The sequence below is a fragment of the Streptomyces rubrogriseus genome, from assembly GCF_027947575.1.
Classification (GTDB): Bacteria; Actinomycetota; Actinomycetes; order Streptomycetales; family Streptomycetaceae; genus Streptomyces; species Streptomyces rubrogriseus.
On sequence record NZ_CP116256.1, the window covers coordinates 1,486,467 to 1,601,809 of the forward strand.

The 115,343-nt window shown below is 73.3% G+C and carries 75 protein-coding genes and 5 pseudogenes (1 of these 80 only partly in view); 34 read left to right on the plus strand and 46 right to left on the minus strand.

Features of this window, described 5'->3' with window-relative positions; genetic code table 11:
• The 5 genes in view from Sru02f_RS06465 to Sru02f_RS06485 are tightly spaced (each overlapping or abutting the next) and all read right to left on the minus strand, a layout consistent with a single transcriptional unit that may run on beyond the window.
• Window positions 1–46, minus strand: the beginning of a protein-coding gene (locus tag Sru02f_RS06465) for a class I SAM-dependent methyltransferase (protein WP_109033047.1). The gene continues 812 nt to the left of window position 1, outside the view; 46 of the gene's 858 nt are visible here — the first part of the coding sequence; its start codon is at window positions 44–46; its stop codon lies beyond the left edge, outside the window.
• On the minus strand, window positions 46–699 hold the full coding sequence (locus Sru02f_RS06470) for a response regulator (protein ID WP_109033048.1): 654 nt from the start codon (window positions 697–699) through the stop codon (window positions 46–48). The genes Sru02f_RS06465 and Sru02f_RS06470 overlap by 1 nt, the downstream gene beginning before the upstream one ends.
• Window positions 696–1,313 carry a sensor histidine kinase gene (locus Sru02f_RS06475; protein WP_109033049.1) on the minus strand — a complete coding sequence of 206 codons (618 nt, stop codon included), beginning with the start codon at window positions 1,311–1,313 and terminating at the stop codon, window positions 696–698. Before Sru02f_RS06475 ends, Sru02f_RS06470 begins: the two co-directional genes overlap by 4 nt.
• Window positions 1,310–2,035 carry a class I SAM-dependent methyltransferase gene (locus Sru02f_RS06480; protein ID WP_244941892.1) on the minus strand — a complete coding sequence of 242 codons (726 nt, stop codon included), beginning with the start codon at window positions 2,033–2,035 and terminating at the stop codon, window positions 1,310–1,312. The genes Sru02f_RS06475 and Sru02f_RS06480 overlap by 4 nt, the downstream gene beginning before the upstream one ends.
• Window positions 2,028–2,861 (minus strand): SAM-dependent methyltransferase, encoded by an 834-nt coding sequence (locus Sru02f_RS06485; protein WP_109033051.1) that lies wholly within the window; start codon window positions 2,859–2,861, stop codon window positions 2,028–2,030. Before Sru02f_RS06485 ends, Sru02f_RS06480 begins: the two co-directional genes overlap by 8 nt.
• Window positions 2,862–3,109: 248 nt before the next feature.
• On the opposite strand from Sru02f_RS06485, the gene Sru02f_RS06490 reads away from it, so the two are divergent.
• From Sru02f_RS06490 to Sru02f_RS06550, 13 genes and pseudogenes are all read left to right on the plus strand, one after another.
• Window positions 3,110–3,331: a phosphopantetheine-binding protein gene (locus Sru02f_RS06490; protein WP_109033052.1), complete on the plus strand. Its 222-nt coding sequence runs from the start codon at window positions 3,110–3,112 to the stop codon at window positions 3,329–3,331.
• Window positions 3,328–4,593, plus strand: a complete 1,266-nt coding sequence (locus tag Sru02f_RS06495; RefSeq protein WP_109033053.1) for a beta-ketoacyl-[acyl-carrier-protein] synthase family protein — start codon at window positions 3,328–3,330, stop codon at window positions 4,591–4,593. Before Sru02f_RS06490 ends, Sru02f_RS06495 begins: the two co-directional genes overlap by 4 nt.
• The gene (locus Sru02f_RS06500; protein WP_109033054.1) at window positions 4,593–5,858 is read left to right on the plus strand and encodes a beta-ketoacyl synthase N-terminal-like domain-containing protein; all 1,266 of its coding nucleotides are present in this window, start codon (window positions 4,593–4,595) and stop codon (window positions 5,856–5,858) included. The genes Sru02f_RS06495 and Sru02f_RS06500 overlap by 1 nt, the downstream gene beginning before the upstream one ends.
• 511 nt (window positions 5,859–6,369) lie before the next feature.
• Complete coding sequence (locus Sru02f_RS06505; RefSeq protein WP_159107553.1) at window positions 6,370–6,996, plus strand: LuxR C-terminal-related transcriptional regulator; 627 nt, start codon at window positions 6,370–6,372, stop codon at window positions 6,994–6,996.
• Between the two features lie 116 nt (window positions 6,997–7,112).
• Window positions 7,113–7,838: a cupin domain-containing protein gene (locus Sru02f_RS06510; protein ID WP_109033056.1), complete on the plus strand. Its 726-nt coding sequence runs from the start codon at window positions 7,113–7,115 to the stop codon at window positions 7,836–7,838.
• Window positions 7,835–8,209, plus strand: a complete 375-nt coding sequence (locus tag Sru02f_RS06515) for an antibiotic biosynthesis monooxygenase family protein (protein ID WP_109033057.1) — start codon at window positions 7,835–7,837, stop codon at window positions 8,207–8,209. The genes Sru02f_RS06510 and Sru02f_RS06515 overlap by 4 nt, the downstream gene beginning before the upstream one ends.
• Window positions 8,206–8,595, plus strand: a complete 390-nt coding sequence (locus Sru02f_RS06520) for a nuclear transport factor 2 family protein (RefSeq protein ID WP_109033058.1) — start codon at window positions 8,206–8,208, stop codon at window positions 8,593–8,595. The genes Sru02f_RS06515 and Sru02f_RS06520 overlap by 4 nt, the downstream gene beginning before the upstream one ends.
• On the plus strand, window positions 8,592–9,500 hold the full coding sequence (locus Sru02f_RS06525) for an MBL fold metallo-hydrolase (RefSeq protein WP_109033059.1): 909 nt from the start codon (window positions 8,592–8,594) through the stop codon (window positions 9,498–9,500). The genes Sru02f_RS06520 and Sru02f_RS06525 overlap by 4 nt, the downstream gene beginning before the upstream one ends.
• Window positions 9,463–9,909: an ester cyclase gene (locus Sru02f_RS06530; protein ID WP_109033060.1), complete on the plus strand. Its 447-nt coding sequence runs from the start codon at window positions 9,463–9,465 to the stop codon at window positions 9,907–9,909. Before Sru02f_RS06525 ends, Sru02f_RS06530 begins: the two co-directional genes overlap by 38 nt.
• 44 nt (window positions 9,910–9,953) lie before the next feature.
• Window positions 9,954–21,932: a type I polyketide synthase gene (locus Sru02f_RS06535; protein WP_109033061.1), complete on the plus strand. Its 11,979-nt coding sequence runs from the start codon at window positions 9,954–9,956 to the stop codon at window positions 21,930–21,932.
• Window positions 21,929–22,096, plus strand: a complete 168-nt coding sequence (locus tag Sru02f_RS06540) for a hypothetical protein (protein ID WP_159107554.1) — start codon at window positions 21,929–21,931, stop codon at window positions 22,094–22,096. The genes Sru02f_RS06535 and Sru02f_RS06540 overlap by 4 nt, the downstream gene beginning before the upstream one ends.
• A pseudogene (locus tag Sru02f_RS06545) lies at window positions 22,093–24,081 on the plus strand (beta-ketoacyl synthase N-terminal-like domain-containing protein); the annotation flags it as partial. The gene Sru02f_RS06540 and the pseudogene Sru02f_RS06545, both read left to right, overlap by 4 nt.
• 89 nt (window positions 24,082–24,170) lie before the next feature.
• A complete protein-coding gene (locus tag Sru02f_RS06550; RefSeq protein ID WP_109033063.1) occupies window positions 24,171–25,097 on the plus strand; it encodes an AfsA-related hotdog domain-containing protein in 927 nt (308 codons plus the stop codon).
• Between the two features lie 31 nt (window positions 25,098–25,128).
• Here the strand turns inward: Sru02f_RS06550 and Sru02f_RS06555 are convergent, their stop codons facing one another.
• The 20 genes and pseudogenes from Sru02f_RS06555 to Sru02f_RS06650 all read right to left on the minus strand — a co-directional run bounded on the left by Sru02f_RS06555 (window position 25,129) and on the right by Sru02f_RS06650 (window position 59,332).
• Window positions 25,129–25,773: a TetR/AcrR family transcriptional regulator gene (locus Sru02f_RS06555; RefSeq protein WP_109033064.1), complete on the minus strand. Its 645-nt coding sequence runs from the start codon at window positions 25,771–25,773 to the stop codon at window positions 25,129–25,131.
• Complete coding sequence (locus Sru02f_RS06560) at window positions 25,770–27,338, minus strand: acyl-CoA carboxylase subunit beta (RefSeq protein ID WP_109033114.1); 1,569 nt, start codon at window positions 27,336–27,338, stop codon at window positions 25,770–25,772. The genes Sru02f_RS06555 and Sru02f_RS06560 overlap by 4 nt, the downstream gene beginning before the upstream one ends.
• Before the next feature lie 43 nt (window positions 27,339–27,381).
• Entirely contained in the window at window positions 27,382–28,896 is a 1,515-nt protein-coding gene (locus Sru02f_RS06565; RefSeq protein WP_109033065.1) for an FAD-dependent oxidoreductase, read from the minus strand.
• Window positions 28,893–31,694, minus strand: coding sequence for a KR domain-containing protein (locus Sru02f_RS06570; RefSeq protein ID WP_409351426.1), 2,802 nt, complete (start codon window positions 31,692–31,694; stop codon window positions 28,893–28,895). Before Sru02f_RS06570 ends, Sru02f_RS06565 begins: the two co-directional genes overlap by 4 nt.
• Before the next feature lie 142 nt (window positions 31,695–31,836).
• Window positions 31,837–32,689 (minus strand): annotated as a pseudogene (locus Sru02f_RS06575) (acyltransferase domain-containing protein); the annotation flags it as partial.
• Between the two features lie 217 nt (window positions 32,690–32,906).
• Window positions 32,907–34,517: pseudogene (locus Sru02f_RS06580) on the minus strand (type I polyketide synthase); the annotation flags it as partial.
• A 42-nt stretch (window positions 34,518–34,559) separates the two neighbouring features.
• A complete protein-coding gene (locus Sru02f_RS06585) occupies window positions 34,560–39,428 on the minus strand; it encodes a type I polyketide synthase (RefSeq protein WP_373103401.1) in 4,869 nt (1,622 codons plus the stop codon).
• A gap of 20 nt (window positions 39,429–39,448) precedes the next feature.
• Window positions 39,449–42,139, minus strand: a complete 2,691-nt coding sequence (locus Sru02f_RS06590; protein ID WP_373103403.1) for a type I polyketide synthase — start codon at window positions 42,137–42,139, stop codon at window positions 39,449–39,451.
• Window positions 42,105–42,710: an acyltransferase domain-containing protein gene (locus tag Sru02f_RS06595; RefSeq protein WP_373103707.1), complete on the minus strand. Its 606-nt coding sequence runs from the start codon at window positions 42,708–42,710 to the stop codon at window positions 42,105–42,107. The genes Sru02f_RS06590 and Sru02f_RS06595 overlap by 35 nt, the downstream gene beginning before the upstream one ends.
• A gap of 217 nt (window positions 42,711–42,927) precedes the next feature.
• Window positions 42,928–43,200 (minus strand): acyltransferase domain-containing protein, encoded by a 273-nt coding sequence (locus Sru02f_RS06600; RefSeq protein WP_373103405.1) that lies wholly within the window; start codon window positions 43,198–43,200, stop codon window positions 42,928–42,930.
• Entirely contained in the window at window positions 43,197–48,542 is a 5,346-nt protein-coding gene (locus tag Sru02f_RS06605; RefSeq protein ID WP_373103408.1) for a type I polyketide synthase, read from the minus strand. Before Sru02f_RS06605 ends, Sru02f_RS06600 begins: the two co-directional genes overlap by 4 nt.
• Window positions 48,543–48,625: 83 nt before the next feature.
• Complete coding sequence (locus Sru02f_RS06610; RefSeq protein WP_109031518.1) at window positions 48,626–49,531, minus strand: 3-hydroxybutyryl-CoA dehydrogenase; 906 nt, start codon at window positions 49,529–49,531, stop codon at window positions 48,626–48,628.
• Window positions 49,528–50,526, minus strand: coding sequence for a 3-oxoacyl-ACP synthase III family protein (locus Sru02f_RS06615; RefSeq protein ID WP_109031519.1), 999 nt, complete (start codon window positions 50,524–50,526; stop codon window positions 49,528–49,530). Before Sru02f_RS06615 ends, Sru02f_RS06610 begins: the two co-directional genes overlap by 4 nt.
• A gap of 31 nt (window positions 50,527–50,557) precedes the next feature.
• Window positions 50,558–51,934 carry a crotonyl-CoA carboxylase/reductase gene (ccrA, locus tag Sru02f_RS06620; protein WP_109031520.1) on the minus strand — a complete coding sequence of 459 codons (1,377 nt, stop codon included), beginning with the start codon at window positions 51,932–51,934 and terminating at the stop codon, window positions 50,558–50,560.
• Window positions 51,931–52,920 (minus strand): 3-oxoacyl-ACP synthase III family protein, encoded by a 990-nt coding sequence (locus Sru02f_RS06625; RefSeq protein WP_109031521.1) that lies wholly within the window; start codon window positions 52,918–52,920, stop codon window positions 51,931–51,933. The genes ccrA (Sru02f_RS06620) and Sru02f_RS06625 overlap by 4 nt, the downstream gene beginning before the upstream one ends.
• Window positions 52,921–52,952: 32 nt before the next feature.
• Window positions 52,953–54,299 (minus strand): crotonyl-CoA carboxylase/reductase, encoded by a 1,347-nt coding sequence (gene ccrA, locus Sru02f_RS06630; protein ID WP_109031522.1) that lies wholly within the window; start codon window positions 54,297–54,299, stop codon window positions 52,953–52,955.
• Between the two features lie 96 nt (window positions 54,300–54,395).
• Window positions 54,396–55,649 carry a cytochrome P450 gene (locus Sru02f_RS06635; RefSeq protein WP_109031523.1) on the minus strand — a complete coding sequence of 418 codons (1,254 nt, stop codon included), beginning with the start codon at window positions 55,647–55,649 and terminating at the stop codon, window positions 54,396–54,398.
• A gap of 34 nt (window positions 55,650–55,683) precedes the next feature.
• Complete coding sequence (locus Sru02f_RS06640) at window positions 55,684–56,976, minus strand: cytochrome P450 (protein WP_109031524.1); 1,293 nt, start codon at window positions 56,974–56,976, stop codon at window positions 55,684–55,686.
• 42 nt (window positions 56,977–57,018) lie between these two features.
• The gene (locus Sru02f_RS06645; RefSeq protein WP_159107535.1) at window positions 57,019–58,641 is read right to left on the minus strand and encodes an acyl-CoA dehydrogenase family protein; all 1,623 of its coding nucleotides are present in this window, start codon (window positions 58,639–58,641) and stop codon (window positions 57,019–57,021) included.
• Between the two features lie 286 nt (window positions 58,642–58,927).
• Window positions 58,928–59,332, minus strand: a complete 405-nt coding sequence (locus Sru02f_RS06650; protein ID WP_109031526.1) for a winged helix-turn-helix transcriptional regulator — start codon at window positions 59,330–59,332, stop codon at window positions 58,928–58,930.
• Window positions 59,333–59,498: 166 nt separating this feature from the next.
• On the opposite strand from Sru02f_RS06650, the gene Sru02f_RS06655 reads away from it, so the two are divergent.
• The 6 genes from Sru02f_RS06655 (at window position 59,499) to Sru02f_RS06680 (ending at window position 65,914) form a co-directional block, all read left to right on the plus strand.
• A complete protein-coding gene (locus tag Sru02f_RS06655; RefSeq protein WP_109031527.1) occupies window positions 59,499–60,965 on the plus strand; it encodes an MFS transporter in 1,467 nt (488 codons plus the stop codon).
• A 100-nt stretch (window positions 60,966–61,065) separates the two neighbouring features.
• Window positions 61,066–61,611 (plus strand): TIGR03086 family metal-binding protein, encoded by a 546-nt coding sequence (locus Sru02f_RS06660; protein WP_159107536.1) that lies wholly within the window; start codon window positions 61,066–61,068, stop codon window positions 61,609–61,611.
• Window positions 61,612–61,798: 187 nt separating this feature from the next.
• Entirely contained in the window at window positions 61,799–62,842 is a 1,044-nt protein-coding gene (locus tag Sru02f_RS06665; RefSeq protein WP_109031529.1) for a ketoacyl-ACP synthase III family protein, read from the plus strand.
• Between the two features lie 49 nt (window positions 62,843–62,891).
• Complete coding sequence (locus tag Sru02f_RS06670) at window positions 62,892–63,653, plus strand: SDR family NAD(P)-dependent oxidoreductase (RefSeq protein ID WP_109031530.1); 762 nt, start codon at window positions 62,892–62,894, stop codon at window positions 63,651–63,653.
• Between the two features lie 42 nt (window positions 63,654–63,695).
• Entirely contained in the window at window positions 63,696–64,745 is a 1,050-nt protein-coding gene (locus Sru02f_RS06675; RefSeq protein WP_109031531.1) for an LLM class F420-dependent oxidoreductase, read from the plus strand.
• A 20-nt stretch (window positions 64,746–64,765) separates the two neighbouring features.
• The gene (locus Sru02f_RS06680; protein WP_109031532.1) at window positions 64,766–65,914 is read left to right on the plus strand and encodes an acyl-CoA dehydrogenase family protein; all 1,149 of its coding nucleotides are present in this window, start codon (window positions 64,766–64,768) and stop codon (window positions 65,912–65,914) included.
• A 31-nt stretch (window positions 65,915–65,945) separates the two neighbouring features.
• On the opposite strand, the gene Sru02f_RS06685 is transcribed toward Sru02f_RS06680, so the two are convergent.
• Both Sru02f_RS06685 and Sru02f_RS06690 read right to left on the minus strand, forming a co-directional pair.
• Window positions 65,946–68,774 carry a helix-turn-helix transcriptional regulator gene (locus tag Sru02f_RS06685; protein WP_109031533.1) on the minus strand — a complete coding sequence of 943 codons (2,829 nt, stop codon included), beginning with the start codon at window positions 68,772–68,774 and terminating at the stop codon, window positions 65,946–65,948.
• A gap of 359 nt (window positions 68,775–69,133) precedes the next feature.
• Window positions 69,134–69,436 carry an antibiotic biosynthesis monooxygenase family protein gene (locus tag Sru02f_RS06690; protein WP_159107537.1) on the minus strand — a complete coding sequence of 101 codons (303 nt, stop codon included), beginning with the start codon at window positions 69,434–69,436 and terminating at the stop codon, window positions 69,134–69,136.
• A gap of 532 nt (window positions 69,437–69,968) precedes the next feature.
• On the opposite strand from Sru02f_RS06690, the gene Sru02f_RS06695 reads away from it, so the two are divergent.
• The 4 genes from Sru02f_RS06695 to Sru02f_RS06710 are packed head-to-tail and all read left to right on the plus strand — an operon-like array spanning window position 69,969 to window position 73,016.
• On the plus strand, window positions 69,969–70,487 hold the full coding sequence (locus Sru02f_RS06695) for a DUF2617 family protein (RefSeq protein WP_109031535.1): 519 nt from the start codon (window positions 69,969–69,971) through the stop codon (window positions 70,485–70,487).
• Window positions 70,484–70,879 (plus strand): DUF4247 domain-containing protein, encoded by a 396-nt coding sequence (locus tag Sru02f_RS06700; protein ID WP_109031536.1) that lies wholly within the window; start codon window positions 70,484–70,486, stop codon window positions 70,877–70,879. Before Sru02f_RS06695 ends, Sru02f_RS06700 begins: the two co-directional genes overlap by 4 nt.
• A 51-nt stretch (window positions 70,880–70,930) precedes the next feature.
• On the plus strand, window positions 70,931–71,371 hold the full coding sequence (locus tag Sru02f_RS06705; RefSeq protein WP_007388107.1) for a DUF350 domain-containing protein: 441 nt from the start codon (window positions 70,931–70,933) through the stop codon (window positions 71,369–71,371).
• A 49-nt stretch (window positions 71,372–71,420) separates the two neighbouring features.
• Entirely contained in the window at window positions 71,421–73,016 is a 1,596-nt protein-coding gene (locus Sru02f_RS06710) for a polyamine aminopropyltransferase (RefSeq protein WP_109031537.1), read from the plus strand.
• 111 nt (window positions 73,017–73,127) lie between these two features.
• Here Sru02f_RS06710 and Sru02f_RS06715 read toward each other — a convergent pair whose 3' ends face one another.
• The 8 genes from Sru02f_RS06715 to Sru02f_RS06750 form a co-directional block, all read right to left on the minus strand.
• Window positions 73,128–75,359, minus strand: a complete 2,232-nt coding sequence (locus Sru02f_RS06715) for an MMPL family transporter (protein WP_109031538.1) — start codon at window positions 75,357–75,359, stop codon at window positions 73,128–73,130.
• Between the two features lie 208 nt (window positions 75,360–75,567).
• Complete coding sequence (locus tag Sru02f_RS06720; RefSeq protein ID WP_174855057.1) at window positions 75,568–75,723, minus strand: hypothetical protein; 156 nt, start codon at window positions 75,721–75,723, stop codon at window positions 75,568–75,570.
• A gap of 77 nt (window positions 75,724–75,800) precedes the next feature.
• Complete coding sequence (locus Sru02f_RS06725) at window positions 75,801–77,228, minus strand: sensor histidine kinase (protein WP_109031540.1); 1,428 nt, start codon at window positions 77,226–77,228, stop codon at window positions 75,801–75,803.
• Window positions 77,229–77,279: 51 nt separating this feature from the next.
• Window positions 77,280–78,362 (minus strand): rod shape-determining protein, encoded by a 1,083-nt coding sequence (locus tag Sru02f_RS06730; protein WP_109031541.1) that lies wholly within the window; start codon window positions 78,360–78,362, stop codon window positions 77,280–77,282.
• Between the two features lie 168 nt (window positions 78,363–78,530).
• Complete coding sequence (locus tag Sru02f_RS06735; RefSeq protein WP_109031542.1) at window positions 78,531–82,637, minus strand: SAV_2336 N-terminal domain-related protein; 4,107 nt, start codon at window positions 82,635–82,637, stop codon at window positions 78,531–78,533.
• Entirely contained in the window at window positions 82,637–83,662 is a 1,026-nt protein-coding gene (locus Sru02f_RS06740; RefSeq protein WP_109031543.1) for an AAA family ATPase, read from the minus strand. Before Sru02f_RS06740 ends, Sru02f_RS06735 begins: the two co-directional genes overlap by 1 nt.
• A 138-nt stretch (window positions 83,663–83,800) precedes the next feature.
• Complete coding sequence (locus Sru02f_RS06745) at window positions 83,801–85,465, minus strand: VMAP-C domain-containing protein (RefSeq protein ID WP_109031544.1); 1,665 nt, start codon at window positions 85,463–85,465, stop codon at window positions 83,801–83,803.
• Window positions 85,462–85,923 carry a CU044_2847 family protein gene (locus Sru02f_RS06750; RefSeq protein WP_109031545.1) on the minus strand — a complete coding sequence of 154 codons (462 nt, stop codon included), beginning with the start codon at window positions 85,921–85,923 and terminating at the stop codon, window positions 85,462–85,464. The genes Sru02f_RS06745 and Sru02f_RS06750 overlap by 4 nt, the downstream gene beginning before the upstream one ends.
• A gap of 178 nt (window positions 85,924–86,101) precedes the next feature.
• On the opposite strand from Sru02f_RS06750, the gene Sru02f_RS06755 reads away from it, so the two are divergent.
• On the plus strand, window positions 86,102–89,767 hold the full coding sequence (locus tag Sru02f_RS06755; RefSeq protein WP_109031546.1) for a S8 family serine peptidase: 3,666 nt from the start codon (window positions 86,102–86,104) through the stop codon (window positions 89,765–89,767).
• A gap of 263 nt (window positions 89,768–90,030) precedes the next feature.
• Here Sru02f_RS06755 and Sru02f_RS06760 read toward each other — a convergent pair.
• The 3 genes and pseudogenes from Sru02f_RS06760 to Sru02f_RS06770 form a co-directional block, all read right to left on the minus strand.
• A pseudogene (locus Sru02f_RS06760) lies at window positions 90,031–91,407 on the minus strand (carboxyl transferase domain-containing protein).
• Window positions 91,400–92,857, minus strand: coding sequence for an acyl-CoA synthetase (locus tag Sru02f_RS06765; RefSeq protein ID WP_109031549.1), 1,458 nt, complete (start codon window positions 92,855–92,857; stop codon window positions 91,400–91,402). The pseudogene Sru02f_RS06760 and the gene Sru02f_RS06765 overlap by 8 nt, the downstream one beginning before the upstream one ends.
• Window positions 92,858–92,945: 88 nt before the next feature.
• A complete protein-coding gene (locus Sru02f_RS06770) occupies window positions 92,946–94,337 on the minus strand; it encodes an SLC13 family permease (protein ID WP_109031550.1) in 1,392 nt (463 codons plus the stop codon).
• A gap of 209 nt (window positions 94,338–94,546) precedes the next feature.
• Between Sru02f_RS06770 and Sru02f_RS06775 the strand changes: the two genes are divergently transcribed.
• Window positions 94,547–95,254: a FadR/GntR family transcriptional regulator gene (locus Sru02f_RS06775; RefSeq protein ID WP_003976364.1), complete on the plus strand. Its 708-nt coding sequence runs from the start codon at window positions 94,547–94,549 to the stop codon at window positions 95,252–95,254.
• Window positions 95,255–95,265: 11 nt separating this feature from the next.
• On the opposite strand, the gene Sru02f_RS06780 is transcribed toward Sru02f_RS06775, so the two are convergent.
• Complete coding sequence (locus Sru02f_RS06780) at window positions 95,266–95,868, minus strand: hypothetical protein (RefSeq protein WP_109031551.1); 603 nt, start codon at window positions 95,866–95,868, stop codon at window positions 95,266–95,268.
• A gap of 99 nt (window positions 95,869–95,967) precedes the next feature.
• On the opposite strand from Sru02f_RS06780, the gene Sru02f_RS06785 reads away from it, so the two are divergent.
• Window positions 95,968–96,741: an IclR family transcriptional regulator gene (locus tag Sru02f_RS06785; protein ID WP_007449320.1), complete on the plus strand. Its 774-nt coding sequence runs from the start codon at window positions 95,968–95,970 to the stop codon at window positions 96,739–96,741.
• Window positions 96,738–97,598, plus strand: coding sequence for an SMP-30/gluconolactonase/LRE family protein (locus Sru02f_RS06790; protein ID WP_109031552.1), 861 nt, complete (start codon window positions 96,738–96,740; stop codon window positions 97,596–97,598). The genes Sru02f_RS06785 and Sru02f_RS06790 overlap by 4 nt, the downstream gene beginning before the upstream one ends.
• Window positions 97,599–97,655: 57 nt before the next feature.
• Here the strand turns inward: Sru02f_RS06790 and Sru02f_RS06795 are convergent, their stop codons facing one another.
• The 4 genes and pseudogenes from Sru02f_RS06795 to Sru02f_RS06810 form a co-directional block, all read right to left on the minus strand.
• Window positions 97,656–99,062 (minus strand): NAD(P)/FAD-dependent oxidoreductase, encoded by a 1,407-nt coding sequence (locus Sru02f_RS06795; RefSeq protein WP_109031553.1) that lies wholly within the window; start codon window positions 99,060–99,062, stop codon window positions 97,656–97,658.
• Window positions 99,052–100,263, minus strand: a complete 1,212-nt coding sequence (locus tag Sru02f_RS06800) for an MAB_1171c family putative transporter (protein WP_109031554.1) — start codon at window positions 100,261–100,263, stop codon at window positions 99,052–99,054. The genes Sru02f_RS06795 and Sru02f_RS06800 overlap by 11 nt, the downstream gene beginning before the upstream one ends.
• A 273-nt stretch (window positions 100,264–100,536) precedes the next feature.
• Window positions 100,537–101,541, minus strand: a pseudogene (locus tag Sru02f_RS06805) (MAB_1171c family putative transporter); the annotation flags it as partial.
• Complete coding sequence (locus tag Sru02f_RS06810; protein ID WP_109031556.1) at window positions 101,538–102,065, minus strand: toxin; 528 nt, start codon at window positions 102,063–102,065, stop codon at window positions 101,538–101,540. The gene Sru02f_RS06810 and the pseudogene Sru02f_RS06805, both read right to left, overlap by 4 nt.
• Before the next feature lie 268 nt (window positions 102,066–102,333).
• Here Sru02f_RS06810 and Sru02f_RS06815 point away from each other — a divergent pair, with 268 nt between their 5' ends.
• From Sru02f_RS06815 to arfA, 4 genes are read left to right on the plus strand one after another with little or no spacing between them, the layout of a single operon-like run.
• A complete protein-coding gene (locus Sru02f_RS06815) occupies window positions 102,334–103,692 on the plus strand; it encodes an extracellular solute-binding protein (RefSeq protein WP_109032073.1) in 1,359 nt (452 codons plus the stop codon).
• Window positions 103,689–104,630, plus strand: a complete 942-nt coding sequence (locus Sru02f_RS06820; RefSeq protein WP_109031557.1) for a carbohydrate ABC transporter permease — start codon at window positions 103,689–103,691, stop codon at window positions 104,628–104,630. The genes Sru02f_RS06815 and Sru02f_RS06820 overlap by 4 nt, the downstream gene beginning before the upstream one ends.
• Window positions 104,627–105,490, plus strand: coding sequence for a carbohydrate ABC transporter permease (locus Sru02f_RS06825; protein WP_109031558.1), 864 nt, complete (start codon window positions 104,627–104,629; stop codon window positions 105,488–105,490). The genes Sru02f_RS06820 and Sru02f_RS06825 overlap by 4 nt, the downstream gene beginning before the upstream one ends.
• A gap of 28 nt (window positions 105,491–105,518) precedes the next feature.
• Complete coding sequence (gene arfA / locus Sru02f_RS06830; RefSeq protein WP_109031559.1) at window positions 105,519–107,024, plus strand: arabinosylfuranosidase ArfA; 1,506 nt, start codon at window positions 105,519–105,521, stop codon at window positions 107,022–107,024.
• Window positions 107,025–107,036: 12 nt separating this feature from the next.
• Here arfA and Sru02f_RS06835 read toward each other — a convergent pair whose 3' ends face one another.
• Window positions 107,037–109,838 carry a beta-galactosidase gene (locus Sru02f_RS06835; RefSeq protein WP_109031560.1) on the minus strand — a complete coding sequence of 934 codons (2,802 nt, stop codon included), beginning with the start codon at window positions 109,836–109,838 and terminating at the stop codon, window positions 107,037–107,039.
• A 97-nt stretch (window positions 109,839–109,935) separates the two neighbouring features.
• On the opposite strand from Sru02f_RS06835, the gene Sru02f_RS06840 reads away from it, so the two are divergent.
• Complete coding sequence (locus tag Sru02f_RS06840; protein WP_109032074.1) at window positions 109,936–110,394, plus strand: RrF2 family transcriptional regulator; 459 nt, start codon at window positions 109,936–109,938, stop codon at window positions 110,392–110,394.
• Window positions 110,395–110,573: 179 nt separating this feature from the next.
• A complete protein-coding gene (locus Sru02f_RS06845; RefSeq protein ID WP_109031561.1) occupies window positions 110,574–111,230 on the plus strand; it encodes a DUF4360 domain-containing protein in 657 nt (218 codons plus the stop codon).
• Between the two features lie 28 nt (window positions 111,231–111,258).
• Here the strand turns inward: Sru02f_RS06845 and Sru02f_RS06850 are convergent, their stop codons facing one another.
• Complete coding sequence (locus tag Sru02f_RS06850) at window positions 111,259–112,827, minus strand: substrate-binding domain-containing protein (protein ID WP_109031562.1); 1,569 nt, start codon at window positions 112,825–112,827, stop codon at window positions 111,259–111,261.
• A gap of 253 nt (window positions 112,828–113,080) precedes the next feature.
• Between Sru02f_RS06850 and Sru02f_RS06855 the strand changes: the two genes are divergently transcribed.
• The gene (locus tag Sru02f_RS06855) at window positions 113,081–114,049 is read left to right on the plus strand and encodes an arabinan endo-1,5-alpha-L-arabinosidase (protein WP_109031563.1); all 969 of its coding nucleotides are present in this window, start codon (window positions 113,081–113,083) and stop codon (window positions 114,047–114,049) included.
• Between the two features lie 35 nt (window positions 114,050–114,084).
• Here Sru02f_RS06855 and Sru02f_RS06860 read toward each other — a convergent pair whose 3' ends face one another.
• Window positions 114,085–115,296 (minus strand): helix-turn-helix domain-containing protein, encoded by a 1,212-nt coding sequence (locus tag Sru02f_RS06860; protein WP_109031564.1) that lies wholly within the window; start codon window positions 115,294–115,296, stop codon window positions 114,085–114,087.
• Window positions 115,297–115,343: the final 47 nt, after the last annotated feature.

Below are 115,343 nucleotides of genomic sequence, written 5' to 3' on the forward strand. Positions count from 1 at the left end.
CGCGCGCCGAACTGAGCGCGGTACGGCTGGGCCGGCCCGTCAGCATCACCGATCGCCTCCTGTCGTCACCAGCCGCAGCCGCCGGGCATGCGTGATCAGCTCCGCGCGTCTGCTGACCCCGAGCTTGACCTTGATCGACGCCCGCTGCGCCTCGATGGTGCGCACGGACAGGCCGAGCTCGTCGGCTATCTGCCGATGAGTCAGGCCGTCCGCGATCAGTCCGAGCACCTCGCGCTCCCGGCCGCTCAGCGGGCTGTCGGGGTCGGTGCGGTGGTCGAACAGGGCGGCGCCGAGGGCCGGATGCAGGTACCGGCCGCCCCCGACGAGGGTGTCGACCGCGGCGACGAGTTCCTCGGCGGCGGCGTCCTTGGGCAGGAACCCGTGCGCACCCGCGGCGAGTGACCGCCGGGCCGAAGCCGGGTCGTTGTGCATGGTCAGGATCAGTACCCGGGTGTTCGGCGACACCGCCCGCACGGTGGGCAGGATCCCGAGACTGAGGGTGCCGAGGAAGCTCAGGTCGAGCAGCAGCACGGTGGGCCGGTGCCGCTTCACCTGGTCGACGGTGCCGGCCAGGTCGGCCGCCTCGCCCACGATCAGGTGGCGGTCGTCGTCGAGCAGGGTGCGGATGCCGCACCGCACGACGGGGTGGTCGTCGCAGATCAAGACGGTCGGCGGACGGCTGGCGTCCCGTGCGGTCATGGGTGGACCTTCCCCTTGGATACCGGTTGTCTGGGCAGCACCAAGGTGACGAACGTGCCCGTGCGACGGGACCGGACGTCCAGGGAACCGCCCGCCTCCCTCGCCTGGGCGGACATGGCGGTCAGCCCGAAGCGGGAGCGGGCGGCGTCCGGCGCGAAGCCCCCGCCGTCGTCGTGCACCGCGCAGACCAGCCGGTCCCCGCGTGCGGTGACGGTCACCCAGGCGTGTGTGGCGCCACTGTGCTTGGCGGTGTTGTGCAACGCCTCGCGGACGATCCGATAGGCGGTCAGGTCGTTCCCCGACCACCGGCCGGGCGGTGCGGTGCGGCTGTCGACGCGGATGCGGATGCCCGTGACCGACCGCAGGTGCTCGGCGGTGGCGGTCAGCGCGCTGGGCAGGTCGGGTTGCGGTGGTGCGGACGCGGCCGAGCCGCTGATCAGGCCGCGCAGGCCGGCGATCTCGTGGTCCAGCAGGAGCCTGAGTTCCGCGCCCAGCTCGCGGGGCAGCGGACCGTCCTGGGCGAGCGCCCGGTCCAGTCGGATGCGCGCGATCGCCAGGGACTGAAGTACGCCGTCGTGCAGTTGTTGGGCCAGCGGGGGCGGCACCGCGCTCATCGCGTCTCCGGGGAACGGGCCGTGAAGAGGCAGACCGCACCTACGCGTGCGGTCTCGACGTCGGTGAACCGGGCGCGCAACTGCTCGTCCAGGGCCGCCGTCCCGTCGCCGAGGTTGTTGAAGACCCCGCTGCGGTTGAGCTTGGCCAGCAGCTTGCCGGAGCGCCGCGTGTGGTGGGGGCCCTCGCCCAGCACCGTGCTGCCGAACACCCGGGCACCGGGCCGCAGGAACGGCGCCACGTGGTCGAAGACGACCGACTTCTCCGCCATGGTCCCGGGCAGACAGTGCAGCAGGAAGTTCAGGCCGACCGAGTCGAACCGCGCCGGGCCCGCGGCCAGGGGCCGGAACGCGTCACCGACCAAGGTCTCGGGGCGATACCGCCTGATCCGGTGCGCGGCGGTGGCCAGCGCCACCTCGTTGAGGTCGAGCAGCGTGATCGAGGGAGTCCGAACCGGGAACCGGCAGCGGTCCAGGAACCAGCCGGTGCCCGGACCGATGTCCAGGTGCGACGCGCCGACCTGCCGGTCGTAGTGGGCCAGCATGCGGCCCGGCGGGCAACGCCACATGAGGCGGCTCATCAGGCCGAGCACGAACAGGTCGTAGGCGGCGAGCATCGGGCGGCGGTAGAAGGCGGCGGCGGTCTGAACACGGGCTTCGGTCGACTCGGGAAGCCCGGTTCGCGCGTGGTTCGGCTCCATGTCCCTCGTTTCGGTCTCAGTCATGGGTCGCGGTGACGAACTGGCCACCGGTCAGCCGGCCGTCGGGCCGTCCGTAGCGGGGTCCCAGCTCGGCGCGTTCGGTGATCCGGAGGGTCCAGCCGTGGCCGGCCACCCAGTCCCGGCCGCCGGGGCCGAGGCCGCCGCGGACCAGGGCGCTGATCCGGGCCGCGCCGGGGGTGGCGGCGGCCTTCGGGTCCGGCCCCGGCTTGTCGGAGTGCTCGAAGACCAGCCTGCTGCCGGGCGCGGACAGCCGGCCGATCTCGCCGATCACCCGCCGGGCCTGCTCGGCGCTCAGATAGGGCAGCACTCCCTCGGCCACCCACGCGGTCGGCCGGTGCGCGGCGAAGGCGGTCTCCCCGAGCCGCGTGGCGAAGTCCTCGCGCAGGTCGGTGGGGACGGCGGTGCGCGAACGGGCGGTCACCGGGGCACCGGCGTCGGTGAGCACCCGGTCCTTGAAGGCGAACACCGACGGCGTGTCCACCTCGTACACGTCGGCGTCCGGCAGCGGCAGCCGGAAGGCGCGCGCGTCGAGGCCCGCGCCGAGCAGCACCACCTGGGTACAGCCGCCTGCCGCGGCGTCCCGCACGAAGTCGTCGATGAACCGGGTGCGCACCACCCCTCTGCTGTAGAACAGGTCGACCCAGGAGACCAGCGACGACCACTCGTCGGCGTCGAGCGTCGCCCTGGCCGCGTCCACGAACGACTGGGCGTACGGGTCGTGGAACATACGGTCCGAGCGGTCGGACTCCATGGCCCGGGCCATGGCCACCGCGACCGCGGTGACCCCGGCGCCGGCCGGCGTCCTCGCCGGTGCTGCTGATGCGTCCATTCGCATCTCCTCACACCCGTGGAAAACAATTGAAGTAAGTGAAGCATCGCGCCCGAAAAGGCGTCAATCTATTCCCCAGGCAGGTGTTAAGTCATTCCCGAGGATAGGTCGGCCTCATTCTCGAGAACGAACCGATTTGGTTCTCCTGGCTGAAGATTGTCCGCGAGATTTCCACGTAGTCTGAGAAGCGGGTTCGCTACCTAAATGTGAGGGGAATGGGCGTGTCGGTATTCACAATTGACCAACTGATGGAAATCCTGGTCGTCAAGGCAGGGCTCCCCCGGTCCGCGGTCACCGCCGATCCCGGAGCCACGATGAGTGACGTGGACCTGGACTCGCTGGCGTATCTGCAGCTCAGGGTGGAGATCGAGGACCGCCACGGGATCGAGATCGGCGAGGAGTACGCGAAGGCGACCTTCGGCGAGCTGGTGAGGCTGGTCAACGAGGGACTGAGCGAGCACGCGCGATGAGCGACGAGCGACGCGTAGCGGTCACCGGGATCGGTGTGGTCGCGCCCGGTGGCCCCACGCGCAAGGCGTTCTGGCAGCTGATCACCGACGGGCGCACCGCGACCCGGCGCATCTCCCTGTTCGACCCGGCGCGGTTCCGCTCCCAGCTCGCCGCCGAGGTCGACTTCGACCCGGTCGCCATGGGCCTGACCCCGCAGGAGGTGTTCCGCACCGACCGGTCCGTCCAGTTCGCGCTGGTCGCCGCCGACGAGGCGATGGCCGACGCCGGCCTGACGCCGGGCGGCGGGTTCGACCCGGAACGCACGGCGGTGTGCCTGGGCAGCGCGGTCGGCGCGAGCACCCGCCTGGAGGACGAGTACGTGGTGGCCAGCGACGGCGGTGCCAAGTGGTTGGTCGACCCGGAGTACACCACCGGCTTCCTCTACGAGGCGTGGGTGCCGAGCAGCCTGGCGGCCGAGGTCGCCTGCCGCTACGGCGCGCACGGGCCGGCCTCGGTGGTCTCCACCGGCTGCACGTCCGGCATCGACGCGCTCGGGCAGGCGTACCAGCTCATCCAGGACGACCTGGCCGACCTCGTGATCGCCGGGGCGAGCGACGCTCCCATCACACCGATCTCGATGGCCTGCTTCGACGCCATCGGCGCCACCAGCGCGCGCAACGACGATCCCGAGCACGCTTCCCGGCCCTTCGACGCGACGCGCGACGGGTTCGTGATGGGCGAGGGGTCGGCGGTGCTGATCCTGGAGGAGTACGAGCACGCACGGCGGCGCGGGGCACACGTCTACGCCGAGATCCGCGGCTACGCCAACCGGTGCAACGCCTTCCACATGACCGGACTGCGCCCGGACGGCGCCGAGATGGCCGCCGCGATCGGCAGCGCGCTCGACCAGGCACGGCTGGACCCCACCGACCTGGACTACGTGAACGCGCACGGCTCGGGCACCAAGCAGAACGACCGGCACGAGACCGCCGCCTTCAAGGAGAGTCTCGGCGCCCACGCCTACCAGGTGCCGGTCAGCTCGATCAAGTCCATGGTCGGGCACTCGCTCGGCGCGATCGGCTCGATCGAGGTGGCCGCGACCGCGTTGGCCATCGAGCACCACGTGGTGCCGCCCACGGCCAACTACTCCAGTCCCGACCCGCTGTGCGACCTGGACTACGTGCCCCACACCGCACGCAACCAGCGGGTCGACACCGCGCTCTCGGTCGGCAGCGGCTTCGGCGGGTTCCAGTCGGCGATCGTGCTGGCTCGGGTGAGCTGATGGCCGCCGTGATCACCGGAATCGGAGTCGTCGCCCCGACCGGCGTCGGAGCGGCCGAGCACTGGCGCGCCACCCTGGCCGGCGAGCTGGCGGTGCGACCGATCGAGGCGTTCGACGCCGGCCGCTACGCCACCGGGCTGGCGGGCCAGGTCACCGGTTTCGACGTGACCGAACACGTGCCGGACCGGCTGGCCGTCCAGACCGACCGGTGGACCTGGCTGGCGTTCGCCGCCACCGCCATGGCCCTCGCCGACGCCGACTACGACCCCGCCGCCCACGACCCGTACGCCACGTCGGTGATTCTCGGCAGCGGCTCGGGCGGCAACGAGTTCGGTCAGCGTGAGATCCAGGCGCTGTGGAGCCGGGGGCGCAAAGCGGTCGGCGCGTACCAGTCCATCGCCTGGTTCTACGCCGCCAGTACCGGGCAACTGTCCATCCACCACGGCACCAAGGGGCCCAGCGGGGTGCTGGTCTCGGACGCGGCCGCGGGCATCGACAGCCTCGGCTGGGCCGACCGGGCGATCAGACGCGGCAGCGCGGCCGTCCTGGCCGGGGGCACGGAGGCCCCGATCTCGCCGTACGCGCTGACCATCCAGACGAGGAGCGGCCGGCTGTCCACGGCGACCGACCCGAGAGCCGGCTACAAGCCGTTCGACCGGGCGGCCAACGGCCACCTGCCCGGCGAGGGCGGTGCGGTGCTGGTACTGGAGGACGAGGCCGCGGCGCGGGCCCGGTCCGCCCCGCCCGGCTACGGCATGCTCGCCGGGTACGCGGCCACCCAGGACGCCCACGGCTTCCGGGCCGCCGCGCCGGACGGACGGCAGTACTCCCGGGCGATCGAGCTGGCCCTGGGACGAGCCCGGGTGCGGCCGGACCAGGTCGACATGGTGCTGGCCGACGGGGCGGGCCTGCCGGAGGACGACGCGGCCGAGGCGCGGGCCCTGCGCTCGGTCTTCGGGCCGCACGCGGTGCCGGTCACCGCGCCACAGGGGCTGGTCGGGCGCCTGCTGTCCGGCGGCTCGGCGCTCAACGTGGCCACGGCGCTGCTCGCCATGAGGGACGGTGTCATCCCGGCGGTGGGCAACCTGGACGACCCCGACCCGGCCCACGGCCTCGACCTGGTGCGGCGGCCACGGGAACGCAGACTGGATACGGTGCTGGTCACGGCCCGCGGCCGGGGCGGTTTCAACAGCGCGCTGGTACTGCGTGCCTGTGACACGCGCCGGGCACCGCGCTCGACGGGAGCACTGGCTCGCGGGCAGTGAGCCCCGCCCCCCGAACACGCTTCGCCCTGTAATCCCCCAGCAGGGCGAAGCGTCTTTTTATGCGTCGCCCGGAAAAGATAGGGGGGTGTGGCGCGTGAATCTCTGGGGTTGGTTGTAGGGGTGGGGACGCCGATAGTTTCCAAAGCGGTCGAACGCCGTGGGAGTTTCTCGGGAAAGGACGGGGAAAAGCGGTGGAACGACATGCGTGTGTGCGGTGACACCCCCGTACGGGGTGCTCGATCCGTGAGTCCGTGGTGGCCGGCCGACGGCGGCGGCGGGCTGACACGCAGGAGCCCCGCAGCGGGATGGAGACAGGCTCGTGCCGGTACGTGGCGCACGTCGCCGCCAACCACAAGGGAGCGCGTAGATGCCAGTGATGTCGCCGTATCGCAAACGAGTCGATTGCGTGCAATGTTCTCTTTCCGGCCGGTCTCCGGGCGACATTGGTACCGAGGCCGAGAACGTGCTGCCGGTCGGAGTCTGCAGCAATTCCAGTGTATACCGCGCAGGAATGACGACAGTGCTGCGGGAAGCGCCGGGAATAGACGTGGTGGCGGAATTCGAGACTGCGGGTTACAGTCCCCGGCTGCTGCGGGGGCAGCGGCTGCGTGTGCTGCTGATGGACCTGGACGGCTTCGACATCGAGGACCTGCTGGCCGGCCAGGTGGTGAACCGGACGGCGGAGCAGGCGGTGAAGGTGCTCGCGCTCTCCGCCAGCCTGGACCCGGACACCGCGATCAAGGTGCTCCGGGGAGGCGCCGAGGGCTTCCTGCACAAGGACACGCCGGTGCAGGGGCTGGTGGACGCCATCCGCGCGGTCGACCGGGGCGGGGCGGCACTGGACCCCCAGGTGGCGGGCGAACTGATCACCGCGCTGCGCTACAGCGGCCCCACGGAGGCCGAGGCCGTACCGGGCCGCGGCGTGAAGCTCACCCCACGGCAGCGGCAGATTCTCGGACTGATCGGTTACGGGCTGACCAACGTGGAGATCGCCGACCAACTCCAGCTCGGCAGGCCCACGGTGAAGTCGCACATCTCCTCGCTGCTGCGCGCGCTCGACCTGCGCGACAGGACGCAGCTCGCCGTGTACGCCTGCACGCACGGATTCCGCGCCCATGCCGCACTGCCCGTGAGTTGACGGGCCGGCCCGCCGCTCGCCGTTGCCGACGTGCCGCGGTCGACTGCGGATTTCCCGCTGTTTTTTGCGGCGTATTCCCGATGTGGACCTCGAAGATCATCGGAGATGATCCTCTCATGAGCAAACCACAGGTGAACCGAATTCACGCCGATGACATAGAACCCTATCGGGCGCGTGGCGGTCGGCTCCGTATGGTGCTCCATCCCGGTTCGGTGGGAAGCCGGTCCGGTTACATGGGCACCGTTCAGCTCCAGCCCGGTGAATACGTGGTGGAGCATTTTCACCCGTATTCCGAGGAATTTCTTTTCGTCGTCAACGGTGACCTGGTGCTCGAGGTCGAGGGTGAGAACTGGGCACTGGGAGCCGGCGACGGGATCTACGTGCCCATCGGCAAGCGGCACCGGCTGCGCAACGTGGGCGCGACCGAGTCGCTGATCGTGTACCACGTCGGGCCGCTGGCACCGGACCCGTCGCTGGCGCACGTGGACACCGAGGTCCTCGGCGAACCGGCCGAACGCACCGATCCCGCGGCGGGCACCGCCCGGATCCTCTTCATGGTGAAGGTGGCCGAGGAGAAACGGGAGGACTTCCTGGCCGCCTACGAGAAGGTCCGGTTCAACGTCGCGGCGGCCTTGGGGCACATCCGCGACCAGATCTGCCAATCGCCCGACGACCCGGAGAAGTGGCTGATCGTCAGCGAATGGAAGTCGACCGAGGACTTCTTCGCCTGGGAGAAGTCCGACGAGCACAAAGAAGTGGTGCGACCGATGCGGGAGTGCTACTCCGACCCGGAGTTCCGCAACTTCACCGTGGTGGCCGAGACGACGGCGGCACGGTCATGAGCACCATCTCCGCGCAGCGGCCCCTGATGACCTACATCAACGTCTTCCACTGCAAGCCGGAGAAGCAGCAGGCGCTGTCCGCCGCGATCCGCAAGGAGACGGACGAGGTCGTCCGGCACATGCCCGGTTTCGTCTCGGCCAACGTGCACTGCAGCACCGACGGCAGCCGGGTGACCAACTACGCCCAGTGGAGCGAGCTCTCGGCGTTCCAGAAGCACATACGCAGCGAAGAGGGGCGCGCGCTGATCCTCGAACTGCACAAGTACGCCGACGACGTGGACGTGCACGTGTACCAGGTCGACTGGATCGTCTCCGGTGAAGACGAAGGCGACCTTGAAGGCGGAGACGACGGCGAAGGAGAGCGACGATGAAGTCCGCCAGGGAACTCTGGGAAGCCGTGTACGAGAGGGTCGACGCGGGCGACCCGGGCGCGGTGGCCGACCTGTGCGACGCCGAGCTGGAGATCCGCACCGCCAGCCAGGGCAAGACCGGCGCACAGCGGCTCGGCGACATGTTCGTGCAGCAGCACGGCCTCTACCAGGAACTGGAACGCAGGATCGACGGATTCATCGAGTCCGCCGACGGCTCCGCCCTCTCGGTCGAGTTGACCCTGTCCGGCATACCCAAGGGCACCGGCCGGCGCCTGACCTGGAACGTCGTGGAGACCGTCCGGGCCGACGCCGGTCGCATCGTGTCCTGGCACGCCATGCTGGACCGCACCGGCCTGGTCCAGCAGATCCGCGCGCTGCACGGATGAACGCCGTGCCGGCCGGGACGGCCACGCGCCGGGAGGCCGAAGTCGCCGACGACGTCGTCGTGGTGGTCAACGGCGACGGCGGCGCCGGCCTGTCGAACAGCGTGCTGCTGCTCGGGAACCCCACCACGGTGATCGACACGATGCTGCTGCCGGACATGGCGGCCGACATCGTGACCGCCCTGACCCGCCGGGGACGCGCCGCCGAACTGGTCGTCAACACGCACATCCACACCGACCACATCGGCGGAAACCGCCTTTTCGACGGCGTACCCGTCGTCGCCCACCCCCGCACCGCGAGCGGGATGCGCAGGATGATCGGCGAACCCGGCCTGCCCGCGCTGCTCGCCAAGGTGATGCCGGACTTCGCCGAGCGGCTGGCGGACTGGGACAGCGTGCCCGCCGATCCACTGCCGCCCGTCGACATCGAACGGGCCCTGCCCGCCGGGACCCGCGTGCTCGAGTTCACCGACGCCCACTCGGCGGCGGACCTCGCCCTCTGGCTGCCCGCCTCGCGGGTGCTGGTCGCCGGGGACCTGTGCTTCGCCGGGGTCACACCGCTGGCCGTGCACGGTCGGGTCAGCCGGTGGCGTGCGGCACTGGACCGGCTGATCGCGCTCGGCCCCGACGTCGTCGTGCCCGGACACGGCAGTCCGGCCGGGATCGGGGCACTGCGGGAACTCGCCGACTACTTCGACCGGGTGCTCGCCGCCGCCCACCTGGCGCACACCGAACAGCTCACCGCACAAGCGGTGTGGGCCCGCTTCGACGCGGGACCGGCGGCGGGCTGGCTCGAGCCCGGCCGAACGCTCGTGAACATCCAGGTAGCTCTTGCCGAGATAGCCGGCAAGCCATTCGAAGGAGAACACCGTGTCCAACAAGATCAAGATCCGTCGCATTCTCGATGAGGGCTTCTCCCAGGGCAACGTCGACGTCCTCGACGAGCTGATGACCGAGGACTTCGTCAACCACAACGCGGCGCCCGGGATGGCGCCCGGCCGCGACGGCGTCAAGGCGGTGATCAAGGCCGAGCGGCAGGGCTTCCCGGACCTGAAGGTCGAGGTCATCCGCGACTTCGAGGACGGCGAGTACGTCATCCAGCACGTCCGGCTGACCGGCACGCACCAGGGCACGGTGTTCGGCGCGGAGCCCACCGGCCGCACCATCAGCTGGAACGAGATCCACATCGCGCGGGTCCGCGACGGCCGGGTGAGCGACCACTGGGCCTGCAACGACCTGCACGTCCTGCTGATGCAGCTGGGCAAGATGACGCCGCCCGACACGTCCGCGTTCCGCCAGGCGGTCGTCGGTTCCTGACCGGCCCAGCGTCGTCATACGGGATTTCGTCGAGGAGAGGCATCATGACAGACGGGTTCGCGATCATCGGCATGGCCGCCCGGCTGCCTGGGGCGCACGGACCTGCCGAGTTCTGGCGGCTGCTGCGCTCGGGCACCGACGCGGTGACCGAACCGCCTCCGGACCGGTCGGCGATCGCGCGCCGCGGTGCGTTCCTCGACGACATCACCGGATTCGACGCGGGCTTCTTCGGCGTCTTCCCGCAAGAGGCCGCCGCCATGGACCCGCATCAGCGGCTCATGCTGGAGCTGGGCTGGGAAGCGCTGGAAAACGCCCGGCTCGGTCCGGACCGGCTGTCCGGCACCCAGACCGGCGTCTTCGTGGCCACGCCGGGGGAGACGGCACCGGTGTCCACGCCCGACCGGTACACCTTCGCCGGACGGCAGCGCGCCATGGTGGCCAACCGGCTGTCCCACGCGCTGGGGCTGCGGGGCCCCAGCCTCACCGTGGACACCGGGCAGTCCTCGTCGCTGGTCGCCGTCCACCTGGCCGTACAGGCGCTGCGCACCGGCGAGTGCGATCTGGCCGTGGCGGGCGGGGCCAGCCTGATGGTGGCCCCGGACGACGGAAGCGGCCTGGCCGAGATGGGGGTGCTGTCCCCCGACGGCAGGTGCCACGTGTTCGACAGCCGTGCCAACGGCTTCGTGCGCGGGGAGGGCGGCGGCCTCGTCGTCGTCAAACGCCTCGCGGACGCGCTCGCCGACGGCGACCGGATCGCCGCGGTCGTCGTCGGCAGCGCGGTCAACAACGACGGGCACACGGACGGGCTGACGACCCCCAGTGCCCCGGCGCAACAGGCCCTCCTGGAGCGGGCGTACGACCGTGCCGGGGTCGATCCCGGCACGGTGCAGTACGTCGAACTGCACGGCACCGGCACGGCCGTGGGAGACCCGCTGGAGGCGGCCGGACTCGGTGCCGTACTGGGCACCGCCGCCAACCGCACCGCCCCGCTGCTGGTCGGGTCCGTCAAGACGAACATCGGCCACCTGGAGGCCGCGGCCGGGATCGCCGGCCTGCTCAAGACGGTGCTGAGCGTGCAGCACCGAGAGGTGCCCGCCAGCCTGCACTTCGCGACGCCCAACCCGGACATCCCGCTCGAGGAGTGGAACCTCCGGGTGAACACCCGGTCCCGGCCGTGGCCGGACGGCCCCGCCCTGGCCGGCGTCAGTTCCTTCGGCCTGGGCGGCACCAACTGCCACCTGGTGCTCGCCGAGGCACCACCGCGACCCGAGCCCGCGCCGCCCGTGCGGCCCGCCCCGCCCGTGGTGCCCTGGGTGCTGTCGGCGAAGAGCCGGGACGCCCTGCGCGGCCAGGCCCGGCGGCTGCTCGGCCCGGACGTCGCCGCCGACCCGGTGGACGTCGGGTTCTCGCTGGCGACGACCCGCACGCTGTTTCCGGTGCGCGCGGTCGTGTTCGGCCGGGACCGGAGCGAACTGGAGTCCGGACTCGAAGAGCTGATCCGCGGTGACGGACCGGCCGTGGTCGGCTCCGCCGCGCAGCCGTTGACGGCGATGGCGCACGCGTTCGTGTCCGGCGGCGAGGCGGACTGGTCCGCCGTGTTCACCGGCCTCGGCGCGCGACCGGTGGACCTGCCGACCTACGCGTTCGAACGGTCGGCCGCCGAGGCTGTCCGACCGGCCGAGGCGGCCGAGGCCGCGTCGCACGACGGCCTCGGCGCGCTCGTCCGGGCCGAGATCGCCGCACAGATGGGGCTCGCCGACGCCGACGCCGTGCCGCGCGAACGCACCTTCCAGGACCTCGGCTTCAGCTCTCTGGCCGCGGTCGAACTCGCCGAGCGGCTGTCGGCGGCGACCGGCACGCGCCTCGACGCGACCGTGGTCTTCGACCATCCGACCCCGGCCGCGCTGGCCACCCACCTCGCCCGCGGCACCGGTGACCACGCTCCCGACGACGACCCGGGCCACGGCCCCGACGACGCCCCCGGCCGCGATGCGCACGACCGGGCCGTACCCCACCCCGACGACGATCCGGTCGTGATCGTGGGCATGGGCTGTCGTTATCCCGGCGGTGTCGCTTCGCCCGCCGAGTTGTGGGAGGTCGCGGAAGCCGGGCGTGATGTGATCTCTCCTTTCCCCACCGACCGGGGGTGGGACCTGGAGGCGCTGTACGACCCCGATCCGGACCGTCCGGGGACGACGTACGTGCGTGAGGGCGGGTTCCTCACCGGTGCGGGGGACTTCGATGCCGGGTTCTTCGGGATAGGCCCCAGTGAGGCGCTCGCGATGGATCCCCAGCAGCGGCTGGTGCTCGAGGTGGCCTGGGAGGCCCTGGAGGACGCGGGTGTGGACCCGCACTCCCTGGCCGGCAGCAGCACCGGGGTCTTCGTCGGCATGTACGGCTGGGACTCGAGCGAGTCCGTCGAGGGCTACCGCATCACCGGTGGCCTGTCGAGTGTCGCCTCGGGTCGGGTGGCGTATGCGCTGGGGTTGGAGGGGCCGGCGGTGAGTGTGGACACGGCGTGTTCGTCGTCGTTGGTGGCGGTGCATCTGGCGTGTCGTTCTTTGCGGTCGGGGGAGACGGATCTGGTGCTGGCGGGGGGTGCGACGGTGATGGCGACGCCGCGTGTCTTCGTCGAGCTCGCGCGGCAGCGGGGGTTGTCGCCGGACGGGCGGTGCAAGTCGTTTGCGGCGGGGGCGGATGGTACGGCGTGGGGTGAGGGTGTGGGGGTGGTGGTGTTGGAGCGGTTGTCGGATGCGCGGCGGCGTGGGCATGAGGTGTTGGCGGTGGTGCGGGGGAGTGCGGTGAATCAGGACGGTGCGTCGAATGGGTTGACGGCGCCCAGTGGTGTGGCGCAGCAGCGGGTGATTCGGGCTGCGTTGGCGGACGGGGGGTTGTCGGTGGGGGATGTGGATGTGGTGGAGGCGCATGGTACGGGGACGGTGTTGGGGGATCCGATCGAGGCGCAGGCGGTGTTGGCGACGTATGGGCGGGGGCGGGGTGCGCGGCGGCCGGTGTGGTTGGGGTCGTTGAAGTCGAATATCGGGCATACGCAGGCGGCGGCGGGTGTGGCGGGGTTGATCAAGATGGTGGGGGCGATGCGGCGTGGGGTGGTGCCGGCGACGTTGCATGTGGATGCGCCCAGTGAGCATGTGGCGTGGGAGTCGGGTGGGGTGCGGTTGGTGACGCGGGCGTGTCGGTGGCCGGAGACGGGGCGGGTGCGTCGGGCGGGGGTGTCGTCGTTCGGGATATCGGGGACCAACGCACACGTCGTCCTCGAACAGGCACCCGCACCGACGCCCGCACCCGAGGGCGAACATCCCTGGCCCGTGGTGCCGTGGGTGCTCTCGGCGAAGACCGGGGAGGCCCTGCGCCGGCAGGCACAGCGGCTGCTCGCGCACGCCGAGGAGCCGGACGCGGCCCGCCTGGGTCTGTCCCTGGCCACCACCCGCTCGCGGTTCGAGCATCGCGCGGTCGTGCTCGGTTCGGACACGGCGGGTCTGCGGGCCGGGCTGTCGGCGGTGGCCGCCGGCCTGCCCGCCGCGAACGTGACGTACGGCCGGGCCGAGGAGACGCCAGGGAAGACCGCGTTCCTCTTCCCCGGGCAGGGCGTGCAGTGGCGCGGCATGGCCGCCGGGCTGCTGGACACCGCCCCCGTGTTCGCCGCGCGGATGGCCGATTGCGCACGGCTCATCGACCCCCAGGTCGACTGGTCCCTGCTCGACGTGGTCCGGGGAACCGACGACGACGCGTGGACGGAGCGCGTCGACGTCGTACAGCCCGCGCTGTTCGCCGTGCTGGTGTCGCTCGCCGCACTGTGGCGCTCGCTCGGGGTGCGGCCGGACGCCGTAGTGGGCACGTCGCAGGGCGAGATCGCGGCCGCCTGCGTAGCCGGTGCGCTCTCGCTGGAGGACGCGTGCCGGCTCGTCGTGGTCCGGTCGCGGCTGATGGCCGAGCGGCTCCCCGGCGCGATCCTCTCCGTCGACGCCCCCGAACCCGTGGTGGCCCGGCGGCTGCGCCCGGGACAGACGGTGGCCGGCGTCAGCGGCCCGAACGGCACGACGGTGGCCGGTCCGGCGGACACCGTGGCCGACCTGTGCGCCGAACTTCGCGCGAGCGGGATCCGGGCCCGTGTCGTGGCGCCGTGCGCCTCGCACTCACCGCTCGTCGAGCCACTGGCGGACCGGTTCGCCGAACTGGCCTCCTTCGTCCGTCCGTCACCGGCCGCCACCCCCCTCTACTCGACGGTCACCGGTGCCGTCGTCGCCGGAGAGGACCTGACACCCGAGTACTGGTACCAGAACTGCCGGCAGCCGGTGTCCTTCCAGCGGTCCGTGGAGGCCCTGCTGGCCGACGGTTTCACCCACTTCGTGGAGTGCGCTCCGCACCCGGCGCTGGGCATCCACGTCGAGCAGACCGCCGAGTCGGCCGGCCGGACGGTCACCGTGACCGGCTCGCTGCGCCGCGGCGAGGGCGGACCGGCCCGCCTGTTGGCCAGTGCCGCGCAGCGGTACGTGCGCGGCGGCGAGGTGGTGTGGGACCCGGTGTTCGGCGGAGCCCGGCGACTGCCCCTGCCCACCTACGCGTTCGACCACAAGCGGTACTGGCTGATGCCGGAGCCGCGCACGGACGTGACCGGCCTGGGCCTGACCCCGGCGGAGCATCCGCTGGTCGGCGCCGTGACCGAACTGCCGGACACCTCCACGTCGGTGCTGACCGGGCGGCTCTCGCTCGACACGCACGGCTGGCTGGCCGATCACACCGCCGCCGGCGCGGTGCTGCTGCCGGCCACGGCCTTCGTCGAACTGGCGCTGCGCGCGGGCGCGGGGGCCGGACGCGGGGTACTGAGCGACCTGGTGATCCAGACGCCGCTCGTCCTGCCGGAACGGGGCGGCGCGGACCTGCGCGTGGTCGTGGACGGCGACGCGGTGGCGATCCACTCCCGCACCGACGAGGCATGGGTGACGCACGCGCGCGGCGAACTGGCCGCGGCCGCCGAACCGGCCGAACCGGGCCTGGAGGAGTGGCCACCGCCGGGGGCGAGCGCCGTCGACCTGGACGACGCCTACCGGCGGCTGGCCGAGCGCGGCTACGGATACGGACCGGCCTTCCGCGGTCTGCGCGCGGTGTGGCGTCGCGACGACGAGGTGTTCGCCGAGGTCGCGCTGCCCGCCGAGGCCGACCCGGGCGGGTTCGGCCTGCATCCCGCGCTCCTCGACGCCGCGTTGCACGCCGCTCTGCTCACCGTCACCGACCACGGCCTGGCGCTGCCGTTCTCCTGGACCGACGTCCGGCTGTCCGCGACCGGCGCCACCGCGCTGCGGGTCGTGATCAAGCGGCGCGGACCGGAGGACATCTCCCTCGCGGCGTACGACGAGTCCGGCCGGAACGTGTGCACCGTCGGGTCGGTGGTGCTGCGGCACCTGACGCGGGAACAGCGGACCGCGGTCCTGGGAGGGGGACGGTCCGCCGCCCACCGCCTGCTGGAACCGGTGTGGCGGCCGCTGGACCCGCCGGCCGCGGTGCCGGTGTCCGTCGTGGACCTGGACGACCTGGACCGCCTGGACCGGACGGCGCCCGTCCCGGACGTCGCGGTGCTTCACGCCACCCGCGGCCCGGACGCCGCGCCGGACCGGGTCGCCGGGACACATGCCGCCGCCCACCGGGTGCTCGACGCGCTCCAGCACTGGCTGGCGGACGAACGGACGGCGGACAGCACCCTGTTGGTGGCCACCCGCGGCGCGGCGGGGCCCGCCCTCGACGGCGGTACCGACCCGGCCGCGGCCGCGGTGTGGGGCCTGGTGCGCGCGGCGCAGGCCGAGGCACCCGGCCGATTCGTCCTGGTCGACTCCGACGGGGACCTCGACGCGGCCACCGCCCTGGCGACCGGCGAACCCCAGGTGGCGATCAGGGCCGGTGTGCCGCACGCGGCCCGGCTGGTACCGGTGCCGGCCGGCCCTTCCTCCGCCCAGGGGCTCGATCCCGGCGGGCCGGTACTGATCACCGGCGGCACCGGTGGACTCGGCTCGGCACTGGCCCGCCACCTCGTCACCCGGCACGGCGTGCGGCGGCTGGTCCTCGCCTCACGGCGCGGGCCGGACGCCCCCGGGGCCGAGGACCTGGTCGCCGAGCTGACCGAACTCGGCGCCTCGGCACGGGTGGTGCGCTGCGACGTCACCGACCGCGCCGCACTCACCTCCCTGGTGACGCCCGACCTCTCCATGGTCGTCCACACCGCGGGCGTGCTCGACGACGGCGTACTCGACTCGCTGACCGCGGACCGAATGGACACGGTGCTGGCCCCGAAGGCCGACGCCGCCTGGTACCTGCACGAGGCCACCGCGCACACCGGTGCCGCGCTCGTGCTGTTCTCCTCGGTGCTCGGCGTCTGCGGCGGCATGGGACAGGCCAACTACGCGGCCGCCAACGCCTTCCTCGACGCGCTGGCCGCCCACCGGCACGAGCGCGGGCTGCCCACCCTGTCCATCGGCTGGGGGCTGTGGGACCGCGCCACGGGCATGGCCGGCCAGTTGCGCGACGCGGACGTCGTCCGGCTCAGGCGGCGCGGCCTGGTGGAACTGCCGGTCGACTCGGGACTGGAGCTGTTCGACGCGGCCCTCGCCCAGCACCGGCCGCACGTCGTCGCCATGCCGGTCGACCGCGTGGCACTCCAGGTCTCCGCCGACCTCGGTGAGCTGCCCGCGGTGCTGCGCGACCTGGCACCGCACCGGCCCGCGGCGCCGTCCACCGTGCGTTCCGCGCCCACCGACCTGCTGGAGCTGACGCGGACCGAGACCGCGGTCGTGCTCGGCACGAGCGGCGAGCAGGTCGACCCCGACCGCAAGTTCCGGGACCTCGGCTTCGACTCCCTGCTCGCCGTCGAACTGCGCAACCGGCTCAAGACGGCCACCGGCATGGCGCTGCCCGCCGCCGTGGTCTTCGACTACCCGACCCCCGCCGCCCTCGCCGGGCACCTGCGCGACCGGGCCGCTGGCGGCACCGTACGGGCGGCGGACGAGCGGCCGGTGGCCGTGGTGGACGACACCGATCCGGTCGTCGTGGTGGGCATGGGCTGCCGGTACCCCGGCGGCATCGACTCGCCCGCCGGCCTGTGGGAGGCCGTGGCCGGCGCCCGGGAGGTGATCGGCGACTTCCCGGCCGACCGCGGCTGGCAGGTGGAGGGACTGTCCGTGCGGCGGGGCGGGTTCCTCGCCGGCGCGGGCGACTTCGACGCCGCCTTCTTCGGTATCAACCCGCACGAGGCGGCCGCCATGGATCCGCAGCAGCGTCTGCTGCTCGAAGTGTCCTGGGAGGCGCTGGAGCACGCCGGTATCGTCCCGGACACACTGGCCGGCAGCCGGACCGGGGTGTTCGCCGGAGTCATGTCCCAGGAGTACGGCGCGGGGGCCGACGAGGCGGCCGCCGGGGTGGAGGGCTACCGGCTGACCGGAAGCCAGGGCAGCGTCGCCTCCGGCCGGGTCGCCTACGCGCTCGGTCTGGAAGGGCCCGCCCTCACCGTGGACACGGCCTGTTCCTCGTCGCTGGTCGCGCTGCACCTGGCCGCGCGGTCGCTGCGGTCCGGCGAGTGCGACCTGGCGCTGGCCGCGGCCGCCACGGTGATCGCCACGCCGCGGGTGTTCGCGGAGTTCGCCAAGCAGGGCGGGCTGGCCTCCGACGGGCGCTGCAAGCCGTTCGGCGCCACGGCCGACGGGACGGGCTGGAGCGAGGGCGCGGGCGTGCTGGTCCTGGAGCGACTGTCCCGGGCCCGGGAACACGGGCACCGGGTCCTCGCGGTGGTGCGCGGCAGCGCGGTCAACCAGGACGGCGCCTCGAACGGGCTCACGGCGCCGAACGGCCCCGCCCAGCAGCGAGTGATCCGCGCCGCCCTCGCCGAGGCCGGCCTGTCCACCGGCGACGTCGACGTGCTGGAGGCCCACGGCACCGGCACGGTGCTGGGCGACCCCATCGAGGCGGAGGCCGTCCTGGCGACCTACGGCCAGGGACGGCCCGCCGAGCGGCCCCTGCTGCTCGGGTCGGTCAAGTCGAACATCGGGCACACCCAGGCCGCCGCCGGCATGGCCGGCGTGATCAAGATGATCGGCGCCCTCGACCGGGGCACGGTCCCCCCGTCCCTGCACGCAGACCCGCCGACGTCCGCGGTGGACTGGACGGGCGGGGCCGTGGCGCTGGCGACCGAGTCGGTCGACTGGCCGCCGACCGGCCGGCTCCGCCGGGCCGCGGTGTCGGCCTTCGGCATCTCCGGAACCAACGCCCACGTGATCCTCGAACAGGCACCCGTGCGGCCGGAGCCGGAGCCGGAGTTGGAGCCGGAACCGGAGTCGGTCGCCGGGGCAGAGGACCGGGCGGAGCTGGCGTGGGTGCTGTCCGCGCGCACCCGGCCCGCCTTGCGCGGCCAGGCCGCCCGGCTGCTCACCCACCTGCGGTCGAACGAGGACCTCGCCCCGGCGGCCGTCGCCACGGCTCTGGTGGCGACCCGGTCCCGGTTCCCGTACCGGGCGGTGGTCACCGGAACGGACCGCGCCGAACTGCTCGACCGACTGGCCGAGACGGCCCGGGCCGAACCGGCCGAGCCCGCGCCCGGGCCCCTCGTGTTCCTCTTCCCGGGCCACGGCAGTCAGTACGCGAGCATGGGCGCGGGCCTGTACAACCGGTTCCGCACGTACGCCGACGCGCTGGACGAGGTGCTCGCCGCGCTCGACGCCAACCTGGAACGGCCGCTGGCCGACCTGCTGTTCGCCGAGAAGGGCTCACCGGGGGCGGCCCTCCTCCAGGACCGGACCGAGTTCACCCAGCCCGCGCTGTTCGCCGTCGAGGTCGCGCTCTTCCGACTCGTCGAGTCCCTCGGACTGCGGCCGGACCACCTGCTCGGCCACTCTTTCGGCGAACTGGCCGCGGCACACGTGGCCGGGGTCCTGTCGCTGCCCGACGCCGCCCGCCTGATCACCGCTCGGGGCCGTGTCATGAGCGCCCTGCCGCCGGGCAGCATGGCGCAGATCACGGCGGGTGCCGACGAGATCGAACCCACGCTGGAGCCCGGTGTCTCGATCGCCGCCCTGAACGCGCCGGGCGTCACGGTCGTCTCCGGCACGCCGGACGCGGTGGAACGGGTCGTCGCGCACTGGCGCGACCGCGGCAGGCGGTCGGCCCGGCTGCCCAACCGGCACGCCTTCCACTCGGCAGGTCTCGACGGACTGCTCGGCGAGTTCGCCGCGGTGGCCGAGGAGGTCACCTGCCACCCGCCGACCATCCCCATCGTGTCCGGACTCACCGGGGAACCGGCCGCCGGCGAGGACCTGCGTTCGGCCGACTACTGGCTGCGGCACGCCCGGCAGCCCGTGCGTTTCCTGCCCGGCCTGCGCACGCTGGAGCAGCTCGGCGCGAAGACCTTCGTCGAGATCGGGCCGGGACGCGCGTTGACCACCCTGGTGAAACGGAGCCTGCCCGACGCCGCCGCGTCGGCGCCGCTGCGCGGGCCGCGGCCACAGGAAACGGCGGGGCTGCTGCGCACGCTCGGCGAACTGTTCGTGCGGGGGCTGCCGGTGGACTGGCAGGCGGTGTCCGGTGCGTCACCCGGACCCTTTGCGCAGCTTCCCACGTACGCCTTCGACCGGCGGCGCTACTGGCTGTCCCCGAAACCGCCGGCCCGCACGGAGGGACTCGGCTTCGTCGAGGCGGATCACCCCCTGCTGAGCGCCCGGATGGAGCTGCCCGACAACGGCACGGTGATCCTGACCGGCTCGGTGTCCCGCGACGCGCCCCGCTGGCTGGCCGACCACACGGTGGCCGGGTCGGTCCTGGCACCCGGCACACTCTTCGCCGAACTGGCGCTGCGCGCCGCCGCCGAGACGGGCGCGGACACCGTACGGGAACTGGTGATCCAGACCCCGCTCGTGCTGCCCGACCGGGGCTCACTGACCATGCAGGCCCTCGCCCGGCCGACCGGTGAGGTCGTGGTGTCGGCCCGCGCCGACGAACCGAAGGCACCGTGGGTGGTGCACGCCAGGGGGACGGTGGCCACGACCGGCCGGGAGGCTCCGCCGGAGACCGGCACCTGGCCGCCCGCCGACGCGGTGCCGATCGACCCGGGCGACGCCTACGACCGGCTGGCCGGCCGCAGGCTCGACTACGGCCCGGCCTTCCGCGGACTGCGCGCGGTGTGGCGCCACGGCGACGAGGTGCTCGCCGAGGTCGCGCTGCCCGCCGACGCCGGAACGGCCCCGACCGGCTACGGCCTGCACCCCGCCCTGCTGGACAGCGCGCTGCAGGCGTGGCTGATCGGCACCGGACGCGAGGCCGCGGACGTCCCGTTCGCCTGGGAGGATGTCGTCCTGCACCGGGCCGGCGCGGACCGCCTGCGGGTCCGGCTGACCCCAGTGGGCCCCGACGGCCTGTCCGTCGCGGTGTACGACGTGACCGGCCGGCCGGTGCTGACCGCCGAGTCGGTCCGGCTGCGACCGATGTCCACGCCGGCCGGGCGGCTGCGGGAACTGGCCTGGATTCCGCTGGACCCCGGGCCGGCCGCCCCCGCCGAGGCCCCCGACGACGTGGTGGTGCTGGACGGGTTCCCGCCCGGTGCCGACGTCGTGTCCCGTGTGCACGCGGCGACGCGGACGGTGCTGGACGCCCTGACCGAACCGTCCCGGCGACGGTTGGTGATCGTCACGCACGGCGCGGTGGGGCTGCCGGGCGAGGACGTGCCGGACCTGGCCGGTGCCGCGGTGTGGGGCCTGGTGCGGTCCGCGCAGGCGGAACAGCCCGGCAGGTTCGTCCTGGTGGACACCGACGGCGAACCGGACCTGCCCGCGATCCTGGCGACACGGCAGCCGCACCTGGTCATCCGGTCGGGCGTGCCGCACGCGCCTCGGCTGACGCCGCTGTCGGAACCCCCCACGGGCGAGGCCCCGTTCGGACCGGCGAGCACCGTACTTGTCACCGGTGGCACCGGCGGCCTCGGTGCACTGTTCGCCCGGCACCTGATCACGGCCCACGGCGTCCGGCGGCTGGTGCTGGCCGGCCGGCGCGGACCGGACGCTCCGGGGGCCACCGGGCTGCGGGCGGAGCTGACCGCGCTGGGCGCCGACGTCGAGATCGTGGCCTGCGACCTCGCCGACCCCGCGGCGGTGGCCGCGCTGGTGACGCGGGCACCGACCGCGGTGGTGCACGCGGCAGGCGTCCTGGACGACGGAGTGCTGGCGTCGCTGACGCCCTCCCGGCTGTCCGCCGTACTCCGGGCCAAGGCGGACGCGGCGTGGAACCTGCACGAGGCGACGCGTCACCTGGACCTGAGCGCGTTCGTGCTGTTCTCCTCGGTGGCGGGCACGCTCGGTTCGGCCGGACAGGCCAACTACGCCGCGGCCAACGCGTTCCTGGACGGGCTGGCCGCCCATCGCCGGGCCAACGGGCTGCCCGGTGTGTCCATCGCCTGGGGGCTGTGGGCCGGACGGCGCGGCATGACCGAACACCTGCGGGAGGCGGATCTGGCGCGGCTCGGCGACCGCGGGCTGGCCACGATCACCGAGTCCGACGGTCTGGCCATGTTCGACGCCGCCCTGACCGCGCCGCGCGCACAGGTGACCGCGGCAACGCTGCGGGCGCCCGACCGCCCGGACGGACGCGACGACGCGCTGCGGCTGCGGCACGAACTGGCCGGCCTGGGCCACGACGAGCAGCGGCGGCGGGTGCTGGACCTGCTGAGCCGCCGGCTGGCGGCAGTGCTCGGCCACGGCGACGGGCGGCCGCTCGACACCGACCTCACCTTCCGCGACCTGGGCGTCGACTCGCTCATGGCGATCGAACTGCGCGACGCCCTGGCCCCGCTGACCGAGGTGCCGTTGCCGGCCACGGCGATCTTCGACCACCCGACTCCCGCAGCGCTCACCGACCACATCCACCGCAACCTCGTCGCGCCGGAACCTGACCCGCGGCCGAACCGGAAGGAGCCGATCGACACCATGGACACGGAAGAACTGATCGCGGCCGCGCTGGGCGAGGAAGGCCCGCGATGACCGACCGGACCGCGACGACACGGCCCGCCCCGGACCCTTGGTACCGGGCCCCGGCCACCGTGCTCTGGGAATCCCTCGTGTGGCTGGGCTGCTCATGGCTGCCGGTCCCCGTCGTGATCGACGAGCACGGTCCCCACGGCTTCGCGGAGGAGGACCCGCGATGACCGAGGACACCGAGGCCAGGCTGGTCAGGGCACTGCGCGAATCCCTGAAGGAGAACGAGCGGCTGCGCCGCGAGGGTCGCGGCGACGATCCGGTCGTGATCGTGGGCATGGGCTGTCGTTATCCCGGCGGTGTCGCTTCGCCCGCCGAGTTGTGGGAGGTCGCGGAGGCCGGGCGTGATGTGATCTCTCCCTTCCCCACCGACCGGGGGTGGGACCTGGAGGCGCTGTACGACCCCGATCCGGACCGTCCGGGGACGACGTACGTGCGTGAGGGCGGGTTCCTCACCGGTGTGGGGGACTTCGATGCCGGGTTCTTCGGGATAGGCCCCAGTGAGGCGCTCGCGATGGATCCCCAGCAGCGGCTGGTGCTCGAGGTGGCCTGGGAGGCCCTGGAGGACGCGGGTGTGGACCCGCACTCCCTGGCCGGCAGCAGCACCGGGGTCTTCGTGGGGCACATGGCGCAGGAGTACGGGCACGACCTGGAGGAGGCCGGAGCGGAGGGCTATCGGCTGACCGGCACCGCGGGCAGCCTGGTCTCCGGTCGGGTGGCGTATGCGCTGGGGTTGGAGGGGCCGGCGGTGAGTGTGGACACGGCGTGTTCGTCGTCGTTGGTGGCGGTGCATCTGGCGTGTCGTTCTTTGCGGTCGGGGGAGACGGATCTGGTGCTGGCGGGGGGTGCGACGGTGATGGCGACGCCGCGTGTCTTCGCCGACTTCGCGCGGCAGCGGGGGTTGTCGCCGGACGGGCGGTGCAAGTCGTTTGCGGCGGGGGCGGATGGTACGGCGTGGGGTGAGGGTGTGGGGGTGGTGGTGTTGGAGCGGTTGTCGGATGCGCGGCGGCGTGGGCATGAGGTGTTGGCGGTGGTGCGGGGGAGTGCGGTGAATCAGGACGGTGCGTCGAATGGGTTGACGGCGCCCAGTGGTGTGGCGCAGCAGCGGGTGATTCGGGCTGCGTTGGCGGACGGGGGGTTGTCGGTGGGGGATGTGGATGTGGTGGAGGCGCATGGTACGGGGACGGTGTTGGGGGATCCGATCGAGGCGCAGGCGGTGTTGGCGACGTATGGGCGGGGGCGGGGTGCGCGGCGGCCGGTGTGGTTGGGGTCGTTGAAGTCGAACATCGGGCATACGCAGGCGGCGGCGGGTGTGGCGGGGTTGATCAAGATGGTGGGGGCGATGCGGCGTGGGGTGGTGCCGGCGACGTTGCATGTGGATGCGCCCAGTGAGCATGTGGCGTGGGAGTCGGGTGGGGTGCGGTTGGTGACGCGGGCGTGTCGGTGGCCGGAGACGGGGCGGGTGCGTCGGGCGGGGGTGTCGTCGTTCGGGATCTCCGGGACCAACGCACACGTCGTCCTCGAACAGGCACCGTCGGTCCCCGACCCGGCGCGACGCGCACTGCCCGCCGTGCCGTGGATCCTGTCGGCGAAGACCCCGGAGGCCCTGTCCGCGCAGGTGTCCCGGCTGCTCGCGTTCCTGGAGAAGGCGGACGCCGACCCCGCGGACGTCGGGTACACCCTGCTGTCCCGTGCGCGGTTCGCCCACCGGATCGTCGTGCTCGGCGCGGACCGGGACGAACTGCTGGGCGGGCTGCGCGCCCTCGCCGACGCACCCGAGCCGGGCACCGTGGTCGGACGGACCGAACTGCGCGAGCGGGCCGACCGGTTCGTGGCCGGCGGCGAGGTGGACTGGGCCGACGTGTTCGCCGGAACCGGAGCGCGGCGCGTGCTCCTGCCCACGTACCCCTTCGCCCGTCGGCACTTCTGGGCCGCACCCGCACCCGCACCCGCCCCCTCCGGTCCCGTGGGCCCCACGGCGGGTGCCACCAGGAAGGCGGAGCTGCCCGACCTCGTCGCCGCGGTCCGTACCGCGGTGGGTGACGTGCTCGGTGAGCATGATGCCACCGGTCTCGACGACGACATCGTCGCCCTGGGGCTGGACTCGCTGGCCGCCGTGGAACTGCGCGGTCGGCTGCAGGCGCTGACCGACCTGCCGATCGGCCTGACCGACATCCTCGACAACCCGACGATCCGCTCGCTGGCCGAGGCCCTGGCCCGGCGCGGTCCCTCCCGGAGGCCCCGATGACCACCGAACCCCTTCCCGCCCTCAGCTTCGACCGGCCGGTGCCGCCCGCTCAGGTGAACCGGCGGTCGGCCCGCGAGGTGTTCGTCACCGACCACACGCGCCTCGGCCCGGACGAGTTCGCCCTCGCCGTGCTCGTGCCGCACGACCATCCCCTGTGGTCCGACCAGGCGGCGGGCCGGCACGACCCGGCATTCGTCATCGAGGCGTTCAGGCAGGCGTTCGTCGTGGTCCGGCACGAGTACCTCGGCGTCGCGAAGGGCACCCCGTCGGCCGTGCAGCGACTGACGCTGGCCGTCACGGAGCCGGACGCGTTCCGCGCCGAGGGAACCGAACCCCTGCGGGGCGTCGTCAAGGTGCGCGTCTCGCGCGGGAGCGGCACCTTCGACATGGACGGCGACTTCCTCGTCGGCGCGACCCGGGCCGCGACGCTGTCGTTCGCCGGGGTCCTCTTCCCCACCGAGTCCTACCGCGAACTGCGGGACTACCAGCGGTCCCGGCGGGCCGCGGGAGGGGCGGAGGCTCCGGCGGCCGGGCCGATCGACCCCGCCCTGGTCGGCCGCCGCGACCGGCGCAACGTGGTCATCGCGCCGGCTGTGGCACCCCACCGGTACCCCGTGGTGGTCGACCGGTCCCATCCCTCGTTCTTCGACCGCGCCTACGACCACCTGCCCGCGTCTCTGCTCATCGAGGCCATGCGGCAGTCCGCCCTGCGGGGCGCGGCCGAGGCGGGCCTGCCCACCGACGCGACGGCCCTGGTCCGGGTCGACCTGGAATTCGGCATCTTCGCGGAGACCGACGTGCCCGCCACCTGTGCGGTGTCGGTGACAGGGCGCCCGGGGACCGTGGCCGTGTCGGTCGGCGTCGATCAGGCCGACGTCCGCGTCGCCGGAGGAACCCTGGAGCTGACCGCGTCAGACGCGTGACCCGGCGGCTCGGTCGGGCGGCCCGCACCGGTCATGGCCGGTGCGGGCGCAGCACCGCGTCGAGTTCGCCCGCGGTGAGCGGGGACGCGGGCAGCGGCGTCGCCGCGGGACGGGCGCGCAGGCCGTCGAGCAGCAGTCGCAGCGGACGCCGCCAGGCGCCGGGAGCGGTGCCGGCGAGCCCGGGAAGGGCACGGCCCAGCACGGCCAGCGCGAACAGCAGGTCTTCGGCGGAGACGTCGGGGCGGATCGTGCCCTGCCCGCGGCCACGGTGGAGCAGGGCGCGGACGGTCCGGCGGTGCCGGTCGCGCACCGCCGCCAGGGACGGCGCGTCTTCGGGACAGGCACCGCCGCGACACCCGGATCCGCACTCGGACGGCAGCACCGGGAACGTAGTGTCCAGGTAGGCCGTCAGAGCGGTCCACGCGTCCTGGACGGCCATGGCACGCTCGCCCGCCGCGACGAACTCGGCGAGCGTGCCGGAGAAGACCTCCTCCACGAGCGCCCGCCGGCTGGGGAAGTGGCGGTAGAGCGTGCCGCTGCTCACCCCCGCGCGCCGGGCGACCCCGTCCAGCGGGGCGTGCAGACCCTCCGCGGTGAACGCCTCCCGGGCCGCCCGCACCAGCAGACCGCGGTTGCGCGTCGCGTCGCTTCGCCGCGGGGGCGGTCCGTGGTTCACAGCGGCGGGTTGCCGTGCTTGCGCACCGGCAGGTCGGCGTGCTTGGCACGCAGCATGGCCAGTGACGCGATCAGGACCGCGCGGGTCTCCGCGGGTTCTATGACGTCGTCCACCAGGCCGCGTTCGGCACCGTAGTAGGGGTGCATCAGCTCCTGTTTGTACTCCTTGACGAGCCGGGCACGGGTCTCGTCGGGGCTGTCGGACTGGGTGATCTCCCGGCGGAAGATGACGTTGGCGGCGCCCTCGGCGCCCATGACCGCGATCTCGTTGCCGGGCCAGGCGTAGGCGAGGTCGGCGCCCACCGAGCGGGAGTCCATGACGATGTACGCGCCGCCGTACGCCTTGCGCAGCACCACCGAGACCCGGGGCACGGTCGCGTTGCAGTACGCGTACAGGAGCTTGGCCCCGTGCCGGATGATGCCGTGGTGCTCCTGGTCCACGCCGGGCAGGAAGCCGGGCACGTCGACGAGCGTCACGATCGGAATACTGAACGCATCGCACATCTGCACGAAGCGTGCGGCCTTCTCGGCGGCATGGATGTCGAGGGCCCCGGCCATGGACAGCGGTTGGTTGGCGACGATCCCCGTGACGTGCCCGTCCAGCCGGACCAGCGCGCACACGACGTTGGTCGCCCAGGTCGCGTGCACCTCCAGGAACTCCGCCTCGTCGGCGATCTCCGCCACCACGTCACGGACGTCGTACGCCCGGCCGGGGTCCTCGGGCACCAGGTCCCGCAGCGCCTCGGTGCGCCGGTCCGCCGGGTCGCCGGACGGGTAGTGCTCGGGCACCGAACGGTTGTTGGCGGGCAGCAGGGAGAGCAGGAAACGCACGTCCTCCAGGCAGCTCTCCTCGTCGTCGTGCACGAAGTGCGCCACACCGGAGGTCGCGCCGTGCACGTCGGCGCCCCCGAGGTCGTCGTGGGAGACCCGCTCGCCGGTGACGGCCTGGACGACGTCCGGGCCGGTGACGAACATCTGGGAGGTGGAGCGGACCATGAACACGAAGTCGGACAGCGCGGGCGAGTAGGCCGCTCCGCCGGCCGACGGACCCAGCATCACCGAGATCTGGGGGATCACCCCCGAGTTGCGGACGTTACGCCGGAAGATGCCGCCGTAGCCCGCGAGTGCCGTCACCCCTTCCTGGATGCGGGCGCCCGCGCCGTCGTTGAGGGAGACCAGGGGCGCGCCGGTGGCCGCGGCCAGGTCCATCAGCTTGTGGATCTTCTCCGCGTGGGCCTCGCCCAGGGCTCCGCCGAAGATGCGGAAGTCGTGCGCGTAGACGAACACCTTGCGCCCGTGGACGGCGCCCCAGCCGGTGATCACGCCGTCGGTGTAGGGCCGCCTGGCCTCCAGGCCGAACCCGGTGGCACGGTGCCGGCGCAGCGGCTCGATCTCGTGGAACGTCCCTTCGTCCATGAGCAGGTCGATACGCTCCCGGGCGGTGAGCTTGCCCTTCGCGTGCTGCTTGCGGGTACCGTCCGGATCGGGTCCCCGGCGGGCCTCCTCCTTGCGGCGCCGCAGCTCGGCGGTCCCGGACCCCTCGGCCCGCTCGTCGGTGACGTGCATGCTGGTCTCCCCTTCGGTGGCGGCGGCTGCCCGGTGCATGGAGTCAGGCGGGGCGGGTCACGAGGTCCGTCAGCAGGGTTCCCGCCCGCCGCGCCCCCTCGGGCGTGGTGCCGGACGCGGCGACGAAACCGTCGGGCCGCAGCAGCAGGAACGCCGCGCCGGGACGGGACAGGTGCTCGTGGCGGACCTGTCGGGGAAACGCGGCGGCCACTGATCGTGCCGCCACGGCCAACGCGCCGCCCACCGGCCCGGTGGTGACCATCCGGAAGGCGAGCGGGTCGGCGCCCGCGCCGGCCGGCGGCACCCAGGAGGGAGTGCGCGAGCCCGGCAGCGGCGGCTGCCGCAGCCCGCGCGCCCGCAGCCCGCGCCCGGTCCGCTCCGGCTCGGACGTCAACCCGCCTCCCTCGTACCGCACGCGCCAGCCCGCGAGCAGCGGCACCAGCCGCCGACGGAGCACCCCGGTCGTCTCCAGCAGCCGCCAGGCGGCGTTGCGGACCCGCGCCGCGGCCGGGCCCAGCGTGAACATGCGGGTGAACCGACCGGTGTTGACCAGGATCTGTTCCGCGGCCTGCCGCCGCTCGCTGTCGTAGGAGTCGAGGATGGCCGCGTCGAAGGTCCCGGAGATCACCCCGGCCAGCTTCCAGGCCAGGTTGTGCACGTCCTGGAGCCCCAGGTTCAGTCCCTGCCCGCCGATCGGCGAGTGGGTGTGGGCCGCGTCGCCGACCAGGAAGCACCGCCCCTTGCGCAGCTCTGTCGCGATCCGCTCCTGGCTGCCGAAGGTGTCCAGGGTGTCGAGTTCGCGCACCCGCAGTCCTCCGGGCCCACGCTCGTCCAGCAGCCGCTGCACGGTCTCCGCGACGAGCGGGGTGTCCGGGCCGACGGGCGTGCCGAGCCGGGTGACGCCGTCGCGCAGCGGCGCGAACACCATCGGCCCGGTGGAGCGCAGGAAGTAGTGGACGGCGCCCCGCTCGGCCTCGCCGTCGACGCGGCCCTCGGCGGCCAGGTACGTCGTCGGCAGGGTGGTGCCGGGAAACTCGACGCCGAGCCGCTCCCGGACGGTGCTGCCCAGGCCGTCGGCGCCGATCAGCCAGTCCGCCTCGACGAGTTCACCGCCGTCGGGGCCCTGGGTCTTGACGGTGACGCCCCGGTCGTCGGCGACGACGTCGGTGACACGGGCGGACCGCTCCACCCTGCCGCCCAGTTCCGTCAGCCGCTCCTCCAGCAGCCGGCTGGTCTGCTCCTGCGGCAGCAGCAGTGCCTCGTTCTCCGCACCGATCTCGCTGCGCAGTCGCCGGCCGCCGTCGAGGTGGTAGACGAGCGAGCGCAGCGGCAGCCCGCGGCGCACGGCCTCCTCGTACAGTCCGAGGTGGCGCAGCACGGCCAGCCCGAGCGGCCACAGCAGGATCGCCCGGGAGCCCTTGGCCGCCTCGGGCTGCGACTCCAGCAGGCGCACCGACACGCCCAGTTGCAGCAGTTCGCAGGCGGCGGCCAGGCCGCAGGTGCCGCCGCCGACGATCACGACGGAGCAACGCTCGGTGGTACCGGATTCGGCTGTCATCGTTCTCCTTCGCTCAGGACGTGGCCGAGCCAGGTCGCCACGGCGGACGCGGTGGGCTCGGCGTGGTCCTCCATCACAGAGAAGTGGTCACCGGGCAGGTCGACCCGCTCGTGCGGCCGGGGCCAGGAGGCCTGCCACCGGTGCTCCGGGGTCCAGCCGGGCACGGGCGACCCCGCGACACCCAGCAGCGTGGGGGCTTTGACCGCCCCCGGCGTGTAGTCGGCCAGCAGCCTCAGGTAGCGGCCCATCGCGGTCAGCCGGACGTCGTCGAGCCGTGTCGCCGCCCCGCCCAGCCGGGCGGTCATGCCCGCCATCAGCTCGGCGCCCAGGCGGTCCAGGAGCCCGTCGCCGAGCACCTGGCTGTCGATCAGGACCAGCGCCGCGGGGTGCACCCCCCAGTCCTCCAGCCGCTCGGCCACCGCCTGGGCGAGCAGTCCTCCCGAGGAGTAGCCCAGCAGGACGGCCGGCGCCCCCGCGGACCGGTCCCGTACGGCCGTGGCCGCGGCCTCGACCAGGGCCCCGAGGTCGGCCGGCAGCCGCATGCCGTCGTCCTGGTAGCCGGGGAGCGCGAAGGCCGTCACCGAGTGCTCCCCGGGCAGCGCCGCGGCCAGGCGGGCGTACTGCACCGGGCCCGAGGAGGCCAGCACGGTCGGGAAGCAGAAGATGCCCGGTCCTTCGCCCGTACCCCGCACCAGCTCCACCGGTTCGGGCAGCACGTCCGGTTCGGGCGTGCGGAAGGAGGAACGGAAGTCCGCGGTGTCGGCGAGCAGTTCGACGAACTGCGGGACCCGGCCCCGGTCGACCGCCGCGCGCAGCATCGAGCCGTACAGCGTCGGCGGGGAGGAGGGAGTCTCGGCCCCGCCGCCCGGGCCCGTCACTTCGTCGGCGAGCAGCGCCGCGAGGCCCTCCGGCGTCCGGCCGCGCAGTACGACGTCCGGGGCGAGCCGCAGCCCCGTGGCGGCACCGAGCCGGTTGCGCAGTTCCAGGGTGGTCAGCGAATCCATGCCCAGCTCCAGGAAGGCACGCTCGGCTGCCACGGCGTCGCCGGAGGGGTGACCGAGCACCGCGGCGCACTCGGCCCGCACGGCCGCGAGCAGGAGATCGCGCCGCTGCTCCGGGGCGAGCCCCGCCAGATCGGGCAGCCGGGTGGCGGCCGATGCCGCGACGCCGGCGCCGGGAGCCCGTTCGGGACCCGTCACGAGGGCCCGGGCCTGCGGCAGCGCGTCGAAGAGCGCGTTCGGCCGGGCGGCGGTCAGCCGCGGCAGGTAGCGCTCCCAGTCCACGTCGACCATGACGAGAGCGCCCTCGGGGAGCGACACGCACTCCAGCAGCGCGTCGAGCGCGAGATCCGGGTCGAGCGCGGGCAGTCCCCGCTGGGCCAGCCGTTCCCGGCGGGACCGCTCGAACTCGCGCTCGGCGTCGGTGCTGCCCTCGTTGGCCCAGCCGCCCCAGCCGACCGAGGTCGCGGGCAGGCCCAGCGAACGGCGGTGCGCCGCGAGCGCGTCCAGGTGGGCGTTGGCCGCGGCGAAGGCGCCCAGTCCGACGCCGCCGCCGAGGGTGGCACTGAACGACGAGAACAGGACGAACGCGGAGAGCCCGCGGTCCAGGGTCGCCTCGTGCAGCACCTGCGCCGTACCGGCCTTCGCCTCCAGCACCTGCTGGAACCGTTCGGCCGGGAACGTGGCGAGCGGTCCCTCCTCCAGCAGCTCCGCCACGTGGAAGACCGAGTCCAGGGGTGCCGCCGGCGGTGTCCCGTCCAGCAGCCGGGCCACGGCCGCCCGGTCGCCGAGGTCGCACGGCTCGACCTCGGCCTCGGCACCCAGCGAGGCCACCTCCGCCGCCAGGACCGTGGCCGCCGCCGGATCGGCCTGCGGCGGGACCACCAGCAGCAGCCGCCGCGCACCCTCCCGGACCAGCCGCCGGGCCAACGGGGCCGCCGTGGGGTGGTCGGCGCCGGTGATCAGCACCGTGCCGCTCGGCTGCCAGGGCGTGACGGCCGTGTCCCGGACCGGTGCGTGCGTCAGCCGGCAGGCGAGCAGGCCCGCCCGGCGCACGGCGAGCTGGTCCTCACCGGTCAGGGTGAGGGCGCGGGGCAGCCAGGTCCGCAGCAGGCCCCGATCGGGTGCCGCGTCGCCGGGCAGGTCGATCAGTCCGCCCCAGGTGCCGGGGTGCTCCAGCGCCGCGACCCGGCCCGTCCCCCAGATCCGGGCTGCGGCCGGGGCGGTGAGCGGGTCGGAGTCCGAGGTGGTGACGGCGCCGCTGGTGAGCAGCCACAGGGGTGCGGTGAGCCCCGCGTCGTCGTGGGCCTGGATCAGCGCCAGCGCCCCCGGCGCGTCCGGCTCCGGGCCGAGCGACAGCGAGAGCACACCCACCGGTTCCAGTCCGGCGGCCGCCTCGCGCAGCCGTTCGGCGAGCACCCGCCGGTCCGGGTCCGCCGGCACCCGGACCACCCGGGAGGCCCATTGGCCCAGCACCTCCAGGACGGCCGCCTCCGTCGCGTCCTCCGTCGCTCGCCGGTCGGCGGCGACGACCAGCCAGTCCCCGGACGCCGCGGCGGCCGGCGGCACGCTGACGGAGTGCCAGGCGGCCGCGTACCGCCACGAGTCGATCCGGGCGCGGCGCCGCGCACGCTCCCGCCAGGAGGCCAGCGCGGGCAGCACCTCCCGCAGCGCCGCGTCCGGCGCGGGCAGCACACTCGCCAGCTCCGTCACGTCGCCGCTGTCCACCGCCCGCCACAGGGGTGCGTCGGCCGCACCCTCCGGAACCGCCGGCCGCTCCTGCTGGGCTGCCGCGGTGATCCAGTAGGGGTGGTGTTGGAAGGGGTAGGTGGGGAGGGGGTGGTGGGGGTGGGGGGAGGGTGGGGGTGAAGGTGATGGGGTGGCCGTGGGTCCAGGCGTGGGTGAGGTTGGTGAGGAGTTGGTGGGGTCCGTTGGTGTTGCGGCGGAGGGTGGTGAGGGTGTGGATGGGGGTGTTGTGGTGGTGGGCGGTGTTTTCGATGTGGTGGGTGAGGACGGGGTGGGGGGAGGGTTCGAGGTAGGTGGTGTGTCCGTCGTTGAGGAGTTGGGTGATGGTGGGGTGGAAGGCGACGGGTTGGCGGGCGTTGTTGTACCAGTGGTGGGGGTGAGGTTGGTGCCGGGGGTGGGGTGGGTGGTGGTGGTGGAGTAGAGGGGGTGTGGGTGGGTTGGGGGGTGAGGTGGTTGAGGTCGTTGAGGATGTGGTGTTTGAGGGGTTCGAGGGCGGGGCTGTGGCTGGGGACGGTGGCGGGGATGAGGTGGGCGCGGGTTCCTTGTTGGCGGAGGGTGTTGATGAGGGTGTGGAGTTGGTGGGTGGGGCCGGCGATGTTGGTGGTGGTGGGGCTGTTGGTGCCGGCGATGTGGAGGTTGGGGTGGTGGGTGAGGTGGGGGGTGAGTTGTTGGGGGGTGGCTTCGATGGTGGCGATGGCGCCGTGGCCGGTGAGGTGGGTGTGGAAGAGGTGGGAGCGGGTGGTGATGATGTGGGCTGCTTGTTGGAGGGTGAGGGCGCCGGCGAGGTGGGCGGCGGTGATTTCGCCTTGGGAGTGGCCGGTGTAGGCGTGGGGGGTGAGGCCGTGGGTGTGCCAGGTTTGGGCGAGTGCGGTGTTGATGGTGAAGAGGAGGGGTTGGAGGAGGTCGATGCGTTGGAGGAGTTCGGGTTGGTGGGTGGTGTTGCGGAGGGTTTGTTCGAGGTCGAAGGGGAGGTGGGGTTGGAGGGTGTGGGTGATGGTGTGGAAGTGGTGGGCGTAGGGGGGGTAGTGGTCGAGGAGGTCGAGGGTCATGCCGGGCCATTGGCTGCCTTGTCCGGGGAGGACGAAGACGAGGGGGCCGGGGGTTGGTGGGTGGTGTGTTGGGTGAGGTTGGGGTGGGGTTGGTCGTTGGTGAGGGCGGTGAGGGTGGTGAGGAGTTCGTGGTGGGTGGTGGCGATGATGGCGGCGCGGTGGGGGTGGTGGGTGCGTTCGGTTGCGAGGGTGCGGGCGATGGCGGGGAGGGGGTGTGGGGGTGTTGGGTGAGGTGGTGGTGGAGGCGTTGGGCTTGGGCGTGTAGGGCGGGTTCGGTTCTGGCGGAGAGGAGGAAGGGGAGGGGGGTGGGTGTTTCGGTGGGTGTGGGGGTGGTGGGCCGGTCGGCCACCCGCAACACCCCGGCGGCTCCGGTGGTCTCCGCGTCGACCGTCGATCCGCCCGTGTCCGCCGGTGCGGTGGATGCGGGCGCGGCCGCCTGCTCCGGTTCGGGGGTGTGTTCGGGTGCTTCTTCGATGATGGCGTGGGCGTTGGTGCCGCTGACGCCGAAGGCGGAGATGCCGGCGCGGCGGGGGCGGTCGGGGCGTGCGGGCCAGGGGTGTGTTTCGGTGAGCAGGCGGACGTGGCCGCTGTCCCAGTCGACCATCGGGGTGGGTTCGTCGACGTGCAGGGTCTTGGGGAGCTGCTCGTGCCGCAGGGCCTGCACCATCTTGATCACCCCGGCCACTCCCGCCGCGGGACCGGTGTGGCCGAGGTTGGATTTGACGGAGCCGAGCCAGAGGGGTTGACCGTCGGGTCGGTTCTGGCCGTAGGTGGCCAGGAGGGCCTGGGCTTCGATGGGGTCGCCGAGGCGGGTGCCGGTGCCGTGGGCTTCGACGGCGTCGATGTCGGCGGGGGTGAGGCGGGCGTTGGCGAGGGCCTGGCGGATGACGCGTTGCTGGGAGGGTCCGTTGGGTGCGGTGAGTCCGTTGCTGGCGCCGTCCTGGTTGACGGCGGTGCCGCGGACGACGGCCAGGACGCGGTGTCCGTTGCGGCGGGCGTCGCTCAGACGCTCCAGGACCAGCATGCCGGCCCCCTCGCCCCAGGCGGTGCCGTCGGCGGCCCCCGCGAACGCCTTCACCCGCGCGTCCGGGGCGAGTCCGCGCTGGCGGCTGAAGTCCACGAACGCCGACGCCGACCCCAGCACGGTGACTCCGCCGGCCAGGGCCAGGGAGCAGTCGCCGTCGCGCAGGGCCTGGCAGGCCAGGTGCAGGGAGACCAGGGAGGAGGAGCAGGCGGTGTCCACCGAGACCGCCGGGCCCTCCAGCCCCAGCACGTAGGAGATGCGCCCGGACGCCACGCTCGGCGCGACACCGGTCAGCCGGTGCGCCTCGACGTCCTCGGCGGCCCGGCCGAGATGCGCGGCGTAGTCGCTCGTACTGAGGCCGGTGTAGACGCCGGTGCGGGTGCCGTGGAGTGCGGCGGGCGGGATGCCGGCGTGTTCGAGCGCTTCCCAGGAGGTCTCCAGCAGCAGCCGCTGCTGGGGGTCCATGGCCAGGGCCTCGCGGGGCGAGACACCGAAGAAGTCGGCGTCGAAGTCGGCCGCGTCGTAGAGGAAGGCGCCTTCGCGGACGTACGAGGTGCCGGGGTGGTCGGGGTCGGGGTGGTAGAGGCCGTCGAGGTCCCAGCCGCGGTCGGTGGGGAAGGAACCGACCACGTCGGCGCCGGAGTCCACCAGGGACCACAGGTCCTCGGGCGAGGTGACGGCACCGGCGTAGCGGCAGCCCATGCCGACGACGGCGATCGGCTCGTGCCGCACCTCGTCGGCCTCGCGCAGGCGGCGGCGGGTCTCGGCCAGGTCCACCGTGACCCGCTTGAGGTAGTCGCGAAGCTTGCTCTCGTCAGACATGTGTTCCTCCGCTGCGGCCGCGGGCTAGAGCGTGCCGAGCTCGTTGTCGATGTAGTCGAAGATGTCCTCGTCACTGGCGGACAGCAGTCGTTCGGAGGCTCCCGACCCGGTGCCGTCCGCGCCGTCGGGCTCCTCGGCCGTCAGCTCCGCCAGCGCGGCACGCAGCTCCGCGGCGAGGTCCTGGCGCAGTTCCGCGGTGTCGGCGGAGCGGACCGCGGCACGCAGTCGGCCGAGCCCGGCCGACACGGACTCCTCCGCCGTGGCGGGGGCCAGCCGGTCCCGGAGATAGGACGCGATGGCCTCCGGGGTGGGGTGGTCGAAGGCCAGGGTCGCCGGCAGCCGCAGTCCGGTGACGGCATGCAGCCGGTTGCGCAGCGTCACGACGGCGAGGGAGTCGAAGCCGAGCTGCTTCAACGCCCGCCGGGGGTCGACGTCCTCGGGGCCCGCGTGGCCGAGCACGGCGGCGGCCTCGGCGGCGACCACCCTCACCAGGTGCCGTTCCCGATCGGCCGCCGACAGCCCGCTCAGCGCCTCGGCCAGGTCGGTGCCGGCGGTGGCCGAGGCCGGTCCCGCCGCGGTGGGCCGGGCCTCGGTCAGCGCGGTGAACAGCCGACCGGGACGCACGGCGGTCACCGTCGGGGCGAACCGCTCCCAGTCGACGTCCGCCACGACGAGCGCGGTCGTACGACCGCCGAGCGCGTCGCCGAGGAGGTCCAGGGCCTGCTCGGGCTCCAGCCGGGACAGCCCGTGCAGGCTCAGCCGTTCGTCACGTGCCCGAGCGTCGGTGTCGTCTCCCTCGACCGGCCCCCAGACGATCGCGGTGCCCGGCAGCCCGACTCCGTCGCGGTGCGCGGCCAGCGCCTCCAGCGTGGCCCCCGCGGCGGCGGCGACCGCCTGGGCGGCGCCACCCCACACACCCGCGGTCGTGGACATCACCACGAAGTCCGAGAGCTGCGGATGGGCGTCCTCCGCCAGCACCCGGTGAAGCACGAAGGCACCACTGGTGGCGGACTCCAGGGCGGCCGCGAAGGCCTCCGGCTCGGTGTCGGCCAGCGCCGTCTGCGGCAGGGGCCCGGCGGTGTGCACCACCGCCGACAGCGGAGCCGCCTCCGGCAGGTCCGCGAGCAGGGCGCGCAGCGCCCCGGCGTCGTGGCCGTCCCAGGCGGCGACGACGGCCGTGGCGCCGAGCCCGTCCACCTCCCGCGCCAGCTCGGCGGACGACTCCGGGGCCGCGCCGGGGTCGGTGAGCAGCAGCAGCGGCGTGCTCGCGCGGGCCAGCCGCAGGGCCAGCCGTCGGCCCACCGCGGTGGTGGCACCGGTGACCAGGACGGTTCCGTCCCCCAGCGACCGGTCGGACCGGGCGGGCCCGGTGACCCGTACCAGACGGCAGCCGAGCAGACCACCGGCCCGCACGGCGATCTGGTCCTCTTCCGGGACCGTCAACGCCTGCGGCAGGAGCGCCCGTTCACGCGCGCCGAGGACCGCGGGCAGATCGATCACGCCGCCGAACCCCTGCGGGTTCTCCAGCGCGGCGGTCCGCGCCAGGCCCCACACGGCGGCCTGCTCCGGGTGGTGCAGCGGCTCGGTGCCGCCGGTGCGCACGGCGCTCCGGGTGAGCAGCCACAGCGGGGCGTCGAGCCCGCCGTCGGCGTGGGAGCGGATCAGGGAGAGCGTGGCGGTCGCGCCCGAAGCCGCCGTGTCGAGCGCGAGGAGTGAGAGCACCCCCGCGACCTCACGGCCGGCCGCGGCCTCGCGCAGGTCGGCGTCGGCCCGTACGGCGACGACGTCGGCCCCGGCCTGCCGCAGCGCGTCCAGCACCTCGTCGCCGGTCTCCGAGGGGCCGGAGGCGGGGACCACGGCCAGCCAGAGCCCACGCAGACGGCCGGGTGCGGAGGTCAGGGGCTGCCAGTCGAGCCGGTAGCGCCAGGACTCGGCCCGGGTGCGCCGGTCCCGGCTCCGCCGCCAGTCCGCGAGGACGGGCAGTACGGCGCCCACGGCGTCCTGTTCCGCGGTGCCGAGCAACTCCGCGAGGCCGGCGGGGTCGCCGTCCGCCACCAGGTCCCAGAAGGCCCCGTCGTCCGCCGCGTCGGCGGTCCGCGTCGTCTCCTCGGCGTCGAGCCAGAAGCGCTTGTGCTGGAAGGCGTAACCGGGCAGTTCCGCGCCCGGGCCGGTGCCCGGGAAGAAGGCCCGCCACTCGACGGCCCGTCCGGCGGCCCACACCTCGCCCACGGAGAGCAGGAACCGGTCCCAGCCGTCCTCCCCGCGCCGCAGTGAACCGACGGCCACCGCTTCGGCCCCGGCGTCCTCGGCGATCTCCGCGACGCCCAGCGACAGCACCGGGTGCGGTCCGGCCTCGACGAAGGTGGCGAAGCCGGCGTCCAGCAGGGCCCGCGCCGCCAGGTCGAAGCGGACCGGCCGACGCAGATTGAGATACCAGTACTCGGCGTCCAGGGAGGCATCCGCGTCCAGCGGGCCACCGGTGACGGTGGAGTAGAAGGGGATCTCGGGCCGCCCCGGAGCGACCGGGGCTAAGGCGCTCAGCAACTCCTCCCGCGCGGCCTCGACGTACGGGGAGTGCCCCGCCTGGGCCGCCTTGAGCAGCCGCGCCCTGATGCCCTCCGCCTCGCACTCGGCGAGCAGCTCCGCACAGTCCTCCGCCGGACCGGAGACCACGATCGAGGTCAGCCCGTTGACCACGGAGACCGACAGCCGCCCCGACCACTTGGTCAACCGCTTCTCGAGCAGGTCGAGCGGCATCGACACCGACAGCATGCCGCCGGTCGGCAGGGTGGGGATCACCCGGGAGCGGGCGGTGACCACACGGGCGCCGTCCGCCAGCGACAGCGCGCCGCTGACGCACGCCGCGGCGACCTCGCCCTGGGAGTGCCCCACCACCGCGTCGGGCTCGACACCGAAGGACCGCCACAGTTCGGCCAGCGACACCATCACGGCCCACAGGACCGGTTGCACGTACTCGACCCGCTCCAGCAACTCGGCGTCCAGCAGCACGGCGGCGGGTGACCAGTCCAGGTACGGGGCGAGTGCGTCGGCGCACTCCTGGAAGCGGTCGCGGAAGACCTCCGAGGACTCCAGCAGACCAGCCCCCATGCCGGCCCACTGCGCCCCGTGCCCGGGGAAGACGAACACGGTCCGCCCGCGCTCGCCGGCCACGCCGCGCACCACCTGCGGCGACGGCTCGCCGGCCCGCAGGGCGGCGAGCCCGGAAAGCACCTCCTCGCGGTGTGCGCCGACCACGATCGCACGGTGCTCCAGCTCGGCCCGTCCGACCGCCAGCGTGCGGCCGACCGCCGGGAGGGGCAGGTCCGGGTCGGCTTCGAGGGCGTCGTGCAGGCGGCCGGCCTGGTCGCGCAGCGCGGCCGCGCTCCGGGCCGACACCAGCAGCGGCACCGCACCGCCGTGCAGCGTGTCCGGGAGGGACTCGGACTCGGCCGGTGCCTGGGAGTCCGCCTGCTCCGGTTCGGGGGTGTGCTCGGGTGCTTCTTCGATGATGGCGTGGGCGTTGGTGCCGCTGACGCCGAAGGCGGAGATGCCGGCGCGGCGGGGGCGGTCGGGGCGTGCGGGCCAGGGGTGTGCTTCGGTGAGCAGGCGGACGTGGCCGCTGTCCCAGTCGACCATCGGGGTGGGTTCGTCGACGTGCAGGGTCTTGGGGAGCTGCTCGTGCCGCAGGGCCTGCACCATTTTGATGAGGCCGGCGACGCCGGCGGCTGCCTGGGTGTGGCCGAGGTTGGATTTGACGGAGCCGAGCCAGAGGGGTTGACCGTCGGGTCGGTTCTGGCCGTAGGTGGCCAGGAGGGCCTGGGCTTCGATGGGGTCGCCGAGGCGGGTGCCGGTGCCGTGGGCTTCGACGACGTCGATGTCGGCCGGGGTGAGGCGGGCGTTGGCGAGTGCCTGGCGGATGACGCGTTGCTGGGAGGGTCCGTTGGGCGCGGTGAGTCCGCTGCTGGCGCCGTCCTGGTTGACGGCGGTGCCGCGGACGACGGCCAGGACGCGGTGTCCGTTGCGGCGGGCGTCGCTCAGACGCTCCAGGACCAGCATGCCGGCCCCCTCGCCCCAGGCGGTGCCGTCGGCGGCCCCCGCGAACGCCTTCACCCGGCCGTTCTGCGCCAGGGCCCGCTGCCGGCTGTGCTCGACGAAGACGAACGGCGAGGCCAGCACCGCCACTCCGCCGGCCAGGGCCAGGGAGCAGTCGCCGTCGCGCAGGGCCTGGCAGGCCAGGTGCAGGGAGACCAGGGAGGAGGAGCAGGCGGTGTCCACCGAGACCGCCGGGCCCTCCAGCCCCAGCACGTAGGAGATGCGCCCGGACGCCACGCTGCCGTGGCTGCCGGTGGTCAGATAGCCCTGGAGGTCGTCGGCGACCTCGGGCAGCCGGCTGATGTAGTCGTGGTACATCACGCCCGTGTAGACGCCGGTGCGGGTGCCGCGCAGCGCGGTGGGGGCGATGCCGGCGTGTTCGAGCGCTTCCCAGGAGGTCTCCAGCAGCAGCCGCTGCTGGGGGTCCATGGCCAGGGCCTCGCGGGGCGAGACACCGAAGAAGTCGGCGTCGAAGTCGGCCACGTCGTAGAGGAAGGCACCTTCGCGGACGTACGAGGTGCCGGAATGGTCGGGGTCGGGGTGGTAGAGGCCCTCCACGTCCCAGCCGCGGTCGGCGGGGAAGGAACCGACCACGTCGGCGCCGGAGTCCACCAGGGACCACAGGTCCTCGGGCGAGGTGACGGCACCCGGGTAGCGGCAGCCCATCCCCACGACGGCGATCGGCTCGGCCGAGGCGGCGAGCAACTCCTGGTTCTGCCGCCGCAGCCGGGCGGACTCCTTCAGTGCGTCACGCAGTGCCTCGACGACGGCTTCCGGCGGTGTGTTCGCCATGTCTCCCACTTCTCTGGCTGTCGGGTTCTCTAGTTGTCGAGGCCCTCGCGGGCCAGGCGGACCAGCTCCGCGACGTCCATGTCGTCGATCTGGTCGAGGTCGGCCTCCGCGGATCCGGCGGCGTCCGCTTCCTCGGGAACCGGGCCCGGCTCGGGCGCGGGGCTCTGCTCGGGGAAGAGCTGCGAGCCGAGCAGCTCCGCCAGCGCCTCCGGCGACGGGTGGTCGAAGACGAGGGTGGCCGGGAGCCGGAGACCGGTGCGGCGGCTCAGGCGGTTGCGCAGCTCCACCGAGGTGAGTGAGGTGAAGCCCAGGTCCTTGAACCCGCGACGCACGTCGACGGCCTGCGGCGAGGCGTGGTCGAGGACCGTCGCGGCCTCCGCCCGCACCAGCGCCAGCAGTTCCTTCAGCCGGTCCGCCGGACTCAGCGGTGCCAGCCGCTCGGCCAGGGTGGCCGGGGCGGCGGAGACCGCCGCCGTCGTCCCCGAGGCCGCCGCCGGCAGGGCCCGGCCGCGCACCAGTCGGCGCAGCACGGGCGGTACGTCGGCACCCCGGGCGCGCAGTGCCGCGGCGTCCAGCCGCGCCACCACCAGCTGGGGCTCGTCCACCTGGAGGGCCGCGTCGAACAGCTCCACGCCCAGCCGGGGAGCGATCGCCGTCATACCGGTACTGCGGGCCAGCCGCGCCCGGTCCTCCTCGCTCAGAGCGGCCTCCATGCCACCCTCGGCCCACAGTCCCCAGTCCAGCGACACCGCGGGCAGACCCTGGGCCCTGCGATGCCGGGCCAGAGCGTCGAGGAACACGTTGGCGGCCGCGTAATTGGCCTGGCCGGGCCCCCCGACCAGACCCTGCACGGAGGAGAACAGCACGAAGGCGGACAGCTCGTGGTCCCGGGTCAGCCGGTGGAGGTTCCACGCGGCGTCGGCCTTGGGGCGCAGTACGTCGTCCAGGCGCGACCCGTCCAGGCTCTCCAGCAGTCCGTCGGCGAGCACGCCGGCGGTGTGCACGACGCCGGTGAGCGGACGGTCGTCCGGGACTCCGGCCAGCAGCTCGGCCAGCGCCTCGGGATCGGCCGCGTCACAGGCCTCCACGGAGACCCGCGCGCCGAGCGCCTCCAACTCGGCCCGCAGCGAGGCTGCTCCGGGTGCGTCCGCTCCCCGACGGCTGGTCAGGACGAAACTGCGGACGCCGTGCCGGGTGGCCAGGTGACGAGCCGTCAGTGCGCCCAGGGCGCCGGTGCCACCGGTGATCAGTACGGTGCCGTCCGGATCCCATCGCACGGACACCGACCCGTCCCGCGCGCCGCCCGCCCCGACCCGGGCCAGCCGCGGTGCCAGGAACTCGTCGTCTCTGACCGCCAGTTGGGGTTCCTGGGTCAGCAGTGCCCCGCCCAGTCCGCCGGGCAGCGGCCCTTCGCGGTCCAGGTCGAGCAGCGCGAACAGATCGGGATGCTCCGACTGGGCCGAGCGGACCAGCCCCCACAGCCCCGCGTGCGCGAGATCGGCGACGTCCGTGTCCCGGCCCGCCGCGACGGCGCCCCGGGTGACCACCACCAGCCGGGCGTCGGCCAGCCGCTCGTCGGCGAGCCAGGTCTGCGCGACCTCCAGCATCCGGCGGGCGGCCGCCCGGACCGCCGCGCCGTCCACCGGCTCGTCCGGCTCGCCGATCAGGGGGACGAACACCAGGTCGGGCCGTTCGCCCCCGTCCGCCACCGCCTTGCTCACGGCGGCCAGGTCCGGGTGCGCGGACACCGTGTGCCCGGCCCGGCCGGCGGCCCTGGCCAGCTCGGGCAGCTGCGGGCCCACCACCGCCCAGCGTTCCGCCGGTACCGCGGCGGGACGGGTGACGGGCGTCCAGTCCAGCCGGAACAGCGCGTCCTGCTCGGCGCCCCCGGCGGCGGCGAGCCGGTCCGCGGACACCGGCCGCCGGGACAGGGAGGCGACGGTCGCCACCGGGTTGCCGTCGGTGTCCGTCACGTGCAGCGCCACCGCGTTCTCCCCGGCCCGCGAGATCCGGACCCGGACCGCGGCCGCTCCGCCGGCGTGGAACCGGACGCCGGAGAAGACGAAGGGGAGCTGCGTCCGCCCGGTGCGCGGCAGCACACCCAGCTCCACTGCGTGCAGCGCCGCGTCCAGCAGGGCCGGGTGGAGCCCGAACCGGGCGGCGTCCTCGCCCAGGCCCTCGGGCAGGGCCAGTTCCGCGAAGACCTCCTCGCCCAGGCGCCACGCCTTGCGCAGGCCCTGGAAGGCAGGACCGTACGCGTATCCGCTGCGGGCCAGTTCCTCGTACCAGCCCTCCAGGGGCACGGCCTCGGCGCCCCGGGGCGGCCACTCGGCCGCATCGGCCGCCGGCTCCGGGTCGGCCGCCTCGGCCAGGGTGCCGCCTGCATGGCGCGTCCACGCCGTGTCCGGCGGCGCGTCGGCGGGGCGGGCGTACACGCCGACCGATCGCCTGCCGTCCTGGTCGGGCTCCTTCACGGCGACCTGTATGTGCACGCCGCCCTCGGCGGGCAGCACCAGCGGCGCCTCCAGCGCCAGCTCCTCCAGCAGGTCGCTCCCGGCCTGGCGGCCCGCGTGCAGCGCCAGTTCGACGAAGCCGGTGCCCGGGAACAGGGTGGTGCCGAGCGCGGCGTGGTCCGCCAGCCACGCGTCGGTGTCCTGACCGAGCCGACCGGTCACCACCAGCCCGTCACCACCGGCGAGCTGCAGGCTCGCGCCGAGCAACGCATGATCGGCGCCGGCGAGTCCCAGCCCGTCGGGCTCGGCACTCTGACGCGGGGGGCTGATCCAGTAGGGGTGGTGTTGGAAGGGGTAGGTGGGGAGGGGGTGGTGGGGGTGGGGGGAGGGTGGGGGTGAAGGTGATGGGGTGGCCGTGGGTCCAGGCGTGGGTGAGGTTGGTGAGGAGTTGGTGGGGTCCGTTGGTGTTGCGGCGGAGGGTGGTGAGGGTGTGGATGGGGGTGTTGTGGTGGTGGGCGGTGTTTTCGATGTGGTGGGTGAGGACGGGGTGGGGGGAGGGTTCGAGGTAGGTGGTGTGTCCGTCGTTGAGGAGTTGGGTGATGGTGGGGTGGAAGGCGACGGGTTGGCGGGCGTTGTTGTACCAGTGGTGGGGGTGAGGTTGGTGCCGGGGGTGGGGTGGGTGGTGGTGGTGGAGTAGAGGGGGTGTGGGTGGGTTGGGGGTGAGGTGGTTGAGGTCGTTGAGGATGTGGTGTTTGAGGGGTTCGAGGGCGGGGCTGTGGCTGGGGACGGTGGCGGGGATGAGGTGGGCGCGGGTTCCTTGTTGGCGGAGGGTGTTGATGAGGGTGTGGAGTTGGTGGGTGGGGCTGAGCGATGTTGGTGGTGGTGGGGCTGTTGGTGCTTAAGCGATGTGGAGGTTGGGGTGGTGGGTGAGGTGGGGGGTGAGTTGTTGGGGGGTGGCTTCGATGGTGGCGATGGCGCCGTGGCCGGTGAGGTGGGTGTGGAAGAGGTGGGAGCGGGTGGTGATGATGTGGGCTGCTTGTTGGAGGGTGAGGGCGCTAAGCGAGGTGGGCGGCGGTGATTTCGCCTTGGGAGTGGCCGGTGTAGGCGTGGGGGGTGAGGCCGTGGGTGTGCCAGGTTTGGGCGAGTGCGGTGTTGATGGTGAAGAGGAGGGGTTGGAGGAGGTCGATGCGTTGGAGGAGTTCGGGTTGGTGGGTGGTGTTGCGGAGGGTTTGTTCGAGGTCGAAGGGGAGGTGGGGTTGGAGGGTGTGGGTGATGGTGTGGAAGTGGTGGGCGTAGGGGGGGTAGTGGTCGAGGAGGTCGAGGGTCATGCCGGGCCATTGGCTGCCTTGTCCGGGGAGGACGAAGACGAGGGGGCCGGGGGGTTGGTGGGTGGTGTGTTGGGTGAGGTTGGGGTGGGGTTGGTCGTTGGTGAGGGCGGTGAGGGTGGTGAGGAGTTCGTGGTGGGTGGTGGCGATGATGGCGGCGCGGTGGGGGTGGTGGGTGCGTTCGGTTGCGAGGGTGCGGGCGATGGCGGGGAGGGGGTGTGGGGGTGTTGGGTGAGGTGGTGGTGGAGGCGTTGGGCTTGGGCGTGTAGGGCGGGTTCGGTTCTGGCGGAGAGGAGGAAGGGGAGGGGGGTGGGTGTTTCGGTGGGTGTGGGGGTGGTGGGCCGGTCGGCCACCCGCAACACCCCGGCCGACTCCACCGGTGCCCGGGAGTGGGCTTCTTCTGCTTCGGGGGTGTGTTCGGGTGCTTCTTCGATGATGGCGTGGGCGTTGGTGCCGCTGATACCGAAGGCGGAGATGCCGGCGCGGCGGGGGCGGTCGGGGCGTGCGAGCCAGGGGTGTGTTTCGGTGAGCAGGCGGACGTGGCCGCTGTCCCAGTCGACCATCGGGGTGGGTTCGTCGACGTGCAGGGTCTTGGGGAGTTGCTCGTGTCGTAGGGCCTGCACCATTTTGATGAGGCCGGCGACGCCGGCGGCTGCCTGGGTGTGGCCGAGGTTGGATTTGACGGAGCCGAGCCAGAGGGGTTGACCGTCGGGTCGGTTCTGGCCGTAGGTGGCCAGGAGGGCCTGGGCTTCGATGGGGTCGCCGAGGCGGGTGCCGGTGCCGTGGGCTTCGACGGCGTCGATGTCGGCGGGGGTGAGGCGGGCGTTGGCGAGGGCCTGGCGGATGACGCGTTGCTGGGAGGGTCCGTTGGGTGCGGTGAGTCCGTTGCTGGCGCCGTCCTGGTTGACGGCGGTGCCGCGGACGACGGCCAGGACGCGGTGTCCGTTGCGGCGGGCGTCGCTCAGACGCTCCAGGACCAGCATGCCGGCCCCCTCGGCCCAGCCCGTGCCGTCGGCCCGGGACGAGAAGGCCTTGCACCGGCCGTCGGCGGACAGGGCCCGCTGCCGGGTGAGTTCGATGAAGATCCCCGGTGTCGGCATCACCGTGACCCCGCCGGCCAGGGCCAGCGAGGACTCCCCGCGGCGCAGCGACTGGCAGGCCAGGTGCACGGCCGTCAGGGACGCCGAGCAGGCGGTGTCCACCGTCAGCGCGGGCCCTTCCAGACCCAGCGCGTAGGAGATGCGCCCGGACGCCACGCTGGGCGTGCTGCCGGTCATCAGATAGCCCTCGGTGGTCGCCGTGCCCTGGTCGAGACGGGGCCCGTAGTCCTGGAAGGTCGCGCCGACGAACACCCCCGTCGCCGAGCCCGCGAGGTCGGCCGGGACGATGCCGGCGTTCTCCAGGGCCTCCCAGGAGGTCTCCAGCAGCACCCGCTGCTGCGGGTCCATCGCGGCGGCCTCGCGCGGGGAGATGCCGAAGAACTCCGCGTCGAAGCCCGCCACGTCCCGCAGGAACCCGCCCTCGCGCACGTAGTGCTTGCCCGGCTGCTCGCCCTCCGGGTCGTACAGGCCGGCCACGTCCCAGCCGCGGTCCGTGGGGAAGGGCCCGATGCGTTCCTCCCCCGCGGCGAGGACCTGCCACAGCTCCTCCGGCGAACCGATGCCGCCGGGGAAGCGGCAGGCCATGCTCACGACGGCGATCGGCTCGTCCGCGTCGGCGGCCACCGGCCGCGGGCCGTCCGACCCGGTGCCGTCGGCCTCCGCGTCGCCGAGCAGGTCGGCCCGCAGCCGCCTGATCACCGCCTCCGGCGTCGGGTGGTCGTACACCAGAGTCGTCGGCAGACTCATCCCGGTGGCGGCCCCGAGCCGGTTGCGCAACTCGACCCCCGCCAGGGAGTCGAAGCCCAGCTCCTTGAACGGACGGCCGAGGTCCAGGGTCTCCGGCCGTTCCTCCTCCAGGACTCCCGCCACCTCGGCCCGCACCAGGTCCGGCAGCTCCGCGGCGAGGTCCGCGCGGCGCGCGTCCCGCTCCGCCTCGCCGCGGGCCCCGCCGACCGCGGACGGTGCGGCGGCGTCCGGTTCGCGGCGGCGGGTCAGCACCCGGCCCGAGCGCAGCGCGAGTTCACCCGCCTCGGAGCGCAGCGCCTTCGTCAGGGGGCGCAGCGACTCGCCGGCCGGCCCCAGGTCGAGCAGGGACAACCGGCCCGGATGCCGAGGCAGCAACGCGCGGACCGCCTCCCAGACCTCGGCCGGTGCGGGGCCGGGAGCCTCGTCCCAGGGAACGGCGACGACCGCGCCCCGGGTCACCACGGTCAGCCGACGGGAGCCGAACCCTTCGTCCTCCAGCCAGGAGCGCACCAGTTCGGCCGTCCCGGCGGCGTCGGCCCCGTCCGGTGCCAGGGGCAGCAGCACGTGCGAGGGCTGCCGGGCGCCGCTCTCGACCACGCCGCGCAGCGCGTCCGGACCCGAATGCAGTTCGACGCCCGACCCGACACCGGTCAGCGCCGGACCCAGACCGAACGGGTCCGGGCCCACCACGGCCCAGGCGGTGCCCACGAACCCGTCCGCGGGCTCGGGGGCGTCCTCGGAGAGCACGGTCCAGTCGGGCCCCGCGGGCGGGACCGCACCGGCCAGCCAGTGCGAGGAACGCTGGAAGGCGTACGTGGGCAACGGCGCACGCGAGGTCGCCGCGCCCGCGACCTCGTCGAGTACCCTCTCCCAGTCCCAGTCCACGCCGTGCGCGTGCAACTCGGCGAGCGCGGTGAGCAGCGTCGGCACGCTCTCCCGGCCGGCCCGCTGCGTGGCGGTGAAGACGGAGCCCTCCCGCCGGGCGCTGTCCCGGCCCATGGCGGTGAGCACCGCGTCCGGGCCGACCTCGACGAAGGCCGTCACCCCCTCCGCCTCCAGGCAACGGACGCCGTCGAGGAAGCGCACCGCCTCCCGGGCGTGCCGCACCCAGTAGTCGGCCGTGGCGATCTCGGCCGGGTCGGCCACGGTGCCGGTCAGGTTGGACACCACGGGGATGCGGGGCGTGCCGTAGTCCAGACCGGCGGCGATCTCGCGGAACTCCGCCAGCACGGGCTCCATCAGCGGCGAGTGGAAGGCGTGGCTGACCTTGAGACGCCGGGTCTTGCGGCCCCGTTCGCGCCACTGGGCCAACACGGCCGTGACGGCTTCCTCGTCCCCGGAGATCACGGTCGAGTCGGGGGAGTTGACCGCGGCCACCACGACGCGGCCGTCATGGACCGCCACGGCCGGGAGCAGTTCCTCCTCGCTCGCCTGGACCGCCGCCATCGCGCCGCCGCCGGGAAGTCGCTGCATCAGGCGGCCGCGGGCGGCCACCAGGGCGCAGGCGTCCGACAGGGAGAGCACACCGCCGACATGGGCCGCGACCAGCTCGCCGACCGAGTGGCCGAGGAGCAGGTCCGGCCGCACCCCCCAGCTCTCCAGCAGACGGAACAGAGCCGTCTCGAAGGCGAACAGCGCGGGCTGGGTGCAACCCGTCTGGTCCAGCAGAGCGCTCCGGTCGCCGTCCCCGCCGTCCCCGCCGTCCTCGGGGGCGAGCAGCAGGTCGCGCAGCGGGCGTTCGACCGCGCTCTCCAACTCGGCGCACACCGCGTCGAAGCTCCGCGCGAACACCGGGAAGCGCCGGTGCAGTTCCCGCGCCATGCCGAGCCGTTGACTGCCCTGGCCGGTGAAGAGAAAGGCGGTGCGGCCGCCCGCCGTCTGCCCGACGGCACCGGCGGCCGGCCGGCGGCCGTTCGCCACCTGCCGCAGAGCCGTCTCCAGCCCGGCCCGGTCGCGCGGGAGGAGCACCGCCCGGTGCGGGAAGGCCGTCCTGGTGCGGGCCAGGGCGTGGCCGAGTTCGCCCAGCTCCAGCTCCGGGTGTTCCCCGAGGTGGTCCAGCAGCCGCTGGGCCTGGTCCCGCAACGCGTCCGTGCCACGGGCCGACAGAGGCACCGGAACGCGTTCGGGGGCGGTCGTGGGACGCGCCGGCACCGGCGCGTCCGTGCCCCGTTCCCGCGGCCAGGCGGACAGAACCAGGTGGCAGTTGGTGCCGCCCATGCCGAAGGAACTGACGCCGGCGAGCAACGGTGCGTCCTCCGGACCGTCCTCCAGTTCGGTCGGCGCCACGTTGACGCGCAGGCCGAGCCGGTCCAGAGGGATGCGCGGGTTGGGGGTGCGGAAGTTGAGGCTGGGCACCAGCGTCCGCTCGCGCAGACACAGCACGGCCTTGATCAGACCGGCCACCCCGGCGGCCCCCTCCAGGTGGCCGATGTTGGTCTTCACGGAGCCGACCAGCAGCGGGTGCGCGGCGTCGCGGCCCTGGCCGAGCACCGCACCGAGGGCGTCCGCCTCGACCGGGTCGCCGACCGGTGTGCCGGTGCCGTGCAGTTCCACGAACCGGACCCGGCCCGGTGCGACGCCGCTGCGGCGGTAGGCCTCGCGCAGGACCTCGCGCTGCGCCTCGCCGTGCGGCGCGGTCAGGGTGTCGCCGCCACCGTCGTTGTTGACGGCGCCCCCCAGGACGACCGCGTGCACGGTGTCCCGGTCGGCGAGTGCCTGGCGCAGGGTCTTGAGGACGACGAGGCCCCCGCCCTCACCGCGGACGTAACCGTCGGCCCGCTCGTCGAAGGTGTGGGTGCGACCCCGCGGGGAGAGCGCGCCGAACCGCTCGCCGAGAGTGAAGCCCCCCGGCCCCAGGGCCAGGCTGACGCCACCCGCGAGCGCCACCGACGACGCGCCGCTCAGCAGGCTCTCGCAGGCCAGCTGCACGGCGACCAGGGAGGACGACTGGGCGCTGTCCAGCACCATGCTTGGCCCGCGCAGCCCCAGCGCGTAGGAGAGCCGGTTGGCGATCAGCGCCCGGCTGGTGCCGGTGATGCTGTGGTGCGTGACGGCCGCGGGTCCCAGGGTGTCCGAGAGCCGCGCGTAGTCGTCCCAGATCGCTCCGACGAAGACCCCCGCCGGGGTGCCGGACAGCCGTTCCGGCACGATGCCCGCGTGCTCCAGCGCCTCCCAGCCCAGTTCCAGCAGCAGGCGCTGCTGCGGATCCATCGCGGCCGCCTCGCGTGCGGGGATGCCGAAGAACTCGGCGTCGAAACCGTCGATCCGGTCCAGGAACCCGCCGCGCAGCGGCTGCCCCGCGGTCGGGGCGCCGGCCGCGGACAGCCACGGTCGGTCGGCCGGTGGCTCCCCGACGGCCTCCCGGCCCTCGGTCAGCAGTTTCCAGAACTCCGCGGGGCCGGCCGCCCCGGGGAAGCGGCAGGAGAGGCCGACGACGGCGACGGCCCGGTCCGGTATGTCCAGCGGTATGGACCGTGCGGCTCCGGATTGGTTCGACATGGTGGTGCGCTCCTCCTGTTCGCCGGCCGGGTTCGGGTGCCGCCGCGGCGTCGGTGGTGGCTGGGGTGTGGTCCGGGCCCGGATCAGGTGTCGTAGGCGTAGAAGCCCTGTCCGGACTTCCTGCCGTGCCGACCGGTCTCGACCATGCGCATCAGCAGCGGGGGCGGCGCGTACAGGGGCTCCTTGAACTCCTGGTACAGCGCGGTGGCGACGTCCACGACCGTGTCCAGGCCCACCAGGTCGGCGAGCTTGAGGGGACCGAGCGGGTGCGAGCAGCCGAGGACCATGCCCCGGTCGATCACCTCCGGGGTCGCGAAGCCCGACTCGACCATCCGTACGGCCGACAGCAGGTACGGGATCAGCAGGGCGTTGATCACGAAGCCGCTGCGGTCCCCGGACCGGATCACCTGCTTGCCCAGCACGTCCTCGGCGAACCTCCGGGCCTGCTCGTGCACGGTCTCCTCGGTGTCGAGCGAGGAGATCAGCTCGACCAGGGGCATGGCCGGGACCGGACTGAAGAAGTGCGTGCCGATCACCTGGCCGGGGCGCGTGGTGGCCCGGCCGATGCGGGAGATGGGCAGGGAGGAGGTGTTGGTGGCCAGGATCGCCGCCGGGTCCTTCACGACCCGGTCGAGTGCGGCGAACAACTCCAGCTTCTCCTGCTCGTGTTCCCGGATGCTCTCCACCACGAGCTGGCGGTCCCGCAGGTCGTCCAGGTCGGTGGTGAAGGCCAGCCGCCGCAACGCGGCGTCGCGCTGCTCCCGCGAGAGCCGGCCCTTGCGCACACCGCGGTCGAGCGAGGCGGTGATCCGGTCGCGGCCCCGCTCGGCCGAGGCGGGCCGCGAGGCCACCACGGTCACCTGGCAGCCGGCCAGGGCGGACACCTCGGCGATGCCGGAGCCCATCAGCCCGCAGCCGATCACACCGATGCGTTCGACGGGTTCCTCGAGGCTCGTCGGGGGGAGGGGCCCGGAGACGGTGTCGGTCATGCCGCCACCGCCCAGCGCATCACGCACGCCCCCACGGCCATGCCGCCGCCGAAGCCGGCCAGCAGCACGAGGTCGCCCTGCCCGATCAGACCCGCCCGGTTCGCGTCGTCCAGGGTCAACGGGACCGAGGCACTGCCCACGTTGGCGTACTTCTCCACCGTCCGGTGGGTGCGGGCGATGCGCAGCCCCGTCGCGTCGGCGAGCTGATCCACCAGTACCCCGTTGGGCTGGTGCGGCACGAAGTGGTCGATCCGCTCGCCGTCCAGTCCGGCGGCGCCGACCAGGCGGGTCAGCACGGGCGGGACGTTCTCCAGGACGAAGTCGCGTACGCCCCGCCCGTCCATGCTGACGTAGTGCGCACCGGCGTCGACGGTCGCGTGCGAGGCCGGCAGGCGGCTGCCGCCGGCCTCGATGCGCAGCAGTTCGTGGGCGTCGCCGCGACTCGACAGATCCGAGGCGACGATGCCGTACCCCTCGGGTACCGCGCCGACCACGGCCGCCGCCGCGCCGTCGCCGAGCAGCACCGCGGTGCGCCGGTCGGCGAAGTTGGCGAAGCGGGAGTAGACCTCGGTGGAGATCACCAGAGCCAATGCCTGAGGCCGGCGCTGGAGCAACGCGCGGGCCAGTTCCAGGCCGTAGACGAACCCGCTGCACGCCACGCTGATGTCGAAGCAGGCCGCCTCGGACGCCCCGAGGGCGTTCTGCACGAGGCACGCGGTGGGCGGCTGCGGTGAGTCGCCGGTGCCGGTGGAGACGATGATGAAGTCGACGCGTCTGGCGTCGAGTCCGGCGCGGGCCAGCGCGTCCTCGGCCGCACGCGCTCCCAGGTCGGACGCGGCCTCGTCCGGCGCGGCCCAGTGGCGGCCGCGGATGTGCGTCTTGCGCTCGATCCACTCGGCGGTGGCCCCGACCCGCTGGGCCACTTCCTCGTTGCCGACTTCCTCCTTCGGTACGTACGAACCTGTCGCCAGGATGCCAACGGGTTGTCCGTTCACCTTCGTAACCGCCTTCCGACGGGTCGTGGGCTCAGCGAGCCAGTGCGGGGACGGGGGTGGCTCCGGCCTGCGTGCGCAGCGGGGAGAGGCGTTCCTCACCGATGCGGGCGCGCGTGGCCGGGTCGGTGACGCCGAGTCCGGGTTCGGGTGCGAGGCACAGGACGCCGACCTTGCCCGTGTGGAGGTTCTGCTGGACGCGCCGGGACGCCTCGCCGATCCGGTCCAGCGGATGCACCTCGGACAGCGCCGGCATCAGCCGGCCCATCTGGACCAGCCGGTTGCACTCCCACTGCTCCTGGAAGTTGGCGGAGTGACTGCCGATGATCCGCTTGAGGTTCATCCAGAGGTAGCGGTTGTCGTAGTGGTGCTGGTAGCCGGTGCTGGAGCCGCAGGTGACCACGGTTCCGCCGCGCCGGACCAGGAACACCGAGGTCGCGAAGGTGGCCCGGCCGATGAAGTCGAAGGCGATGTGCGGGTCCTCGCCGACCTCGCGGCGGATGATCCGGCCCAGCCGCTTGCCGTCCTCGATGGCCCGGCGGCCGGGGTCCCCGTCGGTGTCGCCGCCGTCACCCATGCCCAGCTCGGAGCGGTTGATGACGACGTCGCAGCCGAGCCGGCGCAGCAGGTCGGCCTTGGCCTCGGAGCTGACCACGCCGACGGGGATGCCGCCGCCGTTCTTGACCAGTTGGACGGCGAAGGCGCCGAGGCCGCCGGTGGCGCCCCAGATCAGCACGACGTCGCCCTGCTTGATCCGCGCCCCGTGCTCACTGACCAGCATCCGGTACGAGGTGGCCGCGCACAGGGGCACCGACGCGGCCTCCTCCCAGGTCAGGTGGGCCGCCTTGGGAAGGAGCTGGCTGGCCCGGACCACGGTGTAGTGGGCGAGGCCGCCGAAGTTGGTCTCGAAGCCCCAGATCCGCTGGTCCGCGCCGAGCATCCCGTCGGAGTGCGTGGCGGGCTCCTGGTCGTCCACGTGGGTGCAGGAGACGACCACGTGGTCGCCGGTGCGCCAGCGCCGTACGCCGTTGCCGGTGCGGACGATGACTCCGGCGGCGTCGGAGCCCATGACGTGGTACGGCTGGTCGTGCCGGGCGGCCCAGCCTCCCTGGCGGGCGTAGCGGCGCAGGAAGTCGAAGGTGGGCAGCGGTTCGAACGTCGCCGACCACACGGTGTTGTAGTTGACGGAGCTGGCCATCACGGCCACCAGGACCTCGTCCGGGGCGAGTTCGGGCATCGGCACGTCGCCTACGTGCAGGGTGCGCCGGACGTCCTTGTCCTCGACGCCGTCGAACACGCCGACGTCCTCGACCCGCAGGTGCGCGGCCGTGTAGCGGTCCGGCACCGGCTCGCGTTCCAGTACGTCGGCGTCCGCGCCCGCGAGCACGGCCTGGGCGAGGGAGTCGGTCATGCCGCCCACCTCACCAGGCAGGAGCCCAGCGACAGACCGCCGCCGAACGCGCTGATCAGGACGAGTTCGCCGGGTTTGAACCGGCCCGCCCGGTGGGCGTCGTCGAGCGTGATCGGAACCGACGCGCTGCCGACGTTGCCGTACTTCTCCACCGTGCGGTGGGTCCGGGCGTTGGTCAGACCGCTCACCGACAGGAGTCCTTCCAGCAGTACGCCGTTGCCCTGGTGCGGGACGAAGTGGTCGATGGCCTCCAGCGGTACTCCGGTCCGGTCCGCCAGCCTCTCCAGGGAGGGCGGCACGTCGCGCATGACGAAGTCGCGGACGCTGCGGCCGTCCATGCGGAAGTAGTGCTCGCCCGCGTCGACGGTCTGGTGCGAGGCGGGCAGCCGGCTGCCGCCGGCCTCCACGCGGATCATCTTGTGGTCCTCGCCCTGGCTGCGCAGGTCCACGCCGACGAACCCGTACGGTTCCTCGACCGGCCCGACCAGGGCCGCCCCCGCACCGTCCGCGAAGAGCACGGCGGTGCGGTGGTCGTCGAAGTCGAGGATGCGGGAGTAGACCTCGGCCGCCAGCACCAGGACCCGGCTCCCGGGGTGCAGGTTGATCAGGTCGGCGGCGAGGGCCAGGCCGTAGACGAACCCGCTGCACACCACGTTCAGGTCCAGGCACGCCGCCTTGTGCGCGCCGATCAGGTGCTGGACCAGGGTGGCGGTGGGGGGTGAGGGTGAGTCGCCGGTCGAGGTGGAGACGATGATGTAGTCGATGCTCTCGGCACCGACACCGGCCTGTTCCAGGGCGTTCTGCGCGGCACGGGCGGCGAGGTCGGAGGCGGCCTCGTGGGGGGCCGCGTAACGGCGGGTGCGGATCTTCGTCTTGCGCTCGATCCACTCGGCGGTGGTGCCGACCCGCTGGGCCACCTCCTCGTTGCCGATCTCGTCCTTGGGCAGGTAGGAGCCCGTCGAGAGGATGCCGACGGCGTTGGTCACGATTGGTACCTTTCGTCGGATTGGGGGCGGGCTCAGCGTGCGGCGAGGGCAGGCGGGCGCAGCGGGGAGAGGCGTTCCTCACCGATGCGGGCGCGCGTGGCCGGGTCGGTGACGCCGAGTCCGGGTTCGGGTGCGAGGCACAGGACGCCGATCTTTCCCGTGTGGAGGTTCTGCTGGACGCGCCGGGACGCCTCGCCGATCCGGTCCAGCGGATGCACCTCGGACAGCGCCGGCATCAGCCGGCCCGTCTGGACCAGCCGGTTGCACTCCGAGTGCTCCTGGAGGTTCGCGGCGTGGCAGCCGATGATCCGCTTGAGGTTCATCCAGAGGTAGCGGTTGTCGTAGTGGTGCCGGTAGCCGGTGCTGGAGCCGCAGGTGACCACGGTTCCGCCGCGCCGGACCAGGAACACCGAGGTCGCGAAGGTGGCCCTGCCGTTGTTGTCGAAGGCGATGTGCGGGTCCTCGCCGACCTCGCGGCGGATGATCCGGCCCAGCCGCTTGCCCATCTCGATGGACTCCGCGGGCGAGGGGTCGGAGTTGCCGCCCACCCCGATCTCGGAGCGGTTGATGACGACGTCGCAGCCGAGCCGGCGCAGCAGGTCGGCCTTGGCCTCGGAGCTGACCACGCCGACGGGGATGCCGCCGCCGTTCTTGACCAGTTGCACGGCGAAGCCGCCGAGGCCGCCGGTGGCACCCCAGATCAGCACGATGTCGCCCTGCTTCATCCGGGCCCCGTGCTCACCCACCAGCATCCGGTACGAGGTGCCCGCACACTGGGTGGTGGACGCGGCCTCCTCCCAGGTCAGGTGGGCCGCCTTGGGCAGGAGCTGACTGGCCCGGGCGACCGCGTAGTGGGCCAGGCCGCCGAAGTTGGTCTCGTAGCCCCAGGCGCGCTGATCGGCGCCGAGCATCCCGTCGGAGTGCGTGGCGGGCTCCTGGTCGTCGACCTCGACGGCGCTGAGCACCACGTGGTCGCCGACGCGCCAGCGCCGTACTCCGCTGCCGGTGCGGACGATGACTCCGGCGGCGTCGGAGCCCAGGACGTGGTACGGCTGGTCGTGCCGGGCGGCCCAGCCCCCCTGTCGGCCGTAACGGCGCAGGAAGTCGAAGGTGGGCAGCGGCTCGAACGTCGCCGACCACACGGCGTTGTAGTTGACGGAGCTGGCCATCACGGCCACCAGGACCTCGTCCGGGGCGAGTTCGGGCATCGGCACGTCGCCGACACGCAGGGTGCGCCGGACGTCCTTGTCCTCGACGCCGTCGAACACGCCGACGTCCTCGACCCGCAGGTGCGCGGCCGTGTAGCGGTCCGGCACCGGCTCGCGTTCCAGCACGTCGGCGTCCGCACCCGCGAGCACGGCCTGGGCCAGAGAATCCATGATGTGTCCTTAAGCGTGGGAGGCGGTCGGCAAGGCCCCGGTCCCGGCCGCGGACGCGGGCGCGGGCGCGTCCGGGGCCGGAGTGGGTGCCCGGGATCAGGCGTCGAGGCGACCGCCCAGGCGCACGGGCAGCTCCGCGAGCGTCCTGATGACCAGGGCGCCGTTGAACACGGGGGTGTCCGTGGCGAGTTCGATCTCGTGGCGGGCGAGTGCGGCGAGGGCCACCTGGGTCGCCAGCCGGGCCACCGGCGCCGCCACGCAGAAGTGGATGCCGTGCCCGTAGCCGAGGATCTTCACCGGGACGCGGGACAGGTCCAGGTGGTCGGGGTCCTGGTAGACCGCGGGGTCGTGGCTGGCCGAGCCCATGGACAGGAAGACCTGCTCGCCGGCCGCCACCTGAAGGCCCGCGACCTCGGTGTCCCGCAGCGCGGCGCGGGTGAGCAGGAACAACGGGCCGTCGAAGCGCAGCAGTTCCTCGGTGGCCCCGGCGATCTGCTCGGGGTGCTTGCGGAGCCAGGCGAGCTGGTCGGGATGCTGCAGCAGCGCCAGAGTCGAGTTGGCCATCTGCGCGGCGGTGGCGCCGAAGCCGGCCGCCAGCAGATTGACACAGATCACCGCCAGCTCGTCGTCGGACAGCGCGTCGCCGTCCTGCTTGACCGCGACGAGGTCGCTGATCAGGTCGTCCCCGGGTGCGGCCCGGCGTTGGCGGGCCAGTTCCGCGGTCAGGTGGGCGAACCACAGCCGGCCCTCGTCGCGCTTCTTCGCCTGCTCCGGGGTGAGCAGCATCTCCGGGTCGAGCCCGCGGGCGCTGTCCGCCGAGTAGTCGAAGGCCTGGGCGTGGTACTCCTCCGGTATGCCCATCATCTCGGTGAGCACCAGACCGCCCAGCGGGCGGAACACCGTGGCGACCAGGTCCACCACCCCGTCGTTCGCCTCGGCCGCGGTCCTGGCCTCCGCCAGCAGTCGGTCGGTGATCTGCTCGATCCGGGTCTTGAGACGGGCGACCATGCGCGGGGTGAAGACCTTGGACACCAGGCCGCGCAGCCGGGTGTGGTCCGGCGGGTCCTGCATGGCCAGGAACCGGGTGGGCGGCCCGCCGTCGATGGACAGTTCCTGACTGCGCACGGCCTCGCTGTCGCCCCAGCCGAAGCCCGGGTCGGACAGCACCGAGGTGACGTGCTTGTGGTCGAGCAGGGTGATGACTCCGGCCGGGGTGCGTACCGCACTGCCGAACTCCTCACGCAGCCCCCGGAAGACGGGGTAGGGGTCGGCGTGGAAGCCGGGGTCGAACGGGTTGAAGGGCAGCAGTTGGCTGACGAAGGCGGGGTCAAAAGCGGGTGTCTCAGTCATGTCTCTCCAGTGGTGACCTGACGCGGGGGGTGGATCAGTGCACGGGGGCCTGGGCAGGCACCAGCTCGACCGGCAGGTCCACGACGATCGTGTGCTTGTTGCTGGGCTGGTACACGCAGTCGCCGAGGACGCGGATCTCGGCGACCCGGTCGAGCAGGGTCTCCAGCAGCAACCGGACCTGGAGCCTGGCGACCTCGCTGCCGAGGCAGTAGTGGTTGCCATGGCCGAAGGTCATGTGCGGGTTGAGGGTCCGGCGGATGTCGAAGCGGTCCGCGTGCGGGAACGCCCGCTCGTCACGGTTGGCGGACGGCCACCACAGGGTGACCTTCTCCCCGGCCCGGATGAGGGTGTCACCGACCTGGACGTCGCGCGTGGCGGTGCGCCGGTTGTAGGGGTTGGGCGGGGCCCACCGCAGCATCTCCTCCACGGCGCCGTCCAGCAGTGAACGGTCGGCACGCAGGGCCTGCCACTGCTCGGGGTGCCGGGCGAGCCCCAGCAGTCCGCCGGCGATGGTGTTGCGGGGCTGCTCGGCGCCCGTGAGGAGCAGGAGCAGGAGGTTGGCCTCGCGTTCGTGATCGGTCAGTGCCGGTTCGCCGCAGTCCGCGGGGAAGACGCCGTTGGCCATCGCCGAACCGAGGTCGGCGGCCGGGTGGCGCTGCTTGAGCCGCAGCAGTTCCCCGGCGTACTGCTGGGTGGCCAGCATGGTCTCCCGGGACCGTTCGCTGGGCAGGCCGGAACGCCGCTCGATGAAACCGGTGCAGTCGTGCGCCCAGGAGGCGATCCGCGCCCGGTCCTCGGGCGGAACGCCCAGCAGGACCGCCAGGTTGCCGAAGGCGTACGGCTCGCACACGTCCGTCGCCAGGTCGATCGCGCCGCGGCCGGTCGAGTCGGCCACCAGCGACTCCGCGAACGCCCGCATGTCCTTCTCCAGCGCGGCGAGCGCCGACCCCGTCGCCGACGGGGTGAGCAGGTGCTTGATCAGGCGGTGGCGCGGATTGTCGAGCATCGGCATGATCACCCCGGCGAGCACGCCGAAGGGCATGTCGTCCAGGTGGGAGCCGCCGGCGGGGCGTCCGCCCCCGCCCTGCGCGGAGAATACGTCGGGCCGGTTGGCCGCCTGCGCGATGTCGGCATGGCGGCTGAGCACCCAGAACGGCTCGCCGTCGGTGGACTGGCCGGCCGGGTGGCGCAGCACGGGTGCCTCGTCGCGGAGCCGGGCGAAGACCTGGTAGGGAAATCCCTCCGGGGCTGCGGCGAACTGATGATGGTCCGTCAGGTCGAAACCCTGGAGGACGGGTGGAAGGTCCTGGACAGTGCTGTCCGTCATCGAGAGGTGATCCCCCTTCGCCGCCGCGGCGGCGGTTCGGTGTCAGTGGTGGGCGGCCGGTGACCGGCTGACCGCGGCGTAGTCGGGTTCACCGGTCGCGGTGAGCCGGCGCCACAGGCCGGCGAGCCGGTGCCGCACGGCCGTGCAGTGGACGTCGGTCAGGCCCTGCGCGCCGTCATCGGTGTCCGAGGCGACCCGGGCGAGGACCGCGCACATGGAGAACAGTTCGGCCGAGATCCGTCCGAGCAGGCGCAGGGTCTCCTGGCGGCCGAACAGGGCGTCCGGCCGCGGGTGCTCGGCGATCAGCCGCCGGCAGACGCGTTCGAAGCGGCGCAGCCCCTGTTCCGCGGCCCGCAGATGGGCCTCGTTGGCGGGGCCGAGCCCAGTGGGGCGGGCAGGTTCGGGAACGTCGTCGGCAGCCCCGGCCCCTCCGGCCGCGTAGCGGCCGGCGAGCAGCAGCCGGGCGGACTGGATGTCGAGCAGGAAGTCGATGTTGCCGGAGACGCGCAGCCCGCGGGCGTCGCGGAAGAGCCGTTCGAGCGGCAGCGGTTCGGCGCCGCGGCGCTGCTTGCTGCGCGCGGTCTCGAAACCCTCGCCGCCGAGCAGGCTCATCGTCCGGTCGACGATCCGCCAGGCGGTGACCGTGCACAGGTTCTTGGTGACCGACCGTTCGAACCAGCGATCCGTGAGCCCGCTGTCCAGCAGGCTCCACCGTACTACCGTGTCCATGGCGAAGACCTCGGCGGCGGTCGTGGCCAGGATCCGCTGGATCTGGTCGTACTCGCCCAGGGGGCGGCCGTTGATGGCGCGCCGGGCGACGAACGCCGACGACCACTCCTGGCACTGCCGGGCGATGGCCAGTGCCGGTGCGGCGTTGAAGAAGAGCGCGCTGAGCAGGGCGATGGCACCGACCGGGGCCGGGAACCTGGGCGCGTCCGGTTCCCCAAGCAACGCGTCCTCGCGCGGAACCCGGACACCGTCGAGCGTGAGGGCCGCGTTGTGCAGACCGCGGCTTCCCATGAACTCGAGCCGGGACCGGACGCGGAAGCCCGGGTCGGTGGTGTCGACGAAGAACACACCCACCCGGCGGTGGCCGTCCTCCGGCACCGTGGCCAGGACGGCGAGCAGGTCCGCGATGTCGCCGTTGCCGGTGAAGACCTTCTCGCCGCTGAGCCGGTAGGCGGAGCCGTCCGCCGCGGGCACGGCCGTCGTGCCCGGCCAGGCGTTGTTCGCCCCCTCGGGTTCGGTACCCGCGAAGGCGGAGACCGTCCCCGCGGCGATGCGCCGTTCCACCTTGGCGCGCAGCGGGCCGTCGGGCAGCGCCGCCAGCAGGGCGGCCGCCCCCACGGCGTTCTGGATGGCCAGCGTCTGGCCCACCGGCTGCGACACGGCGCACACCCGCTCGACGAGGCGGAAGGCGTCGTAGTCCGACAGCTCGTGCCCGCCGAGCGCGGACGCGTTGCGCAGCCGGAACCAGCCGTCGTCCCGCAGCCTGTCGATCAGGCCGTCGGGAAGCTGCCCCGTCGCATCCGTCCGCTCCGGGTCGACCTCCGCGGCGACCGACTCGGTGATCTCCTTGATCAGTGCGTCCGCGACCGTCCCCGACGCGGCGTCGGGGACGGGAAAGGGAAGCAGTGTGTTCCAGTCGAGACGGCCTGATTCCAATGACGCGAGAAAACTCTCGGCAACAGGCTCGTCGGCGGATGCGCTAGGCCTGACAGGCATGGATAGGTGTTCCTTTCGTGGCCGCACCCTTTGTGGTCCGTCCACGGAAAGCTAGGTTTCGGCCTCCCCCTACCGCCAACCCCAGTCCTACCCGGACCGTCATTGCCGCCAGCCCCTAACCGCCTCCCCTAATGTCCGGGCTCACCTGGGCAACAAAAAGAACCGGGTCCCGTGGACCCGGTTCTCGATGGTGCGGCGCGCGGGGTGCCCGGCGGGCGGCCGGCCGTCAGGAGGCCAGCTTTTCCTTCTCCTTGCCGGTGTCGAAGACCTCGCGCGCGGTGATCACCTCGTCGCGGTGCCTCAGGGCCCAGCGGGCGAGCTGGGACAGCGGGCCTTCCAGCTCCATCGTCATCTCGGAGGCCGTGTACTCGACCTTCGGAGGTACCGTCGGGTAGACGGTCCGGATGATGAGGCCGTCGCGCTCCAGGTTGCGCAGCGTCAGGGTGAGCATGCGGCGACTGATCCCCTCGATGCTGCGCTCCAGCTCCGTGAATCTGACGGGCCCCTGAGTGACAGCGAGAATGATCTGCACGCTCCACTTGCTGCCGACGCGGTCGATGATCTCGCGTACCGGACACGCCTCCGCGTGCTTGGCCAGGCGCTCGGACACATCGGTGTTCCCCTGGGACATGAAAGTGCCTCCTTCCACTGCGCTCCATCCTCACAGAGCATGGTCTCTGTAACAAGACGTGCCCTAGCGGCATTTCTTGTGCCGCTCAAGATGCGGCCACGCCGACCCGTGCCGTGATCAGGCCCGCCGAAGCTCTTCGGCATTCCCCGCGAAGGAAGCTCATCCCATGGTCGATGCTGCCACTCGTCCCTCGTCGAGTCCCGGGGCGAGACTCGCTCTGCTGGCGTTCGCCCAGTTCATCATCACGCTGGACTTCAACATCGTGTACGTGGCGCTGCCGGACATCGGCAGCGCGCTGGGATTCACCGTCCAGTCCCTGCAATGGGTGGTGAGTGCCTACATCGTCGCGCTCGGTGGCCTGCTGCTCTTCGGCGGCCGAGCCGCGGACCGGCTCGGCCCGCGCCGGATGTTCATCGTCGGACTTCTCATCTACGCCGTGTCGTCGATGGTCGGCGGCCTGGCCGAGGACTCCGGTGTGCTGCTGACCGCGCGCGCCGTGCAGGGCATCGGTGGCGCCCTGCTGTTCCCCTCCACCCTGCGGCTGGTCTTCACCAGCTTCGACGAGGGGCCCGCCCGCAACAAGGCGCTCGTGGTCTACGGCGCCGTGGGCGGCGCCGGCCTGTCCGCCGGCGCGCTGCTGGGCGGTGTGCTCACCAACTACGCCGGCTGGGAGTGGATCTTCTTCGTCAACGTGCCGCTGGCCGTCGGCGCGGCGCTCCTCACCCCCCGCATCCTGCCCGCCGACACGTTCCTGCCGGGTGCCGGAAAGGGCTTCGACCTGCTCGGCGCCCTGGTCGCCACGCTCGGCTCGACCCTGGTGGTCTTCGGCCTGGCCAGCGGTCCCGACGAGGGCTGGGGCTCCGCACGCGGAGCCGGCGCCATCGCCGTCGGCGCGGTGCTCCTGGCGCTGTTCCTGTTCGTCGAGTCGCGCGCCGGCAGTCCGCTGATGCCGCTGCGGCTGCTGCGCCACCGCAGCCTGGCCATCACCATGCTGGTCGCCTTCATCTACCAGGGCGGCCTCGGCGCCGCGTACTACCTGTTCACCACCTATCTGCAGGAAGTGCTGGGCTACAGCCCGCTCGCGGCCGGTCTCGGCTTCCTGCCGCCGACCATCGCGTCGATGCTCTTCGCCGCCCGGTTCAGCACCAAGCTGCTGACCAAGCTCGGACTGCGCGGCGCCCTGTTCCTCGGCACGCTCACCACCGGCGTCGGCATGGCCGGGATGGCCCTGGCCTTCACCAGCGAGGGCACCGGCTCGTACTGGGTGCTGCTGCCCGGCCTGGTCGTCTGGGCCGTGGGCGGTGCGCTCGCCATGCCGGCGATCTTCGCCGGTGCCGGTGCCGGAGTGGCCCCGCTGGAGCAGGGCGTGTCCTCGGCGATGGCCACCACCGCCCGGCAGATCGGTGGCGCGGTCGGTCTCGCGGCACTGGTGGCCGTGGCCAACACCACGGTGGACGTGGACACCACGGGCGTGCCGCCGCTCGGCGACCTCACCGACGGCCTGCGGCTCGCCGGTGTCGTGGGCGCGATCGTGACCGTGGCGGGCTCCTTCCTCGCCCTGCTGCACGACAAGCCGAAGCCGGTCGAGCAGCCGGCCCCGGCGCCGGCGGCGGACGAAACCGCGGTTTCCTGACATGGCGTCGGCGCCCTCGGAGGTCCCCGAGGCCCACGGACACCCCAGGACCTCCGGGGGCCCCGGGTCCCCCGAGCCGCCCGCGTCCACGACGAGCGTCGTGTCCGCCGTCATCACCGAACTGGCGGACGTGCTGACGGTGACGGCCGAGGCGGTGCGTCCCGAGCAGTTGGAAGCCCGCACCCCGTGCACCGACTTCACGGTCGGGCGCCTGCTCGATCACCTGGCGTCCTTCCTCGCCAGGTCGCAGGGGGCGGCGCGCAAGATCCCGCAGCCCTGGCCGGCCGGGGGATCCGATCCGGCCTCGGTGGCGGCGGCTGCCCGCACGGTGGGCGCCGTGTGGCAGACGCCCGGCGCCCTGGTCGGGACCACCGACCTGGGCTTCGGTCCGGTGCCGGCCGACCTGGCGGTGTTGATCACCGTGCAGGAGCTGGGTCTGCACGGCTGGGACCTGGCGGTGGCGACCGGCAGTCCGTACCGGCTCAGCAAGCCGGCCGGGCAGGCGGTGCTGGAGGCCGTGGAGGGCTTCGCCGCCGGGGCCCGGGCGAGTGGCAGCTACGGGCCGCCACTGCACCTGTCGCCCAACGCCCCCGCGCTGCAGCGGGCACTCGGGACGAGCGGCCGCAGCCCCTCGTGGGCCCGGTGACGTCCCTCTGAACGCGCTTCGCCCTGCAATCCCCCGGCAGGGCGAAGCGTCTTTTCCCCGGGGCCTCGGTGATAGGGGGGTCCGCGAACTGGGCGCGGAACTTCTGGGGTTGGTTGTAGGGGTGGGGCCGCCGATAGCTTCCGAAGCGGTCCAAGGCTGTCGCAGATTCCATGGAAAGGGCGGGAAAATGCAGTGGAACGACTTGTACGTGGGCGGTGTCGCGGCTCGTCTGGGGCGTCGTGAGGACGTCCGTGAGGCGGTGGCCGACGGTCGCTACGACGCGGAGGAACACGAGGAGAACGACTACCTCTTCGTACGGGTGGAGGACGAGCTGACCCCGGCCGACATGGCGGTCGAGGCGGCCCGCGAGGCGCTGGGCCGGGGTGCGGTCGGCGAGGGCGGAGTCGGTCTCTACCTGCACGCCGCTTCCACCTTCCAGGGACTCGACCACTGGACGCCGGGTTCCTACATCCAGCAGCACACGGCGGGCGGTACCGCGCCTGCGCTGGAGGTCAGGCAGGCGTGCAACGGCGCGATCATGGCCCTGGAGATGGCCGCCGCGTACCTGACCGCCGTCCCCGGCCGCGGTGCCGCGCTCATCACCACGGGCGACCGCTACAACGCCCCTTCGTACGACCGTTACCGCACCGACAAGAACATCCTGCTGGCGGACGGCGCGACCGCGCTGGTGCTGTCCCGGGAGCCGGGCGTGCTGCGGCTGCTGTCCACGGCGACGGTGGGCGACACCTCGCACGAGGCCCTCGGACGGGGTACCGGCGGGTGGCAGGGCGCCTCCGGCGACGCCGGCTGGCCGATCTCGCTGCGCGACCGCAAGAAGGAGTACCTGATCGGCGGCGGCGACATTCAGGACATCATCCGCACCATGACGGTCCGTCAGCAGGAGGCGATGCAGACCGCGCTGGACGACGCCGGGGTGAAGGTCGCCGACGTCGCCCGGTTCGTCTTCCCGAACATCGGGCGGTCGGCGCAGGACTGGGAGCTGCGCAAGGCTGCCGGCATCTCGGAGGAGCAGACCACCTGGGCGTGGGGCCGGGAAGTGGGCCACATCGCCGCCGGAGACCAGTTCGCCGGGCTCGCCCACCTGCTGGAGAGCGGCGCGCTGCGCACCGGAGACCGGGTGGCCGTCGCGGGCGTGGGCAGCGGCTACAACTTCGGCTGGGCGGTCCTCGAGGTCGCCGGTGAGCCGGACTGGTCGACCACCGCCGTCTGACCCGGCTGACCGACCGCCGTACACAGGGGACGCACGAAGGGAGACAGCGGTGGACATCGGCGACGGGGTGGCACTGGTCACCGGGGGCGCCTCCGGGCTGGGGCTGGCAACGGCCGGACACCTCGTCGCGGCCGGCGCCGCCGTGGTGATCGCGGACCTGCCGACCTCGGCGGGCCGGGAACAGGCGGAACGCCTCGGCCCACGGGCGGCGTTCGCCCCCACGGACGTGACCGACGAGAAGGAGGTGGCGGCCGCGCTGGACCTGGCCGAGTCGCTGGGCCCGGTCCGGTACGTGGTCAACTGCGCCGGCGTCGTCAACTCGATCCGGACCGTGGGCCGTCAAGGCCCCTTCCCGCTGGCCGAGTTCGAGCGGGTGGTGCGGGTCAACCTGGTGGGCACGTACAACGTGGTCCGGCTCGCCGCCGAGCGCATCGCCCGCACCGAGCCGGTCGGCGGCGAGCGCGGAGTCGTCGTCAACACCGCCTCCGTCGCCGCCTTCGACGGGCAGATCGGTCAGGCTGCCTACGCCGCCTCCAAGGGCGGTGTGGCGAGCCTGACCCTGCCCCTGGCCCGGGACCTGTCGGGGCTGCTGATCCGGGTGGTGGCCGTCGCCCCGGGACTGTTCGCCACCCCCATGCTGGACGCCCTGCCCGAGGCGGCCGTGAAGTCGCTCGGCGCGCAGACCCCCCATCCGGCCCGGCTCGGCGAACCGGCCGAGTACGCCGCGCTGGTCGCGCACATCATTGCCAACCCGATGCTGAACGGTGAGGTGATACGCCTCGACGGGAGCATCCGGATGACGCCCCGGTGAGGGGCGCGCGGCCCGTCCAGGGGCCGGGAAGGAAGAGTACGGATGCGCATCGGTATGCAGTTGGACCACCGAGGGGGCTTCCTGGAGGCCGCGGCCGAGCTGCGTGACCTCGAACGGGCCGGGCTCGCCTGCGTCCTGGTCTCCGAGCTGTACAGCTTCGACGCCGTCAGCCAGCTCGGCTACCTCGCCGCCGTCACCGACCGGCTGGAGATCTGCTCGGGCATCCTGCAGATCTACTCCCGGACGCCGACGCTGACCGCGATGACCGCGGCCGGACTCGACCACGTCTCCGGCGGCCGGTTCACCCTCGGCATCGGGGCTTCCGGCCCCCAGGTGGTCGAGGGCTTCCACGGCGTCCCCTACGACGCACCCCTGGGCCGTACCCGGGAGGTGGTCGAGATCTGCCGCAAGGTCTGGCGCCGGGAGACCCTGGTCCACGAGGGAAGGCACTATCACGTCCCGCTCGGACCGGGGGAGGGGACCGGGCTGGGGAAGCCGCTGAAGCTGCTCAACCGGCCGGTGCGCGAGCGCATCCCGGTGGTGATCGCCGCGATGGGACCGAAGAACGTCGCGCTGGCGGCCGAGGTCGCCGAGGCCTGGCAGCCGATCTTCTTCCTGCCCGAGCGCGCCGCCGACGTCTTCGGCCCGGCCCTCGAGAAGGGTCTGGCCGAGCGGGACCCCGCCTGCGGCGACCTGCGGGTGCAGGTCGACGTCCCGGCCTGCATCGGAGCGGACGTGGCCGACGCGCTCGACGCCGCGCGGCTGCGGCTGGCCCACTACGTCGGCGGCATGGGCGCACGGGGTCACAACTTCTACTTCGACCTGGCCTGCCGGTACGGCTACGCCGCCGAGGCGGCCCGGATCCAGGACCTCTACCTGGACGGCCGCCGACGCGACGCCGCCGCCGCCGTGCCGGAGGAACTGGTGCGGGGCGTGTCGCTGATCGGCTCGCCCGCCGAGTGCGCGGAGCGCGTCGCGGCGTTCGCCGCCACCGGGGTCACCACGCTCTCGCTCAGTCCGGTGGGACGTGCCGCCACGAGTCGTGAGGAACGGCTGCGGCTGGTCGAACAGGCCGTCGCGCTGACCGCCTGAAGCGGGATCGGGAGACGTTGATGGACCGGAACCTGTTCACCGAGGACCACGAGATGTACCGCAAGACGGTCCGCGCCTTCCTCACCAGGGAGGTGGCGCCGGACTACGAGCAGTGGGAGGAACGGGGACTCGTCCCCCGCGAGGTGTGGCGGACGGCCGGCCGGCAAGGAGTCATCGGGCTCTGCGTGCCGGAGCGTCTCGGCGGGGGCGGGGAACCCGACTACCGCTACCGCGTCGTCGTCGCGGAGGAGACGGCCGCCGCCGGAGCCGGCTCGCTCAGCGCGGGCATGGGCGTACAGGACGACATCGTCATCCCCTACCTGCTGGAACTGGGCACCCCCGACCAGCGCGAACGATGGCTGCCGGGCCTGGCGTCCGGCGAGCTGATCGGCGCCATCGCCATGACCGAGCCGGAGGCCGGCAGCGACCTGCGCGGCATCCGCACCCGTGCGGTGCGGGACGGGGGAGCGTGGGTGCTGAGCGGTCGGAAGACGTTCATCAGCAACGGCATCCACGCCGACACGGTGATCGTGGCGGCCCGTACCGATCCCGGCGGGGGCAGCGGGGGCTTCAGCCTGTTCGTCGTCGAGCGCGACGACCCCGGCTTCCGGCGGGGGCGCAGGCTCGCCAAGATCGGCCTGCGGGCGCAGGACACGGCCGAGCTGTTCTTCGACGACGTCCGGCTGCCCGAGGACCGCCTGCTGGGCACCGCCGGGCGCGGGCTCGCCCAGCTCAAGGAGCGGCTGCCCCTGGAGCGGCTGTCGGTCGCGGTGCAGGCCGTCGCCTCGGCCACCGCCGTCCTCCGGGCCACGACGCGGCACTGCTTCGAGCGGCGTGCCTTCGGACGGCCGATCGGCGACTTCCAGCACACCCGCTTCCTCCTTGCCGAGCTGGCCACGGAACTCGACGTCACCCAGGCCTACCTCGACGCCGCCGTACTCGCCCACAACGCCGGCACCCTGTCGGCGGTGGACGCGGCCAAGGCCAAGTGGTGGACGACGGAACTGCACCAGCGGGTCGCCGACCGCTGTCTGCAACTGCACGGCGGCATGGGCTACATGGCCGAGCACCCGGTGGCCAGGGCCTTCGTCGATGCCCGGGTGCAGACCATCTACGCCGGTACCACCGAGATCATGAAGGAGATCATCGGCCGGGATCTCGCCCCGTGACGGGCGCGGTCCCGGCCGACGGACCGCGGACTCAGCTCGCGTGGGTCTGCAGACCCTGGACCTCGGCCGGTTCGCCGGCCCCCATCTGGTCGATCACGAGCGGCTGGAGCGCCAGGTCGACCCGCCGGGTGACATTGAGCTTGCGGTAGATGCGCGTCAGGTGCTGCTCGACCGTGCTGACCGTGACGTACAGCTTCCTGGAGATCTGGCGATTGCTCATGCCGTGTGCGGCGAGCACGGCGACGCGCTGCTCGGCCCTGCTGAGCAGCCCGGGGGCGGCGGGCTGTCGCTCCGTCAGGACGGGGACCGGCTCGGTGCCCGGGGCCGAGGCCGGTGCGACGGGCGCCCGGCTCGTGCCCAGCCGCCGCACGTTGCCCCTGGCCGCCAGCTTCCCGGCCCGTTCCAGGGCCGCGCCGGCGGCGACGTTCTGGTCCGCCCGCCGCAGTGTGTGGCCGAGGTCGGCCAGGGCGTGCGCCAGGTCCAGGGTCTCCTCGCCCCGCTCCAGGAGCAGCACCGCCTCGTTGAGCCGCGCGATCGCGGCCGCCGGGTCGTCCTCGACCGCCGCCAGCAGCCGCAGCGCTGCGGCGCGTGCCCGGCGGTCGCCGGGTGCGCACTGTTCGAGCTGTGCCCTGGCGTACCGGGTGGCCGCCGGGACGCGGCCGAGCGCCAGGCAGCTCCAGGCCGCGTCGGTCTGCCAGGTGTTGAGTCCGGGCATGCGGACACCCCACTGCCGGGTCAGGTCACCGACGGCCCGGAAGTCGTCGAGAGCCGCCTCGTAGCGCCCCGAGGCGTGGTGGTAGAGGCCGCGGGCGTGCCGGTACATCAGCCCCACAGGCGTCTGGAACATGGCTTCGGGCACCGAGATCTGCAGGCACGCCCCGGCCTCCCGCAGCCGGTCAAGGCTGGTGTACGCCCGGATCAGCACGCTGAGCGGCAATCCGACGGCCACCCCCCAGCCCCGCTCCGACAAGGATGTCAAAGCGATCCGAGCATACTGGGCGGCACTGGCCGGATCCCCCAGCTGGAGTGTCACCGAGGCCTCCATCCCGCGCAGGAACGCCGCCCAACTGGTGGCGCCCTGGGCGTCGGCCTCCTCCCGCAGCTCCTTGGCCCAGCGCCTGGCGGGCGCGAGGCGGCCGTTGACCAGCAGGACCATCAGGGCGAGTACGACCAGCCCGATACTGCTCTCCCGCAGGGGGTGGTCGTGCAGGCACTTCTCGGCGGACACCGCTGCCTGCTCGCTGGGGGGCTCGCGCAGCAACTGGCACATGCGCAGGCAGTCCTCCATCAGCGGGCCGGGAGCCTCGTCCGTCGTCTCGGTGCCCGCCGTCTCGAAGGCGGCGGACTCCGTCGGGTACAGGCCGCTCAGGAAGATGCGCAGGGCCAGCATCGGGTTCGCGAGCGCCTGACGCGAGGGTTTGGTGCGACGGACCGTCGCGTGCCACAGCGCCAGGGCTGCGCCCGGCTCACCGCCCCACAGCAGCAGGCCGACCGGGTTCAGACAGTCCTCGAAGGCCAGGTGGCCGTCCTTCGCGGCCCGGCGCAGCGCGGGCAGCCGCCGCAGGGCGGTCTCCGGGTCGAGGCGCCACTCGACCCGCGCCAGCAGGGAGGTCGTGGTGGTCATCTGGTCCTCTTGGGCGTCCAGTTGGTACGCCCGCCGCAGGAAGGCCAGTGCGTCGGAGACCTTGCCCTCGGACAGCGCCTGCTTGGCCCCTTCGTGCAGCAGGGGCACCGCGGCCGGCTCGTCCGCCTCCACCGCCACCACCTGCTCGGCGATGGTGGCGGCATCCGCCCCGTTGGCGTAGAGCAGGCGCCCGGCCAGCCAGTGCAGTTCGTCGAGCTGATCGCGGGGCACGTCCCCGAGTACGGCAAGCCGCGCCTCCGGATGCCGGAAGCCGCCCTTGGTGACGACACCGGTCTGCTCCAGCGCTCCCCAGGCGCGCTGGGCGGTCTCCGTGCTGATGCCGATGAGCTTGGCGACCATGTGGACGTCCGTGTCCGGACCCAGCACCGCCAGGGCGCGTGCGGCGTCGAGCACCGTCTGCTCGCTGCGGTGCAGGCAGCTCAGCAGGGCGTGACTGTAGGCCATCCCGGCCACGGGTTCCCGGGTCTCCCCGGACCGGTCGCCGTCACCGCCCCGCATGTCGTCCAGCAGGGCCCGCAGCATCAGGGGATTGCCGCCGCTGACCCCGTGCCAGCGCGGCGCCGCCTCGCGTGCCTGGGTGGGTCCGAGGTGTTCACGCAGCAGAGCGGCGACGCCCTTCTGGGTGAGCGGCCCCAGGTTGACCCGGCTGATGAACTCGACCGGGAACTCGGCCTGGAACAGCCGGGCTGCGGTGCTCACACGGGGGGCCTCGGTGAGGATGAGGAAGGCCGGCACCCGTTGCAGGCGTCTGAGTAGGAGGGCGAGGCAGTGCAGGGAGTACATGTCCGCGTAGTGGACGTCGTCGACGGTGATGAGCAGCGGACGCCGATCCTCCTCCAGGGCGTCGAGCAGAGTGGCACAGACACTGTGGAGCAGGTAGATCGCGTCCGGATGCGCGGTGTGGGAATCCGGGGCGGGACAGGCGGCGAGCGCGCGTAACAGCTCGTCCACTCGTTCGGTGACGGTGCCGGGCAGGGCCGCGGCACGCACGAGCTGCCGTAAGGCGGCGGTGGGCATGTGTTGCTCGGCCCTGGAGGCGACGGCTCCCAGATGCACCCTGTCGCCCGCGGTTCGCTCGGCGAAGGCGCGGAGCAGTTCGGTTTTCCCGCTGCCCACGGGACCGTTGACGATGACGACCTGACGCTTTCCGGTCAAGACTCTGGAAAATTTACGACGCAGTTCTGTGAGTTGACGCTCGCGCTCGTACAATGCCATGAACAAAATCCCCCATATGGCGATGTGCGCTGCCAGTCCTGCTGCACCGTTTGCCGGAGAGGGCCACCGGTGCCGCGCAACTCTTGCGGATCCCTGTCTCTGTGTGTGATTCAAGTTGCGACAGTTCGACTCTAGCACAGAAGTACGACAATTGATGATCGATAACTTGCGGTGCGCGTGTTATCGTTTTCTATTCTGTGAAAAATAAGTGGCGCTTCGAATCGTCCCCGGTATCCTGCATATCCGCGGTAATGCGGAATGCATCCTTCCGGAATGCGGGTTCGAAATGCAGAACGCTCGGCCGGGGGTGGCCGAGCGTTCTGTGTCTCCCGTGTGTCCTGCGTGTGCCGGTGCGCGCCTCAGTTGGGGTAGTGCGCGAGCAGGCTGAAGAACGAGGAGTCCGGGGACGCGGCGAGGTGCGGGGTGAGCAGGTCGTTCCACTGCTGGAACAAGGGGGACGCGCGGAACCCGTCCGCCCCCTCGCGGTCCGTCGCCCAGGCCGTGATCAACAGATAGGTTCCCTTTTCGCTGGTTTCGCGAAGGAGGTCCACGAACTGGAAGCCGGGCGCCTTGGCGAGGACTTGCTGGGCTTCGGTAAATACCTTCTCAAAACTCTCCTGCTGGTCCGGCTTGACAGAAAGAAGGGTGTGCTCGATAAGCATCGCCAAGTCCTTTGCGCTAGGTTTGCGAAATGCGTTCCCCGGTGTCCGTGGGGAACGGCTCAATATCTCCCATGATGGCGGAAAGGGGTCTGTTGGCGGAAGAGGGCACATCGATGTAACCCTGTAACGTACGTGTCTCCGGCATCTATCGGCCTGGCTGGCCGGATCTTCTCGCTTGCGGAGTAGTCGCAGAGAATGTGAAGAAAGTCTGAGGGCGTGACGCGCCGGCGTCAGGTCTACTTGTTCGGACATGCCCCGTGCATCGTGATGACAATCACATCGACAATTCTCGCATGGTGGGCACTTCCTCTCCGGAGGTGCCCACCGTGTGAGCGTCGTCACCCGAGTCGCGTGGTCGGCACCGGACTCGTGGGTGAAGCGCGCCTCGCCGCGCGCCCCTCGCGCGCGCATACAGGGATGAATCGCTCTTGTGAACACGAGCCCGGACCTGAACGAGGGCCGCGTTCCGGCCATCGCTGACACGTGTGTCATACTCGGCGCCGCTCGTAGCACTATCGGACCGGGGGGCCGCATGCACGCCGTATCTCTGCAAGCTGCCTTCCTGGATACGGCCGCGGATCAGCTCTGCTTCTCCCTGGACCTGACCGAACTGCCGGCGCTCGCCGAACGTGAGGTGTCCGTGGGAGGGCTCGCCGTAAGACTGAGGCTGCTCGGCGCGTCCCATCAGGTCTTCGCGGGACCGGTGCGGGAGACCGTGGCGTGCCTGCCCGAGGCGGTCAGGGGACTGCCGACGACGCTCACCCGGCGGTCGGCCGGGTGGACGTACGACTTCAGCGCCGTCACGGCATGCCTGGGCCCCGCGGAGTTCAGCGCCCGGGTCGCGGACGCCCTGAGCCGCGCCGACGAGGCGGAGCACAGCCTGAGCGGGGTCTTCCCCGGGTCCCCGGAAGCGGTGACGGCGGTCGTCGTGGAGGCGTGCGGCGAGGGATCCAGTGGCGCAGACCGCCCGGCGCTGGCCTGGCGCACCTGGCACAGCTACCCGCAGGACGGGCACATCGTATCGACGCACAGCCGGCTGGAGGCTCGATGAACAGCGCCCGACTCTTGCGTGGGGCGGTGGCGGCCGTGCTGGTCACGGTCCTGCTCTCCGCCTGCTCCAGCGACGGGGAGGACGGCGTCCCGCGCGGCTGGATCGGCAAGACGTACTCCACCGGCGGGAGCGGGTGGCTCGACAAGGACAGCTCGCCGTCCAAGGTCGCCGACGCGATCGATGACCACCGCGACGCCCTCGACCGGGCGTCCGGCGACGGCAAGGAGTTCCTGCGCTACGGCGACGACATGGTGACCGTCTCGCCGTACCGGAACGGCAGCACGATCGAGATCGAGGACTACCGCAACGGCTACCGCCGGCACCACCAGCACCTCACCTACTGGCCCAACCCGAGCAGCTTCCGCGGCGGCGGCCCCGGCTCCGGCAAGTGACGCCCGGCGCCCCTTCCCGCACCTGACGACGCCCTCCAGAAAGGCAACGCAGTGACCGAGATCTTCGAGTCGGCCGGGCAGGCCCTGCTCTACGGGGTCGTGGGCCTCGCCGTGATGGCCGTCGGCTTCGTCGCCCTCGACCTCGTCACGCCCGGCAAGCTCTTCCACGTGGTGTGGCGGGACCGCAACCGCGGCGCGGCCGTGCTCCTCGGCAGCCAGTCCGTCGCGGTCGGGCTGGTCATCATGTCGGCCATCCGGGCCAGCGAGTCCGAAGAGGGCCTCGGCTACGGCCTGTTCAGCACGCTGCTCTACGGTCTGGCCGGGGTGCTGGTGATGACGCTGGTCGGCATCGTCATCGGCATGCTGACGCCGGGCCAGATGGGCGCGGTGGCCCTCGACGACGGCGACGACCGCCGCCCGCACCCCGCCGCCTGGGTCCAGGCCGGCATGTACCTGGGCACCGCCGCCATGGTCGGCGCGGCCCTCTCCTAGGACCACCACCTCCCAGGACCACCACGAGGACCACCGCGAGGCCACCCCCATGAGTTCCGCCCTGGACGACCGTGCCGTCGCGGCGCCCCCGCGCCCCCCGGCCGACCACCACACCCGAGGGGCGCGGTTCCTGCTGCTGCTCGCCGTCTTCCTCTGCGCGGCCTGCGGCCTCGTGTACGAACTGGCCCTGACCGCGCTGGGCAGCTACCTCATCGGCAACTCGGTGCTCCAGACCTCCGTGGTCATCTCCGTGATGGTCTTCGCCATGGGCGTGGGCTCGCTGGCCGCCAAACCGCTGCGCCACCGTCCCGTCGTCGCCTTCGCGGTGGTGGAGGGAGTACTCGCGCTGGTCGGCGGCCTGTCCGTCCTGATGCTGTACGCGGCCTTCGCCTGGCTCCAGCTCTACATGCCCGCGATGATCGTGGTGTCCCTGGTGGTGGGCCTGCTCATCGGCGCCGAGATCCCGCTGCTGATGACGCTGCTCCAGCGCATCCGCACCCAGGAGGCGAGCAGCGCCGTCGCCGACATGTTCGCCGTGGACTACATCGGCGCCCTCGTCGGCGGCCTGTGCTTCCCGCTGTTCCTGCTGCCGACCTTCGGCCAGTTGAAGGGCGCGCTGGTGGTCGGCGTGGTCAACGCGGTCGCCGGGGTCATCGTCGTGGTGTTCATCTTCCGCCGCCAGACCGGCCGGCTGGTCAAGGCCGGGCTGCTGACCGGCGTCACCCTGGTGCTCGCCGCGCTCGGCACGACGTATGTGCTGGCGGACGACCTGGAGGTGACGGCGCGCCAGCACATGTACGCGGACCCGATCATCCACTCCGAGACGACCCAGTACCAGGACATCGTGGTCACCCGGTCCACCGCCTTCACCGGGGAGCCCGACGTACGGCTCTTCCTCAACGGCGACCTCCAGTTCAGCTCGGTCGACGAGTACCGCTACCACGAGTCGCTGGTCCACCCCGCGCTGTCCGGCCCCCACTCCAACGTGCTGGTGATGGGCGGCGGTGACGGGCTCGCGCTGCGCGAGGTGCTGCGCCACGAGGGCGTCCGGCACGTCACCCTGGTCGAACTGGACCCGGCGATGACCCGGTTGGCGCGCACCTTCGAGCCGCTGCGCAAGCTCAACCGCGATTCGCTGGACGACCCGCGGGCCAAGGTCGTCAACGCGGACGCCTTCACCTGGCTGCGCGAGGCCCGGCAGCAGTACGACGCGGTGATCATCGACTTCCCGGACCCGGACTCGGCGTCGCTGGCGAAGCTGTACTCGGTGGAGTTCTACGATCTGCTCCGCCGGGTGCTGGCACCGAACGGCCAGGTCATGGTGCAGAGCGGATCGCCGTTCTTCGCCCCCAAGACCTACTGGTCGATCGCGAAGACCATCGAGACCGCCGGGTACGCGACGACGGAGTTCCAGATCGACGTGCCGAGCTTCGGCAACTGGGGCTTCGTCCTCGCCCGCCCCGGCACCGAGGCCCCGCCGCTGCGGCTCGCCCCGGACACGCCGAAGCTGCGCTACCTGGACGAGGCGGTGCTCGAGGCGGCCACCGTGTTCCCCGTCGACCGCCGCCGCACCGACGTACGGCCGAGCACCCTGATGGACCCCGCGGTGCTCGAATACGTTCAGGACGAGTGGCGCGACTACTGAGTCAGGACGACGCGGGGCACGGCCGCGTCGCGTCCGGCGACGCGGCCGTGCCCGCCTCCGTGGGGGTACGGAGACGGGCACGGTGTCCGGGGGGCGGGCCTTCCCGCGTGGTCAGACTGCCGTCGGATCCTGCTCGTACGTCCGCTCCGCCACGGGCGCCGGCTCGTGGCCGCCCTCACTGAGGCCGAAGCGGTCGTGCACCTTGCGCAGGAACGGCGGGGCGTACCAGGCCGAGCGGCCGAGCAGGCGCATCGCGGCGGGCACGAGCACCCCGCGGACGGCGACGGCGTCGATGAGGATGGCCAGTCCGCTGCCCAGACCGAACATCTGCATGTAGCTGATGCCGGCCGTGCCGAAGGCGAAGAAGCTCACCGCCAGCAGGCAGGCCGCCGCGCTGACGATGCGTCCCGTGTGCCCGAGGCCGCTGACGACCGCGGTCTCGTTGTCCGCGCCCTGGTCGTGCAGTTCCTTGATCCGGCTGGTGACGAACACCTCGTAGTCCATCGAGAGGCCGAAGGCGATGCAGAACATCAGCAACGTCATCGACACCTCCATCGGCTGCGGCGTGAAGCCGAACAGGTCGGAGAAGTGGCCGTCCTGGAACATCCACGTCATGACGCCGAGCGCCGCTCCCAGGCTGGCGATGTTGAGCACCAGCGCCCGCAGCGGCTGCACCACGCTGCCGGTGAACAGGAACAGCAGGACGAAGGTGGTGAGCGCGATCAGGCCGCCGGCGAGCGGGATCAGGCCGGTGATGGAGTCCTTGGAGTCGACCAGCGCGGCGTCCCTGCCGCCCACCAGGGGCTCCGTCCCTTCGGGTGCCGCGACCGCCCGAATGTTCCTGACCAGGTCCTGGGCCGCGTCCGACATCGGGGCCAGGTCGCTCACCACGTTGATCCGCTGCGCCTCCGGGCGGCCGAGCGCGGCGTTGCGCGGACCGGGCGCCGCGGCCTGCCCGCCGGCGTACGTCCCGGTGGACGCCTCGACGCGGACGACACCGTCGAGCCGCGAGAGCCTGCCCGCGTACGAGCCCAGCGGTGCCGTGCCCACGGACTCGTCCATGACCACGTGGACGGCCGCCGCGTCACTGCCGTTGAAGTTCTCCGCCAACCGGGCCGAGACCTGGCGGCTGGCCGCGTCCTCGGGCAGCGAGCGCTCGTCCGCGATGCCGATGGAGATGCCCAGCAGCGGGCTCGCCGCCAGCAGCAGCACCGCGAGCACCGGCAGCCCGGTGAGGGCGGGACGCCGCATGGCCGTGCGGGCCAGCCGCCCCCAGAAGGGCAGCCGGGAGTCGTCGTGCCGCTCCGCCTTCGCCGCCCACGGCAGCCGCCCCTTGTTGACCCGGTGTCCCAGGACGTTGAGCAGGGCGGGCATCACGAAGAGGGTGCTGACGGCGGCGATGGCGACCACACCGACGCCGGCGTACCCGAACGAACGCAGGAAGTACTGCGGGAACACCAGGAGCGCCGCGAGCGCGACCGCCACCGTGGCGGCGGAGAAGGCGACCGTACGGCCCGCGGTGTGCACGGTGTGCCGGACGGCGTCGTCCACGCTCGCGCCCTTCGCGAGCTGTTCGCGGAACCGGCTGACCATCAGCAGCGCGTAGTCGATGCCGAGGCCGAGACCGAGGGCGGTGGTCAGGTTGGTGGCCGTGATGGAGATGCTGGTGACGCTGCCGAGCAGGAAGAGTTCCGCGAACGTTCCCACGATCGCGATGAGCCCGATGGCCAGCGGCAGCAGGGCCGAGACCACACTGCCGAAGACGAACAGGAGCAGCAGGAGGGTCAGCGGCAGGGCGATCGTCTCGGCGAGTACGAGGTCCTCGGAGGAGTACGTCCCCATGTCGTCACCCACGGCCGCGCTGCCGCCGGCCTCGACGGTGAGCCCGCCGTCCCCGGCGCCGGTGTACGCGTCGATGATCTCCTTGGCGTTCTCGCGCTCCTCGGTGTCGCCGCCCTTCACATGGGCGAGCACCATCGCCTGCTCGCCGTCCTCGGAACGGAGGTCCGGGTTGCCCGTGTCCCAGTACGAGATCACGTTGGCGACGGTCTTCTCCTCCTTGAGGCCGGCCGTCAGCTCCATCCCCCGCTGCCGGGCGCTCGCGGCGTCGACGCCGCCCTCGGGGGCACGGACCAGCAGGACCAGGTTCGACTCCCCGCCGAATTTCTCGGTGATGACCGTCCTGGCCCTGCTGGACTGGGAGGACGGATCGTCGAAGCCACCAGGCAGGAGCTTGCCGAACGCGCCGGCGCCCAGGGCTCCCATGAGGACCACGGCCGCGGCCGTGACGACGAGTACCAGCCCGGACCGGCGGATCGCCAGTTCGGCTATACGGTCAAACACGCACTCTCTCCTTGCGTTCTCACGGCGTGAACCCATGGCCCGCGCTGGTGGTGGAGGTGCGGCGGAGCCGCTGCCCCATCGCCGGCCATGACGCTATCCACGCCGTGAGTGTCTTTGGCAGTGCGAGATTTTCTTGACACTGTCAAGTAGTTCTCGTGCTCCCTCTCGCAAGGGTCTGTGCTGTCGGTCCGGGTATGTCCCGAGCTGGTCAGCGGCCGGTTCCGGGTGGCCGGACAACCGGCGCGTTCTCGCCCTCGTCGTCCCGCTCGCCCTCCGCCTGGGAGGGAGTGGTGTGCGGCACGTCGGGGGTGTCCGGCTCGTCGTCGCGTTCGCCCTCGGCCTGGGACGGGGTCGGCTCGCTCATCGTGGTACCTCCTCCTGCCGGGCGGTCACGGCACGGGTACCCCGTCCGGGAGAGCGGCACCATCTGCGCGGCAGCACCTAGAGCGGCGCCCACCACGTCACCGTCGTCCCCCGCTCCCCGCCCCCGGCGTCCGTGCCGTCGTCGGCGACCCGCAGGCGCACCCCGTCCCTGCCCTCGGGCGAGGGGGCGGGCGTCTCGACGGTGACCTCGACGCGGGAGACGTCCGGGCGCGCCGACGCGGCGGCCAGCGCCTCGCGCAGGGCGGTGAGCAGCCGATCGGCGACCCGGTCGGGCACCCGGGCGTCGACCGGGCCCCTGAAGTGCGTGGACGGCGCGGTGCCGAGCCGGGCGGCGGCGGACGCGGTCTCGCGCAGGACCCGGCCGCGCAGGCCCGCCGGGGGGCCTGCCGGGGGCTGCTGGAGGGTGAGGATCGCCGTACGGACCTCACGGACGGTGGAGCGCAGCTCCTCCACCGCGCGGCCGAGGATGTCACGGACGTCGTCGGCGCCCGGGCGGCGCTGGGTGGACTCCAGCATCATGCCGGTGGCGAACAGCCGCTGCACGACCAGGTCGTGCAGGTCCCGGGCGATGCGGTCGCGGTCCTCGTAGACCGCCAGCCGCTCCCTGCCGCGCCGGGCGTCGGCCAGCACGAGGGCGAGCGCCGCCTGCGAGGCGAACTGCGTCGCGAGCAGCCGCTCCAGGTCCGTGTACGGGCGTCCGCCGCGGCGTCGGGGCAGGGCGAGGGTGCCGATGAGCCGGCCGCCCGCCTGCAGGGGCAGCATCATGCTCGGCCCGAACCGGTGCCGTACGCGGGTCGTCATGCGCGGGTCGGTCGCCGAGTCGTCGATGAACACCGGTTCGCCGCCCAGGAGCTGTTCCAGGACCGGGCTGCCCGGTGAGATGGTCGCGCCGACCATGCCGTCCGGGTCGTGGGGCGTGGAGGCGGTCACGATCGCCATGCCGCCCTCGGCGGTCGGGTGCAGGATGACGCCCGCGGAGGCGTCGGCGAGCAGCCGGGCCCGTTCGGCCACCGTGGTCAGCGCGTCGCCCGCGCCCTCCTCGGTGAGCAGCGCGGTGGTGACGGCGGCCGCGCCCTCGATCCAGCGCTCCCGCTGCCGGGCCGTCTCGTACAGCCGGGCGTTGCCGATCGAGACGCCGGCCTGCACGGCCAGGACCCGCAGCAGCTGTTCGTCCTCGACGGTGAACGGCGCGGCCCCGGCCCGCCCGGTCAGGCGCAGCTCGCCGAACTCCTCGTCCCGCACGTGGACCGGCATCCGCAGCAGGGGCGCCGTCGCCGGTACGGGGCGGTCCGGACCCGGGGTGCGGATCCGGGCGAGGCCGCCCGCGTCCGGGTCCGCGACGACCAGGGCCGCGCGGTCGGCGCCGGTCAGCTCGGCGGCGCCGTCCACGATGTGCTGGAGGACGCCGCGCAGGTCCAGGGCGGTGCCGACGTCCAGGAGGGCCTCCAGGAGGCGGGCCAGTCGGGGCGCGGGCTGCGCGGTCATGCGTCAGGCTTCCCCGGTTCCCCGGTTCCCCGGTCGCCGTCCGATGGCGGATCAGTCCGAGTCGGAGTGCGTGTCGGAGCCGGCGGTCGTCGGGTGCAGGACCAGCGGCTCCACCCGGCCCTCCAGCATGCTGCCGAGGCCCTGGACCGCGCACACGTCGGGCCGCTCCGCGATGTGCACCGGCATGCCGGTGGCCTGACGCAGCATCTGGTCGAAGCCCGGCAGCAGCGCGCTCCCGCCGACCATCATGATCCCGCGGTCGGCGAGGTCCGCGACCAGGTCGGGCGGGCAGTCCCGCAGCACCTTGCCGATGCCGTCGAGCACGGCGGTCAGCGGGGTCTGGATGGCGTTGCGCACCGTGGCGGTGTCGACCCGCACACTGCGGGCCAGCCCGGTCGCCACGTCCCGGCCGTGGATCTCGGTGGACGCCGGTCCCTGCGGGGTCAGCCCGTTGCCGGACAGGGCGAGCTGCAGCGGGCGCACCGACTGGCTGGGCAGCACCAGCTCGTGCTGGTGGCGCAGCAGCTGCACGATCGCGTGGTCCACGGCCTCGCCGCCCACCGGAATGCGCACCGCGGTCACGATCGAGCCCAGGGAGAGCACCGCGACCTGCGTGGCGTGCGCGCCGCACACCATGATCATGGTGGCCTCGGGCTGCTCCACGGGCAGTCCGCAGCCGACCGCCGCCGCGATGAGGGTGTCGACGAGTTCCACGCGGCGCGCGCCGAGCCCGACCAGTGTCTCGATCGCCGCGCGCTGGGACAGCGGATCCGCGTCGTGCGGGGTGCAGACGGCGGCCCGCAGCCGGGGCTTGCGGCGCAGGGCGCGGCGGACCCGGTCGCCGAGCAGATGGCGCAGCATGCGCTGGGCCATCTCGATGTCGACGACCGTGCCGCCGGAGACGGGCCGCACGACACGGATGTATCCGGGGGTGCGGCCGGTCATCTTCTCCGCGAACTCGCCGACCGCGATGAGCGCGCCCGTGCGGGTGTTGACCGCCGCCGCGGACGGCTGGTCGACGACGAGCCCGGCACCCTTGACGTACACGCGGGTCCGCGCCGCGCCCAGGTCGACGGCGAAGTGGCAGCGGCGCAGCGCCTCCAGACTGGCGGTGTTGGCAGTACTGGCGGTCATGGCGAATCCTCCCGAGAGCGCGGACCGTGCGGGGCCGCCCGGTGGCCGGCCTCTTAGGCACCGATCGTGCGCGGCCGCGCGGGCGGGCGCCCGCTGGAGGGGGCCGGGCGGGGGGCCGCTGAACGAGGGGTGTTCGCGGCGCGGCCCGGGAGGACCGCGCCGGCCGGGTCAGCGGAGGTCCGCCGCCGGACCGGGGCGCCCACCACCCTCGACCAGGTGGTACCAGCCGGTGTCGTCGGCCAGCGGGCGGAAGAGGTCCGGCGGGAAGGCGGGCCCGTACTGCCCCTCCTCGCGCACCTCGTCGTAGTACAGGGAGTCGGAGAGCGCGACGACGGCCTGCGCGGAGGAGGCGTCCAGGACCGCGCCGACCGCATCGGCGTCGGCACGGCCCAGTGACCGCTCCCCGCTCCCGTCCAGCCCGAACTCCACCTGCCAGAACTCGATCCGCAACCGCAGGCCGGCCAGGCGGGCCAGCCGCCCGGGCAGACCCTCGACGGTCGCCCTCAGCAGCGGGGCGGCCTCGGCCCGCGGCGCCAGCAGCACGAGCGGGCCACCGGGCTCGTCCACCAGCTCGTGGGCGGCGGCATCCGTCCCGCTGTCCGCCAGCAGCTCCATGACCAGGCCGTGCAGTGCCGCGCGCGCGTCGCGGTCCACCGGGCCGTCGGCGAGCGTGTACCGGGCACAGGCGCGGAAACCCGTGTCGAAGTCGGCCCAGGGCGGCTCCTCCGGTTCCTCCGGCTCCTCCTCTTCCTCCGGCCCCGGATCCTCGTCCGGATCCAGTTCCGGCTCCGGTTCCAGACCCTCACTGCGCATCGCCTCCCGCAGCGCCGCGCGGCTCTGCGCCCGTTCCTCCCTCTCGTCCCCGTCCGCGGGGGCGTGTGCCGCGTCGTGCTCGGCGTCGTCGTCCAGCAGGGGCGTCCAGAGGCCGTCCTCGGTGGGGAAGGGGCCCTCCGGCAACTCGTCCGGCGCGGACACCATCGACCCGGGGGCGTCCGGCTCCGCGGGGCGCTGCTCGTACTCGCTCCACGGCGGCGCGTCGTCCACCGGCTCGGCGTACTCCTCGCGCAGCTCCCGGCCCAGCGCCGCCAGGGCGGGGCTCCGTCCGCCGGACAGCTCGTACTCCTCGTACACCTCCAGCGCCTCCTCGCCCCGGCCCTGGCGGCGCAGGGCGATGAGGTAGAGGCGGCGGAAGTCCTCCCGGTGCGGATGGGCGCCCAGCAGGCCGGACAGTTCGGTGGCGGCCCGGTCGTACTCGCCGAGGACCAGGTCCAGCTCGGCGCGCTTGGTGTGCAGGGCGAGCCGCAGCCGCAGCAGGCGGGTCCGGGCGGTGCGGGCGGCGGGGCCGGGCACGCCCGCGAGGGGCTCGGCGTCGCCCCACAGCGACAGCGCCCCGGAGACCAGGCCGTGCGCCTCGGTGAGCGAACCCTCCAGCCGGGCCGCGTCGGCGCGCCGCACCAGCTCGTCGCAGCGCACCAGGTCCAGCTCGTCGGTGCTGGTGTGCAGGGCGTAGCCGTGGGCGGCCGTGGCCAGGACGCCCGGGCCGAGGATCTCCGCGAGCCGCTTCGCCAGCCGGGTCGTCTCGCCCCGCGGGTTGCGCGGCTCGTTGCCCGGATCCCACAGGCCCCACCGCAGCTCCTCGTGGGTCACCGTGCGGCCGTGCTTGAGGAGCAGCATCGCGAGCAGCGCGCGCACGTCCCGCGGCAGGTCGGCCGGACCGTCCGGGAGGCCGACCCGCAACGGCCCCAGGGCCCGGTACCGGCGCGGCGGGTACGCCTCGCCCGCGGGGGTGAGCAGCGCCGGGTCCCCGAGCAGGTCGAGGCCCCGGGCCTGGGCCGCCGGCGAAGGGGACAGCAGCTGGTCGAAGGCGTGCGCGTAGTGGATCCGCAGGGCGGTGGGCAGCCGGTTCAGGCGGCGGGAGTCGACCGGGACGGTCGGGCGCGAGGTCCCCGACGTCAGCCGCAGCAGCACCTCGCACAGGGCGCGCAGGTCCGCCGAGCGTGATCCCGGCCCCGAGGCCAGACCCGGTTCGAAGAGGCTGAGCCGGACCGTGCCGTCCGGCAGGAGGACCACCCGGGACGCCTCCAGGCCGCCGTGCGCCAGACCCGCCCGGTGCAGGGCGGTGAGCGCCCGTGCCAGCTGCGCCCCCACGGACACCGTCAGCGGCACCGGCAGCCGCCCGTCCCCGGACCGGGTGAGGGCGCCGAGCGCTATGCCGTCGAGGTGCTCCATGACGACGTACGGGACGTCGCCCTCGATGCCCGCGTCGAGCACGGTCACCAGGTTCGGGTGGGAGAGCCGCGTCAGCCGGCGGGCGTTGTGCAGGAACGCCTGGCGCGCGGCCGGGTCGGTGGCCGGGTCGTGCAGCCGGATCACCACCGTCCGGCTCGTCGGCACGGGGTGGGCCGCCGTCCGGTCCGCCGCCGTCCGGTCCGCCGCGGTCCGGTCCGCCGCGGTCCGGTCCGATGCCGTCCGGTCCGGTGCCGTCCGGTCCGGTCCGGTGTCCTCCGCCAGCCAGATCCGGCCGGACGGGGTGAGCCGTCGCGTGGGACGGTAGCGGGCGCCCAGGCCGGGCGGGAAGGGCGAGGGGGCGGGGGGCCGCTCCCGCACGGTCAGCTGCCGGACGCTCTCCTCGCTGATCGTCGCGAACGACTCGTTCGGGCCGGCCCGCTCGGTGCCCTTCCGGGAGGGGATCAGCGCGCGGAACTCGCCCGGCGAACGCCCCGCCCGGTCGTCGATCAGACCGCCGGTGCGCAGCAGCAGGTCGTGGGTGCGGTTGCGGGCGGTGCGGGGCAGTCCGCGCAGGAGCAGCTCGCGCACCCCGGGGCGGAAGGCGTAGGAGCCGGGCGGCCCGGCGACCGTGGTCAGCAGTCCGCCGAGGATGACCTCGGCCAGGTGCTGGGGCCGCGGGTCCGGCTCGACCGCGGCCTGCACCAGCCGCATCACGGGCAGGTCCGGGCGCCCCAGCGCGAGGTGGCCGGCCAGCCGGTAGGCCTGCGGGGAGGCGCTGGCGCGGAAGCGCAGGACGAGTTCCTCGGGTGACAGCCGCGCGACGTCGGTGCGGTCGTCGGCGTCGGCCGGCAGCGGTCGGTGCAGAGCCGCGGCCGCGCCCGGGTACGGGGTGCCGCCCGGGCTCGCGACCAGGGCGGCCCAGTTCGCCAGCCACTCGGGCCCGGGCTCCAGCACGGGGACGTGCACGGTCCCCTCGGGGGCGCGGGGCGCGGCGGTGTCGTACGGCGTGAAGGCGAGCGAGGCGCTGGGCGCCGCCCGGTGCGGGGCCGACAGCCGGCCCGGCACCGGCGGCAGGGCGGTGTCCCGCCACAACTGCTCGGGCAGCGGCTGGAGCACCGCCAGGGGCGTGCGGCGTGCCCAGCGGCGCAGCGTGGCGAACCAACGGTCGCCGTCCGGCCCGGCCCGCCACTGCGGCCCCATGCAGTCGCTGATCAGCAGCATCACCGTACGGCCGTCGGCGGGGATCTGGGCGCCGTCGCCGCGGACGGTGCCGTCGGGGTCCGCGCGGTGCAGGGTGACGGTGCGGAAGACGCCCGACTGGGCCAGTGCGGCTTGCAGTTCGCGCACGAGGGGCCGCCAGACGGGCATCGTGGGGCCCGCGTCGTGCACCAGGTGCAGGCGCAGCCACCGTTCCCGTACGGGGCGCAGCACGGGCAGCCACCACTCGGGGCCGGCGCCGAGGCGCGCGATGCGGTCGGCGGTCGCGGCCTCGTCCACCTCGTGGCCGACGGGCGCGTCGGCACGGCGCTTCAGCGGCCGCAGCGCACGCTGCAGCGCCAGCGTGCGGCGCAGCATCGGCGGTGCGGGCGCGAGCAGGGCGCTGTGCGGCTGCGCCGCCGAGGTGCCCGGGGCGGGGGCGGGGGACGGCAGGCGCAAGGGGGTGCGGGGGGCCTCGGAGCGGGTATCGGGCCGCACCGGCCCGTCGCCCCACGGCCCTTGTCCCGGCTCCCGGTCCTGGTTCCGGTCACGCTCCGGGTCGGCGTGCCGGTCCCGCTCCGGCTTCCGGTCCTGCTCCTGTTGTCCGTCCCCTTCGTGGCCCTGTTCCCGGGTGCCCTCCGGGGCCGGTGGCGGCTCCGCCGGTCGCGTCCCGGTCGCCGGGCCGTGCGGCGGGTCCTGCTCCGGGGGCTCCATCCGGCCGGCCAGCCACAGGAGTTCGGCCAGCTCCAGCGGCGTCGGGCGGGCACCGGTGGCCGCCGCCCGGCCGAGGAGGTCGGCGAGGAGGGGCAGGGGCGGCGGGTCCGGTGGGCCGGGGCGGTCGGTGGGCATCAGAAGGCGTCGGGCTGCGCGGACCGGCCGAGGTAGGGCATCAGCTGCTCGGCCAGCTCGTCCAGGGAGTCGGCGCCCAGACCGGAGGAACGGGCCAGGTAGATGGCGTTGAGCAGCTGGTCCGTGGCCAGTTCGCCGCTGCCCACCCGGGACAGGAACCGGTGGATCAACTGGCGCGCGTACCCGTCGGGCTCGCCCAGGTGGGCGCGGACGATCTCGGCGAGGTGGTCGTCGTCGGGCTGCCGCAGCCGCAGCGAGACGCAGCGGCGCAGGAAGGCGGGCGGGAACTCGCGCTCGCCGTTGCTGGTGAGGACGACGAAGGGGAAGGCGTTGCAGCGGACCCGGCCGCGCTCCACCGGCACCCGCTGGTCGGTGCCGTCGACCAGGACCTCGGCGTGGCCGTCGGGGATGTCCCGGGAGGCCCGGACGAGTTCGGGGATCTCGTACTGACCCTCCTCCAGGACGTGCAGCAGGTCGTTCGGCAGGTCGAGGTCGCTCTTGTCGATCTCGTCGATGAGCAGGGCGCGCGGCCGGGCGTACGGCAGCAGGGCGGTGCCCAGCGGGCCCAGTCGCAGGTGGTCCTCGACGCCGGTGGCGGCGGCGGGGGCGTCGGGCGGCTGCGTGGTGTGGCGCGCCGCGTAGAGGCGGGAGAGCGGGTCGTAGGTGTAGAGGCCGTCGCCCAGGGTGCTGCGGCTGGTGATGTTCCACCTGAGGACGGGGCCGAGCCGCAGTTCACGGGCGACCGCGTAGGCGAGGGACGACTTCCCGGTGCCGGGCGGACCGGTGACCAGCAGCGGACGGCGCAGGTACAGGGCCGCGTTGACCATTTGCACCGTGTCCTCGGTGGCCTGGTAGGTCGCGGCACGGTGGGCGCGGTCGGGCGAGGCGGCCGCGGTGTCGCCGTCCGCGTCCGGCGGATCGAGCACGGGGCCGCCGTCGAAGGCCCGCCAGGGCGGGGGCGGGGGCAGCCGGGTGATGCCGTCGTGGGGGGCAGGCGCGCCGGTGTAGACGGGCCACAGGGGCATGGGTTCTTCTCTCCGGGCGGTCGGTACGGCCATCGGTGCAGGGGTCGGTGCGGCGGTCGGTACGGCCATCGGTGCGCCGGTCGGTTCGGCGCGGTCGCGGTTCGTCGAGGTGGGTCGGAGCATGGCGCGGCGGGCGGTTCAGCCGACGGGGGAGCGGAGCAGGGCGGGCGGCTCGGCGAAGCAGCGGGGGTCGTCCCACAGGAGCTGGACGTCCCGCGCCCAGTGCTCCTCCGGGACCTCCGCCGCGTCCGCCGTCTCGCGCAGTTCCATGACCAGGCGCGGCAGTTCGGCCGGCGGCACGCCCGCCACCGACGCCGCCAGCTCGTCGAGGAACGCCGTGCCGGAGCAGCGGCCGTCGGGTCCCTCCTCGCCGGGGCACTCCCGCAGCGGCCACAACAGCACGGGGACGGGCAGGTTGAGGCCGACCTCGAAGTACTCCGGCACCGCCGAGGGCGGGGTGGCGAAACCGGCCAGCTCCGCGTCGTCCCGCAGCCGTTTGCGCAGCCCGGCCGGCCGCTCCCGGGTGCCGCAGTCCACACGGTGCAGCGTGCCGCCCGTGCCGGGCCCGAGCCTGCGCCACTTCTTGTGCAGCTGGTGGCGGAGGCGTCCGCTGCGGTGGCGGTACCGGTCGGTCACCACGAGCGGGTAGGCGCAGCCCAGTGGCGTGGAGTCGTCCTCTCCGCACTCCCAGTGCGCCACCGGTTCGTTCAGCCACTCGCGCGGGAGCACGAAGGTGAGCAGTTCGTCGGCGCCGGGATCGAGCTGGGTGAACGCCTCGTCGATGCCTTGCTGGACGAAGGACCGCACCGCGCCGCGGGCCAGCCGGCGCGAACCCACCGGGCGGCGCCGGCCGTCCCGGTAGGCGGACACCTCGACGGTGACCTGGTCGGCACCGGCACCGCTGCGGTCGATCTCCACGACGATGGGCGACCACGTCGCGGGGTGCGGCGCCGGACCGGGCGGGGCGTGCAGCCGCTCCGTCAGCCGGTCGGCGAAGCGGGCCACGGCCGCCGGGTCCGGCACCTCCCACTGCACGTAGGCGGCGGCCTCCCGCAGGGAGCCGAAACCGCCCTCCGGCAGCGGCGGGTCGAACGCGTCCATGGCGGACGCGTACAGCCGGTTCGGGTCGCAGTCCAGGCCGCTCTCCTCGGCCCGGCGCACCAGCGCGTACAGCCGCCTGCGGGCGTCCGCCCGGTGGCCGGGGGTGGGCACCAGCTCGCCCAGCTCCGGCCAGTAGCGCGCCATGACCTCGACGGGCAGCATCCGGCCGACCCGTACGTCCCGGGCGCCGGCCACGGCGGAGACCATGCCGACGACCGTGCCGTCGGCCAGTGTCAGCGCCGCGCCGCTGAACCCGGCGGCCAGCGGCTGCCCGTGCGCCGTGACGGCCTCCAGCTGGACCCACTCGTCGGAGATGAGGGGCCCGGGCAGGGCGCGGTAGGAGGCGAGCATGCCCTCGTCGTACCCCTTGGGGAAGCCGTAGGCGATCAGCTCGGGGACGGGGACGGTCCGCTCCGTGCCGGGCCGGGCGAAGACGGCCGGGGCGAGCGGCACCTCCCGGTCCAGCTCCAGTACCGCCAGGTCGCCGAGGTCGGCGGCGCCCTCCTGCCACCCGCCGTGCACGACGACCGTGCCGGACATCTCGCCCAGCTCCCGGCGGCCCGGGAAGGCCACCGTCACCGGCGCCCGGTCGGCCCACCGGACGACATGGGCGCAGGTGAGCAGCCGGCGGGCGGAGACGAGGAATCCGGCGCCGACCTCCCTGCCGCACTCGACGCGGGCGTGCCACGCGGCACCGCTCATGACAGCGCGGCGGCGTCCGGGGCCTCGGGACGCGTCGGGGACGGCAGCGGTTCGGTACGCGTCGCGGGCGGCAGCGGTCCGGTACGCGTGGGGGACGGCTCGGGCGACCAGCTCAGCCGCACCACCAGATGGCCCTCCGCCGAGCCCTTCGCGATGACCGCGCCGGCCTCCGCGCTCAGCTTGACCCCGAACTCCAGCTCCACGGCGTCGGGTCGGAGCGAGCCGTCCCGGAAGACGCGCAGCGCGGACGCGGCCGCCGCCCGCACGCCGTCCAGGGAGTCCTCGAAGGTGCGGGCCGCGCGGGCCGGGCCGTCGCCGCGCGAGACCAGCCGCGCCCCGTCCTCGTCCTCGACGCCCTCGACGACCACCCGCACGCCGTCCTCGGTCCTGAACTCGACCAACCCGTCCATGACGCCGCTCGCTCCCCGTGTGCCGTACGTGTCCGTGCGCAGCACCATTGTGACGGACGGTACTCGGCCGTGTCCCGTCCCGGGCCGCCGGTCCGTTCGGCCGCTGGCGGAAACCCGCCAGGGCGACTAACCGCCGCCTCCGGTCAACTCCCGTGCCCCACCGGCCCCCTGAGACTGCTCACAGCACTCTTCACCGCACTCTACGACGACACGAAGAGAGACGTGGATGAGCACAGGACCAGTCAGACGCGGGGCGGCCCTCCTGTCGGCGGGGCTCGTGATCGCGCTGCTGCCGGCCGGGACCTCGGCGGCGCAGGACCCGCCCCCCGACCCGGCGCGATCCCCAACGACGGCCGCCCGCACGGCCACCGCCGCCGACGCGGCCCGCACCGTCACCCTCGTCACCGGCGACCGGGTGACCGTCACCGACCTCGGCGGCGGCCGGAAGACCGTCGCGGTCGAGCGGCCCGAGGGCGCCAACGGGGCCGTGCGCACCAGCAGCTCCGGCGGCCGGACCGCCGTCGTACCGGACGAGGCCCTGCCCTACCTGCGCGACGGCAGCCTCGACGAACGGCTCTTCGACGTCGGTGCGTTGCTGGAGCAGGGGCTCGCCGACAGCGAGACGGGCGAGCTGCCGCTGATCGTGACGTACGGCAAGGGCGCGCGGGCCGCCACCCCGCGGGGGGCCGAGCGGACGCGGTCGCTGCCCAGCGTGCGCGGGGCCGCCGTCGAGGCCGACAAGGGGCGTGCATTCTGGCGGGAATTCACCCGTCGCGGCGCCGGTGTCGAGGGCGTGTGGCTCGACGGGCGGGTCACCGCGGACATGGCCGAGTCCAACGCGCAGATCGGCACGCCCGAGGCCTGGGAGGCAGGGCTGACCGGCAAGGGCGTCACCGTGGCCGTGCTGGACAGCGGCGTGGACGCCGGGCACCCCGACCTGGCGGGGCGGATCGCGCAGAGCCGCAGCTTCATCCCCGGCGAGGAGGTCGCCGACCGGCACGGCCACGGCACGCACGTCACCTCCACCGTGGGCGGCAGCGGCGCGGCCTCCGACGGCAAGGAGAAGGGCGTCGCCCCCGGCGCCACGCTCGCGGTCGGCAAGGTCCTCGACGACGAGGGCTTCGGCAGCGAGTCGGAGATCATCGCGGGCATGGAGTGGGCCGCCCGGGACGTGGACGCCGACGTCGTCTCCATGAGCCTCGGCTCCACCGAGCCCAGCGACGGCACCGATCCGATGGCCGAGGCCGTCAACACCCTGTCCCGCGAGACCGGCGCGCTGTTCGTGATCGCGGCCGGGAACACCGGCGCGCCCTCCTCCATAGGCTCGCCCGGCGCGGCCGACGCCGCCCTCACCGTGGGCGCGGTCGACTCCGCCGACCAGGCCGCCTGGTTCACCAGCGCCGGCCCCCGGTACGGGGACAACGCGCTCAAGCCCGACCTGTCGGCCCCGGGAGTCGGCATCCTCGCCGCCCGCTCCCGCCTCGCCGAGGGCAGCGGCGACTACACGTCCATGGACGGTACGTCGATGGCGACGCCGCACATCGCGGGGGTGGCCGCCCTGCTCGCCGAGGAGCACCCCGACTGGAGCGGCGCGCGGCTCAAGGACGCGCTGATGTCCACCTCGAAGGAACTCGACGCCCCCGCCTACCAGCTGGGAGCGGGCCGGGTCAGCGTGCCGGAGGCCGTCGGCGCCGACGTCACCGCGACCGGCAGCGCCGACCTGGGCTTCTACTCCTGGCCGTACGACGCCAACGCGCCGGTCACCAGGACCGTCACCTACACCAACTCCTCGGACACGGACGTCGAGCTGAAGCTGTCCGTGCGGGGCGCCCCCGAGGGCGTCGCCACGCTCGCCGACACCTCCCTCACCGTGCCCGCGCACGGCACCGCCTCGACCACGGTCACCGGGGACGGGTCCAAGGCGCCGGTCGGCAACACGAGCGGCCGGGTCGTGGCGGCCGACGTGAGCGGTAAGCCCCTCGCGCACACCGCGTTCGGGCTGGTCAAGGAGGGCGAGCGGTACTCGCTCACGGTGCACGTCAAGGACCGCTCCGGCGCCGCGACCCCGGCCGACCTGACCGTCCAGCGGCTCACCGAGGGCGTCGACCCCTTCCCGGCCCACGTCGGAGAGTCCGGCACCCTGAAGCTCCGGCTCGAGCCCGGGACGTACAGCCTGTCGTCCTTCCTGGACGTGCGCGGCAGCCACGGCGCCGACTCCCTCGGCCTGGGCTTCCTCGCCGCCCCGGAGATCGTCGTCGACCGGGACCGCGAGATCACCCTGGACGGCCGCGAGCTGCGCGAGATCGGCGCCGACGTCGGCCGGCGCACCGAGACCCGGCAGCTCCTCATGGAGTACGACCGCAGCGCGAACGGCTCCGACCTGTTCGGCGCGGTGCAGGTGCCGCTGACGTACGACAGCGTCTTCGCCGCGCCCACGAAGAAGGTCGGCCAGGGCGACTTCGAGTACCGCACCGTGTGGCGGCTCGGCAAGCCGCTGCTCGAGGTGAAGGGGATCGACGAGGCCACCGTCCAGTCCGGCGGCACCCTGACCGAGGGCCGCACCCGGCTGCCCCTGGTCGACGTCGGGGCCGTCGGCGCCGGGCCCCTCCCGGCCGGCGTGCGCGGCAAGGCGGTCCTCGCCCGGCTCACCGAGGGGACCGAACCGGCCGCGCTCGCCCGGGCCGCGCAGGACGCCGGCGTCAAGGCGCTGTTCGTGACCGACGACGCCCCCGGACGGCTGATGTCGTGGTGGGGCACGGACGACAACGCCGACCGGCCGCTCCAGATCGCCACGGTCTCCGCGGCCGACGCCGGCCGGCTGCACCGGGCCGGACGGGTCGACATGACCGGCACCCGCAACACGCCCTACGTGTACGACCTGTCCGAGGGACACGAGGGCGCCGTGCCCGACCGGGACCTCACCTACCGGCCCGGGCACCGCGACCTCGCCGTGCTGCGCGCCAAGTACCACGCCGCCGAACCGTCGAGCGGCGGCGAGTTCCGGTACTCCATCACCGACACCTTCCCGATCGGCCTCGGTTTCCGGGAGCGGGTCGACTACCCGGTCGAGCGCACCGAGTACGTGTCCACCGGCCCCGGCCAGCTGTGGCACGAGACCGTGACGAGCGCCGGTGAGGCGCTGGAGCAGCGCGGCGGACTGTCCCGGTACCGGGGAGGCTCGCGCGCGGAGCTGAACTGGTTCAAGCCGGTGTGGCACCCCTACCTCGGCACCGGGCTCGGCTGGGGACAGCAGCGCGCCGGGAACCGGCTCCAGTTCAACGCGCCCGGCTGGGGCGACTCGGGGCCCGACCACACCGGCTTCGGCGACGTGTGGAGCGAGGGCAGCGGCATGTCGCAGACCACGTCGGTGTACCTGGACGGCGAACTGGTCGACCAGGGGCCGAGTTCCGCCGCGTACGTGTGGGACGCGCCGGCCGACGAGCACACCTACAGGCTCGTCACCGACACGGCGCTGGACGCGGCACGCTGGCCGCTGGCGACGAAGGGCCACGCGGAGTGGACCTTCCGGTCGGCGGCCACGCCGGACGACCGGTGGACCTTCCTGCCGCTGGTCAACCTCTCCTTCGACGTCGACACCGACCTCGCGGGGAAGGTGCGCGCCGGCAAGAAGCTGCGGGTCGGTCTCGACGCCGCGTACGTGGCGGGCGCCCCGGACACCGGGAAGCTCGGCGGCGGAAAGCTGGAGGCGTCCTACGACGGCGGGACGACCTGGCACCAGGTCCGGCTGCGCGGCGGTGACGGGGAGGCCTCCTGGCACGGGACGCTGAGCGTGCCGCGCGATGCCGAGCACGTCTCGCTGCGGGCCTCGGCGCGCGACGACCGGGGCGGCTCGGTCACGCAGGAGATCGTGCGGGCGGTGGCCGTGCGGTAGGCCCCGGTCCGGGACACGCGGACGGCGCCGCCTCCCTGGGACGGGGAGGCGGCGCCGTCGGTTTCTCGGACCGTCAGACCAGCCAGCCGACGAAGTGGACGAGGCCGGCGAGGATGTCGGTGAGAAGGTTCATGATCGTGCAGCTCCTTGCGCTGTTCAGGTGCGGGACCCGCCGGGCCCCGCTGGGACTACTCGGGACATGTGCGTCAACTACGGTCTGCAGCCCGTTGCTTGCACACCGTAAGTATCGTTGGTCCCTGCAGTCACATGCGTTCTTCAGAGCGACGATCACCTGTTCCAGGGAACAACTGCTCGCTTGTTCGGATCACGCCAAGTGCGGCCAAGTCCTGCGGCCGCAGCCGCAGTTGACCGGCCGTCGCCTCCACCTCCGTCGGCGGGCGCTTCAGGATCGTCGCCGCGTGCTCCGGCGCGATGACGGAGAAGTAGCTGTCCGGGGTGGCCCACGTGCTGCCGGGCGAGGCCAGGGCCAGCGCCCCGCCCGAACCGCCCTCGCCGATCACCAGCGTGGTGACCGGCGTACGCACCGAGGCCACGGCGCCGAACAGGTCCGCGATCGCCGGACCCGCCCCCGCCCGCTCCGCCGCCGCGTCGTTGGCCGCACCCGGCGTGTCCACCAGGGTCAGCACCGGGATGCCGAGCCGGTCCGCGAGGTGGATCAGCCGGGTGGCGGTGCGGTACCCGGCGGGCCGGGTCGCCGTGCCCGTCTGCGCGGCGTACGCCACCGTCCGCCCCGCGTGCGCGCCGAAGCCGCACAGCATGCCCTCCGGGTCCCGGCCGCCGCAGCGGTCGCCGGACAGGGCCACGCGGTCGGTGAAGTAGGCGTCCAGATACGCCCCGGCGCGCGGGCGCCCGGGGGCGCGGGCCCGGCGTACCGCCTCCCAGCCGCCGGCACGGCAGGTCCCGCGCGCCCAGCGGCTCCGGCACCGGCGCCGGATCGCCGGACGGCGCCGTCAGCAGGCGCAGCCACCGCCCCAGCGTCGCGCGCAGCTCCCGGGCGGCACGACCGCGTCCACGCTGCCCGCCGCCACCTGCGCCTCGGCCGTGTACGCCGCCGGGTCCGCGTCCGGCGGCCGGACCCGCGAACCGGCGAAGCCCACCTGGGCGCCGGGCAGGGCGAGGACCACGTCGGCGCCCGCGCCCAGCGTCGCCCAGCCGCCGCCGGTCGCCGGGTCCCGCACCACCGCGATCTGCGCGAGACCGGCCGCGCGGGTGAGCGCCGACTGCCGGGCCACCCGCTGGAGCTGGGTCAGCGCGAGCATCCCCTCCTGCATCCGGCTGCCGCCGGTCGCCACCAACGGCACCACCGGCAGCCGGTGTTCACGGGCGTACGCGTACGCCGCCTCCAGCCGGTCCCCGGTGAGATGTCCGAGCGAGCCGCCGAGGAAGCCGAACTCGAAGGAGACGAGCACGGCGCGGGTGCCCTCCACCAGTCCGGTGCCGCAGACGACGGACTCCGCCTCGCCGGTGCGCTCGGCGGCGCGGGCCCGCGAGGCGTCGTAGCCGGGCCAGCCGAGGGGGCCGTCGGGCCGCCACGGGCCGTCCGCGTGCGGGAGTTCGGCGAAGGTGGCGTCGTCGGTGACCAGGGCGAGGAACTCCCGCGCGGTCGGGCGCTCAGCCACGGCCCAGCGCCCGCTTCATGATCTTCCCCATGTCGTTGCGGGGCACCGCGTCGAGGTACCGGACGACGCGCGGCCGCTTGTGCGGGGCGAGCCGGGCGGCGACGTGGTCGGCCAGCGTGCCGAGGGCGGGCGGGGCGGCGGGGTCGGCCGGGACGATCCAGGCCACGATCCGTTCCCCGAGGTCGGGGTCGGGTTCGCCGGTGACGGCCGCCTCCCGGACCTCCGGGTGTTCGAGCAGGGCGTTCTCGATCTCCCCGGCCCCGATCTTGTAACCGCCGCTCTTGATCAGGTCGGTGGCCTTGCGGCCGACGATGCGGACATAGCCGTCGGGGTCGCGCACCGCCATGTCGCCGGTGCGGAAGAAGCCGTCCTCGGTGAAGGCGGCGGCGGTGGCGTCGGGGCGGTTCAGGTACTCGGTGAACAGGTTCGGGCCGCGCACCTGGATCTCGCCGACGCTCTCCCCGTCGAGCGCCGCGATCGGCGTGCCGTCCTCGTCCACCAGCCGCAGCTCCACACCGGGCAGCGGCACGCCCACCGTCCCGGCGCGCGGCTCGCCGTCGGCGCGCACGCTGGTGTTCATCAGCGTCTCGGTCATGCCGTACCGCTCGATCACGCGCCGCCCGGTGGCGGCGGCGATCCGCTCGTGGTCGTGCACCGGCAGCGCGGCCGACCCCGACACCAGCAGCCGGGCCCCGGCGAGCGCCTTCGCCAGCTCCGGGTCGGCGGGGAGCGTCTCGGCGATCCGGTGGTACATCGTCGGCACCCCGAACAGCATGGTCGCGCCGTCGTTCAGCTCCCGCGCCGCGCCCTCGGTGGAGAACCTGCCCAGGTGCCGCACGGACCCGCCGCGGCGCAGCGGGCCGAGGATGCCGAGGACCAGCCCGTGCACGTGGAACAGCGGCAGCCCCTGCACCAGCACGTCCTCGCCGGTCCACTGCCACGCGTCGGCGAGCGCGTCCAGGGTCGTGGCGAGCGCCCGCCGGGGGATGACGGCGCCCTTCGGCGGCCCCGTGGTGCCGGAGGTGTAGACGACGAGCGCGGGGTCGCCGTCGTCGGCACCGTCCTCGGGGACCGCCCCGCGGGCCCGCACGTCGACGTCGACGCGCTCCAGGGCCCCGAGGGCGGGCGGGAGTTGCGCGTCCGGGGGCGCCAGGACCAGCGAGGGCGCGCTGTCGGAGAGGATGTGCGCGAGTTCCTTGTCGCCGGACTTCGGATTGAGCGGTACGGCGGCGACCCCGGCCAGCAGCGCCGCCACCACGGCGACGCCGGTCTCCATCGCCGGGGTGGCCCAGACCGCGACCCGGTCGGCGCCGCCGATCCGCCCGGCCGTGGCGCCCGCCGCCGCGGCGAGTTCCGCGTAGGTCAGGGAGCGCTCGCCGAACCGCAGCGCGGGCCGGTCGGCCGGGGCGCCGGTCGGGGCCGGGGAGAGGGCCGGGAAGAGAGAGGACACGCGTCGTACTCCTTAGCTGTTGCCCGAGAGCTGTTGCCGGGGGCTGTCGTTCAAGGCTGCCGGATCGCGCCGGATCCGCGAGGTGGGTCTACCCGAAGCCGGGTACCACCAGCACGAGCCAGGCCAGCGCCGGAACGGCCGCCACCACGATCCCGCCGTAGACCATCAACTGCCGGAAGAAGCGGTCCCGGTCCACGTCCGGGGCCGCGGCCAGCACCAGCGCGCCGTTGGTGGAGAACGGGCTGACGTCCACCACCGTCGCCGACACCGCGAGCGCCGCCACCATGCCGACCGCCCCGATCTCGCCCTGCGCGAGGAACGGCACCGCCAGCGGGATCAGCGCGCCCATGATGCCCACGGAGGAGGCGAAGGCCGACACGATCGCGCCGATGTAGCAGAGCAGCACCGCGGCCAGCAGCGGGACGCCGATGCCGCCGACGCCCTCACCGGCCCAGGTGATGGTGCCCATCTCCTCCAGTACGCCCACGTAGGTGAGGACACCGCAGATCAGCAGCACCGTGGACCAGGCGATCTCGCCGACCGCGCGGCGGCTGTCGTCCGGCCAGGCGGTGCTCAGCACGACGGCGAGGGTGACCGCGGTCAGACCGGCGTCCAGGTCGAAGCCGAGCACGGCCACGACCAGCGCGACCAGGGCGGCCAGGGTGGCGACCCGGGCGGGGGTGAGGCGGATGCCGGTGCCTTCGGTGCCGCCGGTCTCATGGTCGGGGCGGACGGCCACGGCGGTGGGGGCGGCGCCGGTGCCCGTGCTCGTACCGCCGGTGCCCGCGCTCGTACCGGTGCCGGTGCCGGGGCCCGTGGTCCCCGTGCCGTCCTTGCCGGGGGCGCCGCCGTCCTCCGGCGTCACCGCCCCGCGCGCCCACAGCTTCCGCCCGCCGAGCACCGCGAACAGTACGGCGGCGATGAGGAGGTTGGCGACCAGCGAGGCCAGGAAGAGGCCGATCTCGCTGCCCGGGAGCTTCTCCCGCTCCACGATGCCGTTGACGATCGAGCCGTAGATGCTGATCGGCGAGAACCCGCCGGCCTGCGCGCCGTGCACCACCATCGTGCCCATGAGCAGTGGGCTGATCGAGTACCGGGTGGCGAAGCTCAGGGCGATCGGCGCGACGATCGCGACCGCGGCCGGGCTGACCGCGCCGATCGCCGTGAGCGCGCCGGTCAGCGCGAACATCACCCAGGGGATCAGCGCGACCCGGCCCCTCACCAGCCGGACGGCCGCGTGCACCAGCCAGTCGGTGGTGCCGTTGGACCGGGCGATCGCGAACAGGTACGTGACGCCGACGAGGACGACGAACAGGTCGCCGGGGAACCCGGCGAAGATGCCGTCCGCGTCGAGGTCGGCGACGAGCGTGCCCACCCCGAACGCGGCGGCGAAGGCGAGTGCGCCCATGTTGACGGAGCGGGTGGTGGCGATGACGAACACCACGACGAGGACGAGGATCGAGATGAGTTCGGGGGACATGCGGGGGCTCCCGAGTGCTGACCTGACTGCCGATGGGAATGGCTGCGAGAGTGGCCGAGTGGCTGAGCCACTTGTGTGATGCGGTTGGCTGGTCAGCGTGGGCCCGGCCCGGGATCACGTCAAGGGGTCGCGCAACAATTGGCTCAGCCACTCGGCCACCGGGCCACCCTCGGCCCCGGTGCTACGCTCCCGTCGAGAGGGGGGACCTCATGACCGACGCCCTGCGCCCCATGACCAAACAGCGCCTGTACGAACAGGTGCTGGAGCGGCTGCGCCAGTACGTCGCCGACGGCGGCCTGCGGGCGGGTGACCGGCTGCCGCCCGAGCGGGACCTGGCCCAGCGCCTCGGTGTCAGCCGTGCCTCGGTGAAGCAGGCGATCGTGGTGCTGGAGGTGCAGGGCCTGGTGGAGGCGCGGCACGGCGGCGGGACCTATCTGGTCCGGGACAGCCTCGACGTCGAACCCGTGGAGAAGATGGTCGAACGCCGCCGGCGCCTCCCGGACGTCCTGGAGGCCCGCGAGGCCCTGGAGACGAAGCTCGCCGAACTGGCCGCCGAGCGTCGCACGGAGGACGACCTCGCCGCCATGCGGTCCGCGCTGGCCGTGATGGCCGAGGAGATCGACCGGGACGGGCACGGCGTCGAGGGCGACCGGCTGTTCCACGCGGCGGTGACGGCGGCGGCGCACAGCAGCCTGCTCGCCGAGTTCATGCGGTCCATCGCCCACCAGATCGCCGAGAGCCGCACCGAGTCCCTGCGCCAGCCCGGCCGTCCCGGCCGCTCCCTGGCCCAGCACCGCGCGATCCTGGACGCCGTGGCTGCCCGGCAGCCCCGGCAGGCCGCCGCCGCGATGCGCCGCCACGTCCGTACGGTCGCCAAGGTCCGGCTGCTGGACTGGGACCCGGAGGACGAGCGCTGACCGGACCTTCGCTATGCGCCGACGGCCGTGCGCTGGAGCAGCCCCCAGGTGAACTCCGCGACCACCTCGTGCCGTACGCCCTCCCGGTCCGGGGCGGTGAAGGCCAGCCCCCACCGGGTCGGGGCCGTGCCCTGGAGCGGCCGGGCGGGGGCGAAGGCGCGGGCCGCCTCGTCGACCGTGCAGGACCAGGGCGTGAGGTCGTCCAGGGTGCGAAGCTCGGGCGCCGGAGCGCCGGGGGCGCGGACCAGCCATTCGTTCCAGACGACGCCCCTGTCCGCGACGAGCACCTCGAAGCGCAGGTCCGGCCACAGGGGCAGCGCCCACTGCCGGGCCTCGCACTCCAGGTCGCCGATCCGGCGCGGCGCCACCGACTCCGGCTCGCCGAGGACGGAGCGGTACCGGGCGGCGGCCGAGCGGGACCGGGGTGAGTGGAGCATCGCCTGCCAGCGCCGGTTGGCCTCGCGCATCTGGGCGACCGACGCGCCCAGCTCGCGGCGGGCGTCCTCCACCGGGCCCGGGTTGTGGTCGGCCATGCGGCGCAGCAGGACGAGCTGGAAGTCGCGCGGGGTGAACGGTTTCGCGGGCTGCTTTCCGGTCGGCATGGCCACCATCATCACCCGACCATTGCCCAGGCAAACGCGGTGTGAGTAGCCTGTGTTCGTTATTCCGATCGCCTGTTGAAATCTCGAACATATCTAGGGAGGGGGCTGGACATGGGACGCCTCGTGCCGGCCGTGACCCGGGCTCTCGACATACTGGAGCTCTTCCTCGACGGGGACGGCACGCTCTCCGCCCCCGACATCGTGCGCAGGCTCCAGCTGCCGCGCACCACCGTGCACGAGCTGGTCACCACGCTCGCCGCCCGCAAGTACATCGTCCCGGTCGCCGGGCAGTCCGGACGGTACCGGCTCGGCGTGCGTCCGTACCAGCTCGGCGCCCGCTACGCCGAGCACCTGGACCTCGCCGCGGAGGGCCAGCAGGTCGCCCGGACCGTCGCCGAGACCTGCGACGAGACGGTGCACGTGGCGATCCTGGAGGACACCGACGTCATCTACATCGCCAAGGTCGACTCCACGCACGCGGTGCGTATGGTGTCCGCGGCCGGGCGCCGGCTGCCCGCCCACTGCACGTCCGTCGGCAAGATGCTGCTGGCCTCCCTGCCCGAGCCGGAGGTCGCCGCGCGCTTCCCGGACGGCGCCGAGCTGACCGCGATGACCCCGAACAGCATCACCGACCCGGCCGCGCTGCGCGAGGCCCTGGCCGCGATCCGCGAGCGCGGCACCGCAGTGGAGAGCCGCGAGTCCAACCCGGACGTCTCCTGCGTCGCCGCCCCGGTGCGCGACCGCACCGGCCGCGTCGTCGCCGCGCTGTCGATCTCGGTGCCTATGATCCGCTGGAGCGAGGAACGCCGCGCCGAACTGGAGCAGCTGGCCGTCAAGGGCGCCGCCGACCTCTCCGAGCGGCTCGGCCACAGGAGTGCGGCATGACGGCGACCGGCACGGCCTTCGAAGTGGCCGTCCACGCGGAGGCGACCCTCGGCGAGGGCCCCACCTGGGACCCGGCGACGGGCCGCCTGCTGTGGCTCGACATCCTGAACTCCCGCGTCCACACCTACGACCCGGCCACCGGTCGGCGCACACTGCGCCGCACCGACCAGCACGTGGGCGCCGTCAAGCCCCGCGCGGGCGGCGGCCTGGTCCTCAACCTGCGGGACGGCATCGGCCTGCTCGACCCCGACGACACCTTCCGCTGGCTGCACCGCGAGCCCGTCCCCGGCCGCCGCGGCAACGACGCCGCCGTCGCCCCCGACGGCAGCCTGTGGGCGGGCACCATGCGCTACGACGAGGCGCGCGGCGGGGGCACGCTGACCCGGTACACCGGCGACGGCACCGCCGAGACCGTCCTCGACGACGTGACGGTGAGCAACGGCACCGGCTGGAGCCCCGACGGCACGCTCATGTACTACGCCGACACCCCGACCCGCCGTATCGACGTCTTCGACGTCGCCGCGGACGGCCGGGTCGCGGGCCGCCGCCCCCTGGCCTCGATCGAGGACGGCGCGGGCTTCCCCGACGGCCTGTGCGTCGACGCCGACGGCTGTGTGTGGGTCGCCCTGTGGGACGGCGGCGCGGTACGCCGCTACACCCCGTCCGGCGGCCTGGACCGGGTGATCACCCTCCCCGTCCCCCGGGTCACGGCCTGCGCCTTCGGCGGCCCGGACCTCACCGACCTGTACCTCACCACGGCCCGCGTCGGTCTGTCGGCCCCGCACCCGCTGGCGGGCTCCCTGCTGGTGGTGCCGGGCGCGGGACGGGGGGTGGCGCAGCCGGCGTTCGCGGGGTGACGTCCACCGCCGTCCGGCGGCCGTCGCGGACGGCGGCGACCGCCACCCGGCCCCCGCTCACACCCCTGTGCGGTCCAGCCCGTCGAGCACCTCGCGCTCGCCCGGGGTCAGCGGCGGCCCGGTCAGCAGGGGGAGCGGCGGCCCGGCGAGCGCGGCCAGGACCGCCGACGGGTGGAACAGGCGCGTCGGCGGGGTGCGCATGCTGGTGACGTCCCAGAGCGCCGAGGCCGCCGCGAAGGAACCGGTGGCCGCCCTCGTCATGCGCCGCGTGTACGCCGTCGCCGCCCGGTCGGCGATCCCCGGCCGCCCGCCGCCGCGCGTCAGGGGGTAGAGGACGTCCTGCCCGACGGCCATGGCCCAGGCGGCGTCCACCGGGCGCGCCGCGCCCCGCAGCACCCGCCGGGCCAGGCCGGGCGCGTCGAGCCCGTCGGCCCGGTCCAGTTCCCGGCCGAGGACGCGGGCGCCGAACGCGGCCACCGACATGCCCTGCCCGTAGGCCGGGTTGAAGGTGCCGAGCGCGTCGCCGAGGACCACCAGGCCCTCCGGCCAGTCGGGCACCTTGTCCAGGTAGTGCCGCACATTGCTGGTGGACCGGCTCAGGTGCACGTCGGTGAGCGGTTCGGCGCCGGAGATCAGCCGGCCCACGATCGGGTCCGGCAGGCCGAGCGTGTACCGCAGGAAACCCTCGGGATCGGCCGGTGGCTCACCGCCGCGCGTGCCGCCGCAGCTGACCAGCCAGCGGTCGCCCTCGACCGGCATGACCATGGCGCTGCGGCCCGGCCGGGAGACGTACGGATCGGCGTGCACCACCGTGAGCGGGAACCGCTCCGCCCCGGCCGGTACCCGGTACAGGCGCGAGGCGTTGACCAGCCCCGAGTCCACGGTCCGGGTCCGGACGCCGGACAGCCCGAGCCCGTCCAGCCAGGGGATGATCCGGGTACCGCGTCCGCTCGCGTCCACGACCAGGTCGGCGTCCAGGTCCTCCTCCCCGCCGGGCCCCGACACCCGCACGCCCCGCACCCGCCCCGCGGACCCGGTCAGGCCCACCACGGCCGTCCGGCGCACCTCGACGGCCGTCTGTTCGAGCACCGCGGCCCGTACCGTCCAGTCCACCAGCGCCCGGGTGCAGGTGAGCATGACGGGCCCCGCGCGCCGCCACCGCCGCAGCCAGCCCTCGGGGCTGCGGGCCAGCGTCCCCGAGCTGAGGGACACCTCGTGCGCCCCCGCGGCGAGCAGCCGCTTGCCCAGGCTCGCGCCGGGCACGATCTCCTCCATCGCCGCCAGCCCGCCGGGCATCAGCAGGTGCGCGTGCCGGCCCTGCGGAAGACCCCGGCGCCGCCGTGGCCCGTCGGGCAGCTCGTCGCGGTCCAGCACGACCACCTCCGCCACGCCCGCGTCGGCCAGCACGGCGGCGGCCAGCATCCCGGCCAGTCCGGCCCCGACGACGACTGCTCTACGCGACATGGGGCTCCTCGGGTTCGGTCAGGGATCCGGTCAGGGAGGACGGGTCCGGGCCGCCGGGTGCGGCGGCCCGGCCGGGCGGGCGGTGCAGTGCCTGCGACAGTTCCACCAGCCCGCTCGCGCCCGGTACCTCGGTGGCGTGCAGCCGGTAGGAGCCGGTGGCGTCGGGCGGTTCCTCGTGGGCGGTGGCCCGGCGCGCCGCGTCGGCGAGCATCGCCGCCTCCGCCGCCAGCCGCGCCTCGTGCGGGGAGCGGCCCGCGCGCAGAGCGGCGTCCCGCACCCCCTCGCGGACCCGGTGGTCGAAGTACGGCGCCAGAGTCAGCAGGGCGTCGTGGATGGAGACCTCGCGCCACTGGAGCCGGGCCCGGGGCAGCCGCCACCAGACCGACGGCTGCCGGGGAGCCGTGGACACCGACTTCACCAGCGACCACAGCGGACCCAGCCGCCGGTAGTCGTCCAGCCCCCGCCAGTGGGCGAGGACGGAAGGCAGCAGCCTCGGCAGGGCGAACCCCACGGAACACACCAGCGCCGCCAGCGACGCCATCGGCGGGGCCACGCTGGTGGACAGGAAGTCCAGGTCGTGACCCGTCCACCGCGCCACCACGGCCGTGTACTTGGTGAGCTGGAACCCCACCAGGTCCAGCAGCGCGCCCAGCAGGATGAGCCGCAGCCCGACCCGCAGCAGGCCGCCCACCTCACGGCTCCACTTGACGCAGACGGCACACATCACCAGCATCGCCGCGCTGTGCCCGAGCAGGTACAGCAGGATCATCTCCCGCATGAACGGGGTGCCCGCGTAGTACGTGTCGAGGTCGGTCAGCCGCTCGGTGTCCGCGTCGGCGAGCAGGAACAGCACCACGATGGCGGCCACCAGCAGGCCGTAGGCCGCCATGCTGCGCAGCACCGCGCGCCGCACCACCGGCCGGGGTCCGCCCCGCCAGTTGATCAGCAGCACCAGCACCGCGCAGCTGTACGCGGAGAGCATGCCGTAGGTCAGCGGGGCGCCGAAGTTGGTGACGCCGGTGAGCCGGTTGACGGTGCCGAGGGTGGCCGGGGCGGCGCACACGAAGACCAGGGCACCCAGGACGATGGCCACGCAGGTGGACAGGGCCAGCGGATGGCGGACCGCCGTCCGGGGTCGGCGGAACAGCAGCACCGAGGTCATGCCGAACACCACTGCCGCCAGGTAGACGACGAGACTCACGTCCGACCACTCCTTACGTGCGGAACCTGTGCGAGCCGGCCGTGCCGGGTGCCCGCGCGGCCGCCCGTGCCACCCTCGGCGACGCCGCCGGCCGTCACGCGGTGCCCGCCGTCGTCCTGCCGCTCGGCGCGGTGGACGCGGCCGGTACCCGCACGGCGCCGGCGAGCACGTCGGAGATCCTCGCGAGGGCCGCCGGGTCCGGCGACGGGGCCGGGGGCGACCGGTGCCCGCGGCGGGCGGCGGCGCCTTCCCGGGGCCGGCCTCGTGCCGCAGCGCGTCGACGATCACCGCGGCCCAGGCGTTCGCCCCGGCCAGTTCGGGATCGCCCGTCGCCGCCAGCGTGTCGGCGCGGGTCCGGTCGTACAGGTCCCGGTCGCAGTACGCGTCCAGGTGACCGAGCGCGTTGTGGATGCTCGTCCGGCGCCACATCAGGAGGGTGGCGGGCGAGGCGAACCGCGGGCGCGGCAGCCGCAGCGCCCGGCGTACGAGCAGGTCGTCCAGGGCCCGTTCCAACGGTCCCAGCCGGGCGTACGCGCGCCCCGCCCGCCGCCACTCGGCCACCCGCGGCGTCACCAGCGGCACCAGTACCCCGACGACCACCAGCAGAGCCCCGAGGCCGGCGGCGGCCGGGGAGACCGTGGTGCCGAGCGCCGACCAGTCGCGCCCGGACCAGCGGGCGCCCACCGCGACGAGCTTGGTGACGCTGTAGCCGGCGCCGCACAGCGAACCGGCCCCGATCAGCGTCAGGCCGGCCCGCAGCCCGCCGCGCACCTGCCGGGCCCAGCGCAGCGCGGACACCGTCGTGACGGTCGCCGCGGTCAGGTGCGCGACCAGGTACAGCACGATCATCTGGGCGATGAACGGGGTGGTCGCGTAGTAGGTGTCCAGATCGGTGCGGCGTTCCACGGGCGCGTCGCCGAGCGCGAAGGTCAGCGCGATGCCGAGGACCACGACGGCGTAGGCGAGCGTCCACCGGCGGGCGGTACGGCGCACCCGGGGGCCGCCGCGCCAGTGCACGACGAGGACCTGGGAGGCGGCGCAGTACCCGGTGATCGCCGCGTAGGTGACCGGGGCCGCGAGGTTGGGCACGCCGCTCAGCCGGTTGACGGCCCCGACCGTCGGCGGCGCCCCGAGCAGGAAGCAGAGCCCGGCCAGTCCCAGCACCGCGCAGATGGCCCGCAGATACGGATCGTGCCGGTGCCGCAGCAGGTCGGGGGCCCGCACCGCGAGGCCGAGCCAGAGCGCGGCGCAGCTCAGGTAGTTGATCAGGCTGTTCATCCGGTCGTCCCGCGGTAGTTGAGCGCGGCCCCGATGCGGCCCGCGAGGCTCTCCGGGCTGGCCGGACCGCCGCCCTCCGCGGCGAACACCGAGTCGGTGGAGGCGTCCAGCCAGGTGCGCAGCCGGCTGCCCATCAGCATGCCGAAGCGGTCCGCCTCCTGCTCCTCGGCCAGCGAGAAGTCACTGCGCGCGGCCACCGCCGGGGACCGGCCGTCCGCCTCTGCGCCGCCCTCCGCCCGACGGCGGCTCATGTGCCACACCTCGTGGCACAGGATCACGATCTGGTGCCAGACGGCCGCGCGTTCGTCGACCACCACGTCGTCGTGGCTCTCGCGCTCGAGCCACAGCCCACTCGCGGTGTGCGGCGGGAACGCCGCCCGGTGCACGACCACCTCCCGCCCCCGCCACGCGCTGACGGAGGCGACGAGTGCCTCGAACAGCACCTCGGGATCAGCCGGCACGGCCACCTCGATGGGGTCGATGAGAGCGTCAGCGAGACGCCGCATCTCCTTCCTGGTACGCACCGCTGTCTCCTCGTTCCCCCGGCCGTCCGTCGGTCACCCCTGCAATATGCCAAGACCCGCGGCCTCCGGGCCAGTTCCCGGAGCCCCGTCGGTCGCGAGGTGGCCGAGACGGTGCCCCCGTGGTGCCTCCCGCCGCCTGTGAAGAGCGGCCCGATCCTGCCCGAACCATTGACGTGCAAGCGCTTCCCACCTACGTTCCCGTTCGAAGTTACGAGCGACATCCGAAATATCGAACGACTATCTCGAATGACGACAGATGGGGCAGGGCATGGGACGACCTGGCCTGAATCGCAGGCACTTTCTGGCCGCGGCCGGCGGCCTGACGGTCGCGGGCAGCTTCGGCTTCGCGGCGCTCGGCACCGGCGCCGACGCGCTCGCCTCCGGAGCGGACACCCGGGTCCGCTACTGGAACCTCTTCAGCGGCGGCGACGGATACAACATGATCGCGATGCTGGACTCCTTCCGTAAGGACAATCCCGGCATCGACGTGAAGGACTCCACCCTCCAGTGGGGCAGCCCCTTCTACACCAAGCTCGCCATGGCCGCCGCCGGAAACCGCGCGCCCGACCTCGGCGTCATGCACCTCGGCCGCGTCACCGGCTTCTCGCCCGGCCGTCTCCTCGACCCCTGGGACCCCGCGCTGCTCGCCAAGTACGGCGTGCGCGAGCAGGACTTCAACCCGGAGCTGTGGAAGCGCGCCGTCATCGACGGCAAGCTCTACGCGCTGCCGCTCGACATCCACGTCCAGCTCTGCTTCTACCGCAAGGACGTGCTGAAGAAGGCGGGCCTGCTCGGCGAGGACGGCCGGATCGTGCCGGTCGGCTCCACCGAAGAGTGGTTCGACGTGCTCAAGGAGGCCAGGAAGGCCACCGCGAAGGGGCTGCAGACCATCGGCCTGTGGCACAACGACCAGAACTTCCAGTGGTGGTTCTTCGTCGCCTTCTACACCCAGCTCGGCGGCACCTGGTTCAACGACGCCAAGACCGAGGTCACCTTCGACACCGACAAGGCCGTCCAGGTGCTGGAGTTCCTGCGCAAGCACGTCGCCGACGGGTACGCCAACCCGTCCTTCGGCGGCGGCGCCGGTGCCGAACAGTTCGTCAACGGCTCCCCGTTCGCCTGGGAGGGCAACTGGTCCGTGCCGGTCTTCGACGCCGCGAAGCTCGACTACGGCGCCACTCCGCTGCCGCCCGTCTTCGGCAGGCGCGCCACCCACGCCGAGTCCCACTCCTTCGTCCTGCCGCACCAGGCCGAGCGCGGCGGCGCCGCCAACGAGGGCGCGCACCGGCTCGCCGCCTACGTCGTCAAGCACGCCAGGCAGTGGGCGGCCGGCGGGCACATCCCCGCCTACACGCCGACCCTGTCCACCGCCGCGTACCGGGAACTCCAGCCGCAGAACGAGTACGTCTCGGCCATGGACCACCAGGCCACCGAGCCCAAGGTGTGGTTCGCCGGGTCCACCGGCATCCTCGCCCAGCGGGTCGGCCCGGTCGTCGTCTCCTCGACGACGGGCTCCGCCAGGCCCGAGGCCGCCGCCCGCCGGATGAAGGGCACGCTCACCGAACTGCTCGCCATGAAGAACCCCATGGACGGCCGCACCGCCGCGCAGGGAGGTGCCACCGCATGACCGCCACCAGTGCCGAGACGATCGTCCGCCCGGCGCGGGCGAGGACCGCCGCCGACAGCGCCGGCGTCCGCCGCGGGCAGGGCTTCCAGCACGGCGGCTGGTTCGTGGCCCCGTTCCTCGCGCTCTTCGCGCTCTTCGTGATCTGGCCGCTGCTGCGCGGCCTCTACCTCAGCTTCACCGACGCCAACATCTCCGGCGACAGCGCGAACTTCATCGGCCGCGACAACTACAGCGAGGCCCTGAAGGACCCCCTGATGTGGGACGCGCTCGGCCACAGCGCGTACTTCACGCTGCTCGTCGTGCCCTGCATCACCGTCCTCGCCCTCCTCCTCGCGATGCTGGCCCACCACATCGAGCGCGGCAAGTGGCTGTGGCGGCTCTGCTTCTTCCTGCCGTTCCTGCTGCCGTCCACCGTCGCCGCGAACCTGTGGCAGTGGCTGTTCAACCCCGGCACCGGGATGGTCAACCACGTCTTCGGCCTCGAAACGCCCTGGCTGACCGACAAGTCGTACGCGATGCTCGCGGTCGTCATCACCACCCTGTGGTGGACCGTCGGCTTCAGCTTCCTGCTCTACCTCGCCGCGCTCCAGGGCATCCCCGCCCACCTCTACGAGGCCGCCAAACTGGACGGCGCGAACGCCTGGCACCGCATCCTGCACATCACGCTGCCGATGCTGCGCAACATCACCGGCCTCGTGATCGCCCTGCAGATCCTCGCCTCCCTCCAGGTCTTCGACCAGGCCGTCGTCATGCAGGACTTCGGACCCGGACCGGAGGACTCGACCCGCACCTTCGTGCAGTACACGCTCGAACAGGGCTTCACCAGCTACCGCGTGGGCTACGCCTCCGCGATCTCCATCATCTTCTTCGTGCTCATCGCGGCCGTCGCCCTCGCCCGGATGTGGCTGCTGCGCAACCGTGAGGAGGGCGGCCGATGACCACCGCCGCACCGCCGGTCCGCACCCGCCCCCGCCGGAGCTGGACCCCCGGCCAGATCGTGCTCACGCTCCTCGGCACCGCCGTCTCCGCGGTGTTCCTCGCCCCGCTCGCCTGGGCCCTGTTCACCTCGCTCAAGTCGGAGACCGAGGCGGTCGAGGTGCCCACGCACTGGCTGCCCGACGACTGGACCGGGCAGGCCTGGAAGGCCCTCTTCGAGACCGGCAACATCACCGACTGGTTCGTCAACTCGCTGGTCGTGTCGGTGTGCGTGACGGCGATCGTGCTGCTGGTCGCCGCGCTCGCCGGATACGGCTTCGCCCGCACCGAGTTCCGGGGCAAGGGCGTCCTGATGGGCGTGGTGATGGCGGGCCTCATGGTCTCCCCGGCCGTGCTCGGCGTCCCGCTGTTCACCACCGTCCAGCAGATGGGGATGGTCGACACCTACTGGGGCATGATCCTGCCGCAGTGCGCGCCCGCCGCGATGGTCTACATCCTCTACAAGTTCTTCCAGGGCATCCCGCGCGAGCTGGAGGAGGCCGCCTTCATCGACGGCGCGGGCCGCTGGCGCGTCTTCTTCACGATCATCGTGCCGCTGTCGCGCCCCTCGCTCGCGGCGGTCGGCATCTTCACCTTCATCAGCTCCTGGAACAACTTCCTGTGGCCCTACATGGTCACCAACAACCCCGACCTGATGACCATGCCGAACGGCATCGCGACCGTCATGAACTCCTACGGCATCCAGTGGGCCCAGCTCATGGCCGGCGGCCTGATGGCCGGCCTGCCGCTGATCGTCGTCTTCGTCTTCTTCCAGCGCCAGATCGTGGCGGGCGTCGCCCACACGGGCCTGGCCGGCCAGTAGCCCCCTCACCCCGTCCCGAAAGGAAAAGATGCGCACCGCCCGCTTCACCCTCGACCCCGCCTTCACCGTCGGCGCCGTCAACCCCCGTCTCTTCGGCTCCTTCGTCGAACACCTCGGACGCTGCGTGTACACCGGCGTCTTCGAGCCCGGCCATCCCACCGCGGACGCCGAGGGCCTGCGCCAGGACGTGCTGGAGCTGGTCCGGGAGCTCGGCGTCACCGCCGTCCGCTACCCCGGCGGCAACTTCGTCTCCGGGTACAAGTGGGAGGACTCGGTCGGTCCGGTGGAGGACCGCCCGCGCCGCCTCGACCTCGCCTGGCGCTCCACCGAGACCAACCGCTTCGGCCTCTCCGAGTACATCGCCTTCCTGAAGAAGATCGGCCCGCAGGCCGAGCCCATGATGGCGGTCAACCTCGGCACCCGCGGCGTCGCCGAGGCGCTCGAACTCCAGGAGTACGCCAACCACCCCTCCGGCACGGCCCTGTCCGACCTGCGCGCCGAGCACGGCGACAAGGACCCCATCGGCATCAGGCTCTGGTGCCTGGGCAACGAGATGGACGGCCCCTGGCAGACCGGCCACAAGACCGCCGAGGAGTACGGCCGGATCGCCGCCGAGACCGCCCGCGCCATGCGCCAGATCGACCCGGACGTCGAACTGGTCGCCTGCGGGTCGTCCGGGCAGTCCATGGAGACCTTCGCCGAGTGGGAGGCGACGGTCCTGGCGGAGACCTACGACCTGGTCGACCACATCTCGCTGCACGCCTACTACGAGCCGCACGACGGGGACGTCGACTCCTTCCTCGCCTCCGCCGTGGACATGGAGTCGTTCATCGAGAACGTCGTCGCCACCTGCGACCACGTCGGCGCCCGCCTCAAGTCGAAGAAGAAGATCAACCTTTCCTTCGACGAGTGGAACGTCTGGTACATGACCAAGACGCAGGCCGAGGTCAGCGCCCTGGACTGGCCCGAGGCGCCCCGCCTGCTCGAGGACAACTACAGCGTCATGGACGCGGTCGTCTTCGGTTCGCTCCTGATCGCCCTGCTGCGGCACGCCGACCGCGTCACCGTGGCCTGCCTCGCGCAGCTCGTCAACGTCATCGCGCCGATCATGACCGAGCCGGGCGGCCCGGCCTGGCGCCAGACGACGTTCTTCCCCTTCTCCCAGGCCTCGAAGTACGGCCGAGGCGAGGTGCTCGACGTCCGGGTGGACTCACCCACGTACGAGACGGGCAAGTACGGCGAGGCCGACCTGCTGCACGCCACCGCCGTGCGCGCCGAGGACGGCTCGGTGACCGTCTTCGCCGTCAACCGCTCGCGCACCGGGACCCTCCCGCTGGAGGTCGCCCTGAGCGGCCTGGAGCTGACCGAGATCGTCGAGCACAGCGCCCTCGCGGACACCGACCCCGACGCCCGCAACACCCTCGCCGAGCCCGAGCGGGTGGTCCCGCACACGGTCGACGGCACCTCCCTGAGGGACGGCCGGCTCACCGCCGCCCTGGAACCGCTGTCCTGGAACGTGATCCGGCTGCGCTGACCCGGACCCGGGTCAGCCGCCGCGCCGGCCGGGGGAGGGGACGGGCTTCACCGGCACTCCTCCGGCCGCGCCGCCCAGCAGCTCCAGGCGCACCGCGCCCGGCCCCGACGGCGCGCCGCCGCCGGACAGGACGGCGAGGGCCAGGGTGTTGGCGGCGGCCCGGCTGCGCAGGATGCCGTTCGGCAGGACGAAGGTGTGCGGGGCGCCGGTGCGGCCGCCCACGTACGTGCCCAGGTTCCAGCCGTTCAGGAAGACCTGGACGCGGTGGGCGCCGGTGCCGCGGAACGGGCTTCCGTCGAGGCGCAGCCCCACCGAGGCGTCGACCTCCGGCGGGACGTCCAGGCGGAACGTGGTCCGGTACCAGGTCACGCCCTGGCGCCGGTCCCCGCCGGGCAGCGCCGCCGGGGACACCCGCTCCCACCCGGCGTCGTCGTACCCGGGCAGGTGCCAGCCGTGGCGCTCCCCGTACAGCCCGCCGTTGTTGAGCGGCCCGCGCACCGGGTCGGGGGCGGCCGCGCCCATGATCCGCCAGCGCACCTCGGGCGAGGCGCCCTCGAAAGCGGCCGACGTCAGCCCGCGGGCCTCCCGGTACGCGTCCTGGCCGTGCTGGGTGCGGCGGACCAGGACGGACAGGACGGCGCCGGGGTCCCCCTCGCCGCCCTTGCTCCCCTCGCCCGCCCCGCTCCCGGCGGCCCGCCGCAGCCCGGCGCGCAGGTCCTCCGGCAGCTCGAACGCGGCCGTGCCGGTCCAGGTGCCCTTCCCGTCGCCCGCCCCGTCCGGCTGGTGGCTGCCGAGCGGCACCCCGTCCAGCCAGGCCATCAGCAGGCCGTCCGCGCCCGTGCGGTACGAGAGGGACACCCGCTCGAGACCCGTGGCCCCGGTGAGGCGCGCGCGGTACCAGACGTCGCCGTAGTGGAAGCCGTAGTCGTCGGCGAAGAGCACCGGCCGGCCGTCGGGGACCGGGGTCGTGCTGTGCGTCGTGCGCCGGTCGGCGACCGTCCACCCCTCGTCGCCGTAGTCGGGCCGGGACTCGAAGTTCTCCGTGCGCCGGCGCCAGCCGTCCAGCGCGGGCAGCACCAGGTCGGGCACGCCCGGCAGCGGCCACACGGACATCAGGCTCAGGGCGCGGCCCAGGCCCGACTGCACCGCCTCGCCGTTCCAGGTGATGTCGGTGATGCCGGGCGGCGCCCACACCTCCAGCTCGCGCCCGGCGACCGTGTCACCGGTCAGCCGGATCGTCGCACCGTCCAGGGCGGCCTCGCGCAGCAGCTCGGGGCCGCGCACCAGGACCCGGCCCGACGGGGTCTCGTACGGCCACAGCCGCAGCGAGGCGGCGTCGTCGGCGACGATCAGCAGCAGGGTGCGGTCGGTGTCGCCGCTGCGTACCCGCACCCGGGTCAGCCGGTCCTCCTGGAGCGGCACCGTCACGTGCAGCCGCCCGCGGTCGAAGGCCCAGGCCGCCTCCTCGTCCAGCCGGGTCGGCCACGGCTCGTCCGGGCAGTCCAGGACCAGGTGCGCCATCTCGCCGGCCCGCCCCACGAACGCGGCGATGTCCAGCCGCCCGACGCTCATGGCCAGCATGGGCTGCACGGTGGCGTACGCCAGCTTGCGTCCCGAGCCCAGGCGCAGGCCGGTGGCGAAGAGCTTGGCGTCCCGGGCGGGCACGGTGACCTCCACGTCGGCCCCGCCCATGGGGAGGGTCGAGGTGACGTCGGCGGCGGAGTCGTTGCGCAGGACGTAGGCGTGTGCCCCGGTGTCCGGGTCGGCCAGGTGCCGTACCCGGACCCGTGCGTCGCTGGTCCGGACCGCCTCCGCCTCGGTCATCCCGGTGAAGTCCGGGACGTGGCGCAGCAGTTGACCGAGCTGGTGGAGCGGCGCGAGCTTGTCCGTCGGCCGCCGCGCCTCGTCGATCGCCGCGTTCGGGTCGTAGGTCGGTGAGGGCGCCGAGGGCGCGGGCAGCCAGCCCCACGAGGTGCCGCCGAACGCCGTCCGGACGTTGTGCAGGGTGCTCCCGCGCGCCAGGCGGTCGAAGTGGACCCGCCGGGCCTCGGCGGCGTCCCGGACCGGCCCCGGCTCCCGACGGGCGAGCGGCGTGTCACCGTGCAGCAGGGGCACGTCGATGCCGTCGGCGCGCATCCTCGTGCGCAGGAGGTCCAGACCGGCGCGCCCCGGGGCGTCGGCCCGGTAGAGCAGCACCGTGCCGGTGCCCCGGGTGAACAGGTGCCGGGCGGCGACGGCGTCGACCCGGCCCAGCCACTCGTCGGCGTGGCGCAGATACGCCGGGTCGGTGCTCCCGGCCCGGCCCCCGACGGTCGTCAGCCAGCCGGGCAGGCCCCCGGCGTCCACGTCGGCGCCGATGTACGGGCCGGGGTGCAGGACGACGTACAGCCCGCACTCGGCGGCCGTGCGCAGGAACAGGTCGAGGTCGCGGACACCGGTGAAGTCGTACGCGCCGGGGGCGGGGGAGTGCTGGTTCCAGGCGAGGCGGACGTCGACCGCGTTGTGGCCGTAGGCCCGCATCTTCTGGAGCACGTCCCGCCACAGGGACGGGCTCGGCAGCCGGAAGGGATGCAGCTCGCCGGACCACAGGGCCAGCCGCCTGCCGTCCACCAGCAGCGAGTCGTCCTTCAGCGTGACCCGGTGGCGCGCGCCGTCGGCGCGGGGCGGGCCGGGCGGCGGCCCGGTGGGCGCGGGGCCCGGGGCGCCGGAGGCGGGCAGCACCGTGCTGCCGCCCAGCGCGAGACCGAGGACGGTGGTGCCCGCGAGGGCGCTGAACGCTCGTCTGCCGAGCCTGCTGGGCCTGCTGAGCTCCAAGGGAGCCTCTCCTGTAGCGCGCGTGTCTGCGGTCCCACCGCCTGCGCGGGACCGCCTGTGCCGGGCCATTGTCCCAGCGGACGCCACAATGGTCGGCATGAGGATCTCGGCGCGTGCGGACTACGCGGTACGGGCGGTACTGGAACTGGCCGTCCGGCAGGACGGTTCCCCGGTCAAGGCGGAGGACGTGGCCGCCGTCCAGGACATTCCGCACAAGTTTCTGGAGGGGATCCTCGGGGACCTCAGGCGCGGCGGCGTCGTGGAGAGCCGGCGCGGCGGGGGCGGCGGGTACCGGCTGGCGCGCGGGGCGTCGCAGATCACGGTGGCGGACGTGATCCGGGCGGTGGACGGCCCGATCGTCTCGGTGCGCGGGGAGCGGCCGACGGAGCTGGTGTACACGGGCACCGCGGGGCCCCTGCTGCCGCTGTGGGTGGCGCTGCGTGCCAATGTGCGCAGGATCCTGGAGGGCGTGACCATCGCGGACCTCGCGGCGGACGCGCTGCCGGACCCGGTGCGGGAGCTGGCGGCGGAACCGGCGGCGTGGGAGAACCCGTAGGCCCCTCGCGCGGTGGCCCCCCGGGTGGTGGGAACCGGCCGGTGTGAATGGCCGGGAGAGTGCCTGTCCGCCCGCGGTGGGGCTCCCTACGATGCGGGCGTTCCGTGAATGTCATGTGCACACCATGTGTAGATGGCATTCAACCACATCCACCCCCCACCGACCGGGATGGGAGACCCATGGCCACCGGCCTGCTCCTGAGCGGCACGATCGCCGCGCTCCTCACCTCCGTGCTGCCCGCGCAGCAGCACCAGTCCTCCGGCGGGTTCGAGGACCCGCCGCCGGACAAGATCGTCATCAAGGTCGCCACCGTGAACGGCTCCGGCTGTCCGCAGGGCACGGCGGCGGTCGCCGTCTCCGGCGACAACACGGCGTTCACCGTCACGTACAGCGACTACCTCGCCCAGGCGGGCGGCGACTCCGCGCCCACCGACTTCCGCAAGAACTGCCAGCTCAACCTGCTCGTCCACGTCCCGCAGGGCTTTACCTACGCGGTCGCCAGCGCGGACTACCGGGGCTTCGCCGCCCTCCAGCCCGGTGCGAAGGGCACCCAGCGGGCCTCGTACTACTTCCAGGGCTCGCCGAACACGGAGTACCGCACCCACCCCTTCGGCGGCCCCTACGACGACAACTGGCAGGCCACCGACAGCACCGACTGGGCGCAGCTGGTCTGGGCGCCCTGCGGGGTCCAGCGCAACTTCAACATCAACACGGAGCTGCGGGTGAGCACCGGGACCTCCGACCCCGACGAGGTGAGCTTCATGACGATGGACTCCACGGACGGTGACATCAGCACGGTGTACCACCTGGCGTGGAAGGAGTGCCCGGAGTCCTGACCGGGCCGCCGCGGGCCCCTTCGGGGCGTCACCTCGCGGCGGGCGCACCGTCCGGCCGGCACAGCAGCGGCTTGTCCAGCTCGGCGCAGGGGCGGTGGCCCCTTGAGCGGACGATGTCCTTGCCCACCTCGTCGGCGAGGTAGCGCAGGAAGCCCGCCGCGATCGAGTCGGCCGGCGGTTCGCCGTAGGTGTAGGCGATCTCCGTCTGCCAGTACGGGTACGCCCCCTGGTCGGCGCCCTCCAGGGTGGCCGGGTAGCCGTCGATGCGGATCTGCCGGACGTCGTCGTGTGCGGCGGCCGCGCCGACCTCGCTGTGCCCCAGGGCCCCCGGGGTCGAGGCCACCGTGTCCAGCAGTGTCCCGGTGCCGCCAACCTCGCAGCGGCCCGGCCGGTCGCGGTCGAGCCCCGCGCAGTCGGGCGTGGTGACCGCCGGGAGGGGGCGGCCGTCGAGGACCTGCCGTTCGAGCGTGGTCCGGGTGCCCGAGCCGGGGTTCCGGCTGACCAGGTGGATGGGGACGTCGTTGCCGCCCACCTGGCTCCAGTTGGTGACGCGCCCGGCGTAGACGTCCCGTACCTGCTTCAGGGACAGGTCCTCGACCCCCGCCTCCTTGTGCACGACCAGGGTGAACAGGGACAGCGCGACGGGCCTCGGCAGCAGCCGCGGGCGGCCGTCGGACTTCGGTCCGTCGCTGAACGTCAGGCTGTTGCCGAGGCCCCGGCCGTCCGGGAGCCGGGCGGCCGCACCGGCGGCGGCGAGGGTGTCGAGTCCGTCGACGCTGCCCTTGAAGGAGGTGGCGGTGAGCGGGATGCGGGCGTCCGGGCAGGTCCGCTCGTACTGCTCCGCGGCCTCCCGCAGCACCGGCGCGAAGGCCGTGGAGCCCGACAGGTGCAGGGTCCCGGCGGCGCAGTCCAGCGGGGCGGCGGCGTCCTCGCCCCCGGTCAGGGTGAACGCCGACTGGGTGGCGCTGACCAGGATGAGCGAGGCGAGCAGCCAGCGGACCTGGCGCGAGGCGAAGGGGTAGTACGCGGTCTTCCTGATGTTCCCGCCGCGCACCCCGCCGACGATCCCGGCGGTGACCTCGGGCTCGGGGAACTCGGGCTCGGTGAAGCCCTCCTCGCGGTCCAGGACCGCCAGGACCTTGTAGTGCGCCCGGCGGTTGAGGATCACCTTGGGCAGTTTGACCTCCCTGCCCGTGGTCTCGAAGCCCTCGGCCCCCGGCACGAAGAAGGTGGGCGGCACCTGGGGGCTGCGCTCGGTGACGGTCATGCCGACGACGCGGCGGCCGGGGAAGGCGATGCGTATGCCCACGGGGTCGCTGGCGGGAGCGACGTAGTCGGCGGCGACGACCGGGCTCCAGCCGGCGTTCTCGATGCGCAGCAGGACGACCGAGGGGTCGCGCAGGTTCGTACCGTCCCACTGCATGCGCTGGAGCACCGTGGTGGCGGGCCCCGAGGCGGCCGAGTCCCGGATCGTGGTGTCCAGCTGGACGCGGTAGCCGAGCCGTTTGCGGCCCGCCAGCACGAACTCCCACAGCGCGGCCGCCACGGGCACGGCCAGACCCAGGACGGCGGCCAAGGACCCCCAGGACAGACTCACGTCCGGCTCCCCCTCAGGACGGTGACACGGGAGGCCATGGTGGCGGGGGAGCGGCGGGAGGGGGCGCGACTCCGGTGACTCCACGGCTCGAATTCACCCGCCGGTCACCTTCGGCACCCGCCGTTTTCCGGACGTCAACCGCCGTCCGTGCCGGGGGCATTGACGCGCAAGCGCTTCGATTCTAGGTTCCGTCACTGCGCCACGTCCGACATCACGAATGTTGTTCGAGATTCCGACCAGACAGGAGTCCCCCATGCGTCGCAGACGAGCCGCACTCCTCGCGCTCCCCGCCGCCGCACTGCTCGCCCTCGTCCCCTCCACGGCGTCGGCCTACCCGAACCCCGGCCGGGTCACCGGCTCCGTCGTCACCCACGACCCGACCATGATCCGCACCTCGTCCGGGCAGTACCGGCTCTACGCCACCGGCGGCGGCATCAGCAGCAAGGCGTCCTCGGACCGCACCGCCTTCTCCGCGGGCGCCGACGCCTTCGGCTCCCGGCCCGGCTGGTGGTCGCGGTACTCGTCCGTCCCGGAGGCCTGGGCACCGGACATCTCGTACCACGGCGGCAAGTACCTCATGTACTACTCCGTCTCGTCCTTCGGCTCCAACACCTCCGCCATCGGTCTCGCCGGCTCCACCACCGCGGCACCGGGCAGCTGGAGCGACTACGGCATCGTCTACACGTCCGACTCCGCCGACGACTACAACGCCATCGACCCGAACCTCTTCGTCGACGACGACGGCAAGTGGTGGCTGTCCTTCGGCAGTTGGTGGACCGGCATCAAGATGATCCGGATCGACCCGGCCACCGGAAAGCAGCTCGCCTCCGACACCGCCCGCCGCTCCCTCGCCTCCCGCCCGACCGGCACCAAGGCCGTCGAGGCGCCGTACGTCGTCAAGCGGAACGGGTACTACTACCTCTTCGCCTCCTACGACACCTGCTGCGCAGGCACCGGCTCCACCTACAAGGTGAAGGTCGGCCGGGCGACGAGCGTCACCGGGCCCTACCGGGACCGGAACGGCGTCGCGATGACGGCGGGCGGCGGGACGCCGGTGCTGGAGTCGCACGGCAGCGTCATCGGCCCCGGCGGACAGTCGATCATGAACGACGTGGACGGCGACCTGATCGTCTACCACTACTACGACGGCAACGACAACGGCACGCCCAAGCTCGGCATCAACCTCCTGGACTGGAGCAGCGGCTGGCCCGTGGCGTACTGAGCCGCCGGCCGGTGCGCGCGCCGGGGCCCCGGTCGTCACTCCGGGTCGCCGTGGCCCCGCAGGTGCAGCGAGCGGAGGGCCACCTCGATGGCGAAGCGGTGGTCGGGGTCGGCGAGCCGGTCGCCCAGGTAGGCGTCCAGCGTCCGCAGGCGGTAGCGGACGGTCTGCGCGTGCACGCCCAGCATCTCGCCGACCTGCTCCGCCGGTGCCCGGGTGGACACGTGCACGCGCAGGGTCTCCACCAGCCGGTCGCGCCGCCTGGCCGGCAACTCGTCGAGCGGGGCCAGTTCACGGGCCGCGACCCGGTCGACCAGGGCCGAGTCGGACAGCAGCCACAGGGTCGTCAGGTGGTCCTCGCAGCGGATCAGCGGGGCGTCGGGTATGACATCGTCGTCAACGAGCTGCAGCACGCGGCGGGCCCAGCGGACGGAGTCGGCGGCCTGGCCGACCGGCACGGTAAGACCGACGGCGGCGCGGGTGCCGGCCAGGGCCGTGCGGATCATGTCGAGGCGGGCGGGGGTGAGGTCCCCGGGCACCAGCAGGTGCGGCTGCGGTATGTCGAGGTCGGCGAGGACGTCCCGGTCGAGCGCCGCCTGGATGTGCTCCGGCGCCGGAGACTGCAGCGCGACCAGGAAGCAGGACCGGGGCAGCTCCCAGGCGGCGGCCTTGCACAGTTCGGAGACGGCCGTCCGGGGCAGCGGCGAGGCGGCGAGCAGGAAGTGCAGTAACTGTCTTCGTAACGCGGACTCCTCGGACGCGGCCCGTTCCCGGACCTCCGCGTATCCCTCGCGGGTGATCGCCTCCAGCTCCTCGACGTAGGCGAAGAGGGCGTCGGCGAAGGCGAGGATCAGCGCGGGGGAGAGGCTGTACTGCCGGCCCAGCGTCTTGGCCCGGCGCAGCGCGATGCGGGCGCCGAGCCGGTAGGCCCCTTGCAGGACCTCCAGGTCGCGGCCCTCGTAGGCCTCCACCCGGCCGAACCTGCGCAGCAGTTCGTCCCGCAGCTCCGAACTGCTGGAGGGGTCGGCCACCCGGTCCACGAAGGCGGTCAGCGCCTGCTCGACGCCCTGGCGGATCGCGTCCCCGTCCGGGCCGTTGAGCAGCCTGCCGTACACCGGATAGCTGCGGGTGACCTCGGTGCGTATCTCGTTCAGCAGCCCCGGCAGCAGCGGACGCATGAAGGCCGCGAACTTCTTGGGCAGGGGGTCGAGCGGTTCACCGAGCACCGAAGGACGCGCGATTGAGGGCATGAGTGATCCCTTGCCGTCGACATGTCCGGTGGGGTGGGCCGACCGGG

Bases quoted from the DNA above. Each gene is read 5' to 3' on its own strand.
- Sru02f_RS06845 (WP_109031561.1), top strand. From the start codon at position 110,574: ATGGCCACCGGCCTGCTCCTGAGCGGCACGATCGCCGCGCTCCTCACC.
- Sru02f_RS06695 (WP_109031535.1), top strand. From the start codon at position 69,969: ATGCACGCCGTATCTCTGCAAGCTGCCTTCCTGGATACGGCCGCGGAT.
- Sru02f_RS06540 (WP_159107554.1), top strand. From the start codon at position 21,929: ATGACCGACCGGACCGCGACGACACGGCCCGCCCCGGACCCTTGGTAC.
- Sru02f_RS06820 (WP_109031557.1), top strand. From the start codon at position 103,689: ATGACCGCCACCAGTGCCGAGACGATCGTCCGCCCGGCGCGGGCGAGG.
- Sru02f_RS06535 (WP_109033061.1), top strand. From the start codon at position 9,954: ATGACAGACGGGTTCGCGATCATCGGCATGGCCGCCCGGCTGCCTGGG.
- Sru02f_RS06840 (WP_109032074.1), top strand. From the start codon at position 109,936: ATGAGGATCTCGGCGCGTGCGGACTACGCGGTACGGGCGGTACTGGAA.
- Sru02f_RS06745 (WP_109031544.1), bottom strand. From the start codon at position 85,465: ATGAGCGGTGCCGCGTGGCACGCCCGCGTCGAGTGCGGCAGGGAGGTC.
- Sru02f_RS06795 (WP_109031553.1), bottom strand. From the start codon at position 99,062: ATGTCGCGTAGAGCAGTCGTCGTCGGGGCCGGACTGGCCGGGATGCTG.
- Sru02f_RS06735 (WP_109031542.1), bottom strand. From the start codon at position 82,637: ATGCCCACCGACCGCCCCGGCCCACCGGACCCGCCGCCCCTGCCCCTC.
- Sru02f_RS06770 (WP_109031550.1), bottom strand. From the start codon at position 94,337: ATGTCCCCCGAACTCATCTCGATCCTCGTCCTCGTCGTGGTGTTCGTC.
- Sru02f_RS06470 (WP_109033048.1), bottom strand. From the start codon at position 699: ATGACCGCACGGGACGCCAGCCGTCCGCCGACCGTCTTGATCTGCGAC.
- Sru02f_RS06485 (WP_109033051.1), bottom strand. From the start codon at position 2,861: ATGGACGCATCAGCAGCACCGGCGAGGACGCCGGCCGGCGCCGGGGTC.
- Sru02f_RS06740 (WP_109031543.1), bottom strand. From the start codon at position 83,662: ATGCCCCTGTGGCCCGTCTACACCGGCGCGCCTGCCCCCCACGACGGC.
- Sru02f_RS06680 (WP_109031532.1), top strand. From the start codon at position 64,766: ATGGACCGGAACCTGTTCACCGAGGACCACGAGATGTACCGCAAGACG.
- ccrA (WP_109031522.1), bottom strand. From the start codon at position 54,299: ATGGATTCTCTGGCCCAGGCCGTGCTCGCGGGTGCGGACGCCGACGTG.
- Sru02f_RS06860 (WP_109031564.1), bottom strand. From the start codon at position 115,296: ATGCCCTCAATCGCGCGTCCTTCGGTGCTCGGTGAACCGCTCGACCCC.
- Sru02f_RS06775 (WP_003976364.1), top strand. From the start codon at position 94,547: ATGACCGACGCCCTGCGCCCCATGACCAAACAGCGCCTGTACGAACAG.
- Sru02f_RS06490 (WP_109033052.1), top strand. From the start codon at position 3,110: ATGGAAATCCTGGTCGTCAAGGCAGGGCTCCCCCGGTCCGCGGTCACC.
- Sru02f_RS06600 (WP_373103405.1), bottom strand. From the start codon at position 43,200: ATGACCCTCGACCTCCTCGACCACTACCCCCCCTACGCCCACCACTTC.
- Sru02f_RS06650 (WP_109031526.1), bottom strand. From the start codon at position 59,332: ATGTCCCAGGGGAACACCGATGTGTCCGAGCGCCTGGCCAAGCACGCG.
- Sru02f_RS06755 (WP_109031546.1), top strand. From the start codon at position 86,102: ATGAGCACAGGACCAGTCAGACGCGGGGCGGCCCTCCTGTCGGCGGGG.
- Sru02f_RS06475 (WP_109033049.1), bottom strand. From the start codon at position 1,313: ATGAGCGCGGTGCCGCCCCCGCTGGCCCAACAACTGCACGACGGCGTA.
- Sru02f_RS06565 (WP_109033065.1), bottom strand. From the start codon at position 28,896: ATGACAGCCGAATCCGGTACCACCGAGCGTTGCTCCGTCGTGATCGTC.
- Sru02f_RS06785 (WP_007449320.1), top strand. From the start codon at position 95,968: ATGGGACGCCTCGTGCCGGCCGTGACCCGGGCTCTCGACATACTGGAG.
- Sru02f_RS06640 (WP_109031524.1), bottom strand. From the start codon at position 56,976: ATGACGGACAGCACTGTCCAGGACCTTCCACCCGTCCTCCAGGGTTTC.
- Sru02f_RS06825 (WP_109031558.1), top strand. From the start codon at position 104,627: ATGACCACCGCCGCACCGCCGGTCCGCACCCGCCCCCGCCGGAGCTGG.
- Sru02f_RS06675 (WP_109031531.1), top strand. From the start codon at position 63,696: ATGCGCATCGGTATGCAGTTGGACCACCGAGGGGGCTTCCTGGAGGCC.
- Sru02f_RS06720 (WP_174855057.1), bottom strand. From the start codon at position 75,723: ATGAGCGAGCCGACCCCGTCCCAGGCCGAGGGCGAACGCGACGACGAG.
- Sru02f_RS06495 (WP_109033053.1), top strand. From the start codon at position 3,328: ATGAGCGACGAGCGACGCGTAGCGGTCACCGGGATCGGTGTGGTCGCG.
- Sru02f_RS06780 (WP_109031551.1), bottom strand. From the start codon at position 95,868: ATGATGGTGGCCATGCCGACCGGAAAGCAGCCCGCGAAACCGTTCACC.
- Sru02f_RS06550 (WP_109033063.1), top strand. From the start codon at position 24,171: ATGACCACCGAACCCCTTCCCGCCCTCAGCTTCGACCGGCCGGTGCCG.
- Sru02f_RS06815 (WP_109032073.1), top strand. From the start codon at position 102,334: ATGGGACGACCTGGCCTGAATCGCAGGCACTTTCTGGCCGCGGCCGGC.
- Sru02f_RS06730 (WP_109031541.1), bottom strand. From the start codon at position 78,362: ATGACCGCCAGTACTGCCAACACCGCCAGTCTGGAGGCGCTGCGCCGC.
- Sru02f_RS06790 (WP_109031552.1), top strand. From the start codon at position 96,738: ATGACGGCGACCGGCACGGCCTTCGAAGTGGCCGTCCACGCGGAGGCG.
- Sru02f_RS06685 (WP_109031533.1), bottom strand. From the start codon at position 68,774: ATGGCATTGTACGAGCGCGAGCGTCAACTCACAGAACTGCGTCGTAAA.
- arfA (WP_109031559.1), top strand. From the start codon at position 105,519: ATGCGCACCGCCCGCTTCACCCTCGACCCCGCCTTCACCGTCGGCGCC.
- Sru02f_RS06610 (WP_109031518.1), bottom strand. From the start codon at position 49,531: ATGACCGACACCGTCTCCGGGCCCCTCCCCCCGACGAGCCTCGAGGAA.
- Sru02f_RS06480 (WP_244941892.1), bottom strand. From the start codon at position 2,035: ATGACTGAGACCGAAACGAGGGACATGGAGCCGAACCACGCGCGAACC.
- Sru02f_RS06500 (WP_109033054.1), top strand. From the start codon at position 4,593: ATGGCCGCCGTGATCACCGGAATCGGAGTCGTCGCCCCGACCGGCGTC.
- Sru02f_RS06855 (WP_109031563.1), top strand. From the start codon at position 113,081: ATGCGTCGCAGACGAGCCGCACTCCTCGCGCTCCCCGCCGCCGCACTG.
- Sru02f_RS06505 (WP_159107553.1), top strand. From the start codon at position 6,370: ATGACGACAGTGCTGCGGGAAGCGCCGGGAATAGACGTGGTGGCGGAA.
- Sru02f_RS06725 (WP_109031540.1), bottom strand. From the start codon at position 77,228: ATGACCGCGCAGCCCGCGCCCCGACTGGCCCGCCTCCTGGAGGCCCTC.
- Sru02f_RS06525 (WP_109033059.1), top strand. From the start codon at position 8,592: ATGAACGCCGTGCCGGCCGGGACGGCCACGCGCCGGGAGGCCGAAGTC.
- Sru02f_RS06750 (WP_109031545.1), bottom strand. From the start codon at position 85,923: ATGGTGCTGCGCACGGACACGTACGGCACACGGGGAGCGAGCGGCGTC.
- Sru02f_RS06700 (WP_109031536.1), top strand. From the start codon at position 70,484: ATGAACAGCGCCCGACTCTTGCGTGGGGCGGTGGCGGCCGTGCTGGTC.
- Sru02f_RS06605 (WP_373103408.1), bottom strand. From the start codon at position 48,542: ATGTCGAACCAATCCGGAGCCGCACGGTCCATACCGCTGGACATACCG.
- Sru02f_RS06515 (WP_109033057.1), top strand. From the start codon at position 7,835: ATGAGCACCATCTCCGCGCAGCGGCCCCTGATGACCTACATCAACGTC.
- Sru02f_RS06655 (WP_109031527.1), top strand. From the start codon at position 59,499: ATGGTCGATGCTGCCACTCGTCCCTCGTCGAGTCCCGGGGCGAGACTC.
- Sru02f_RS06520 (WP_109033058.1), top strand. From the start codon at position 8,206: ATGAAGTCCGCCAGGGAACTCTGGGAAGCCGTGTACGAGAGGGTCGAC.
- Sru02f_RS06635 (WP_109031523.1), bottom strand. From the start codon at position 55,649: ATGACTGAGACACCCGCTTTTGACCCCGCCTTCGTCAGCCAACTGCTG.
- Sru02f_RS06710 (WP_109031537.1), top strand. From the start codon at position 71,421: ATGAGTTCCGCCCTGGACGACCGTGCCGTCGCGGCGCCCCCGCGCCCC.
- ccrA (WP_109031520.1), bottom strand. From the start codon at position 51,934: ATGACCGACTCCCTCGCCCAGGCCGTGCTCGCGGGCGCGGACGCCGAC.
- Sru02f_RS06665 (WP_109031529.1), top strand. From the start codon at position 61,799: ATGCAGTGGAACGACTTGTACGTGGGCGGTGTCGCGGCTCGTCTGGGG.
- Sru02f_RS06510 (WP_109033056.1), top strand. From the start codon at position 7,113: ATGAGCAAACCACAGGTGAACCGAATTCACGCCGATGACATAGAACCC.
- Sru02f_RS06560 (WP_109033114.1), bottom strand. From the start codon at position 27,338: ATGCACGTCACCGACGAGCGGGCCGAGGGGTCCGGGACCGCCGAGCTG.
- Sru02f_RS06690 (WP_159107537.1), bottom strand. From the start codon at position 69,436: ATGCTTATCGAGCACACCCTTCTTTCTGTCAAGCCGGACCAGCAGGAG.